At 63.8% G+C, this 111,347-nt stretch carries 108 protein-coding genes, 2 tRNA genes, 1 riboswitch and 1 other annotated feature (2 of these 112 running past the window's edge); of the genes, 69 read left to right on the top strand and 41 right to left on the bottom strand.

The genetic code is table 11. The features are described 5' to 3' along the window. A protein-coding gene (locus B5G43_RS02710; RefSeq protein ID WP_087258852.1) for a glycosyltransferase crosses the window boundary here: on the bottom strand, window positions 1-1,082 show its 5' portion. The gene continues 22 nt to the left of window position 1, outside the view; only the first 1,082 of its 1,104 coding nucleotides appear in the window; the start codon lies at window positions 1,080-1,082; its stop codon lies off the left edge, out of view. Between the two features lie 170 nt (window positions 1,083-1,252). Here B5G43_RS02710 and pyrE point away from each other — a divergent pair, with 170 nt between their 5' ends. From pyrE to mreB, 15 genes are all read left to right on the top strand, one after another. After that, window positions 1,253-1,927 (top strand): orotate phosphoribosyltransferase, encoded by a 675-nt coding sequence (pyrE, locus tag B5G43_RS02705; protein ID WP_087258850.1) that lies wholly within the window; start codon window positions 1,253-1,255, stop codon window positions 1,925-1,927. A gap of 12 nt (window positions 1,928-1,939) precedes the next feature. Beyond that, a complete protein-coding gene (gene radC, locus B5G43_RS02700) occupies window positions 1,940-2,617 on the top strand; it encodes a DNA repair protein RadC (RefSeq protein WP_087258848.1) in 678 nt (225 codons plus the stop codon). 117 nt (window positions 2,618-2,734) lie between these two features. After that, the gene (uvrB, locus tag B5G43_RS02695) at window positions 2,735-4,702 is read left to right on the top strand and encodes an excinuclease ABC subunit UvrB (protein ID WP_087258846.1); all 1,968 of its coding nucleotides are present in this window, start codon (window positions 2,735-2,737) and stop codon (window positions 4,700-4,702) included. A gap of 35 nt (window positions 4,703-4,737) precedes the next feature. Beyond that, complete coding sequence (locus B5G43_RS02690; RefSeq protein WP_087258844.1) at window positions 4,738-4,995, top strand: hypothetical protein; 258 nt, start codon at window positions 4,738-4,740, stop codon at window positions 4,993-4,995. A 34-nt stretch (window positions 4,996-5,029) separates the two neighbouring features. Next, a complete protein-coding gene (locus B5G43_RS02685) occupies window positions 5,030-5,809 on the top strand; it encodes a hypothetical protein (RefSeq protein WP_087258842.1) in 780 nt (259 codons plus the stop codon). A gap of 24 nt (window positions 5,810-5,833) precedes the next feature. Further along, window positions 5,834-8,665, top strand: coding sequence for an excinuclease ABC subunit UvrA (uvrA, locus tag B5G43_RS02680; protein ID WP_087258839.1), 2,832 nt, complete (start codon window positions 5,834-5,836; stop codon window positions 8,663-8,665). Between the two features lie 29 nt (window positions 8,666-8,694). Continuing rightward, window positions 8,695-8,910 (top strand): hypothetical protein, encoded by a 216-nt coding sequence (locus B5G43_RS02675; protein ID WP_087258837.1) that lies wholly within the window; start codon window positions 8,695-8,697, stop codon window positions 8,908-8,910. A gap of 12 nt (window positions 8,911-8,922) precedes the next feature. Continuing rightward, window positions 8,923-9,900, top strand: a complete 978-nt coding sequence (locus B5G43_RS02670; RefSeq protein ID WP_343214378.1) for a Gfo/Idh/MocA family oxidoreductase — start codon at window positions 8,923-8,925, stop codon at window positions 9,898-9,900. A 107-nt stretch (window positions 9,901-10,007) separates the two neighbouring features. Then, the gene (locus B5G43_RS02665; RefSeq protein ID WP_087258835.1) at window positions 10,008-11,414 is read left to right on the top strand and encodes a copper amine oxidase N-terminal domain-containing protein; all 1,407 of its coding nucleotides are present in this window, start codon (window positions 10,008-10,010) and stop codon (window positions 11,412-11,414) included. A 167-nt stretch (window positions 11,415-11,581) separates the two neighbouring features. Next, window positions 11,582-12,061 (top strand): small multi-drug export protein, encoded by a 480-nt coding sequence (locus tag B5G43_RS02660; protein ID WP_087259013.1) that lies wholly within the window; start codon window positions 11,582-11,584, stop codon window positions 12,059-12,061. 43 nt (window positions 12,062-12,104) lie between these two features. After that, window positions 12,105-12,479 carry a hypothetical protein gene (locus B5G43_RS02655; protein ID WP_087258833.1) on the top strand — a complete coding sequence of 125 codons (375 nt, stop codon included), beginning with the start codon at window positions 12,105-12,107 and terminating at the stop codon, window positions 12,477-12,479. Window positions 12,480-12,543: 64 nt separating this feature from the next. Next, window positions 12,544-14,748 (top strand): ATP-dependent RecD-like DNA helicase, encoded by a 2,205-nt coding sequence (locus B5G43_RS02650; RefSeq protein WP_242960435.1) that lies wholly within the window; start codon window positions 12,544-12,546, stop codon window positions 14,746-14,748. Between the two features lie 413 nt (window positions 14,749-15,161). Then, window positions 15,162-15,338, top strand: coding sequence for a hypothetical protein (locus B5G43_RS17490; protein WP_164488727.1), 177 nt, complete (start codon window positions 15,162-15,164; stop codon window positions 15,336-15,338). Next, window positions 15,335-15,991 carry a ComF family protein gene (locus B5G43_RS02645; protein ID WP_087258829.1) on the top strand — a complete coding sequence of 219 codons (657 nt, stop codon included), beginning with the start codon at window positions 15,335-15,337 and terminating at the stop codon, window positions 15,989-15,991. Before B5G43_RS17490 ends, B5G43_RS02645 begins: the two co-directional genes overlap by 4 nt. Window positions 15,992-16,134: 143 nt before the next feature. Then, window positions 16,135-17,157 carry a rod shape-determining protein MreB gene (mreB, locus tag B5G43_RS02640; RefSeq protein ID WP_087258827.1) on the top strand — a complete coding sequence of 341 codons (1,023 nt, stop codon included), beginning with the start codon at window positions 16,135-16,137 and terminating at the stop codon, window positions 17,155-17,157. 45 nt (window positions 17,158-17,202) lie between these two features. Here mreB and B5G43_RS17645 read toward each other — a convergent pair whose 3' ends face one another. Beyond that, window positions 17,203-17,730 (bottom strand): hypothetical protein, encoded by a 528-nt coding sequence (locus tag B5G43_RS17645; RefSeq protein WP_242960428.1) that lies wholly within the window; start codon window positions 17,728-17,730, stop codon window positions 17,203-17,205. A 1,006-nt stretch (window positions 17,731-18,736) separates the two neighbouring features. Here B5G43_RS17645 and B5G43_RS02630 point away from each other — a divergent pair. Next, window positions 18,737-19,144, top strand: a complete 408-nt coding sequence (locus B5G43_RS02630) for a serine proteinase (RefSeq protein WP_206404997.1) — start codon at window positions 18,737-18,739, stop codon at window positions 19,142-19,144. A gap of 185 nt (window positions 19,145-19,329) precedes the next feature. After that, a riboswitch (purine riboswitch) is annotated at window positions 19,330-19,427 on the top strand. A 262-nt stretch (window positions 19,428-19,689) separates the two neighbouring features. Further along, on the top strand, window positions 19,690-21,117 hold the full coding sequence (locus tag B5G43_RS02625) for an NCS2 family permease (protein ID WP_087258823.1): 1,428 nt from the start codon (window positions 19,690-19,692) through the stop codon (window positions 21,115-21,117). A gap of 54 nt (window positions 21,118-21,171) precedes the next feature. Here B5G43_RS02625 and B5G43_RS02620 read toward each other — a convergent pair whose 3' ends face one another. The 4 genes from B5G43_RS02620 to B5G43_RS02605 form a co-directional block, all read right to left on the bottom strand. Then, entirely contained in the window at window positions 21,172-21,885 is a 714-nt protein-coding gene (locus tag B5G43_RS02620) for a sigma-70 family RNA polymerase sigma factor (protein ID WP_087258820.1), read from the bottom strand. Continuing rightward, on the bottom strand, window positions 21,882-22,331 hold the full coding sequence (gene spoIIAB / locus B5G43_RS02615) for an anti-sigma F factor (RefSeq protein WP_087258818.1): 450 nt from the start codon (window positions 22,329-22,331) through the stop codon (window positions 21,882-21,884). The genes B5G43_RS02620 and spoIIAB overlap by 4 nt, the downstream gene beginning before the upstream one ends. Window positions 22,332-22,373: 42 nt before the next feature. After that, entirely contained in the window at window positions 22,374-22,679 is a 306-nt protein-coding gene (locus B5G43_RS02610) for an STAS domain-containing protein (protein WP_087258816.1), read from the bottom strand. 123 nt (window positions 22,680-22,802) lie between these two features. Next, a complete protein-coding gene (locus B5G43_RS02605) occupies window positions 22,803-23,762 on the bottom strand; it encodes a sigma-54 dependent transcriptional regulator (RefSeq protein ID WP_242960427.1) in 960 nt (319 codons plus the stop codon). A gap of 310 nt (window positions 23,763-24,072) precedes the next feature. Here B5G43_RS02605 and B5G43_RS02600 point away from each other — a divergent pair, with 310 nt between their 5' ends. From B5G43_RS02600 to ftsH, 10 genes are all read left to right on the top strand, one after another. Further along, window positions 24,073-24,480, top strand: a complete 408-nt coding sequence (locus B5G43_RS02600) for a GrdX family protein (RefSeq protein ID WP_087258812.1) — start codon at window positions 24,073-24,075, stop codon at window positions 24,478-24,480. Between the two features lie 15 nt (window positions 24,481-24,495). Then, window positions 24,496-25,782 carry a sarcosine reductase complex component B subunit alpha gene (grdG, locus tag B5G43_RS02595; protein ID WP_087258810.1) on the top strand — a complete coding sequence of 429 codons (1,287 nt, stop codon included), beginning with the start codon at window positions 24,496-24,498 and terminating at the stop codon, window positions 25,780-25,782. Window positions 25,783-25,803: 21 nt separating this feature from the next. Next, complete coding sequence (grdF, locus tag B5G43_RS02590) at window positions 25,804-27,111, top strand: sarcosine reductase complex component B subunit beta (RefSeq protein ID WP_087258808.1); 1,308 nt, start codon at window positions 25,804-25,806, stop codon at window positions 27,109-27,111. 111 nt (window positions 27,112-27,222) lie between these two features. Further along, window positions 27,223-28,320, top strand: a complete 1,098-nt coding sequence (locus B5G43_RS02585) for a hypothetical protein (protein WP_087258806.1) — start codon at window positions 27,223-27,225, stop codon at window positions 28,318-28,320. Window positions 28,321-28,495: 175 nt separating this feature from the next. Next, complete coding sequence (locus tag B5G43_RS02580) at window positions 28,496-31,009, top strand: hybrid sensor histidine kinase/response regulator (protein WP_158097337.1); 2,514 nt, start codon at window positions 28,496-28,498, stop codon at window positions 31,007-31,009. Window positions 31,010-31,245: 236 nt separating this feature from the next. After that, window positions 31,246-32,010 carry a sporulation transcription factor Spo0A gene (gene spo0A / locus B5G43_RS02575; protein ID WP_087258802.1) on the top strand — a complete coding sequence of 255 codons (765 nt, stop codon included), beginning with the start codon at window positions 31,246-31,248 and terminating at the stop codon, window positions 32,008-32,010. Window positions 32,011-32,171: 161 nt separating this feature from the next. Continuing rightward, window positions 32,172-32,849 (top strand): response regulator transcription factor, encoded by a 678-nt coding sequence (locus B5G43_RS02570; RefSeq protein ID WP_087258800.1) that lies wholly within the window; start codon window positions 32,172-32,174, stop codon window positions 32,847-32,849. Window positions 32,850-32,859: 10 nt separating this feature from the next. Continuing rightward, entirely contained in the window at window positions 32,860-34,203 is a 1,344-nt protein-coding gene (locus B5G43_RS02565; RefSeq protein ID WP_087258798.1) for a HAMP domain-containing sensor histidine kinase, read from the top strand. A gap of 91 nt (window positions 34,204-34,294) precedes the next feature. Further along, window positions 34,295-34,843, top strand: coding sequence for a TetR/AcrR family transcriptional regulator C-terminal domain-containing protein (locus B5G43_RS02560; protein WP_087258796.1), 549 nt, complete (start codon window positions 34,295-34,297; stop codon window positions 34,841-34,843). A 164-nt stretch (window positions 34,844-35,007) separates the two neighbouring features. Next, entirely contained in the window at window positions 35,008-36,825 is a 1,818-nt protein-coding gene (gene ftsH, locus B5G43_RS02555; protein WP_087258794.1) for an ATP-dependent zinc metalloprotease FtsH, read from the top strand. A gap of 56 nt (window positions 36,826-36,881) precedes the next feature. On the opposite strand, the gene glyA is transcribed toward ftsH, so the two are convergent. Then, window positions 36,882-38,129 (bottom strand): serine hydroxymethyltransferase, encoded by a 1,248-nt coding sequence (gene glyA / locus B5G43_RS02550; protein ID WP_087258792.1) that lies wholly within the window; start codon window positions 38,127-38,129, stop codon window positions 36,882-36,884. Between the two features lie 169 nt (window positions 38,130-38,298). On the opposite strand from glyA, the gene nth reads away from it, so the two are divergent. Continuing rightward, entirely contained in the window at window positions 38,299-38,940 is a 642-nt protein-coding gene (gene nth, locus B5G43_RS02545; protein WP_087258790.1) for an endonuclease III, read from the top strand. Window position 38,941: 1 nt separating this feature from the next. Here nth and B5G43_RS02540 read toward each other — a convergent pair whose 3' ends face one another. Continuing rightward, the gene (locus B5G43_RS02540; RefSeq protein ID WP_242960426.1) at window positions 38,942-39,922 is read right to left on the bottom strand and encodes a tRNA-dihydrouridine synthase family protein; all 981 of its coding nucleotides are present in this window, start codon (window positions 39,920-39,922) and stop codon (window positions 38,942-38,944) included. 87 nt (window positions 39,923-40,009) lie between these two features. On the opposite strand from B5G43_RS02540, the gene B5G43_RS02535 reads away from it, so the two are divergent. The 5 genes from B5G43_RS02535 to B5G43_RS02515 all read left to right on the top strand — a co-directional run bounded on the left by B5G43_RS02535 (window position 40,010) and on the right by B5G43_RS02515 (window position 43,526). Continuing rightward, entirely contained in the window at window positions 40,010-40,741 is a 732-nt protein-coding gene (locus B5G43_RS02535) for an NAD-dependent protein deacylase (RefSeq protein WP_087258788.1), read from the top strand. Between the two features lie 36 nt (window positions 40,742-40,777). Further along, window positions 40,778-41,044, top strand: coding sequence for a hypothetical protein (locus B5G43_RS02530; RefSeq protein WP_087258786.1), 267 nt, complete (start codon window positions 40,778-40,780; stop codon window positions 41,042-41,044). 132 nt (window positions 41,045-41,176) lie between these two features. Beyond that, window positions 41,177-41,773, top strand: a complete 597-nt coding sequence (locus B5G43_RS02525) for a DUF2975 domain-containing protein (RefSeq protein WP_087258784.1) — start codon at window positions 41,177-41,179, stop codon at window positions 41,771-41,773. Window positions 41,774-41,786: 13 nt separating this feature from the next. Further along, entirely contained in the window at window positions 41,787-42,014 is a 228-nt protein-coding gene (locus B5G43_RS02520) for a helix-turn-helix transcriptional regulator (protein WP_087258782.1), read from the top strand. Between the two features lie 12 nt (window positions 42,015-42,026). Then, window positions 42,027-43,526 carry a DUF4173 domain-containing protein gene (locus B5G43_RS02515; RefSeq protein ID WP_087258780.1) on the top strand — a complete coding sequence of 500 codons (1,500 nt, stop codon included), beginning with the start codon at window positions 42,027-42,029 and terminating at the stop codon, window positions 43,524-43,526. Between the two features lie 35 nt (window positions 43,527-43,561). Here B5G43_RS02515 and B5G43_RS02510 read toward each other — a convergent pair whose 3' ends face one another. From B5G43_RS02510 to B5G43_RS02490, 6 genes are all read right to left on the bottom strand, one after another. Beyond that, on the bottom strand, window positions 43,562-44,431 hold the full coding sequence (locus B5G43_RS02510; RefSeq protein ID WP_206404996.1) for a DMT family transporter: 870 nt from the start codon (window positions 44,429-44,431) through the stop codon (window positions 43,562-43,564). Between the two features lie 60 nt (window positions 44,432-44,491). Further along, window positions 44,492-44,938 carry a hypothetical protein gene (locus B5G43_RS02505; protein ID WP_087258776.1) on the bottom strand — a complete coding sequence of 149 codons (447 nt, stop codon included), beginning with the start codon at window positions 44,936-44,938 and terminating at the stop codon, window positions 44,492-44,494. A gap of 101 nt (window positions 44,939-45,039) precedes the next feature. Then, window positions 45,040-46,527 (bottom strand): glycerol kinase GlpK, encoded by a 1,488-nt coding sequence (glpK, locus tag B5G43_RS02500; RefSeq protein ID WP_087258774.1) that lies wholly within the window; start codon window positions 46,525-46,527, stop codon window positions 45,040-45,042. Between the two features lie 74 nt (window positions 46,528-46,601). Beyond that, window positions 46,602-47,471 carry a 4Fe-4S binding protein gene (locus B5G43_RS02495; protein ID WP_242960425.1) on the bottom strand — a complete coding sequence of 290 codons (870 nt, stop codon included), beginning with the start codon at window positions 47,469-47,471 and terminating at the stop codon, window positions 46,602-46,604. Further along, entirely contained in the window at window positions 47,464-47,610 is a 147-nt protein-coding gene (locus B5G43_RS17640) for a CD1871A family CXXC motif-containing protein (RefSeq protein WP_242960424.1), read from the bottom strand. Before B5G43_RS17640 ends, B5G43_RS02495 begins: the two co-directional genes overlap by 8 nt. Next, window positions 47,607-48,227 (bottom strand): redoxin domain-containing protein, encoded by a 621-nt coding sequence (locus B5G43_RS02490; protein ID WP_087258770.1) that lies wholly within the window; start codon window positions 48,225-48,227, stop codon window positions 47,607-47,609. The genes B5G43_RS17640 and B5G43_RS02490 overlap by 4 nt, the downstream gene beginning before the upstream one ends. Window positions 48,228-48,371: 144 nt before the next feature. Between B5G43_RS02490 and B5G43_RS02485 the strand changes: the two genes are divergently transcribed. The 3 genes from B5G43_RS02485 to B5G43_RS02475 are packed head-to-tail and all read left to right on the top strand — an operon-like array spanning window position 48,372 to window position 52,340. Next, entirely contained in the window at window positions 48,372-48,806 is a 435-nt protein-coding gene (locus B5G43_RS02485) for a MarR family transcriptional regulator (RefSeq protein WP_087258768.1), read from the top strand. Next, window positions 48,803-50,554: an ABC transporter ATP-binding protein gene (locus B5G43_RS02480; RefSeq protein WP_087258766.1), complete on the top strand. Its 1,752-nt coding sequence runs from the start codon at window positions 48,803-48,805 to the stop codon at window positions 50,552-50,554. The genes B5G43_RS02485 and B5G43_RS02480 overlap by 4 nt, the downstream gene beginning before the upstream one ends. Next, a complete protein-coding gene (locus tag B5G43_RS02475) occupies window positions 50,532-52,340 on the top strand; it encodes an ABC transporter ATP-binding protein (protein ID WP_087258764.1) in 1,809 nt (602 codons plus the stop codon). The genes B5G43_RS02480 and B5G43_RS02475 overlap by 23 nt, the downstream gene beginning before the upstream one ends. A 51-nt stretch (window positions 52,341-52,391) precedes the next feature. Here the strand turns inward: B5G43_RS02475 and galU are convergent, their stop codons facing one another. Together galU and B5G43_RS02465 are read right to left on the bottom strand one after the other, a co-directional pair. Then, entirely contained in the window at window positions 52,392-53,261 is an 870-nt protein-coding gene (gene galU, locus B5G43_RS02470) for a UTP--glucose-1-phosphate uridylyltransferase GalU (RefSeq protein ID WP_087258762.1), read from the bottom strand. A 123-nt stretch (window positions 53,262-53,384) separates the two neighbouring features. Continuing rightward, a complete protein-coding gene (locus B5G43_RS02465) occupies window positions 53,385-53,918 on the bottom strand; it encodes a QueT transporter family protein (RefSeq protein WP_087258760.1) in 534 nt (177 codons plus the stop codon). Between the two features lie 282 nt (window positions 53,919-54,200). Here B5G43_RS02465 and B5G43_RS02460 point away from each other — a divergent pair, with 282 nt between their 5' ends. The 5 genes from B5G43_RS02460 (at window position 54,201) to B5G43_RS02440 (ending at window position 60,540) form a co-directional block, all read left to right on the top strand. Beyond that, complete coding sequence (locus B5G43_RS02460; RefSeq protein WP_087258758.1) at window positions 54,201-54,569, top strand: RidA family protein; 369 nt, start codon at window positions 54,201-54,203, stop codon at window positions 54,567-54,569. A gap of 177 nt (window positions 54,570-54,746) precedes the next feature. Then, window positions 54,747-56,558 carry a biotin/lipoyl-binding protein gene (locus B5G43_RS02455; RefSeq protein WP_087258756.1) on the top strand — a complete coding sequence of 604 codons (1,812 nt, stop codon included), beginning with the start codon at window positions 54,747-54,749 and terminating at the stop codon, window positions 56,556-56,558. A gap of 3 nt (window positions 56,559-56,561) precedes the next feature. Next, window positions 56,562-57,278 (top strand): ABC transporter ATP-binding protein, encoded by a 717-nt coding sequence (locus tag B5G43_RS02450; protein ID WP_087258754.1) that lies wholly within the window; start codon window positions 56,562-56,564, stop codon window positions 57,276-57,278. Next, entirely contained in the window at window positions 57,275-58,456 is a 1,182-nt protein-coding gene (locus B5G43_RS02445) for an ABC transporter permease (RefSeq protein WP_087258752.1), read from the top strand. The genes B5G43_RS02450 and B5G43_RS02445 overlap by 4 nt, the downstream gene beginning before the upstream one ends. 17 nt (window positions 58,457-58,473) lie before the next feature. Continuing rightward, window positions 58,474-60,540 carry an S-layer homology domain-containing protein gene (locus B5G43_RS02440; protein ID WP_087258750.1) on the top strand — a complete coding sequence of 689 codons (2,067 nt, stop codon included), beginning with the start codon at window positions 58,474-58,476 and terminating at the stop codon, window positions 60,538-60,540. Between the two features lie 62 nt (window positions 60,541-60,602). On the opposite strand, the gene B5G43_RS02435 is transcribed toward B5G43_RS02440, so the two are convergent. Both B5G43_RS02435 and B5G43_RS02430 read right to left on the bottom strand, forming a co-directional pair. After that, complete coding sequence (locus tag B5G43_RS02435; RefSeq protein WP_087258748.1) at window positions 60,603-62,573, bottom strand: oleate hydratase; 1,971 nt, start codon at window positions 62,571-62,573, stop codon at window positions 60,603-60,605. A gap of 149 nt (window positions 62,574-62,722) precedes the next feature. Further along, complete coding sequence (locus B5G43_RS02430) at window positions 62,723-63,283, bottom strand: TetR/AcrR family transcriptional regulator (protein ID WP_087258746.1); 561 nt, start codon at window positions 63,281-63,283, stop codon at window positions 62,723-62,725. Between the two features lie 129 nt (window positions 63,284-63,412). On the opposite strand from B5G43_RS02430, the gene B5G43_RS02425 reads away from it, so the two are divergent. After that, window positions 63,413-64,762: an HD domain-containing protein gene (locus B5G43_RS02425; protein WP_087258744.1), complete on the top strand. Its 1,350-nt coding sequence runs from the start codon at window positions 63,413-63,415 to the stop codon at window positions 64,760-64,762. Between the two features lie 364 nt (window positions 64,763-65,126). On the opposite strand, the gene B5G43_RS02420 is transcribed toward B5G43_RS02425, so the two are convergent. The 3 genes from B5G43_RS02420 to B5G43_RS02410 all read right to left on the bottom strand — a co-directional run bounded on the left by B5G43_RS02420 (window position 65,127) and on the right by B5G43_RS02410 (window position 66,846). Further along, entirely contained in the window at window positions 65,127-65,552 is a 426-nt protein-coding gene (locus B5G43_RS02420; protein WP_087258742.1) for a hypothetical protein, read from the bottom strand. Next, window positions 65,549-65,752 (bottom strand): helix-turn-helix transcriptional regulator, encoded by a 204-nt coding sequence (locus tag B5G43_RS02415; RefSeq protein WP_087258740.1) that lies wholly within the window; start codon window positions 65,750-65,752, stop codon window positions 65,549-65,551. The genes B5G43_RS02420 and B5G43_RS02415 overlap by 4 nt, the downstream gene beginning before the upstream one ends. 131 nt (window positions 65,753-65,883) lie before the next feature. After that, a complete protein-coding gene (locus B5G43_RS02410) occupies window positions 65,884-66,846 on the bottom strand; it encodes an RluA family pseudouridine synthase (RefSeq protein ID WP_087258738.1) in 963 nt (320 codons plus the stop codon). A 170-nt stretch (window positions 66,847-67,016) separates the two neighbouring features. Between B5G43_RS02410 and B5G43_RS02405 the strand changes: the two genes are divergently transcribed. The 7 genes from B5G43_RS02405 (at window position 67,017) to B5G43_RS02375 (ending at window position 73,012) form a co-directional block, all read left to right on the top strand. After that, complete coding sequence (locus tag B5G43_RS02405) at window positions 67,017-67,526, top strand: DUF177 domain-containing protein (RefSeq protein WP_087258736.1); 510 nt, start codon at window positions 67,017-67,019, stop codon at window positions 67,524-67,526. Window positions 67,527-67,571: 45 nt separating this feature from the next. Beyond that, on the top strand, window positions 67,572-67,763 hold the full coding sequence (gene rpmF, locus B5G43_RS02400; RefSeq protein WP_087258734.1) for a 50S ribosomal protein L32: 192 nt from the start codon (window positions 67,572-67,574) through the stop codon (window positions 67,761-67,763). Window positions 67,764-67,859: 96 nt separating this feature from the next. Further along, window positions 67,860-69,242 (top strand): DUF512 domain-containing protein, encoded by a 1,383-nt coding sequence (locus B5G43_RS02395; RefSeq protein ID WP_087258732.1) that lies wholly within the window; start codon window positions 67,860-67,862, stop codon window positions 69,240-69,242. Between the two features lie 33 nt (window positions 69,243-69,275). Further along, a complete protein-coding gene (gene der / locus B5G43_RS02390; RefSeq protein WP_087258730.1) occupies window positions 69,276-70,598 on the top strand; it encodes a ribosome biogenesis GTPase Der in 1,323 nt (440 codons plus the stop codon). Between the two features lie 5 nt (window positions 70,599-70,603). Beyond that, on the top strand, window positions 70,604-71,281 hold the full coding sequence (locus tag B5G43_RS02385; protein ID WP_087258728.1) for a glycerol-3-phosphate acyltransferase: 678 nt from the start codon (window positions 70,604-70,606) through the stop codon (window positions 71,279-71,281). Then, the gene (locus tag B5G43_RS02380; RefSeq protein WP_087258726.1) at window positions 71,278-72,279 is read left to right on the top strand and encodes an NAD(P)H-dependent glycerol-3-phosphate dehydrogenase; all 1,002 of its coding nucleotides are present in this window, start codon (window positions 71,278-71,280) and stop codon (window positions 72,277-72,279) included. Before B5G43_RS02385 ends, B5G43_RS02380 begins: the two co-directional genes overlap by 4 nt. Window positions 72,280-72,361: 82 nt before the next feature. After that, the gene (locus B5G43_RS02375; protein WP_087259011.1) at window positions 72,362-73,012 is read left to right on the top strand and encodes a DUF6198 family protein; all 651 of its coding nucleotides are present in this window, start codon (window positions 72,362-72,364) and stop codon (window positions 73,010-73,012) included. Between the two features lie 41 nt (window positions 73,013-73,053). Here B5G43_RS02375 and B5G43_RS02370 read toward each other — a convergent pair whose 3' ends face one another. Further along, window positions 73,054-74,340: an adenylosuccinate synthase gene (locus B5G43_RS02370; protein WP_087258724.1), complete on the bottom strand. Its 1,287-nt coding sequence runs from the start codon at window positions 74,338-74,340 to the stop codon at window positions 73,054-73,056. A 299-nt stretch (window positions 74,341-74,639) separates the two neighbouring features. Here B5G43_RS02370 and B5G43_RS02365 point away from each other — a divergent pair, with 299 nt between their 5' ends. Further along, window positions 74,640-77,570, top strand: a complete 2,931-nt coding sequence (locus B5G43_RS02365) for an S-layer homology domain-containing protein (protein WP_087258722.1) — start codon at window positions 74,640-74,642, stop codon at window positions 77,568-77,570. A gap of 52 nt (window positions 77,571-77,622) precedes the next feature. Here the strand turns inward: B5G43_RS02365 and B5G43_RS02360 are convergent, their stop codons facing one another. Genes B5G43_RS02360 through B5G43_RS02350 form a run of 3 tightly spaced genes read right to left on the bottom strand, consistent with a single transcriptional unit; the run spans window position 77,623 to window position 81,657 of the window. Further along, a complete protein-coding gene (locus tag B5G43_RS02360; RefSeq protein ID WP_087258720.1) occupies window positions 77,623-78,447 on the bottom strand; it encodes a ferredoxin in 825 nt (274 codons plus the stop codon). A 53-nt stretch (window positions 78,448-78,500) separates the two neighbouring features. Continuing rightward, a complete protein-coding gene (locus B5G43_RS02355) occupies window positions 78,501-81,296 on the bottom strand; it encodes a M56 family metallopeptidase (RefSeq protein WP_087258718.1) in 2,796 nt (931 codons plus the stop codon). Next, window positions 81,289-81,657 carry a BlaI/MecI/CopY family transcriptional regulator gene (locus tag B5G43_RS02350; RefSeq protein WP_087258716.1) on the bottom strand — a complete coding sequence of 123 codons (369 nt, stop codon included), beginning with the start codon at window positions 81,655-81,657 and terminating at the stop codon, window positions 81,289-81,291. The genes B5G43_RS02355 and B5G43_RS02350 overlap by 8 nt, the downstream gene beginning before the upstream one ends. 438 nt (window positions 81,658-82,095) lie before the next feature. On the opposite strand from B5G43_RS02350, the gene B5G43_RS02345 reads away from it, so the two are divergent. The 8 genes from B5G43_RS02345 (at window position 82,096) to iadA (ending at window position 91,994) form a co-directional block, all read left to right on the top strand. Beyond that, window positions 82,096-82,803, top strand: coding sequence for an FHA domain-containing protein (locus B5G43_RS02345; RefSeq protein ID WP_087258714.1), 708 nt, complete (start codon window positions 82,096-82,098; stop codon window positions 82,801-82,803). Continuing rightward, window positions 82,790-83,593 (top strand): PP2C family serine/threonine-protein phosphatase, encoded by an 804-nt coding sequence (locus B5G43_RS02340; protein ID WP_158097336.1) that lies wholly within the window; start codon window positions 82,790-82,792, stop codon window positions 83,591-83,593. The genes B5G43_RS02345 and B5G43_RS02340 overlap by 14 nt, the downstream gene beginning before the upstream one ends. 29 nt (window positions 83,594-83,622) lie before the next feature. After that, window positions 83,623-84,915 carry a trypsin-like peptidase domain-containing protein gene (locus B5G43_RS02335; protein ID WP_087258710.1) on the top strand — a complete coding sequence of 431 codons (1,293 nt, stop codon included), beginning with the start codon at window positions 83,623-83,625 and terminating at the stop codon, window positions 84,913-84,915. 4 nt (window positions 84,916-84,919) lie between these two features. After that, a complete protein-coding gene (locus B5G43_RS02330; RefSeq protein WP_158097335.1) occupies window positions 84,920-85,708 on the top strand; it encodes a PP2C family serine/threonine-protein phosphatase in 789 nt (262 codons plus the stop codon). Continuing rightward, a complete protein-coding gene (locus tag B5G43_RS02325; RefSeq protein WP_087258706.1) occupies window positions 85,678-87,159 on the top strand; it encodes a VWA domain-containing protein in 1,482 nt (493 codons plus the stop codon). Before B5G43_RS02330 ends, B5G43_RS02325 begins: the two co-directional genes overlap by 31 nt. Window positions 87,160-87,210: 51 nt before the next feature. Continuing rightward, complete coding sequence (locus B5G43_RS02320) at window positions 87,211-89,547, top strand: serine/threonine-protein kinase (RefSeq protein WP_087258704.1); 2,337 nt, start codon at window positions 87,211-87,213, stop codon at window positions 89,545-89,547. A 47-nt stretch (window positions 89,548-89,594) separates the two neighbouring features. Further along, entirely contained in the window at window positions 89,595-90,743 is a 1,149-nt protein-coding gene (locus tag B5G43_RS02315) for a copper amine oxidase N-terminal domain-containing protein (protein ID WP_087258702.1), read from the top strand. A 108-nt stretch (window positions 90,744-90,851) separates the two neighbouring features. After that, entirely contained in the window at window positions 90,852-91,994 is a 1,143-nt protein-coding gene (iadA, locus tag B5G43_RS02310) for a beta-aspartyl-peptidase (RefSeq protein ID WP_087258700.1), read from the top strand. A 55-nt stretch (window positions 91,995-92,049) separates the two neighbouring features. Here the strand turns inward: iadA and B5G43_RS02305 are convergent, their stop codons facing one another. The 3 genes from B5G43_RS02305 to B5G43_RS02295 all read right to left on the bottom strand — a co-directional run bounded on the left by B5G43_RS02305 (window position 92,050) and on the right by B5G43_RS02295 (window position 95,110). Continuing rightward, a complete protein-coding gene (locus tag B5G43_RS02305) occupies window positions 92,050-92,910 on the bottom strand; it encodes a MetQ/NlpA family ABC transporter substrate-binding protein (protein WP_087258698.1) in 861 nt (286 codons plus the stop codon). 69 nt (window positions 92,911-92,979) lie between these two features. After that, window positions 92,980-93,222 (bottom strand) — a binding site (T-box leader). 135 nt (window positions 93,223-93,357) lie between these two features. Then, window positions 93,358-94,068: a methionine ABC transporter permease gene (locus tag B5G43_RS02300; protein ID WP_242960434.1), complete on the bottom strand. Its 711-nt coding sequence runs from the start codon at window positions 94,066-94,068 to the stop codon at window positions 93,358-93,360. A gap of 37 nt (window positions 94,069-94,105) precedes the next feature. Continuing rightward, the gene (locus B5G43_RS02295) at window positions 94,106-95,110 is read right to left on the bottom strand and encodes an ATP-binding cassette domain-containing protein (protein WP_087258694.1); all 1,005 of its coding nucleotides are present in this window, start codon (window positions 95,108-95,110) and stop codon (window positions 94,106-94,108) included. A gap of 227 nt (window positions 95,111-95,337) precedes the next feature. On the opposite strand from B5G43_RS02295, the gene B5G43_RS02290 reads away from it, so the two are divergent. Beyond that, complete coding sequence (locus B5G43_RS02290; protein WP_087258692.1) at window positions 95,338-96,501, top strand: AI-2E family transporter; 1,164 nt, start codon at window positions 95,338-95,340, stop codon at window positions 96,499-96,501. Between the two features lie 52 nt (window positions 96,502-96,553). Here the strand turns inward: B5G43_RS02290 and B5G43_RS02285 are convergent, their stop codons facing one another. Genes B5G43_RS02285 through B5G43_RS02275 form a run of 3 tightly spaced genes read right to left on the bottom strand, consistent with a single transcriptional unit; the run spans window position 96,554 to window position 98,340 of the window. Further along, window positions 96,554-97,477, bottom strand: coding sequence for a phosphatidylglycerol lysyltransferase domain-containing protein (locus B5G43_RS02285; RefSeq protein WP_087258690.1), 924 nt, complete (start codon window positions 97,475-97,477; stop codon window positions 96,554-96,556). Between the two features lie 39 nt (window positions 97,478-97,516). Beyond that, on the bottom strand, window positions 97,517-98,095 hold the full coding sequence (yfbR, locus tag B5G43_RS02280; protein WP_087258688.1) for a 5'-deoxynucleotidase: 579 nt from the start codon (window positions 98,093-98,095) through the stop codon (window positions 97,517-97,519). Window positions 98,096-98,097: 2 nt separating this feature from the next. Continuing rightward, window positions 98,098-98,340 carry an HPr family phosphocarrier protein gene (locus tag B5G43_RS02275; protein WP_087258686.1) on the bottom strand — a complete coding sequence of 81 codons (243 nt, stop codon included), beginning with the start codon at window positions 98,338-98,340 and terminating at the stop codon, window positions 98,098-98,100. Window positions 98,341-98,766: 426 nt separating this feature from the next. On the opposite strand from B5G43_RS02275, the gene mtaB reads away from it, so the two are divergent. Beyond that, entirely contained in the window at window positions 98,767-100,062 is a 1,296-nt protein-coding gene (mtaB, locus tag B5G43_RS02270; RefSeq protein ID WP_087258684.1) for a tRNA (N(6)-L-threonylcarbamoyladenosine(37)-C(2))-methylthiotransferase MtaB, read from the top strand. Window positions 100,063-100,101: 39 nt separating this feature from the next. Here the strand turns inward: mtaB and B5G43_RS02265 are convergent, their stop codons facing one another. After that, window positions 100,102-101,091 (bottom strand): biotin--[acetyl-CoA-carboxylase] ligase, encoded by a 990-nt coding sequence (locus B5G43_RS02265; RefSeq protein WP_087258682.1) that lies wholly within the window; start codon window positions 101,089-101,091, stop codon window positions 100,102-100,104. Window positions 101,092-101,223: 132 nt separating this feature from the next. On the opposite strand from B5G43_RS02265, the gene B5G43_RS02260 reads away from it, so the two are divergent. Continuing rightward, the gene (locus B5G43_RS02260) at window positions 101,224-101,763 is read left to right on the top strand and encodes a biotin transporter BioY (RefSeq protein ID WP_087258680.1); all 540 of its coding nucleotides are present in this window, start codon (window positions 101,224-101,226) and stop codon (window positions 101,761-101,763) included. A 64-nt stretch (window positions 101,764-101,827) separates the two neighbouring features. After that, window positions 101,828-102,109: a sporulation protein YabP gene (gene yabP, locus B5G43_RS02255; RefSeq protein WP_087258679.1), complete on the top strand. Its 282-nt coding sequence runs from the start codon at window positions 101,828-101,830 to the stop codon at window positions 102,107-102,109. Between the two features lie 40 nt (window positions 102,110-102,149). On the opposite strand, the gene B5G43_RS17635 is transcribed toward yabP, so the two are convergent. Beyond that, window positions 102,150-102,509, bottom strand: a complete 360-nt coding sequence (locus B5G43_RS17635; protein ID WP_242960423.1) for a hypothetical protein — start codon at window positions 102,507-102,509, stop codon at window positions 102,150-102,152. Window positions 102,510-102,603: 94 nt separating this feature from the next. Between B5G43_RS17635 and B5G43_RS17230 the strand changes: the two genes are divergently transcribed. Genes B5G43_RS17230 through B5G43_RS02235 form a run of 3 tightly spaced genes read left to right on the top strand, consistent with a single transcriptional unit; the run spans window position 102,604 to window position 103,971 of the window. Then, window positions 102,604-102,879: a septum formation initiator family protein gene (locus B5G43_RS17230; RefSeq protein ID WP_087258677.1), complete on the top strand. Its 276-nt coding sequence runs from the start codon at window positions 102,604-102,606 to the stop codon at window positions 102,877-102,879. Between the two features lie 43 nt (window positions 102,880-102,922). Further along, on the top strand, window positions 102,923-103,372 hold the full coding sequence (locus B5G43_RS02240; RefSeq protein ID WP_087258675.1) for a S1 RNA-binding domain-containing protein: 450 nt from the start codon (window positions 102,923-102,925) through the stop codon (window positions 103,370-103,372). A gap of 56 nt (window positions 103,373-103,428) precedes the next feature. Beyond that, window positions 103,429-103,971, top strand: a complete 543-nt coding sequence (locus B5G43_RS02235; protein WP_087258673.1) for a GNAT family N-acetyltransferase — start codon at window positions 103,429-103,431, stop codon at window positions 103,969-103,971. A 16-nt stretch (window positions 103,972-103,987) separates the two neighbouring features. Here the strand turns inward: B5G43_RS02235 and B5G43_RS02230 are convergent, their stop codons facing one another. The 3 genes from B5G43_RS02230 to B5G43_RS02220 all read right to left on the bottom strand — a co-directional run bounded on the left by B5G43_RS02230 (window position 103,988) and on the right by B5G43_RS02220 (window position 104,658). Next, on the bottom strand, window positions 103,988-104,353 hold the full coding sequence (locus B5G43_RS02230) for a DUF6483 family protein (RefSeq protein WP_087258671.1): 366 nt from the start codon (window positions 104,351-104,353) through the stop codon (window positions 103,988-103,990). A gap of 119 nt (window positions 104,354-104,472) precedes the next feature. Then, window positions 104,473-104,556, bottom strand: a tRNA-Tyr gene (locus B5G43_RS02225). A 26-nt stretch (window positions 104,557-104,582) separates the two neighbouring features. Beyond that, window positions 104,583-104,658: transfer RNA gene (locus B5G43_RS02220), tRNA-Thr, on the bottom strand. A 74-nt stretch (window positions 104,659-104,732) separates the two neighbouring features. Between B5G43_RS02220 and B5G43_RS17225 the strand changes: the two genes are divergently transcribed. The 4 genes from B5G43_RS17225 (at window position 104,733) to B5G43_RS02205 (ending at window position 107,342) form a co-directional block, all read left to right on the top strand. Continuing rightward, window positions 104,733-104,882 carry a hypothetical protein gene (locus tag B5G43_RS17225; protein ID WP_158097334.1) on the top strand — a complete coding sequence of 50 codons (150 nt, stop codon included), beginning with the start codon at window positions 104,733-104,735 and terminating at the stop codon, window positions 104,880-104,882. After that, entirely contained in the window at window positions 104,867-105,166 is a 300-nt protein-coding gene (locus B5G43_RS02215) for a sigma-70 family RNA polymerase sigma factor (protein WP_140397510.1), read from the top strand. Before B5G43_RS17225 ends, B5G43_RS02215 begins: the two co-directional genes overlap by 16 nt. Window positions 105,167-105,236: 70 nt before the next feature. Further along, the gene (locus B5G43_RS02210; protein WP_087258669.1) at window positions 105,237-105,887 is read left to right on the top strand and encodes an HAD-IA family hydrolase; all 651 of its coding nucleotides are present in this window, start codon (window positions 105,237-105,239) and stop codon (window positions 105,885-105,887) included. A gap of 243 nt (window positions 105,888-106,130) precedes the next feature. Continuing rightward, complete coding sequence (locus B5G43_RS02205; RefSeq protein ID WP_087258668.1) at window positions 106,131-107,342, top strand: iron-containing alcohol dehydrogenase; 1,212 nt, start codon at window positions 106,131-106,133, stop codon at window positions 107,340-107,342. 69 nt (window positions 107,343-107,411) lie between these two features. On the opposite strand, the gene pgsA is transcribed toward B5G43_RS02205, so the two are convergent. The 5 genes from pgsA to prmC all read right to left on the bottom strand — a co-directional run. Then, window positions 107,412-107,939: a CDP-diacylglycerol--glycerol-3-phosphate 3-phosphatidyltransferase gene (gene pgsA / locus B5G43_RS02200; RefSeq protein ID WP_087258666.1), complete on the bottom strand. Its 528-nt coding sequence runs from the start codon at window positions 107,937-107,939 to the stop codon at window positions 107,412-107,414. 2 nt (window positions 107,940-107,941) lie between these two features. Next, complete coding sequence (gene rimO, locus B5G43_RS02195; protein ID WP_087258664.1) at window positions 107,942-109,264, bottom strand: 30S ribosomal protein S12 methylthiotransferase RimO; 1,323 nt, start codon at window positions 109,262-109,264, stop codon at window positions 107,942-107,944. Between the two features lie 20 nt (window positions 109,265-109,284). Then, window positions 109,285-109,938 (bottom strand): regulatory protein RecX, encoded by a 654-nt coding sequence (locus B5G43_RS02190; protein WP_087258662.1) that lies wholly within the window; start codon window positions 109,936-109,938, stop codon window positions 109,285-109,287. After that, window positions 109,935-111,071 (bottom strand): recombinase RecA, encoded by a 1,137-nt coding sequence (recA, locus tag B5G43_RS02185; protein ID WP_087258660.1) that lies wholly within the window; start codon window positions 111,069-111,071, stop codon window positions 109,935-109,937. Before recA ends, B5G43_RS02190 begins: the two co-directional genes overlap by 4 nt. 113 nt (window positions 111,072-111,184) lie before the next feature. Beyond that, a protein-coding gene (gene prmC / locus B5G43_RS02180) for a peptide chain release factor N(5)-glutamine methyltransferase (RefSeq protein WP_087258658.1) crosses the window boundary here: on the bottom strand, window positions 111,185-111,347 show its 3' portion. It continues 701 nt past the right edge of the window; 163 of the gene's 864 nt are visible here — the last part of the coding sequence; its start codon lies off the right edge, out of view; its stop codon occupies window positions 111,185-111,187.

The raw sequence follows: 111,347 nt of genomic DNA, 5'->3' as shown, positions 1-111,347 counted from the left end.
TAGACCCCGTAGGTCTGCTCCACCCACTTGTGGATCTCGAATTTCTCCTCGATGGTGCGCAGGGCGCCGTGGCGGCACTGCACCAGGAAGTCCGGATTCTCCATCAGGCGCTTCATGGCGTCGGACATGGACACCGGGTCGTCGTACTTCACCAGCAGGCCGCAGCCGGCCTCGTCGTTGACGATGTCGGAGTTGCCGCCCATATCGGTGGCGATGACGGGCAGTCCGGCGGCCATGGCCTCAATGATGAGGAAGGACAGGGCCTCGTGCTCGGAGGAGTTCACATAGAGGTCGGAGCCCTTGTAGAGGTTCTTGATGTCCTTGCGGAAGCCGATGAAGGTGACGCAGTCCTCCAGCCCCAGCTCCTTCACCTGCTCCTTGGAGGGCTCCAGCAGCGGGCCGTCTCCGGCCAGCACCAGGGTAAAGGGCACATCGGTGATGTCCTTCAGGCGGCGCACCGAGTCGATGAGGTACTTGTGGCCCTTGTCGTGGGCGAAGCGGGAGGCGCAGAGCATGACAAAGCGGTCATCCGGCAATCCCAGCTCCTGCCGCAGGGTGGAGCTGCTCCGGTCGCCGGCCCATGCGGCCAGGTCGACCGCATTGAACACCACCTGGATGCGGTCCCCGCTCCAGCCGTTGGCGATGAGCTGTTCCTTGCCCTTGTTGCACACGGCGATCATCCAGTCCTGCCGCTTGTCCATCCAGCGGTTGGAGATCCGGGTGATGGCGTCGTTCTCCAGGACGAAGTGGTTCGTATAGACCACTTTCAGGTCGGGCAGGTACTTCTTGGCCAGCAGGGCCGTGTAGTGCTCCCGCAGGTAGTGGCAGTGGACCAGGTCGATCTTCCACTCCCGGCACAGATTGGCCAGCTCTTTGGCGGCGTGGAAGTCGAAGCGGCGGCGCATCTCGATGCGGCGGCAGGGCACGCCCAGCTCCTCCAGCCGCTCCACCAGCAGCCCTGCCTCATTGTAGGCGAAGTAGGCCTCCACTCGGGTGTGGTTCAGGTAGCGCACCAGGGTCTCCACATAGCGCTCGGTCCCCGCCTTGCCGGCGTGGTTGAGCAGATAGAGCACCTTCATCATGGAAAGCGCCCTCCTTTTCCTTCTATTTTAGGACAACAGGGTCCGTCCTCTTATTGTACCGTCCCCGCCGCCGTTTGTCCACTCTTTCTTCCCCATTCCTTCCCCCTCTTGTAAGGGAGGTGTTTCGGTGGTATAATATACTGAATATTTGGATAGAGAGGGCGAGTTCCATGACTTACAAAGAAGAATTCATCACCTTTATGGTGCGCTCCGGCGTGCTGACCTTCGGCGACTTCACCACCAAGTCCGGCCGCAAGACCCCCTACTTCATCAACACCGGCAACTACAAGACCGGCGCTCAGGCCGCCAAGCTGGGCGACTACTACGCCGCCTGCATCCAGGAGAACCTGCCCGACGGCGTGACCTGCCTCTTCGGGCCCGCCTACAAGGGCATCCCTCTGGCCGTCACCGCCGCCGCCTCCCTGTACCGCAACTACGAGCGGGACCTGCCCTACTGCTTCAACCGCAAGGAGGTCAAGGACCACGGTGAGGGCGGCTCCATGGTGGGCTACAAGCCCCAGGCCGGGGACGACGTGGTCATCGTGGAGGACGTGGTCACCGCCGGCACCGCCGTGCGCGAGACCATCGAGCTCTTCAAGCACGTGGCTGACGTGCACATGAAGGCCCTCATCGTCTCCGTGGACCGCATGGAGCGGGGCACCAAGGACTGCTCCACCCTGGACGAGCTGCGGGAGGACTACGGCATCGCCGTCTACCCTATCGTCACCGTGAAGGAGATCATTTCCTTCCTCCACAACCGTGAGATCGACGGCAAGGTGTATATTGACGACGAGATGAAGGGCAAGATGGAGGCGTATCTGAAGGAGTACGGCGCCCGGAAGTAAGGAGGGCCTGCCATGGGCATCCACGACGGACACCGCCAGCGGCTGAAAACGGAGTTTCTGGCCCGGCCGGACTCCTTTCCCGACCACAAGGTGCTGGAGCTGCTCCTCTTCTACGCCAACCCCCGCAGCGACACCAACCCCCTGGCCCACGATTTGATGGAGCGCTTCGGCTCTCTGGCCGGGGTGCTGGACGCCACGCCGGAGGAGCTGTGTAAAGTGAAGGGCGTGGGGGACCACGCCGCGGTGCTCCTCAAGTGCGTCAAGGAGCTGGGCAGGCGGTATCTGGCCGCCCGCTCCAGCCTGGAGGACATCGTGGACCGGACGGCGGTGGCCTGTGACCTGCTGCGGCCCTGCTTTTTCGGGGCGCGGAACGAGCGGGTGGCGGTGCTGTGCATGGACGGCAAGCGGAAGGTGCTGGGGGTGCGCCAGGTGGCCGAGGGCAACGTGAACGCCGTGGAGGTCACCACCCGCCTCATCGTGGAGGCCGCCCTCTCCCTCAACGCCACCAATCTGATTTTGGCCCACAACCACGTCTCCGGTCTGGCCTTTCCCTCGCCGGAGGACAAGGTCACCACCCGGCACCTCTATGAGGTGCTGCGGCAGCTGGGGATCGAGCTGCTGGACCACCTCATTTTCAGCGACGACGACGCGGTCTCCCTCCGGGAGAGCGGCTTCTTCGCGTCCATGTAAATACTTGCAATAGAACGCGCGTTCTGATACAATGGACGTGCCTCAGCCGCGGGGGGATGTGGGTGCACGTCGCCCCGCGCTGCTTTTCCCCACAAATTTTGTCCAAGGAGGGAGATCATGCCCGAATTTCAGGTGGTTTCCGACTATCAGCCCGCTGGTGATCAGCCCCAGGCCATCGAGGCCCTGGCCCGCGGCGTGGAGATGGGGCTTCAGGAGCAGACCCTGCTGGGCGTCACCGGCTCGGGCAAGACCTTCACCATGGCCAAGACCATCGAGCGCATCCAGCGCCCCACCCTGGTGCTGGCCCATAACAAGACCCTGGCCGCCCAGCTGTGCTCGGAGTTCAAGGAGTTTTTCCCCCACAACGCGGTGGAGTATTTCGTCTCCTACTACGACTACTACCAGCCCGAGGCCTATATCCCCCACACGGACACCTATATTGAAAAGGACGCCGCCACCAATGAGGAGATCGACCGCCTGCGCCTCTCCGCCACCTGCGCCCTCCTGGAGCGGCGGGACGTGATCGTGGTGTCCTCGGTGTCCTGCATCTACGGCCTGGGCGAGCCGGAGGATTTCGCCAAGATGATGGTCTCTCTCCGGGTGGGGGCCACCATGGAGCGGGACGAGCTCCTGAAGCGCCTGGTGGAGATCCGCTACGAGCGCAACGACATCGCCTTTGAGCGCAACATGTTCCGGGTCCGGGGCGACACGGTGGAGATCTTCCCCGCCTACTGGAAGGACGCGGCCATCCGGGTGGAGTTCTTCGGGGACGAGATCGACCGCATCACCGAGGTCAACGCTGTCACCGGCGCACCCGTCCGCCACCTGACCCATGTGCCCATCTGGCCCGCCACCCACTATGTCACCCCCAAGGAGAAGATGGACGCCGCCATCGGGGAGATCTACAAGGAGCTGGAGGAGCGGGTGGCCTTCTTCGAGCAGGAGGGCAAGCTGGTGGAGGCCCAGCGCCTCAAGCAGCGGGTGCTGTACGACGTGGAGATGATGCAGGAGCTGGGCTACTGCTCCGGCATCGAGAACTACTCCCGGGTCATCGAGGGCCGGGCCCCCGGCACGCCCCCCCACACCCTGCTGGACTACTTCCCGAAAGACTTCGTTCTCTTCATCGACGAGAGCCACGTCACTCTCCCCCAGGTGCGGGCCATGTACAACGGCGACCGGGCCCGCAAGACCACGCTGGTGGACTACGGCTTCCGGCTCCCCTGCGCATTTGATAACCGTCCGTTGAAATTCGAGGAATTTGAACAGAGAGTTAACCAGGTGATCTACGTCTCGGCCACCCCCGGCGAGTACGAGCGCACCCGGTCCGGCCAGATCGTGGAGCAGGTCATCCGGCCCACGGGCCTGCTGGACCCCCGCATCGAGGTCCGCCCGGTGGAGGGCCAGATCGACGACCTCATCGGAGAGATCCACGAGCGCACCGCCCGGAAGGAGCGGGTGCTGGTCACCACCCTCACCAAGAAGATGGCGGAGGACCTGACCACCTACCTCCAAGGCGCGGGCATCCGGGTGCGGTATATGCACCACGACATCGACACCATGGAGCGCATGGAGATCATCCGCGACCTGCGCATGGGCGCCTTCGACGTGCTGGTGGGCATCAACCTGCTGCGGGAAGGTCTGGACCTTCCCGAAGTGTCTCTTGTGGCCATTCTGGACGCCGACAAGGAGGGCTTTCTCCGCTCGGAGACCTCCCTCATCCAGACCATCGGCCGGGCGGCCCGCAACGCCGAGGGTCTCGTCATTATGTACGCCGACACCATCACCCCGTCCATGCGCCGGGCCATCGACGAGACCGAGCGCCGCCGGGCCAAGCAGGACGCTTTCAACCAGGAGCACGGCATCGTGCCCAAGACGGTCATCAAGTCGGTGCGGGAGCTCATCCGTCTCTCCGAGGAGGAGAAGCAGGACCGGGAGAACAAGCGCCAGGGCAAGATGACCAAGGCCGAGCGGGAGGCCGCCATCCGCAAGCTGGAAAAGGAGATGAAGGAGGCCAGTTCCCGCCTCGAATTCGAGTACGCCGCCGTCCTCCGCGACCGCATCATCGAGCTCCGGGGGCAGTCCTGAGCCCCCACACACCGAAAGAGAAAGGGCGTGTTTGTATGAAAAAGCGACTGGAGATCGTCTGTGCCACCGCCATCACTTCGGGTATCCTTCTCTTGCTGCTGGGCATCCTGTTTGCAGCAGTGCTCTCCTCCGACCCCGGCGACACCGCCTCGGTGGAGCAGCAGGCCGCCGCGCTGGGCTGGCTCCGGGCCGGCCAGGTGGACGCGGTGGTGGGCGCGGTGCTCTTTGCCGTGGGTCTGGGCCTGCGGCTGTGGCTGAACCGCCAGCCCCGGCCGCGCCGCCGCCGTCGCTGAGCGGTCCCCTCTGACCGGAAAGGAGGCGTTCTTCATGGCGCGCTGGAAGAACCTCAGCCGTTTTCAGCAGTTCCTGCTGATTTTACAGGCCATATTCCTGGTGGTCTGCTCGGTCCTCTACCCCATCTTCGCCCGGATGGAGGGCATCTCCTACCGGGACAGCTTCCTCCGGTACCGCGCGGAGGGGGAGAACGCCGTCTACTCCGGCAAGGTGGACGGCGTACCGGTCACCTTCACCGCCTCCCCGGACAAAACTCTGGTGTTCCAGTCCGGCGACAGCATTCCCGTCACCTATACCGTCACGGAAGACCCCTCCGCCGTGCCGAAGGACCACGACATGAGTGACGTCCTCACCGGCGTGGAGGTCCGGCGGGACGGGGAAATCCTGTTCCGGGGCGGCTGGTATACGGGCAGCGGCTTTGACATTCTGGTGGACGAGGACGGCAACCAGATCGCCCCCACCATCACCATCTCCTACGGCGGAGACGAGCGGCAATACAGCGCCGACGGCCAGCCCATCACCCCCTCTTCCGAGCCGGACGCCGCCGATGTGCTGAACCTCACGTCCTCCCCCGTCCTGGTGCACCGGGGCGACGGGATGGCCTACCTGGGCGGCACCTTCCTGGTGGCGCTCAATGCCGTCGCCATCCTCTTTGCCGACGAGCTCTTCCACTTCGACCTGCGCTTCCAGATCCGCCACCCCGAGCGGGCCGAGCCCAGCGACTGGGAGCTCTTCACCCGCCATGCGGGCTGGGTGGTGCTGACCGTAGCTGCCATCCTCGTTTACATTGTGGGCCTCACCGTACTGACCTGATTTTTCCATGAAGGAGTCCATGCTATGCTCGACCATATTTTTGTCAAAGGCGCAAGGGAAAACAATCTGAAAAACATCGATGTGGACATCCCCCGGGACAAGCTGGTGGTGCTCACCGGTCTCTCGGGCAGCGGCAAGTCCTCCCTGGCCTTTGACACCATCTACGCCGAGGGACAGCGGCGGTATGTGGAGTCCCTCTCCTCCTACGCCCGCATGTTCCTGGGCCAGATGGAGAAGCCCGATGTGGACTACATCGACGGTCTCTCCCCCGCCATCTCCATCGACCAAAAGACCACCAGCAAGAACCCCCGCTCCACCGTGGGCACGGTCACCGAGATCTATGACTATCTGCGCCTTCTGTGGGCCCGGGTGGGCACCCCCCACTGCCCCAAGTGCGGCAAGGAGATCCAGCAGCAGACCATCGACCAGATCATCGACCAGGTGCTGGAGCTGCCCGAGGCCACCCGCATCCAGGTCATGGCCCCGGTGGTGCGGGGCAAGAAGGGCACCCACCAGAAGCTGCTGGAGGACGCCCGGAAGTCGGGCTATGTGCGCTGCCGGGTAGACGGGTCCCTCTACGACCTGACCGAGAGCATCGAGCTGGACAAGAACAAGAAGCACTCCATCGAGATCGTGGTGGACCGCCTGGTCATCAAGCCGGATATCGCCCGCCGCCTCACCGACAGCGTGGAGGTGGCCTCCAACCTGGCGGGCGGCCTGGTGGTCATCAACATCGTGGGCGAGGACCGGGACATCCTCTTCTCCCAGAACTACGCCTGCGAGGACTGCGGCATCTCCATCGAAGAGTTATCGCCCCGCATGTTCTCCTTCAACAACCCCTACGGCGCCTGCTCCACCTGCACCGGCCTGGGCTTCCAGCAGAAGGTGGACCCCGACCTCATCATCCCCAACAAGGACCTCTCCATCCTGGAGGGGGCCATCACCGCCACCGGCTGGAACAACATCAAGAGCGACGGCATTTCCCGGATGTACTTCGACGCCCTGGCCAAACAGTACAAATTCAAGCTCACCACCCCGGTAAAGGACCTGCCCCCCGAGGTGCTGGACGTCATCCTCTACGGCACCAAGGGTGAAAAGCTGAAGCTCACCTATGAGCGGGAAAACGGCAAGGGCACCCTTATGCAGCCCTTTGAGGGCATCTGCAACAACCTGGAGCGGCGGTACAAAGAGACCCAGTCTGACGCGGCCCGCCGGGATCTGGAGGAGTGCATGAGCGACTGCCCCTGTCCCGACTGCGGCGGCCGCCGTCTGCGGAAAGAGGCCCTGGCCGTCACGGTGGGCGGCATCGACATCGACACCTTCTGTCACAAGTCGGTCACCGACGCTCTGGACTTTGTGGAGCATCTGGAGCTCTCCGAGCAGAAAATGCGCATCGCCGACCGCATTTTGCGGGAAATCAAATCCCGCCTGGGCTTTTTGCAGAGCGTGGGGCTCCAGTATCTGACCCTCTCCCGCTCGGCGGCCACCCTCTCCGGCGGCGAGAGCCAGCGCATCCGCCTGGCCACCCAGATCGGCTCCTCCCTGATGGGGGTGCTCTATATCCTGGACGAGCCCTCCATCGGCCTGCACCAGCGGGACAACGACATGCTCCTGGACACCATGAAGCACCTGCGGGACCTGGGCAACACCCTTCTGGTGGTGGAGCACGACGAGGACACCATGCGCGCGGCCGACTATATCGTGGACATCGGCCCCGGGGCGGGCGTCCACGGCGGCCAGGTGGTGGCGGCGGGCACCGCCGAGGAGGTCATGAACACCCCCGGCTCCATCACCGGCGACTACCTCTCCGGCCGAAAGAAGATCCCCGTCCCCACCGAGCGCCGGAGCGGCAACGGCAATTTCCTCACCATCCGGGGCGCGGCAGAGAACAACCTCCGGAACGTGGACGTGTCCATCCCCCTGGGCACCTTCACCTGCGTCACCGGCGTCTCGGGCAGCGGAAAGTCCTCCCTGGTCAACGAGATTCTGTATAAGCGCCTGGCCGCAGACCTGAATCGGGCCAAAACCCGGGCGGGCAAGCACGCCGGCATCGAGGGCGAGGAATTTCTGGACAAGGTGATCGCCATCGACCAGTCCCCCATTGGCCGCACCCCCCGCTCCAACCCCGCCACCTACACCGGGCTCTTCAACGACATCCGGGAGCTCTTTGCCTCCACCCAGGACGCCAAGGCCCGTGGCTACGGGCCGGGCCGGTTCTCCTTCAATGTGCGGGGCGGCCGGTGTGAGGCCTGCTCCGGCGACGGCCTTTTGAAGATCGAAATGCACTTCCTGCCCGACATCTATGTGCCCTGCGAGGTCTGTAAGGGCAAGCGGTACAACCGGGAGACCCTGGAGGTACGCTACAAGGGCAAGAACATCCACGAGGTGCTGGAGATGACAGTGGAGGAGGCCCTGGGCTTCTTTGAGAACCTGCCCAAGCTCTACAACAAGGTCCAGACCCTCTACGAGGTGGGCCTGGGCTATGTGAAGCTGGGCCAGCCCTCCACCACCCTCTCGGGCGGCGAGGCCCAGCGGGTGAAGCTGGCCACCGAGCTCTCCAAGCGCTCCACCGGCAAGACCATCTATATCCTGGACGAGCCCACCACGGGCCTGCACACCGCCGACGTGCACAAGCTGCTGGAGGTGCTGCAAAAGCTGGTAGACGTGGGCAACACGGTGGTGGTCATCGAGCACAATCTGGATGTGATCAAGACCGCCGACCACATCATCGACCTGGGCCCCGAGGGTGGCGACGGCGGCGGTTCCATTGTCATCACCGGAACTCCGGAAGAAGTGGCCGCCTGTCCGGAGAGCTACACCGGCCAGTACCTGAAAAAGATGCTGGAGCGCCCCTAATTGCATTTTAGACACCTGGAGGCGGTGCTGTGGCGACCTCGCAGAACGCGGTGAACAAATACCGCCAGAAAAATTATTATACCTTTTCGGTCTCCGTGCCCGCACAGCACAAAGAGGCCATCAAGGCCGCGGCGGCGGCCCGTGGGATGTCGGTGTCCCGGCTGGTGTGCGAGCTGCTGGGCCGGGAATTGGATCTGGACCTGACCCTGGACGGCACCTTCCCCGGCCGTACCAAAGAAGAATAGGAGGCGTTTCCCATGCTGCACGTTGGAATTCTGGGTGCCGGCCACATCGCCGGCACCATGGCAAAGACCCTGGGCGCGATGGACGAGGCCTGCGCCTGGGCGGTGGCCTCCCGGGACAAGGCCCGGGCCGAGGCCTTCGCCCGGGACTACGGGGTGGAGCGGGCCTACGGCTCCTATGAGGAGATGCTCACCGACCCCAAGGTGGACTTGGTGTACATCGCCACTCCCCACTCCCACCACCTGGAACACGGCCTGCTCTGTCTGGACCACGGCAAGCCGGTGCTGTGCGAGAAGGCCTTTACCGCCAACGCTGCCCAGGCCCGGGAACTGATCGCCCGGGCCGAGGAGCGCAAGATCTTCCTTACCGAGGCCATCTGGACCCGGTACATGCCCTCCCGGAAGATCATCGACGCCATCCTCGCCAGCGGCGAGCTGGGGGAGATCACCGGCCTGACCGCCAACCTGGGCTACGCCATGACCCACAAGGAGCGCCTGGTGAAGCCGGAGCTGGCGGGCGGCGCGCTGCTGGACGTGGGCATTTACCCCCTGAACTTCGCCAGCATGGTGCTGGGGGATGATGTAGAGGAAATGACCTCCGTGTGCGTCAAGCACCCCACCGGTGTGGACGGCCAGGAAACCATCGTCCTGCGCTACCCCGGCGGCGTGCTGGCCACCCTCCACGCGGGGATGTACGCCCCCACCGAGCAGTACGGCATCATCTACGGCACCAAGGGCTATCTCATCGCCTACAACATCAACAACATCGACCGTCTGGCCGTCTTTGACGAAAAGCGGCAGTTGGTGCGGGAGATGAAGGTCCCCCAGCAGATCACCGGCTACGAGTACGAGGTCCTGGCCTGCCAGCACGCGCTGGAGATCGGGGCCCTGGAGTGCGCCGAAATGCCCCACAGCGAGACCATCCGCATGATGGAGCGCATGGATGCCCTGCGGGCGCAATGGGGCGTGCGCTACCCCTTCGAGGCCGAATAATTTGTCACTTTCCTTAATTTTTTCTTAAATGATCCCCAAAATCATTGACATTTCACCCGGTAGATGGTTTATCATGAAGGCACATAGAACGCAAAGGAGGAATCTGTATGAATTCCATCGGTAAACGTCTGGGTGCTCTGGGCACCGCCGCGGTCCTGACCGCCGCCCTCACCGCTCCTGCTCTGGCCGCCGAAAATACCAGCGGTATTGCGGTGCAGCTGGACGGCCAGAATGTCGCCTTCACCGACGCCGCTCCCGTGGCCAAGGACAACCGCACCTTCCTGCCCTTCCGGGCGGTCTTTGAGGCCATGGGCGTCCAGGTCTCCAACGAGGGCAACAACATCACCGCTACCCGTGGAGACCAGACCCTCCGCATGACCATCGGCTCCACCACCGCCACCCTGACCGAGGGTGAGAACACCAAGACCATCACCATGGACGTGGCCCCCTATGTGGACAGCGCCAGCTGGCGGACCTATGTGCCCGTCCGCTTCGCCGCCGAGGCCTTCGGCTGCAACGTGGGCTGGGACCAGGACGACCAGACCGTCATCATCGTGGACGTGGACAAGCTGATGGGCGACACCACCTTCACCAAGATGGACAACTACATCTCCTATCTGTACGAGGTGCAGGCCGAGAAGAACCAGGCCACCGACGGCACCCTGTCCCTGGACATGACCGTGAACAAGGACCTGATCGGCGCCGCTGAGGACCTGAAGGTCAACGTGGACGGCACCGTCACCGGCGTCAGCAGCCAGACCGCCGCCCAGATGGCCATGGAGCTGGACCTCTCCGACCTGGCCTCCCTGGCCGCCGGCGACCCCGCCGCCATGACCGCCGAGCAGATGAAGGCCCTGAAGGACGCCCTGGCCAAGACTGAGCTGGAGGTCCGCATGGATCTGAACACCGGCATGTATTACATCTACGCCCCCGTTCTGGCCCAGGCCAACGGCGGCAGCGGCTGGTACTCCATGGATATGAACGCCCTGCTGAAGCAGAGCGGCATGGATCTGGCCTCCCTGGTGTCCATGTCCAAGGACCTGAAGCTGGAGGACACCCTGTACTCCACCCTGGCCTCCATTCCCCTCAATGACAAGGACCTGGGCTATCAGACCCTGAAGACCAGCGCCGACCTCTATGCGAGCATGTTCGGCGACGCCTCCTTCACCCAGAAGGGCGACACCTACACCGCCACCTACACCCTGAACGAGGGCGACGCGGGGAGCGTCACCTACACCACCGTCCTCACCCAGAAGGGCGACGACATCGTCTCCATGCAGATGGACATGAACATGTCCGCCTCCGCTGAGGGCTTCGCCATGGCCACCACCGCCAAGGTCTACGCCGACAGCACCAAGAGCACCATCGACATGTCCATGGACATCACCGGCATGATGAGCCTGACCATGAAGATGGACCTGGGCTACAAGGCCACCGACAAGGCTCCCGAGACCGGCCTGCCCTCCGGCGTCACCGCCACTCCCCTGGACAGCATGCTGACCGTGACCCCGTAAGCACCGCGCGACTGAACTTTGGCCCCCCGCTGCGGCGGGGGGCCTTTTTCGCAGGAACTTGAAAACGCCCTGTTTTCTTCCCGCCAAATATGATACAATGAAGCTCGACGACACCGGCTCTGGTCGGGAGTCGTGCCAAGGAACTGGAGGAATTCACGTTGGATCTCATGTCTTGGCTCACCGAGAATCAGGCCGGTGAACTGGTGTTCACCATGCTGGTGTCCATGCTGCCCATCATCGAGCTGCGGGGCGGCATTCCCTTCGGCGTGGCGCTGGGTCTGAATCCCTGGGCGGCCTTTTTTGCCAGTGTGGTGGGAAATCTCCTGCCCCTCCCCTTTATTGTGGTGTATATCCGCCGGATCTTCCTCTGGATGCGCCGGCACATGCCCCGGCTCAACGATCTGGTGGACAAGCTGGAGCGCAAGGCCCACCTGAAGGGCCGCAAAGTCACCCGCTACAAGTATCTGGGCCTGATGATCTTCGTGGCCATCCCCCTGCCGGGCACCGGCGGGTGGACCGGCGCGCTGGCCGCCGCGTTTCTGAACATGCCCCTGCGCAAGGCCATGCCCGCCATGAGCGCCGGCGTCCTCATCGCCGGTTTTCTGGTCACCTTCCTGACCTACGTGGTGAAAATGGCCATTATCTGAACCCTTTCTCCCTCCCCGCATAGGATGGAGCGGAGGTGAGGGTATGGAAACTCTCTTACAGGGTGCGCTGGCCTTTTTCGCCGCGCTGGGGCTGGTGACCCTGGCCTGGCTGGCCTTCGGCCACCTGCTGCTCCCCCGGGAGCTGGAGCCCGGCGGTCTGTACGCCGTCCTCCCCGCCCGCGGGGACGGGGAACACCTGGAACAGGACCTGCGGCGCCTTCTCTGGCTGCGGGACAGCGGCGCGCCCCGGGTGCCCATCGTCATCGCCGACGCGGGGCTCTCCCCCCAGGGCCGCCGGGTGGCGCAGGCTCTGCTGGGCCGGTACTGCGGCACGGTGCTGTGTCCCATGGACCAGCTCAGCGCCTACCTCGCCAGCGGCTGGACCCGGGCGGAGCCCCATTCCGAGGCAAATTTCTGATTCCATATCGCAATTTTTATTGACTACATTACAGACTGTATGAAGGATGGTCCCATTGGACACTGTGGAGGAACTGAATCTGGTGGAGGGCTGCGTGGATGCGGTCATCTATCAGAACGAGGAAAACGGATATACCGTGCTGCGCATCGACGCCGGAGACCAGGGCGGCATCACGGTGGTGGGCTGCATGCCGGGCATCGCGCCGGGGGAGAGCATCTCGGTGCGGGGCAAGTGGATGCGCCACGCCTCCTACGGGGAGCAGTTCAAGGCCGAGATCGTGGAGCGGCGGATGCCCGCCGGGGAGAAGGCCATTTTTGAATACCTGGCCTCGGGCGCGGTGCGGGGCATCGGCACCGCCACCGCCCGCCGGATGGTGGAGGAGTTCGGCGCCGACGCCCTGAACGTCCTGGAGGAGCACCCGGAGCGCCTGACCTGCATCAAGGGCATCACCCGCAAAAAGGCCCTGACCATGGGGGAGCACTTCCGGCTCCAGATGGGCATGCGCCGCCTGCTGGAGTTCCTGGGCAGCCACGACATCGCCCTCCAGCTGGCCATGCCCCTCTACCGCCGGTACGGGGACCGGGCGCTGGAGGTCATCCAGTCCAACCCCTACCTGCTGGTGGATGAGGAGCTGGGGGTGGACTTCGGCACCGCCGACGCTCTGGCTCTGGACGTGGGGCTGGAGGGGGACGACCCCCAGCGCATCGAGGCCGGGCTCCTCTTCGAGCTCTCCCACAACCTCAACAACGGCCACACCTTCCTCCCCCGCCGCAAGCTCCTGGCCGCCACCGCCCAGCTCATCGGGCTGGAGAGCGAGCATCTGGAGGACGGCCTGGAGGCCCTCATCGAGCAGGGCGAGGTGACCCAGGAGGAGGTGGCCGGTGAGACCGCCTGCTACCTCTCCGACCTCCAGGAGGCGGAGGCCTACGTGGCCGCCCGCCTCACCGAGATGGCCGCCTGGGAGCTCAATCCCCCCGACGGGCTGGAGCGTATCTTGGATTCCATCGAGGAGAGCCAGGGCATCACCTACGCCCCCCAGCAGCGGGAGGCGGTGGAGCTGGCCGCCAAGCGGCAGGTCATGCTCCTCACCGGCGGCCCCGGCACCGGCAAGACCACCTCCCTCCGGGGCGTGCTGGCTCTCTTCGACTCCCTGGGGCTGGAGACCGCCCTGGCCGCCCCCACCGGCCGGGCCGCCAAGCGCCTGGGGGAGCTGTGCGGCATGGAGGCCGCCACCATCCACCGCCTGCTGGAGACCCAGTTTGACCCGGGCACCGGGCGGCTGGTGTTCGCCCACGACGAGAGCGACCCCCTGCGGGTGGACGCCGTCATCGTGGACGAGACCTCTATGGTGGACGTGCCCCTTATGCGGGCCCTTCTCTCGGCGCTGCGCAGCGACTGCCGCCTGGTGCTGGTGGGCGACCCGGACCAGCTCCCCAGCGTGGGGCCGGGCAATCTCTTCTCCGACCTTATACGCAGCGGCGCCATCCCCATGGTCCGCCTGACGGAGATTTTCCGCCAGGCCGCCCAGAGCGCCATCGTCATGAACGCCCACGGGGTCAACCAAGGGAAGCTGCCGGACCTGCACAACAAAAATTCCGACTTCTTCTTCCTCCGCCGGAAGGACCCGGCCAAGGCCGCTGAGACCATCGTGGAGCTGGTGTCCCAGCGTCTGCCCCGCAACATGGGCATCCCGCCGGAGCAGATCCAGGTCCTCTCCCCCACCCGCAAGACGGTGGCGGGCACTGCCGCCCTCAACCGTGCCCTTCAGGAGGCCGTGAATCCCGAGGCCCAGGGCAAGGGAGAGCGCCGCTTCGGGGAGTTCATCTTCCGGGAGGGCGACCGGGTCATGCAGGTACGCAACAACTACGACCTCACCTGGAAGGACCGGGACTCCCTCACCTCCGGCATGGGCGTCTTTAACGGCGACATTGGCCAGATCGTGGAGGTGGACAACCGCAACCAGCTCATCACCGTGGATTTTGATGGCCGTCTGGTGGAATATGAGCCGGACATGCTGGGCGAGCTGGAGCCCGCCTACGCCATCACCGTCCACAAGGCCCAGGGCAGTGAGTACCGGGCCGTCATCCTCTCGGTCAGCAAGGGCGCGCCCATGCTGCTCACCCGTGGGGTCCTCTATACCGCCATCACCCGGGCCCGGGAGCTTCTCATCCTGGTGGGTGATGAGGAGGTCGTGGCCCAGATGACCGCCAACAACCGCCAGCAGCGGCGGTATTCCGGCCTGCGTTGGAGATTGGCGGAGGGAATGTAAGAGCTCTCTCCGGGGAGCCCGGAGGATATGTCCTCGCCGGACGGGCGTCCTACGCGGACAGCGCCCCATTTCTTTTCGAGAAAAGAAATGGGGGAAAGAAAAGAAGGAGAGGGGAACTTCTCGTTCCCCTCTCCACTCCCCTCCAAGTGGGCGGCCTTCGGCCGCCTGTCCCCCTCTTTCTGCCAGGGTGCGCCTTGGGGGAGTCCAGAGGGGGGTATCCCCCCTCTGGGCTTTCTTTCCCACCGCTTTCTTTGCAAAGAAAGCGGTGCTCCCGCCGAGTAGGCGGCCTGAGCCAGGCTGGCGGCCTGCGCGGCGAGCGCGCGAATATTCTGCACTAACTTTGCACTAAGAATACACCTAAAATGAATCGCACAAGCTATGCTTTACTCACTAGAAATGGAGAGTAAAGCATCATGGAACGCAAAAAACATCTCAGTATCCGTATGGATCAGGAGCAGCACGACAAGCTGCAATACATCGCCGCCTATGAGGGGCGCTCGATGAGCCGTCAGATTCTTCACTTGATCAATCAGTGTATCCGCTCCTTTGAAGAGGAACACGGCCCCATCAAGCCAGAGGATTTGAATTGAACCGGCTGTGGTCCGCCTTTCTGGACCTTCTCTTCCCGCCCAAGTGCGTATTCTGCCGGTCCCTCCTCCCCGATGGGGAGCGCGACCTCTGCCCGCGCTGCCGCCGGGAGCTCCCCTGGCTCTCCGGTTCCGCCGCGGAGCAGAAACCGGAGTTCATCGCCCTGGCCTGCTCCCCGCTGCGGTATGAGGAGACGGTACGAACCTCTTTCCACCGCTATAAATTCTACGGCCAGACCTCCTACGCCAAGGCCTACGGCCGCCTGATGGCGGTCTGTGTCCGGGTCCACCTGGACGAGCCCTGCGACCTCGTCACCTGGGCTCCCCTCTCCCGCCGCCGCAAGCGGGAGCGCGGCTACGACCAGGCCCAGCTCCTGGCGCAGGTGGTGGCGGAGGAATTGGGCCTGCCGCTGTGCTCCACGCTGGAAAAGGTCCGGGACACCGCGCCTCAATCCGGTCTGGAGGAGAACAGCGCCCGCCGGGCCAACGCCCTGGGGGCCTATCGCTGCACGGACCCCGCCGCCGTGCAGGACAAGCGGGTCCTTCTCATTGACGACGTGCTGACCTCCGGGGCCACCGCCTCGGAATGCGCCCGTATGCTCCGCACCGCAGGGGCAAAAGTCGTGTTTTGCGCCACTCTGGCCAGAGCACACTGAGAAACAAACGTGATTCTTGTGAAAAATACGGTTGAAATGCGACAGAAATATCTTTATAATGAGAAGAAGATTATTATGGGTGATAAACCATGAAAATTTGGGAGAAAATAAAGGCATTCTTCAAAGGACTTCGAGGTGTGGGTATGTTCAGTAAAGATATTGGCATTGATTTGGGTACCGCGTCCATCCTGGTGTATGTGGCCGGCAAAGGCGTCGTTCTCCGGGAGCCTTCCGTGGTGGCCCTGCACAAGGACACCGGCAAGCTGCTGAAGGTGGGCACCGAGGCCCAGCAGATGCTGGGTAAGACCCCCGGCAACATCGTGGCCATCCGTCCCCTGCGCGAGGGCGTCATCTCCGACTACGACATGACCGAGCGTATGCTCAAGGAGTTCATCCGCAAGGTGACCTCCTTCCGGCTCTTCAAGCCCCGTATCGTCATCTGCGTGCCCTCCGGCATCACCGAGGTCGAGGAGCGCGCCGTCATCGACGCGGGCATCCAGGCCGGCGCCCGCCGGGTGTACCTCATCGAGGAGCCCGTGGCTGCCGCCATCGGCGCGGGCATTGACATCACCAAGCCCGACGGCCACATGATCGTGGACATCGGCGGCGGCACCACCGACATCGCCGTCATTTCTCTGAGCGGCATCGTGGAGTCCACCTCCATCAAGATCGCCGGCGACCAGTTCGACGAGGCCATCGTGAAGTACATACGGCGCAAGCACAATGTACTGATCGGTGACCGCACCGCCGAGGAGCTGAAGATGAAGATCGGCTGCGTGTTCCCCCGCCCCGAGGAGGAGACCATGGAGATCCGCGGCCGCTGCCTGATGACCGGTCTGCCCCGTGTGTTCTCCGTCAACTCCAGCGAGATGATCGAGGCCTTCGAGGAGCCCGCTACCCGCATTCTGGAGGCCATCCACGGCGTCCTGGAACGCACTCCCCCCGAGCTGGTGGCCGACATCGCCACCAACGGCATTGTCATGACCGGCGGCGGCTCCCTGCTGTGGGGCTTTGATAAGCTCATCGAGTCCCACACCGGCATCGAGACCCACGTGGCTGATGACGCCATCTCCTGCGTGGCCTACGGCACCGGCAAGAGCCTGGAGTCCGTCAGCGACATGCAGGACGGCACCATCAACCTGTCCCGCCGCAAGCAGATGAACTAACCGTGAAAAAGTCCCCCGGCCATACGGCCGGGGGACTTTTTATGCTCAGCCCTCGCCCAGCTTACAGATGGACATGCCGAGGTCGGAATAGAGGAAATCGCCGCCGCTGCCCATCAGATTCACGGTAGACGGTCCGGTCACCTGGAGCACCTGGGAGGCCGCCACGTTGCTGGCCTCCGACGCGGACTGGAAGGTGTGCTGCGTTCCCGCGCCGGGCACCGGCGTACCGTTCACCTGCAGCATCACGGCGATGGCCACCGGGAACTCGTCGGTGCCCACCGGTGCGACCACGCCGTTGTAGGACACCAGGTAGAAGCCCGGGTCCGCCAGCGAAAAGTCGCTCTCCCCCTCGGTATGGCTGATGCTGGTACCGTAGGTGGTGCTGTTCTTGTCAAACAGCAGCGTGGAGCCCGATTTTCCGGGCTGGGGCGGCGTAGAATAGGCGTTGAGCAGCGCCTGAGGAGTACTGCTGCTGCCGGTGCACCCCTTGGGGATCACGAAGTCCAGGATGGCGTTCTGTTCGGTTCCGCTGTTGGTCACCGAAGCAGGAGTATCCGGGTCGCCAGTGGTCACGTTGCCAACCGACAGTGTGGCGGCCTCCCCGTTGTCCCCGCTGGGGCCAGTCGGGCCGGTGGGGCCAGTCGCGCCTCTTGCGCCAGTGGGTCCGGTGGGACCAGTCGGGCCGCTCGGACCGGTGGGTCCAGTGGCACCGGTCGCACCAGTCGGGCCGCTCGGACCAGTGGGACCAGTCGGGCCGGTGGGTCCGGTGGGTCCAGTCGGGCCGGTGGCACCAGTGGCACCCGTCGCACCGCTCGGGCCAGTGGGACCAGTCGCACCCGTCGGACCAGTCGGGCCAGTGGGACCGGTCGGGCCAGTGGGACCGCTCGGACCAGTGGGCCCAGTCTGGCCGGTCGGGCCAGTCGCACCAGTCGCACCAGTCGCACCGCTCGGACCGGTGGGGCCGGTAGGTCCAGTGGCACCGGTGGCACCCGTCGCACCAGCGGGGATCACAAAGTCAAAGACCGCATTCTGAGGGGTCCCGGCGTTGCTGACCTCTGCGTCGGTCCCAGGCTCGCCGGTGGTCACGGTCCCCACCTCGATGGTAGCCGCGCTTCCGGTGGCGCCGGTCGCGCCTGTGGGACCCGTCGGGCCCTGAGGGCCAGTCGCACCGGTGGGGCCAGCAGGCCCCTGAGGACCGGTCGGCCCGGCAGGGCCGGTCGCTCCGGTCGCACCCGTGGGCCCCATGGGGCCCTCAGGACCCGTGGGGCCGGGAATCGATACTACCGTGACCGTACAGCAATCCACCGGCCTCGGCGGTGGGCAGCAGCCCGGAGGCGGACACGAAGGGGGACAGGGCCGGGCGGGACATTCCTTGGGGAAATCCCGGTTCTGAAAAATGTTCATAGGCATAACCTCCACCCCAGTCTATGCCGCCGTCTGATTTCCGGTACCACAGGGGAAAAGCCGTCCCGCCACTTGCGCCGGAATGGAAAAGGCGCTAAAATAGGAGCAACTGAACCTGCGGTTCCGTTCCTTCCCAAGTGGAGGGTTCCAAGATTCCATTGAGGAGGTATCTGGTATGGCGTTGATTGATGATCTGAAGGTAAAAGCGGTGGAGCTGACCCAGGCCGGCGTGGCCAAGTCCAAGCAGCTGACGGAGATCGCCCGGCTGCAGCTGGCCAATGCCGGGGAAAACGACAGCATCCGCAAGGCCTATCTGGAGCTGGGCAAGCTCTATTATGCCGAGCGCGGCATGGCGCCTGAGGCGGGCTACACCGCCCTGTGTGAGAAGATCACCACGGCCAAGATCAACATTGAGGAGAACAAGGCCCGCATCGCGCAGCTCAAGGAAGAGGGCGCGCTGAAGGACTCTGACCTGGCGGCCGTGGAGACGGAGATCCCCCCGGAGGAGCCGGTGATCGTCTCCGCTCCGGTGTCTGCCGATCCCATCGACTTTGCCGATGACGACCCGGCCCGTCCGGAATAAAGCATTCCAGTCCCGAAAAACGCGGGGAGCGGCAAGGCCGCTCTCCGCGTTTTGTTTCTGACCCCTTATGTCAAACCGCCCAATAACTCCTGCTTGATTTGGAACTCTCATGCGCGTTTTTCCCAAAGACACACTTGACAAATATACTTCGAGATGGTAATATGATGAAAACTTACAAGAAGGGAGGCCTTAAGCTCCACTTGTCTTATATAAACTTACAATAAGGGTAAGTGTCTCTACCGACTGCCGTAAACAGCCGACTATAAGATCCAGCAATCGCATAGTCCTCTGAGCTTATATAGATCCGTGATATGGACGGACGTCTCTACCGGCTGCCGCAAACAGCTGACTATAAGTTCCACCCTGCGCCCCGGACGCAGCAGGCCTGGAAATTATCGTCAGAACTGTCTGCGGCCATTTTTTTGCACTCCATCGGGAGTCCGTATTTTGAAGAAGCGTATATCCGTTGCATTTGCCCACAGGAGGTGACATCCCGGCCAATCTCTGCGATGATACACTCAAAATCGACATGGAGGTAGAAAAAAATGTCTAAGCCAACTGAGAGACCCGGTTTCATTGAGCGCTATTTTGAATTGCAGAAGTACGGTACCAACGTCCGCACGGAGATCCTGGCGGGCGTGACGACCTTCATTTCCATCGCCTATATTCTGATTCTCAATCCCCAGATCCTGGCTGATCCTTTTATGATCATGGGCGACACGGCGCTGGCCGGTCAGATTTCCAACGGTGTCTTTATCGGCACCTGCATCGGCGCGTTCATTGGCACTATCCTGGTGGCGCTGTACGCCAGGCTGCCCTTTGCCCAGGCTCCCGGCATGGGGCTCAACGCCTTCTTCGCCTACACCGTGGTCCTGGCCATGGGGTACAGCTACAGCCAGGCGCTGGTGGTGGTGTTCATCTCCGGCATCCTCTTCATCGTCATCACGGCGGTGGGCCTGCGGGAAGCCATCATCCGCTCCATCCCCCAGGCGGTCAAGACCGCCATCACCCCGGGCATCGGCCTGTTCATCACCATCATCGGCCTGAAGAACAGCGGCCTTGTGGTGGGGAACAGCGCCACTCTGGTCAGCATGGTGGACTTTGCCCAGTGGCAGAACCCGGACGCCGACCTCACCGCCGTGAAGGGCGCACTGGTTGCGATCATCGGCCTGCTGGTCATGGGCGTGCTCCACGCCCGAAAGGTGAAGGGCTCCATCCTCATCGGCATCGTGGTGGCCACTCTGGCCGGCATCCCCCTGGGCGTGACCCAGGTGGGCAACCTCAGCTTTGACATCGGCTCCAAGTTCTCCGATTTTATGGAGGTCTCCTTCTTCCACCTGGACTTCGCGGGACTCTTTGCCGGTGAAAACCTGCTCCACAGCCTCTTTACGGTCACCATGCTGGTGATCAGCTTCTCCCTGGTGAACATGTTCGACTCCATCGGAACCCTGTTGGGCGCCGCCAAGCAGTCCGGCATGATGGACGAGAACGGCGAGGTCATCCACATGAAGCAGGCTCTCATGTCTGACGCCATCTCCACCGCCGCGGGCGCTCTGGTGGGTACTTCTACCGTCACCACTGTGGTGGAGTCCAGCGCCGGCATCGCCGAGGGCGGCCGCACCGGACTGACCAGCGTCGTCACCGCCGGGCTCTTCCTCCTCTCCATCATCTTTGCTCCGGTGGTAGGCATCGTCCCCGGCGCTGCTACCGCTCCCGCCCTTATCTTTGTGGGTATCCTGATGCTGAGCAACATCCGGGACGTGGACTTCAGTGACATGACCGAGGCCCTGCCCGCCTTCTGCACCATCGTCTTTATGCCCTTTACCTACTCCATCGCCAACGGCGTGGCCGTGGGTCTGATTATGTTCTGCCTCATCAAGCTCTTCACCGGCAAGGCCCGGGAGATCCAGCCCCTGGCCGCCGTGGTGTCCCTTATTTTCATCCTCCGCTATGCCTTTATGACGCTGGGCTAACTTTATCTTAATATAGAAAAAGAGCGGTCTGCCGGTTCGGCAGGCCGCTCGTTCTTACTCCGGGGCCAGCGCCCGGCGAAGGTGCTCCATGGCCCGGCGCTCGATGCGGGAGATCTGCACCTGGGACACCCCCAGCACCTTGGCGGTGCGGTCCTGGGTGAAGCCCCGGTAGTACCGCAGGGCCACCACCTGCCGCTCCCGCTCCGGGAGGGCGGCCACCGCGCTGCGGAGGGTCTCCCGCTCCAGGACACCCTCCTCAAAGCTCTCCTCCCCCAGCAGGCTCTCCAGGGTGAGCCCCTCCCCCGTCTCCATCTGGAGGGAGGCCACCGGCTGCCCGGCCTCCTCGGCGGCGGCGATCTCCTCGGCGGTGAGGCCGGTCTCCTCCGCCAGCTCGGAGAGGGTGGGCTCCCTTCCCAGGGCGGTGGAAAGCTTTTCCCGGGCGGCCCGGACCGAGACGCCTCGCTCCTTCAGCCCACGGCTCACCTTGACCGCCCCGTCGTCCCGGAGGAATCGGCGGATCTCCCCGGCGATCTTGGGCACCGCATAGGTGGAGAACTGGCACCCGAAAGCGGGATCGAAGCCCCGCACCGCCTTCAGAAACCCCAGGCAGCCCAGCTGATAGAGGTCGTCCGGCTCCACGCCCCGGCCGTAGTAACGCCGCACGATGCCCCAGATGAGGCCGGCGTTCTCCTCTAAAATCCGGGTACAGGCCTCGTTGTCCCCCTTCCGGGCCTCTTCCAGCAGTTCGGGGGTGTCGGCAATGCTCATCCCGGCACGCCCATGCGCCGGGAAATTCTCCGGCGCATCACCACCGTGGTCCCCCGTCCGGGCCGGGAGCGCACCTTGACGGTATCCATAAAGCTCTCCATAATGGTGAACCCCATGCCGGAGCGCTCCTCCCCTCCGGTGGTGAAGAGGGGGGTCCGGGCCTGGTCCACGTCGGCGATGCCCACGCCGGTGTCCTTGATGACGATCTCCACGGTGCGGTCCTCAAAGAGCCGCAGGCGCATCTGGATCAGCCCCAGGCAGTCCGGATAGGCGTGGACGATGCAGTTGGTCACCGCCTCGCTGACGGCGGTCTTGATATCGTTGACCTCCTCCAGCGTCGGGTCCAGCTGGGCCACAAAGCAGGCCGCCGTCGCCCGCGCAAAGCCCTCGTTGGCCGAACAGCTGGGGAAGCGGATCAGCGCCTCGTTGCTGCTAGCTTGTTTCATATGTAGCTCCCTCCCCGGGCGGGCCATGTGCCCGCCCGTCGTTTATTCCACCGTCACCAGGCGCTCCACGCCCGCGGCCCGCAGGACCTTGCCCGCCTGTTCCGGCACTCCGGCCAGACGCAGCTCGCCCCCCAGGGCCTTGACCTGCCGCCAGGTGCGCAGTACCACCGCGATGCCGGAGCTGTCCATGAAGGTCACCCCCGACAGGTCCAGGATCAGTTCCCGGGGCGCGGTGGTGTCCACCAGCGTCTCCAGCTCCCGCATGAGCCCCCGGGCCCGGTGGTGGTCCACCTCTCCCCGCAGCTCCGCGGTGCGCACCCGCCCTTCTCCCGTGCAGGTGATTGCCATGGCTTGTCCCTCCTTGCTCTTGTCCATCCCCGCGCGCGGGGACAAAAAAAATCGCCTCATACCATTTTCTGGTATGAGGCGATTATACCCGATGCCTTCTGCACAATCGGTCGAAGGACCGATTCAGCGCAATTCATATTCCGAGATCTTGTTAAAGAGCTGCCGGGCGCTGATGCCCAGCCGCCGGGCGGCCTCGGTGACATTGTGGCCGGTCTGCTCCAACACCCAGCGGAGGTATTCGGACTCGCTCTGGCGCTTGAACTCCTTCCAGCTCAGAATGGTCTCAAACCGGGGCTTGGGTTTGGGCTCTTCCTCCAGGGTCAGGTCGTAGAGCACCGGCAGGCCCCGCTCGGTGATGACGCCGTCCTCCGAGAGGACCACCATGCGGTCCACGATATTCTTCATCTCACGGAGGTTGCCCGGGTAGTTGTAGTGCATGAGAAACTCCCAGGCCTTGGGCACAATGGTGGTGATCTCCTTGCGGAACTCCCCCTGGGCCCGCTGGAGGAAGAAACGCACCAGGTCCTCCACATCCTCCGGGCGCTCCCGCACCGACGGGATGCGGATGACGATGGTACTGATGCGGTAGAGGAAGTCCTCCCGCATCCGTCCGGCCCGGATCTCGGTGTAGGGGTCCTTGTTGGTGGCCGAGAGGAGGCGGAACTCCACCTGCTGGGACTGGTTGGCGCCGATGCGCTCGATCTGCTTGGTCTCGATGGCCCGCAGGAGCTTGACCTGGGTGCTCAGGCTCACATCGCCGATCTCGTCGATGAAGAGGGTACCGGTGTTGGCCTGCTCAAAGCGGCCCTCCCGGGCGCGGGTGGCGCCGGTGAAGGCTCCCTGTTCATGGCCGAAGAGCTCCGACTCCAGCAGGGTATCGGGGTAGGCGCTGCAGTTGACCACTACGAAGGGGCGGTCACTGCGGTCGCTGCACGCGTGGATGTACCGGGCCGCCACATCCTTACCGGTACCCGACTCTCCCAGGATCATCACATTGACGTTGGAATCGGCTACATTTTCACAATTGCGCAGGGCATCCAGGTAGGCCTTGGATTTGGATTCCAGGTAGAAGGATTGCCGCATTTCTTCCTTTGTAGGCATTTTAGACATACTATCCCCGATTTCTTCCTAGTCTTTTACGTATCTTGCCTATATAATAGCAGAACTTTCCTTCATATGCAAGAAAAATTTTTCCCACCGCTTCAGAATGCCCTTTTATTTCTCCATATTTTTACAAATACTTAAATCGTGGTTACAAAAGTGGTTTAAATAGATAATCACGATGACCATCCAAATCCTTTATTTAAAATTTTTTTATTTCCCGTCTGCCATTTTGGCACGCCGCTTGCAATATATATAGGCAGAACGCCTGAGAGAAGGAGTGAGATCCAACATGGGTTATACTGTGGTGACCAACAACGTACTCTGCCGGGACCGGTTCCAGGGGGAGTACGATGTGGTGTACAATGAGGACTGGTCCTACCTGGACGTCCTCTACCAGGTACGGGATCTGGTGCAGAAGGGCGCCATCCTCATCACCCACCCCATGGCTGGCAGCCTGAAGCCCAATCAGACTCCCTTCCGCTCGGTGGTGATCGGGACCTTCACCATGGAGGATAAGGAGCCCTGGGAGGATATCATGCTGATGGAAAACAGCATTGAATCCTGTCAGAAATTCCTCCGTGGCCGTCCCCTTCCCGACTACGCGGAAAACATCAAGAAGGACTTCCGGACGCTGGACCTCTCCTTTATTGAAGGCGCGATGGCAAGGGCATTCCGGTGCCCAGGGATTACTGAATGAAAGTGAGGAATGACAATGAGACTAGAACTTGGCAAGATCCACATCAAAGATGTGCAGTTCGGCGCTGAGACCAAGGTCGAGGCCGGCGTTCTCTATGTGAATGCGGACGAGATCTGCAAGCTGGTGCTGGAGGACGAGCGTATCATCAATTGCCGCGTGGAGCTGGCCCATCCCGGCGAGTCCTGCCGCATTACCCCCGTTAAGGACGTGCTGGAGCCTCGTGTCAAGGTGTCTGGCGGCGGCCAGATTTTCCCCGGCGCTCTGAACAAGGTTGGTCAGGTCGGCAGCGGCCGCACCCACTGCCTGGACGGCGCCTGCGTGGTGACTGTCGGTAAGATCGTTGGCTTCCAGGAGGGCGTCATCGATATGTCCGGCCCCGCCGCCGAGTACTGCCCCTTCTCCAAGACCCAGAACGTCTGCGTGGTCATCGAGCCCAAGGATGGCCTGGAGACTCACGACTACGAGCAGGCTGGCCGTATGGTCGGTCTGAAGGTCGCCGATTACCTGGGCCAGTTCGCCCGTGATCTGGAGCCCGACGAGATCGAGGTCTATGAGACCAAGCCTCTGCTGGAGCAGATCGCCGAGTATCCCGACCTGCCCAAGGTTGGCTACCTGCACATGCTGCAGTCCCAGGGCCTGCTCCACGACACCTTCTACTATGGCGTGGACGCCAAGACCTTTATCCCCACTCTGATGTACCCCACCGAGATCATGGACGGCGCCATCGTCTCCGGTAACTGCGTGGCCCCCTGCGACAAGGTGACCACCTATCACCACTTCCACAACCCCGTGATCGAGGACCTGTACAAGCATCACGGCAAGGACCTCAACTTCGTGGGCGTCATCCTGACCAACGAGAACGTGTTCCTGGCCGACAAGGAGCGCTGCTCTGACATGGTCGCCAAGCTGGCCAGCTACATCGGCCTGGACGGCATCCTGATCACCGAGGAAGGCTACGGCAACCCCGACACCGACCTGATGATGAACTGCCGCAAGGTGCAGAACGCCGGCGTGGACGTGGTCCTCATCACCGACGAGTTCCCCGGCCGCGATGGTAAGTCCCTGTCCCTGGCGGACGCCTGTAAGGAAGCCGACGCTCTGGCCTCCTGCGGCAACGGCAACGTGGTCATTCACTTCCCGCCCATGGATCGCCTGATCGGCATGACCGACTTCATCGAGATGCAGATCGGTGGCTGGGCCGGCTGTAAGAATGACGACGGCAGCTTCGACGCCGAGATCCAGATCATCATCGCTTCCACCATCGCCAACGGCTTCAACAAGCTGGCGGCCAGAGGCTACTAATCATAGAGGAGGTGTGCCTTAATGGATAAAATCAGAGTCGTTCACTACATCAACCAGTTCTTCGCCCAGATCGGCGGCGAGGAGAAGGCCGATATTCCCCCCGAGATCCGTCCCGGCATCGTTGGCCCCGGTGCTGCTCTGCAGCAGGGCCTGGGCGATGAGTTCGAGGTCGTTGCCACCGCGATCTGCGGCGACAGCCACTTCGGCGCCAACCTGGAAGAGGACACCGCCAAGCTGCTGGACATGATCGCCGAGTACAAGCCTCAGCTGTTCGTGGCCGGTCCCGCCTTCAACGCCGGCCGTTACGGCGTGGCCTGCGGCACCATCGCCAAGGCTGTGGAGGAGAAGCTGGGCATCCCCGTGGTGACCGGTATGTACGTGGAGAACCCCGGCGTCGACATGTTCCGCAAGGATCTGTTCATCATCGCCACCGGCAACTCCGCCGCTGACATGCGCAAGTCCATGCCTGTGATGGCTGCTCTGGCCAAGAAGCTGGCCAAGGGCGAAGAGGTCCTGGGTCCCTCCATCGAAGGCTACCACGAGCGGGGCATCCGCGTCAACTACTTCGCTGACATCCGCGGCTCCGAGCGCGGCATCCAGATGCTGCTGAAGAAGATGGCCAAGCAGCCCTTCGAGACCGAGTATCCCATGCCCGCCTTTGACCGCGTCGATCCCGCTGCTCCTGTCACCGACATGAAGCACGCCAAGATCGCGGTGGTCACCTCCGGCGGTATCGTGCCTCAGGGCAACCCCGATCACATCGAGTCCTCCTCCGCCACCAAGTGGGGCCTGTACTCCATCGAGGGCATGGACCACATGGACAAGAAGGACTTCATGACCATCCACGGCGGTTACGACCGCGCCTTCGTCACCGAGGATCCCGACCTGGTCGTGCCTCTGGACGTCCTGCGTGAGCTGGAGAAGGAAGGCGAGTTCGGCGAGCTGGCCAACTACTTCATCACCACCACCGGTACCGGTACCTCCACCGGCAACGCCAAGCGTTTCGGCGAAGAGTTCGTTCCCAAGCTCCTCGAGGATAACATCACTGCCGTTATCCTCACCTCCACGTGAGGCACCTGCACTCGTTGCGGTGCAACGATGGTTAAGGAAATCGAGCGTGCTGGCATCCCCGTGGTCCACATGTGTACTGTGGTGCCCATCTCCAAGACGATCGGCGCCAACCGAATCATCCCTGCCATTGGTATCCCCTATCCTCTGGGCGATCCCCATCTGGGCGAGGAGGGCAGCTACAAGCTGCGCATGAAGCTGGTCAAGCGGGCTCTGAAGGCTCTTCAGACTCCCGTGGACGGCCAGACCGTGTTCGAGTAATCCCAGCGGTTGGCCCGTAAGGGCTTGATCGTGTATGCTGTGTACGGGGGCACGCGAAGGCACTTAGTACCTCCGCGCGCCCCCGTTCCCGATTTTGAAAGGGGTCTTATTATGGAAAAGCCAATCGTCAAACCCGGTCGTGTCGCAACCTACGCGGGCGCCTTCATGGCGTTCCTCATCGGCTCCGGCTTCGCTACCGGCCAGGAGGTACTGCAGTACTTCGCGGCCTACGGCCTGGGCGGCGGACTGATGGTATCGCTGCTGTGTGTGATCGGCTTCATCTTCGTGGGCGGCTGCTTCATCGCCGCCGGCAAGCGTGAGAACTTCGAAAAGGGCAGCGATATCTACCGCTACTACTGCGGCAAGTACATCGGCACCTTCTACGACTACTTCTCCATTATCTTCATCTTCTGCTCCTTTATCGTCATGATGGGCGGCGCCGGTTCCACCATCCATCAGTACTTCAATCTGCCCAACTGGACGGGCAGCGTCGGCATGATGGTTCTGGTTTGCGTCGTCACCCTGCTGGGCCTGAACGGCCTCATCGAGGTCATCGGCAAGATGGGTCCCGCTATCGCCATCATCGCCATCTTCCTGGGCGTGTACTCCTTCCTCTCCAACCCCGGCGGCGTGATCACCGGCTCTGAGGCGGTTGTCTCCGGCCAGCTGGAGGTTGTAAAGGTCGGCGTGAACCCCGTCACCTCCGCCGGCTCCTACCTGGGCTTCTGCATGCTGTGGCTGGCCGCGTTCCTGGCCGCCATGGGCCCCGGCACCAACAGCACCCGCGAGGGTATCGCCGGCACCACCGCCGGCGCCATCGGCTTCGTGCTGGGCTGCACCTCCATGATGCTGGGCGAGCTGGCCTATATGCCCGAGCTCTATAACTCCGACATTCCCGCCCTCATCCTGGCCGGCAAGATTGGCGGCTGGCTGAGCTTCGTGTTCACGATTATCATCTTCTGCGGCATCTTCACCACCGCTGTGCCCCTGCTGTGGCAGGTGTCCTCCCGCTTCACCAAGGAGGGCAGCATGCAGTTCAAGATGACCACTGTGGTCTGCGCTGTGGTGGGTACCGTCATCGCGCTGTTTGTGCCCTTCCAGACCCTGGTCAACGTGATTTACGGCATCAACGGCTATGTGGGTATCATCCTGCTGGCCTTTATAATCGTGAAGGAAGTTCTCCGGATCTCCAAGGCCAAGAAGGCCTAATGATATTCGGTGTCATTCTCTCACCTCCCTCTTTATGCGGAAAGCGCGGGACCTCAGACCGGGTCCCGCGCTTTCTCCATTGTGGCGGCCATTGCCTCGGGCCACAAAACATGGTATGATACAGATAATGTAAAGTCTGCCGCTCCGGCAACGCAAAAGGATGGGTCACACCGGTATGAAGGAACACAAACGCAGCAACAAACAGCTCCGCATCCTCTTCCTTTCGGTCATCCTCTCCATCTTTCTGGTCTTTTCCCTCATCAGCATCCAGTTGGTGCAGCGAACCATCTCCACCAACAGTCAGGTCATGGGACAGGAGATCGCCCGCAGCTTCTCCACCAGTGAGGACGCCAACCTCTACGCCTACGAGCTTCTGCTGCGCAACGCCACCCAGTGGCTCAGCGGCCAGCTGGAGGAGGGGAAGAGCCGGGAGGAAGTCCAGCACTGGATGGAGGACTACCTGTCCTACGTCAGCGACACCCTGGGCTCCAAGGGCATCGACATGTGCGCCTCCATTGGCGGACAGATCCTGGCCGCCACCTATTGGGAGGGGGACGATACCTTCGACCCCACCGCCCAGAACTGGTATCAGATGGCTATGGCAGCCGATGGCGACATCATCTATACCGACGCCTATAACGATGTGGTCACGGGCCTGGCAGTCATCACCATCGCCCAGCGCATCGGCAACACCAACGACGTGCTGGCCATCGACCTGTTCCCCCAGCACTTCCAGCAGTGGAGCAGCATGGAAGCCCTCCCTGCGGACAGCTCCTACTTCCTGTGTGACTCCACCGGCACCGTGCTGTGCTATGACACCAACGGCAGCGAACGCATCGAGGACGTCCAGAGCTATGTGGACCAGCTCAATGAGGAGATCGACGCCGGTATCCACGCCGACACGGAATTCTCCTTCCTCAAGGGCAACGACCAGTACGGCGTCTACTACCGCCAGACCTCCAACGGCTGGACCTCCATCATCACCCTCCCCTACCGCTACCTCTTCAGCGGCCTTAACGAGCTGGCCCTCTGGTACGCCTGGATCTTCGGCCTCTTCCTGCTCCTCAGCGCCATCATGTACCTGCGGGAGCGCCGCCTGAACCAGCAGGTGGAGCTGACCAGCGAGACGGTGCGGGTCCTGGGGGACTCCTACTACGCCATCTACCGCATCAACTTCGAATCTGAGACCTACACCATGCTGAAAAGCGAGGAGCCGCTGTTCTCCGCCCTGCCCCACCAGGGGGATTACACTGCCTTCCTGGCCCAGCTCAAGGAGGTCATCGAGCCCCAGGCCTATGCGGAGTTTGAGGACAGCTTCTCCATCGCCAGCATCCGCCGCCTGGTGGAGCGCAAGGTGCGGGACTACGGCGGCGACTTCCAGCGCCTGTTCCCCGAGGGCTACCGCTGGGTCAATGTGCGCCTGCTCTTCGACGACTCTCTGGACGTGGGCGAGGCCATTCTCTGCTTCCGGGAGGTGGACGAGGAGAAGCGCCGCCAGCTCCAGCACACCGAGCTTCTGAAGGAATCCCTCCTCACCATGCAGAAGAGCGCCGAGGCCCGCAACCTCTTCTTCGCCAACATGTCCCACGACATGCGCACCCCCCTTAACGCCATCATCGGCATGTCGGACCTGGCCGGGCACACCCTGTCCGACCCGGAGCGGACGGGGGACTACCTGCGCAAGATCAACCACTCCAGCAAGCACCTGCTGGGGCTCATCAACGACGTGCTGGAGATGTCCAAATGCGAGCAGGGGAAGCTGGCGCTGGAGCGCCGCCCCTTCGACCTGCGGGAGCAGCTGGACGAGGTGCTGGACATCTTCCGCATCCAGGCCCAGAACGAGGGGAAGGAATTCCACATCACCTACGACGTGCGCAACACCCGGGTGGAGGGGGACTTCTTCCGCATCCAGCAGATCCTCAACAACCTGCTCTCCAACGCCCTGAAATTCACCTCCCCTGGCCAGGAGATCTCCCTCACCGTCCGCCAGCTGGACGAGGGCGCCCACACCCAGTATCAGTTCATCGTACAGGACACCGGCGTGGGCATGTCGGAGGAGTTTTTGTCCCGGATCTTCATCCCCTTTGAGCGGGAGACCCGCTTCGGGGCCAAGAACGTCAGCGGCACCGGCCTGGGCATGCCCATCGTCCGCAACATCGTCCTCCAGATGGAGGGTCAGATCGACGTGCAGAGCGCCCTGGGAAAGGGCAGCACCTTCACCGTCACCATCCCCCTGGCCCTCCAGGCCGGTGCGGAGGAGGAAACTACGCCGGCCCCTGCGCCGGTGGAGGCCGCCAATCTGCAGGGCCGCCGGCTGCTGCTGGCCGAGGACAACGAGCTCAACATGGAGCTGGCCACCGAGGTCCTGCGGATGAAGGGCGTGGAGGTCGTCCAGGCCTGGAACGGCCGGGAGGCCGTGGAGCGCTTCCAGGAGTCCGCCCCCGGCTTCTTTGACGCTATTCTGATGGACATGCAGATGCCCGAGATGAACGGCTGCGAGGCCGCCCGCGCCATCCGCGCTCTGCCCCGGACCGACGCCTCCTCGGTGCCCATCATCGCGGTCACCGCCAACGCCTTCGCCGAGGACATCGCCGCCACCGTGGCCGCTGGCATGAATGCCCACATCGCCAAGCCCATCGACTTCGACCTGCTGGAGCAGACCCTGGGCCGCCTGCTGGTCAAAGCGTAACCACAAGCCCGCGCCCTTCCCGGAGGGGCGCGGGTTTTTCGTCGTATTTACCCGCTTTTGGGGGAAGCGCAAATAAAAGTCGGTTTTTTGGTCGAAGAAAGTCCAAAACTTCTTATCCAATTTTTGGTAGAAACAGCTTGCGCGGGCTGTCTGATTATGGTAAATTGTTAGAGGATCGATCAGACGCTCTGGCCAGGCGGACGAAATGGATTTCAAGATTGGAAGAAGGAATCGACATGGACACTGTAAAACGAGTCTTGATCGCGGACGCCAGCGAGGAATTCCGCCGGCTGCTCTGCGACGCCGTTTCCGCTGAACCCGACCTGGAGCTGGTGGGGGAAACCGGCGACGGGAACGAGGCGCTGCGCCTGATCCGGGAGGAGCTGCCGGATCTGGTGGTCATGGACCTCATTTTATCCGGCATGGACGGACTGGAGGTCCTGCGGGCGCTCCACGGGCTGGAATTCCGGCCCCAGGTGCTGGTTCTCTCCAGCTTTGTGCGCTCCAGCGTGGCCGATCTGGCCGCCTCGGAGGGGGCTGACTACTATCTCATGAAGCCCTGCCGCATCCCCACCGTGCTGGAGCGGCTGCGGCAGATGGCCCACCTGCGGACCATGGATGACGGCGAAGCCGCCACCGTGTCCAGCCAGAGCCTGGAGAGCGTGGTCACCTCCATCATCCACGAGATCGGCGTGCCCGCCCACATCAAGGGGTATCAGTACCTGCGGGAAGCCATCATCATCGCGGTCAACGACATGGACGTCATCAACGCTGTCACCAAGATCCTCTACCCCGAAGTGGCCAAGCACTTCGGCACCACCGCCAGCCGGGTGGAGCGGGCCATCCGCCACGCCATCGAAGTGGCCTGGGACCGGGGCGATCTGGAGACGTTACAGAAGTATTTTGGCTACACTGTGAGCAACGCCAAGGGCAAGCCCACCAATTCGGAGTTCATCGCCATGATCGCCGACCGCCTTCAGCTCCAGCGCAAGGAACAATGAGTGGAAAAAACCGAGGCCGCCGAATTGATTCGGCGGCTTCTTTTTATTATAATAATAGACAGAATCATCCCGGGATAGTCCGATCTTTCAGAGCGTTTTCAGGTTTCCGCGGTATACTGGCTCTACTTCCATCGAACAACCTCACATAGGAGTGATTTACCATGCGTATTTTGATTGTTGAAGATGAGATCCGGCTGTCTGAGACCCTGGGTCAGATCATGGAAGAGCAGCACTACCAGGCCGATGTGGTCAACGACGGAGCCGACGGTCTGGACTACGCCCTGTCGGGTCAGTACGACCTGGTCCTGCTGGACGTGATGCTGCCCAAGCTGGACGGCTACGAGGTGGCCCGGCGGCTGCGCGCCGCCCACATCTCCACCCCCATCCTGATGCTCACCGCCCGGGACGACACCGGCGACAAGATCACCGGCCTGGACTGCGGAGCCGACGACTACATGACCAAGCCCTTCGACTCGGGCGAGCTGCTGGCCCGGGTGCGGGCCCTCACCCGCCGCCAGGGGGAGGTGCTGTCCCAGAGCCTGGTGGTCTCCGACCTGACGCTGAGCCTCTCCACCCGCTGCCTGAGCTGTGCGGGCAAGTCGGTGCGCCTGGGCTTCAAGGAGTTCGACGTGCTGCGCCTTCTGATGTCCGCCCCCAAGGCGGTCATCCCCAAGGAGGACATCATCTCCAAGGTCTGGGGCATCGAGTCCGATGCGGAGGACAACAATGTGGAGGTGTACATCTCCTTCCTGCGGAAAAAGCTCCACTTCCTGGGCACCCGGGTGTCCATCGGCACCGTGCGCAAGGTGGGCTATCACCTGGAATTCCCTCTGAGCTGAGGAGGGCGCCATGATCCGAAAGCTGCGGCGTAAATTCATCCTCATCAACATGCTGCTGGTCAGCGTGGTGCTGGTGGTGGTACTGGCCTTTCTGATGGGCTCCTCCTTCCAGCGCCTGCGGGACCAGAGCGTGGACGCCATGCGCCTGGCGCTCAAGTGGGAGGACGGAGACCTGCCGGTGCGCATCGAGATCGACCTGCCCCCGCGGGAGCCGGAGGACGACCCCGGCGGCGGCCCGGGCGGCGGCCAGCACGTGCAGGACTCCGGAAGCCGACAGCTGGTCATGGTACCGGTCTTTACCGTCACGCTGGACGAGGACGGCGAGATCCTCTCCACCAAAATGGGCAGCAACATCACCATCAGCGACAGCGCCCTGGAGGAGGCTGTCTCCCAGGTGCTGGAGTCCGGCGCCAACTCCGGACTGCTCACCAGCCCGCGGCTGCGCTATCTGGTGGATGAGAGCCCCTCGGGCGAGCGGCGCATCGCCTTTGCCGACTGGGGCTGGGAGCTGGAAAATCTGATGTCGCTGGCCGTCACCTCCCTGCTGATGGGGGTGGGGGCGCTGTTCTGCTTCTTCCTGGTGAGCCTCTTCCTCTCCAACATGGCTCTGCACCCGGTGGAGAAGGCCTGGGAGCAGCAGCGCCAATTCGTGGCCGACGCCTCCCACGAGCTCAAGACCCCCCTTACGGTCATTCTGGCCAACGCGGGCATCGTCCTGGCCCATCCGGAGGACACGGTGGCCCGACAACAGAAGTGGATCACCTTCATCCAGGACGAGGCCACCCGGATGCGCAGTCTGGTGGAGGACCTTCTCTTCCTGGCCCGCAACGACGCCGCCCGGCAGCCCCTGGTGTTCGAGACAATTTCCATGAGCGAGATCACCACCGGCTGCGCCCTGCTCTTTGAGTCCGTGGCCTTTGAGGCTGGGGTGGAGCTGGAGAGCGACATCGCCCCCGACCTGACCATTGAGGGCGACGAGGGCCAGCTGCGCCGTCTGGTGATGATCCTGCTGGACAACGCGGTCAAATACGCCGGCGACCACGGGAATATCTCCCTCTCCCTGTCCCGCGTCCAGGACCGGCTGCGCCTGGCGGTAGTCAACAGCGGCCCGCCCATTCCCCCGGAGCACCTGTCCCATCTCTTTGAGCGCTTCTATCGGGCCGACAGCTCCCGCTCCCGGGAACAGGGGGGCTACGGCTTGGGGCTGGCCATCGCCAAGACTATCGCGGTCACCCACGGCGGGCGCATCAGCGTCACCAGCTCGGCCCAGCAGGGCACCTGCTTCACCGTACTCCTGCCGGTGACCCAGCGCCGCACCCGGCGGCTTCCCGCCCTTCCGGGCAAGCACCGCTGAGCAGGCGGGAAAAGTCCGGCGAAGCGCTTGCATCCCGCCGCCTCTTTCTGTTACAATCGAGGACAGAATCCGCACTGCGGGAGGACTGCCCATGCCAGTTGACATGAAAGCCATGATCGCCGGCACCCTGAACGACCTGCTGGCCCATAGGAGTCTGGACAAGATCACCGTCAAGGAGCTGGTGGAGACCTGTCACATCAGCCGCCAGACCTTTTACTACCACTTCCGGGACCTGATGGAGGTGGTGGAGTGGTATCTGCACCGGGTGCTGGAGGAGTCGATCCAGACCATGCTCACCGCCCCCGACTGCCGGGAGGCGATCCGGAATCTGGTGCAGGTGACCTTTCAGCACCGCACACTGATCCAGCAGCTCCTGGCCTCCCAGCGCCGGGCGGAGATCGAGCGGCTGTTTCTCCAGGGGGTGCGTACCTACCTGGAGGCGATGCTGCGGCAAAAGGCCCCGGCCCCGGCCCTCTCCGCCGTGGACGCGGAGACGCTGCTCTGTTTTTACGCCAGCGGCATGGTGGGCCTGGTGCTCAGCGCCCTGGAGCGGCGGTCCCTGGACCTGGATGTCCTGGCGGAAGAGATGTACCGCCTTCTGACCGGCGCCATCTCCTTTCCCTGTGCCGACCCCCGCTGAATCTGCGAACCAAAACCCCTGAAGTGTCCGATTTTTTGACACTTCGGGGGTTTTGTCTATACAGGGCGCCGGAATCGCCCATGTACCTTTCCGTTCCGATTTGCTATAACTGATAGAGAGATACAGAGTGCAGAGAGACGAGGCTCCAAGGAAGGAGAACGGATATGAACGAAGTAAAACGGCCCAAAAAACCACTGATCTACTACTATGGTATCATTCTCTTGATCCTCTTTCTCTTCAACCTTCTGGCCCTCCCGCGGCTGTCACAGCTGCAGATGGTGGACGTGGACTACGGCACCTTCATGACCATGACCGAGCAGGGCCAGGTGGGCCGGGTGGAGATCCAGGAGCAGGAGAACCGCATCCTCTTCACCGACCAGAACGAGACGACCATCTATAAGACGGCCATGGTGGACGATCCCGACCTCACCAACCGCCTCCATGAGGCCGGGATCTCCTTCTACGGCCAGGAGATCCAGCAGGAATCCCCCATTCTCTCCTTCCTGCTGACCTGGGTCCTCCCGCTGGTGGTCTTTATCGCCATCGGACAGTACATGTCCAAAAAGCTGATGGACCGGGCCGGAGGCGCCAACGCCATGTCCTTTGGCTTCGGCAAATCCAATGCGAAGATCTATGTAAAATCCTCTGAGGGCATCAAATTCGCCGACGTGGCCGGTGAGGACGAGGCCAAGGACAGCCTCCAGGAGATCGTGGACTACCTCCACGACCCCAGCCGCTACCAGGCCATCGGCGCCTCCATGCCCAAGGGCATCCTGCTGGTGGGCCCTCCCGGCACGGGCAAGACCATGCTGGCAAAGGCCGTAGCCGGTGAGGCCAACGTCCCCTTCTTCTCCATCTCCGGCTCGGAGTTCGTGGAGATGTTCGTGGGCATGGGCGCGTCCAAGGTCCGGGACCTGTTCAAGCAGGCCAAGGAGAAGGCCCCCTGCATCGTGTTCATCGACGAGATCGACGCCATCGGCAAGAAGCGCGACGGCCAGCTGGGGGGCAACGACGAGCGGGAGCAGACCCTGAACCAGCTGCTCACCGAGATGGACGGCTTCGAGGGGAACACCGGCGTCATCATTCTGGCGGCCACCAACCGCCCGGAGTCTCTGGACCCGGCCCTCACCCGCCCCGGCCGCTTTGACCGCCGGGTGCCGGTGGAACTGCCCGACCTGCAGGGCCGGGAGGCCATCCTCCGGGTCCACGCCAGGAAGATCAAAGTGGCGGAGGACGTGGACTTTCAACAGATCGCCCGTATGGCCTCCGGCGCCTCCGGCGCGGAGCTGGCCAACATCGTCAACGAGGCCGCCCTGCGGGCGGTGCGGGACGGGCGGCGCTACGCCACCCAGGCCGATCTGGAGGAGAGCATCGAGGTGGTCATCGCCGGCTACCAGAAGAAGAACGCCATCCTCACCGACCAGGAGAAGTGGACGGTGTCCTACCACGAGATCGGCCACGCCCTGGTAGCCGCCCGGCAGAACAACTCCGCCCCGGTGCAGAAGATCACCATCATCCCCCGCACCTCCGGCGCGCTGGGCTACACCATGCAGGTGGAGGAGGGCAACCACTACCTGCTGACCAAGGAGGAGCTGGAGAACAAGATCGCCACCTTCACCGGCGGCCGCGCGGCGGAGGAAGTGGTGTTCGGCACCATCTCCACCGGTGCCTCCAACGACATCGAGCAGGCCACCAAGCTGGCCCGGGCCATGATCTCCCGCTACGGCATGAGCCGGGACTTCGACATGGTGGCCATGGAGACGGTGAGCAACCAGTATCTGGGCGGCGACAGCTCCCTCACCTGCTCCATGGAGACCCAGACTGAGATCGACCGCCAGGTGGTGGACCTGGTCCGGAAGCAGCACGAAAAGGCCGCCTCCATCCTGATGGAAAACCGGGAAAAGCTGGACGAGCTGGCCCGCTACCTCTACGAAAAGGAGACCATCACCGGCGAGGAGTTCATGGAGATTCTCAACCGCTGAACCGAAAAAAGTGCCGTGCCCCCGCAGCATCCTGCGGGGGCACGGCTTTTTTCTGCTCAGTTCTCGGGATAGAGGGGATACTTGTCGGTGATGGAGGCCACGGCCGCCCGGATGTCGTCGGCCTTCCGCTCGAAGTCGGTGGCGGTCTCCCAGATCAACTGGCCCAGGATCACCATGTCTTCCTCCTTCAGGCCCCGGGTGGTGGCGGCGGGGGTGCCGATGCGCACACCACTGGTGACGAAAGGCTTCTCGGGGTCGTTGGGGATGGCGTTCTTGTTGACGGTGATGTGCACCTCGTCCAGACGGTGCTCCATCTCCTTGCCGGTGACGCCGGCCTTGCGCAGGTCCACCAGCATCATGTGGTTATCGGTGCCGCCGGAGACCAGGTCGAAGCCTGCCTGAGTGAGAGAGGCGGCCAGGGCCTTGGCGTTGTCCAGCACCTGCTGCTGATAGACCTTGAACTCGGGCCGGAAGGCCTCGCCCAGTGCCACCGCCTTGGCGGCGATGATGTGCTCCAGCGGGCCGCCCTGGCTGCCGGGGAAGATGGCCGAATCGATCTTCTTGGCCAGCTCCTCTTTGCACAGGATCATGCCGCCCCGGGGACCCCGGAGGGTCTTGTGGGTGGTGGTGGTCACCACGTCGGCGTAGGGCACCGGCGAGGGGTGGAGCCCGGCGGCGATGAGGCCGGCCACGTGGGCCATATCCACCATCAGGTAGGCCCCCACCTCGTGGGCAATGTCGGCAAAGACGGCGTAGTCGATGAAGCGGGGATAGGCCGACGCGCCGGCGATGATCATGCGGGGGTGGTACTTGCGGGCCATGTCCCGGACGTTGTCGTAGTCGATGTAGCCCTGCTCATTGAGGCCATAGGAGATGATGTTGTAATTCTTGCCGGAGAAGTTGACGGGGCTCCCGTGGGTCAGGTGTCCGCCGTTGGCCAGATCCATGCCCAGCACCGTGTCCCCCACATTGCACAGGGCCTGGTAGACCGCGTAGTTGGCATTGGCGCCGCTGTGGGGCTGGACGTTGGCGTGATCAGCGCCGAAGAGCTTGCAGGCCCGGTCCCGGGCCAGGTCCTCCACCACATCCACGCACTGGCAGCCGCCATAATAGCGCTTGCCGGGATAGCCCTCAGCGTATTTATTGGTCAGAACAGAACCCATCGCGGCCAGGACCGCCTCGCTGACGAAGTTCTCCGAGGCAATGAGCTCGATGTTCCGGCGCTGCCGGTCAAACTCGGCCCGGATAGCCTGTCCCACCTCCGGGTCCTGCGCGGCAATGTAGTCCATCAGATCCTTCACCATGGTCGTTTCCTCCTCATGCCCATGTGGTCGGCATACTGCCGAGTTTGTTTCTGTGTCTGATTATAGCCGAGCCCCCGGTAAAATACAACCCGCATTTTTCCACACCCTATCGTTTTTCGGTGGAAGCTGTGCTAAAATGGAGACACCAATCCAATGAGGTGATCCATTTATGAAACCAGAAGCCCATGTCCTGGCCATCGTGGAAGAGCTCAAGAAGCTCTACCCCGAGGGACTGTGTTCGCTTCAGTATCCCAAGCCCTATGAGCTCCTGTTCTCGGTCCGTCTGGCCGCCCAGTGCACCGACGAGCGGGTCAACCAGGTCACCCCCGCCCTCTTCGCCCGCTTCCCCACCCTGGAGTCTTTGGCGGAGGCCGACGTGGCGGAGGTGGAATCCTACATCCACTCCACCGGCTTTTTCCGGGCCAAGGCCCGGGACATCGTGGCCGCCTCCCGGATGCTGCTGGAGGTGTACGGCGGCAAGGTCCCCGACACCATGGAGGACCTTCTGAAGCTGCCCGGCGTGGGACGAAAGACCGCCAATCTGATCCTGGGCGATGTGTACCATGTGCCCGGCGTGGTGGTGGCCGACACCCACTGCATCCGCATCACCGGGCGGCTGGGCCTCACCGACGGCACCAAGGACCCGGTGAAGGTGGAGCAGCAGCTCCGGGCGGTCCTCCCGCCGGAGGAGTCCAACGACTTCTGCCACCGGATGGTCCTCCACGGCCGGGCGGTGTGCATAGCCCGCAAGCCGGACTGCCAGAGCTGCACCCTGCGGCCCTGGTGCGACTTCTACCAGCCCGCGGAGTAACTCAGTTCCAGGGCGTACCGTCGTCCAACCCCCGGGGGAGCTCGGGCAACAGCTCCAGCTCCCGGTAGGCCGAGGCGGTCCACGCCTCAAAATCCCCGGTCTCCCGGGCCTTGCGGATGTGCTTGGCGTGCTTTTCGTGATCCCGGAAGAGGTGGATGTGGTAGTACCAGATCTCCTTCATCCGCAGCATGGCATTTCTCCGGCTGCCGAAGGCCTCGGTGTAGGCATCATAGAGGGCGTTGTGGAAGGTCTCCAGCTCTCCCGCCGTGGCGGGTGGGCCGCCCTGGATCTTGCGCACCAGGGCGGGGTCGGCCACCAGGGCCCGGCCCAGCATAATGGCCTCCACCCCGGGATACTGCCCCTCGATGTTTCGGCAGTCAGCCACGGTACACAGGTCCCCGTTGTAGCACAGCGGGAGTTTACACCCCTCCGCCGCCTGGGCAAAGGCCGCCGGGCGCACCGGCAGGCGGTACAGATCCTTCTGCACCCGGGGGTGGATGGTCAGCTCCTTCACCGGATAGCGGTTGTAGAGCTCCAGCAGGGCGGGGAACTCCCCCTCATCCCGCACCCCCAGCCGGGTCTTGATGGAGATGTCGATGGGCAGATTCACCCCGTAGATCTCGTCCAGAAAGCGCTCCAGCTCCTCCGGAAAGGCCAGAAAGCCGGAGCCCTTCCCCTTGGCGGTGACGGTGCCGGAGGGGCAGCCCAGGTTCAGGTTCACCTCCCGGTAGCCCATGTGGGCCAGCTCCCCCGCCGCCCAGATAAAGTCCTCCGCCCGGCGGGTGAGGAGCTGGGGCACGGCGGGCACCCCGGCGTTGCGCTCGGGGCTCAGGTCGGCCTTCTCCCGCTTGGTGAAGGCGTGGCCCTGGCTGGGGGAGACGAAGGGCATGTAATACCGGTCCACACCGGGGAAAAAGCGCCGGTGGATGGCGCGATGGAGATAGCTGGTGATCCCCTCCATGGGGGCAAAGTAGTAACGCATGGTCATCCGTCCTGTTCCATCGATAGTCGGGACGATTATACCACAGGAAAAACACGCCGGAAAGAGGCCGGAGAATTGGAGGGAAGTATGGAAGAAGCAAAATTGGAGCAGTTCCAGCAGTGGGTGGACGAGAGCCGCCGCATCGTCTTTTTCGGCGGCGCGGGAGTGAGTACCGAATCCGGCATCCCGGACTTCCGCAGTGTGGATGGGCTTTACAATCAGCAGTACGCCTATCCCCCGGAGACCATCCTGAGCCACACCTTTTTTGAGCGCGACCCGGAGGAGTTTTATCGCTTCTATCACAACAAGATGCTCTTCCCGGCTGCAAAACCCAACGCCGCCCACCGGAAGCTGGCCGAGCTGGAACAGGCGGGCAAGCTGACGGCGGTGGTCACCCAGAACATCGACGGCCTCCACCAGGCCGCCGGCAGCGTGAACGTGTACGAGCTCCACGGCTCGGTCCACCGCAACCACTGCATGAAGTGCCACCAGTTCTACGACCTGGACTTCGTCATGGGGCAGGAGGGTGTCCCCCGCTGCCCGGTGTGCGGCGGCATCGTCAAGCCGGACGTGGTGCTCTACGAGGAGGCCCTGGACCAGAACACCATGATGGGAGCCCTGCGGGCCATCCAGCAGGCCGACCTGCTCATCATCGGCGGCACCTCCCTGGCGGTGTACCCGGCGGCGGGCCTCATCCAGTACTATGAGGGCAGGCGCCTGGTCCTCATCAACAAGAGCCCCACCCCCTACGACAGCCAGGCCGATCTGCTCATTGCCGCCCCCATCGGGGAATTTTTCAGCCGGGTCCAGGTGCGCTGACGCACTTCTATTTTTTCCAAAAGGAGGCATAAGATTATGAAATGGTTCAACGTTTGGTTTCTCCTCTCCGGCGTCTGGATTGTGATTGCCATTCTCAATCTGGTCCAAGGGCGTGAGGGGACCCTGATCGCCTTCAATATCTTTGCCGTCATCCTCTTTGCCGCTCTGGGCGGGGTACAGAACTATGCCGCCAAACAGGACCAGGAGGGAAAAAAGCTGCTGCGGCGGGTCTACGCCATTGTGATCCTCGCGCTGATCCTCTTCCTGGGCGTGCTCATCGTCCGCTCCCTTCTCCAAGGTTAAACCGCCTGTGCCGCCCCTCCTTCGGGAGGGGCGGTTTTTCTTACGCTTTTCTTAATTTATCGTTTTTCAATAAATTTCGATTGACTTTCGATATGCCCGGTGCTATGCTATCCCCGAAAGGAGGTCGTCCCCATGGAACGAACCGGAGTACAAAAGCTGGCCTGGGTGCTGAAGATCCTGGTGACCGTCACATTTCTCTGTAATTTGCTGGTGCTGCCCCTGGTGCCGGTGCTGGTGTCCTTCCTCAGCAGCGGGATTCCCGTCCCCGAGCTGCTCTCCAATCTGACCGCGCCGCCCCCCGCGCCGGGCGACGACTTTTTCTACCTCTCTCCCCCGCTCCAGCTTGTTCTGCTGCTGCTGGGCGCGTGGCGGGACAACTTCTCTTATACTCTGGTCCTCACCTGCTTCCTCCTCTTCTGCGGGGTGTGTACGGCGGTGATGCTCTGGCAGGCCCGCCGGGTGTTAAATACCATCCTGCGGGGCACCCCCTTCTGCCAGGAAAATGGCCAAAATCTCCGCCGGGCGGCGGTGTGCTGCTTCCTGATCTCCCTCTTCGCCCTCATCCGCCTGCTGTGGGGGTTCTTCTACTACGGGAGTTTAGCGCCGCTTCTCACCTACAACGCCCTCTTTGTACCGGTCTTTTTCATGGGAGGCCTGCTGTGCCTCGTCATGTCGGCCCTCTTCCGTCAGGCGGCAGAGCTGAAGGAAGAGAACGACCTGACCATTTAGGGGGTGTGTGAAAATGCCCATCGTCGTCAATCTGGACGTGATGATGGCCAAGCGGAAAATGAGTTTAAACGAGCTGGCCCAGAAAGTGGACCTGACGCTGGCCAATCTGTCCATCCTGAAAAACAACCACGCCAAGGCGGTGCGTTTCACCACCCTGGAGGCCATCTGCCGGGCGCTGGACTGTCAGCCGGGGGACATTCTGGAATACGTCCCCGACGAGACCGACCCGCCCCAGTCCTGAAAGGAGTTTCCCATGTCTGAAGTTTCCAACCCAGTCCCCGCCCCCGATGCTCAGCCCAAAGTGGAGCGCCCCGCCGTGGTGGTCCGGCCCAAGCCGGTATGGCACGTGGACACCCGGGACAAAGTGGCTCTCCCCCTGACCCTGCTCATCGCCCTGCTGACGGTGCAGGTCCTGTTGTACAGCCGTCCCATGCCAGGCTTTGGCATGGTGGTGCTGGTGGTGGCCTTCTACGCCCTGCGGTGGTGGCACAGCGGAAAGGCGGCCTTCGCTACCCGGGCGAGCCGCCTGCTGTTGCTGGCCACCGCCCTGCTGACCCTCACCTTCGCTTTTTTCTCCAACTTCTCCCTGCGGCTTTTGAACCATTTCCTCCTCTTCTGCCTCATCGCGGTGCAGCTCTTTGAGGGGGCCCCCGGCGCCGGGGCGTGGTGGGAGCCCTCCATGCTCCTCCGGCGCGCCGGGCTCTTCCTGGAGGGGCTCTTTGGCCGGGTGGCCTCGGTGGGGGCGGTGCTCGCCTCCCTGGGCAAGGGGGCCAAGCAGAAGCGCCTGCTGGCCGCCCTGGGCGGCGGAGCGGTGGGCATCGCCCTGCTGTGCATCGTGCTCCCCCTCCTCCGCTCGGCCGACGCGGTGTTCGCCTCGGTCACCAGTCAAGCGGTCCAGTGGCTTCAGGAAAACCTGGGCAGCGCCTTTTTCCGGGTGGTGCTGGCGCTGATTCTGACCCCCTTCCTCTTCTCCCTCCTCTACCAGCTCCGCTATCCCAAGGAGACTGCCCCCTCTAACGCGAAAGCCACGGAGCACGCCGGGCTGGACCCCGCCATGCCCCTGGTGCTCCTCCTGCTGTTGGACGTGACCTATGTGTTTTTCCTGGGCACCCAGCTGGCCGCCCTCTTCGGCGGCGAGGCCTATGTGGCCGAGGTGGGCGTGAGCTATGCCGAATATGCCCGCAGCGGCTTCTTCCAGCTGGTGTGGGTGGCCCTGCTGAACCTGACCGCCGTCCTCTCCTGCGTGCAGTTCAGCCGCCGGGAGGGGGCCCTCTGGAAGGGCGTACGCGCCCTGTCCGTGGTGCTGATCGCCCTCACAGCGGTGCTCCTGGTCTCCGCCTGCGCCCGGATGACCCTCTATGTGACGGTGTACGGCCTCTCGCTGAAGCGGCTCTTCACCTACTGGGCCATGGCCTTCCTGGCCGTCTGCCTGGTCTGCGCCCTGCGGAAGGTGTTCGTCCCCTCCTTCGGCTTTTTCCGCATTTGCTTCGCTTCGGGCATCGCCGTGTGGCTCCTCTTCAACTATGTGGGGCCCGATGCCATCGTAGCCCGGCACAATGTGAACGCCTACCAGTCCGGACAGATCCGTTGGATCGACACCAGCTATCTGGGCACCCTCTCTTATGACACCCTGGACCTCCTGGAGAACATCCCAGAATGTAACTACCTGGTGACCCAGCAGCGGCAGCAGGCCGTCGACGAGGCCTCCAGCTGGCAGACCTGGTCCCTCTCCGCCTGGCGGGCAGCGAAGTAAAAAAATGGTCACGCTCTCAAGAGCGTGACCATTTTTTAAGCTTGTCTGGCGTCCTGCCGCTTGGTGTAGAGGAACATCAGCACTCCCGCACCGCAGATGACGGCGTAGCCCAGCCAGCTGATGAGGTCCGGCGTCTGCCGGAAGAAGAGGAACCCCAACAGAGCGGAGAAGAGCACCTGGGTGTAGTCGTACACCGACAGCTCCCGGGCCGGGGCGAAGGAGTAGGCTGCGGTGATGGAGAACTGGCCCCCCGCGGCGGCCACACCGGCCAGCAGGAGGAAGCCCAGCTGCTCCCCGGTCATGGGGTGGAAGTCCAGCAACAGCACCGGCAGGGTCACCACACAGGAGAAGGCGGAGAAGGCGAACACGATGAAGGGCCCCTTCACCCCCTGCTGGCTGAGGCAGCGCACCATGGTATACGCAAGCCCCGCGCAGGCGCCCCCCGCCAGCCCGATGAGGGCGGGGAACAGGTCCAGGTTTTCCCCGCTGGGCCGCAGGATGAGGACGGCCCCGCCGAAGGCCATCAGCACCAGGGCGCCCTGGACCGGCGTGATCTTCTCCCGCAGCAGGAAGAAGCTGAACAGAATGGCAAAAAAGGGGGACATTTTATTCAGCATGGAGGCGTCGGCCAGGAGCAGGTGGTCCACGGCGTAGAAATTGCCCAGCACCCCCAGGGTACCGAAGAGGGCCCGCAGGAAGAGGTACCACCAGCTCTTCCCGGTCATGGTCACCTTCTGCGGATTTCGGACCAGCAGGACCACGGCGGCGAACATGGCCACCAGATTGCGGAAAAAGCTCTTCTGGATGGAGGGCAGGTCCCCCGCCTCCCGCACGAACAGGGCCATGAGGGCGAAGAAAAAGGCGGCGGACAGAATACACAGGATACCTTTATAATGTTGCTTCAACAAAATTCCTCCCGATACGCACAGAAACAGGGACCGCCAGGCGGTCCCTGTTTGGCTCGTTTAAGTCGTGGAAATGCTCTCTTTGTCGGTGTTGTCGGCGATGAGCCGGCGGATGGCCTCCTCCGGATAGGAGAGGAGCCGTCCCAGGTCCCAGGCCACCCGGCTGCGGTTGCCGCCAAAGTAGACCCGGTTGGCCACCATGGACTCCTTGCGCTCCTTGAGGCGGATGTAGTCCTCGATCACATGGTCATCCCGGTAGAGCAGGATGTTATACGTTCCCTTGCTCTCCGAGAGGGGGAGCAGGTCGGTGACGAGGGGATCGTCCTCCGGGTAGAGCTTGGTCCCGTACCGGCGGCAATTCTCGTGGGCGTATTCGATCAGGGCCTCCCGCGCCTCCCGGCTGGGCTGGGGGCGAAGCATGGCCAGGGACTTGACGCCCAGCGCCACCAGACGGTTGAAGCCGTCGATCTGGCCGCAGTCAAAGGAATAAGAGTCAATCTGCATCATTCGGGCCTCCTGTCTAACATCAGTTCTATTTTACAACTTTCTCCCAGAGGCCGCAAGGGAAAAAGGACTGAAAAGGAGAGGCCCTGTGAAACAATTTTCCATCAGCGTGCCCAGCCCCGGCTGCGCTCCACCGCCTTGTGCCAGCCGTCCAGAAGGGCGGCACGGCGGTTTTCCTCCATGGAGGGGGCGAAGGTGGTATCCCGGCACCAGAGGGCGCGCAGCTCCTCCCGGTCCTTCCACACTCCCACGGTGAGCCCCGCCAGGAAGGCCGCGCCCAGGGCGGTGGTCTCCCGCACCACCGGGCGCACCACGTCCCGGCCCAGCACATCAGCCTGGAATTGCATGAGGAAGCCGTCCCGGCTGGCGCCGCCGTCGGCCCGCAGGCAGGACAGGGGGAGCCCGGTGTCCTTCTCCATGGCCCCCACCAGGTCAGCCACCTGGTAGGCGATGGACTCCTGAGCCGCCCGGATGATGTGCTCCCGCTTGGTGCCCCGGGTGAGGCCCACCATGGTCCCCCGGGCGTACATGTCCCAGTAGGGGGCCCCCAGGCCGGTGAAGGCGGGCACCAGGTACACGCCGCCCGTGTCCTCCACCTTCTGGGCATAGTACTCCGCGTCCCGGCTGTCGGTGAAGAAGTGGAGCTCGTCCCGCAGCCACTGGATCACCGCCCCGCCCACAAAGACGGAGCCCTCCAGGGCGTACTCCACCGCCCCGCCGGCGGCGGTGGCGGCCAGGGTGGTGATAAGCCCGTTCTGGCTGACGCAGGGGGATTTGCCCGTGTTCATCAACAGGAAGCAACCGGTGCCGTAGGTGTTCTTGGCGTCACCGGGGGCGAAGCAGGTCTGGCCGAAGAGGGCGGCCTGCTGGTCGCCCGCCATACCGGCGATGGGGACCTTGACGCCCTGGATGTCGGTGCGGCCATAGACCGTGCCCGAGGGGGCAACGGCGGGGAGGATGTTTTCGGGGATGTTCAGCGCCTCCAGCAGCGTCTCATCCCAGCACAGGCGGTGGATGTCAAAGAGCATGGTGCGGGAGGCGTTGGTGTAGTCGGTGGCGTGGACTGCCCCGCCGGTGAGCTTCCACAGAAGCCAGGTGTCCACCGTACCGAAGAGGAGCCTCCCCCGCTTCGCCAGGTCCCGGGCCCCCTCCACGTGGTCCAGGAGCCAGGCGATCTTGGTGGCGGAGAAATAGGCGTCGGGCACCAAACCGGTGACGGCGCGGATGTGGTCCCCCAGCCCCCGCTCCAGCAGCTCGTCCACCATGGGCGCGGTGCGGCGGCACTGCCAGACGATGGCGTTGTGGATGGGCTTGCCGGTCTCCTTGTCCCACAGGACCGTGGTCTCACGCTGGTTGGTGATGCCGATGGCGGCGATCTCCTTGGGAGAGACGCCGGTCTTGGCGATCACCTCCATCATCACGCCGTACTGGGAGGACCAGATCTCCATGGCGTCGTGCTCCACCCAGCCCTCCCGGGGGTAGAACTGGTTGAACTCCTTTTGGGCCACGCCCACGATGTTCTGGTGCGAGTCAAAGAGGATGGCCCGGGAGCTGGTGGTACCCTGGTCCAGAGCCAGAAGATAGGTGGCCATAGGGAAACCTCCTCGTCTGTTTTTAGTACCATGATACGGCATACGCCGCCCCTTGTCCAGGGGCGGCGTATGATTTAGGAAATCTCCTTTTTCCCCGGCGACACCGAGAGGGCCGCGTGGGGGCAGGCGGCAAAGCACTTGCCGCAGCGGATGCACTCGGGGCTGTTGGGGGTTTTCCACACCGGGATGTCCAGCCCGCAGGCCTTCTGGCAGGCCCCGCAGGAGATGCACTTGGCCTCCGACACCCGGATGCGCACCAGGGACACCGGGTTAAAGAGGCCGTACAGCGCCCCCAGGGGGCACAGATACCGGCAGAAGGGCCGGTAGACCACCACCGACAGCAGGATCAGCACGATCAGGATGGCGCTCTTCCAGGTAAAGAGCCACCCCAGCGCCCCTCTTAAGCCCTCATTGGCGGCGGCCAGGGGCCACCCGGCCAGGAGGGTGCCGGAGGGACAGACGTACTTGCAGAACCAGGTGGTTCCCTGTCCGAAGGCGTCCAACGCGAAGAGAGGGAGAATCACCACGAACCCGGCCAGCAGCAGGTATTTCAGCCACTTCAGCACCCGATCTCCGGGGAGCTTGCGCAGCTTTTGGGGGAAGGGGATTTTATGCAAAAGGTCCTGCACCAGTCCGAAGGGGCACAGCCAGCCGCACACGCCCCGGCCGATAAGGGCCCCCACCAGAATGAGGAAGCCCAGCACATAGGCGGTGCCCCGGCCGCTGTGGGTGGCAAGGGAGACCTGGAGGGAGCCCAGGGGGCAGGCTCCCAGCGCGCCGGGGCAGGAGTAGCAGTTGAGGCCGGGCACACAGAAGGCTTTCGTCCCGCCCCGCCAGATCTTGCCGCCCAGGAACCCCTGGACATAGCCGTTGGAGAGGGCGGCCCAGCCCAGCTGCACCAGGAGCCGGGCCCGGCGCTTTAGCGCGCGCGGTATCTTACCCAATGCCGATGCACTCCAGACAGATGTTGACCGCCTTGCTGAACACCACGTCGGCGCCCCCCGCGCCATAGCCCGCCAGCATCAGCACCAGCCCCACAGCCGCCAGGACGGCCCCCGGGACCCAGCGCTTGGCGGCGCTCATCCCACTTCCTCCAGCATCTCGTCGATGACGGCGGCCCAGCCGTCCTTGTCCTTGGCGCCCATGTAGAGGGTGCCCACCTGGACCCCGTGCTCGTCCACGAAGAAGGTAGAGGGCAGGGCGTAGATCTGGCTCAAAATGCCGTAGAGATCCTGGGAGGGCAGGAGATTGGTGTAGGTGACGCCGCTCTCGGAGGCGATGGTGCGGGCATCCTCCACCAGGCTCTCGTCCAGGGAGCCGTCCTGGGTGAGCACGTCGCTGACCAGGCCCACGATCTGCACACCCTGGTCGGCGTACTCCTCATGGAGCTGGGCGAGGTCCGGCATCTCCTGCTTGCAGGGCCCGCAGAAGGTGCCCCACACATTGACCATGGTCAGCTTGTGGCCCTCCAGGATGGACTGGTCCACCTCGTTGCCGTCCAGGTCGGTGGCGGTGAAGGTGCTGAGCACGCCGGTGGTCTGCCCGGCGCTCTCCTGGGCGGCCGGTGTGGCGGTAGGCTCCGCAGTAGGCGCCGCAGAAGGCACCGCGGTGGGCTCAGAGCCCGTGCCGCCGGAACAGGCAGAGAGAGTCACTGCCAGCGCCAGAGCGGCGGCGGGAATGGCTTTACGAAACAGGGTCATGAAAATCCCCTCCTTATTTCAAGAATGGTTAGAGAATAGCAAAGGCGGGAACGGAAGTCAACCTTCATTTGATTGACTTTTCTTTTGGATGTCTTTATAATTGATATATCAATAATTGACATGTCAATCAAAGGAGGTTGGAAGATGGAGCGGACCTTTCAGATGCTGCTCTACCGGGCGTTTCACGCCCACCGGAACCGGCTCCAGCCCTGCCTGCGGGAGCTGGGCTTAGGCCCCGGTCAGCCCAAGCTGCTCTCCTACCTCAGCGCCCACGGGCCCTGCCGGCAGCGGGAGCTGGCCGACTATTTCGAGATCGACCCGGCGGCGGTGTGCCGGATGCTGGACGTGCTGGAGAAGGGCGGCTTCGTCGCCCGCGAACCCGACGAGGGCAGCCGCCGCTGCGACCGCTTTTCCCTCACGGAGGCCGGGCAGGCGGCTACCGCCGCCTGGAAGAAGGAGGGCAAGGCGTTGGAGGAGGAGGCCCTCCGGGGCTTCACGCCGGAGGAACGGGCCCAGTTCTCCGAGTTTCTCCGGCGTGCCTATCAGAACCTCCAGATTGGAGAGGAGGCGCCGTCATGAGCGATCTGCGCCGACTGCTGCGCTACCTGGGGCCCTACCGGCGGGACATGGTCATCGGGGGCGCGCTGGTGCTGGTGGAGACCTTTTTTGAGCTCCTCATCCCGGTGCTCATGGCCGACCTCATCGATGTGGGCGTCATGAACGGGGACCTGCACTACCTGGTGGTGAAGGGGGTCCAGATGGGCATTTGCGCCGTCCTCTCCCTCATCACCGGGCTTCTCTATGCCCGCTACGCCGCCCAGGCGGCCTACGGCTGGGGCGCCCAGGTGCGCGCGGCCCAGTTTGAACAGGTCCAGCGCTACGCCTTCTCCAATCTGGACCGGTTCGACACCTCCTCCCTGGTCACCCGCATGACCACAGACGTCACCGTGCTCCAGAACGCCATCAACGGCGGCTTCCGGCCCCTGCTGCGCAGCCCCGTGATGCTGCTGATGGGAGTGGGCCTCTCCTTCTGGATGAACGCGGAGCTGGCCCTGGTCTTTCTGGTGTGCGCTCCCCTGCTGGGGATCACCCTCTTTCTCATCGTGCGCCGGGTGGCCCCCATGTACAGCCGCCTCCAGCGGGCGGTGGACCAGCTCAACCACGTGGTCCAGGAGGGGCTCACCGCCATCCGGGCGGTAAAAGCCTTCGTCCGCGGCGAGTATGAGGAGGAAAAATTCCAGGCCGTCAACGCCGAGCTCATGGACACCAGCCAAAAGACCTTCCACTACGCGGTGCTGAACCTGCCCGCCTTCCAGCTGGTGATGTACAGCTCCATCGTGCTCATCCTGTGGTTCGGCGGAACCATGATCCTGGAGGGAAAGCTCCAGGTGGGCGAGCTCACCGGCTTTCTCAGCTATGTGCTCCAGGTGATGAACTCCCTCATGATGATCTCCAACGTCTTTCTTCTCCTCACCCGCTCCCTGGCCAGCGCCCGGCGCATCAGCGAGGTGCTCCAGGAGGAGGTGGACCTCACCTCCCCGCCCCATGCGGCCACCGAGGTGCCTGACGGCAGCGTGGACTTTGAGGGAGTCTCCTTCAAATACCACGCCGACGCGGCGGAATACGCCCTGTCCGGAGTGGACCTCCACATCACCTCCGGCCAGACGGTGGGCATCCTGGGCGGCACCGGCTCGGCCAAGACCACCCTGGTGCAGCTCATTCCCCGGCTCTACGACACCACCGAAGGCGTGGTGAAGGTGAGCGGCCGGGACGTGCGGGAGTACGACCTCACCGCCCTGCGGGACGCGGTGGGCATCGTGCTCCAGAAAAACGTCCTCTTCTCCGGCACCGTGCGGGAAAATCTCCAGTGGGGCGACCCGGACGCCGATGACGAAACCCTCTGGGCCGCCTGCCGCACCGCCTGCGCCGACGAGTTTCTGGAGCGGATGCCCGGCGGACTGGACGCCGACCTGGGCCAGGGGGGCGTGAACGTCTCCGGCGGCCAGAAGCAGCGGCTGTGCATCGCCCGCACGCTGCTCAAGCGCCCGAAAATCCTCATCTTCGACGACTCTACCAGCGCGGTGGACACCGCCACCGAGGGGAAGATCCGCGCGGCCCTCTCCGCCCTCCCCCAGGTGACCAAGATCATCATCGCCCAGCGCCTCACCTCGGTGATGCACGCCGACCAGATCGTCATTCTGGACGACGGCGCCATCCACGCCGTGGGCACCCACCGGGAGCTGCTGGCGCACGACCCCATCTATCAGGAGATCTATGCGGCCCAGATGAAAGGAGGCGAGGCGCATGGCGCGGCAGATCAGCGGTAAGAAGCCGAAAAACCTCCGCTATACCCTGCGCACCCTGCTGTCCTACATGGGGCGGCACAAGTTCCTGCTGCTCATCGTGGCGGTGCTGGTGACGGTGAGCGCCCTTTGCAACCTCCTGGGTACCTACATGATCCGTCCCCTGGTGAACGGCCTCGCCGAGGGCGGACTCTCCCACCTCATCCGGGCCACCGCCCTCACGGCGGGCATCTACCTCACCGGCGCGCTGTGCTCCCTGGGTTACACCCAGACCATGGTGAAGGCCGCCCAGCAGATCCTCTTCGACATCTGGCGGGACCTCTTTTCCCACCTCCAGAAGCTGCCCCTGCGTTTTTTTGACCAGAGCCGCCACGGCGATGTGATGAGCTACTTCACCAACGACGTGGACACCATCGCCGACGCCCTCAACAACAGCTTCGCCATGGTCATCCAGAGCTTCATCCAGGTGGTGGGCACCCTGACCCTCCTCTTCATCCTCAACGCCCCCCTCACCGGGGTAGTGGCGGTGTGCTATGTGGTCATGTTCCTGTATATCCGCTTCAGTGCCCGGCGGAGCAAGGCCTACTACCACCGCCAGCAGCGCAGTCTGGGCGATCTGGACGGCTTTATTGAGGAGATGACCGCCGGACAGAAGGTGGTGAAGGTCTTTAACCACGAGGGGGCCAGCCGGACGACCTTTGCGGAGAAGAACGAGGCCCTCCGCCGCTCGGGCACCGGGGCCCAGGCCTACGCCGCCACCATGATCCCGGCGGTGGTGAGTATCTCCTATATCAACTACGCCATTGTGGCGGTGCTGGGCGGCTTCATGGCCATGAAGGGTCTCACTGACGTGGGAAGCCTGGCCAGCTACCTGGTCTTTGTGCGGCAGTCCGCCATGCCCATCAACCAGTTCACCCAGCAGAGCAATTTCCTTCTGGCCGCTCTGGCCGGCGCCGAGCGGGTCTTTGAGGTGATGGACCTGCCCCCCGAGGTGGACGAGGGAACGGTGGAGCTGGTCCCCGCGCAGAAGAAAGGCAGCTGGAAATGGCGCAAACCCGACGGGAACAGCACGCCCCTCCGGGGCGCGGTGCGCTTTGAGGACGTGGTCTTTGGATACGAGGCGGACCACCCCATCCTGAAGGGCATCAGCCTCTACGCCGAGCCGGGGCAGAAGATCGCCTTCGTGGGCTCCACCGGCGCGGGCAAGACCACCATCACCAACCTCATCAACCGCTTTTACGACGTACAGGGCGGTCGGGTGACCTACGACGGCATCGACGTGCGGGACATCAAAAAAGACGATCTCCGCCGCTCGCTGGGCATCGTGCTCCAGGACACCCACCTCTTCACCGGCACCATCGCGGACAACATCCGCTTCGGCAAGCTGGACGCCACCCAGGAGGAGGTGGAGAAGGCGGCGAAGATCGCCAACGCCGACTCCTTCATCCGCCGTCTCCCCCAGGGGTACGACACCCTGGTCACCGCCGACGGCGCCAACCTCTCCCAGGGCCAGCGGCAGCTCATCGCCATCGCCCGGGCGGCGGTGGCCGACCCGCCGGTGCTGATTCTGGACGAGGCCACCTCCTCCATCGACACCCGCACCGAGGCGCTGGTGGAGCAGGGCATGGACCAGCTCATGGAGGGGCGCACCGTGTTCGTCATCGCCCACCGCCTCTCCACCGTGCGCAACGCCGATGCCATTCTGGTGCTGGAGCACGGCCAGGTGGTGGAGCGGGGAAATCACGCCTCCCTCCTGGAACAGAAGGGAGAGTACTATCAGCTCTACCACGGCATGTTCGAATTGAGTTAAACAGAAAACCCCGCCCCGGAGCGTTGCTCCGGGGCGGGGTTTTTTATCCTCTTACAGCTGCTTGGCCTTGTCCTTGATGAACTGGCGCAGCCACTTGGCGGTGGCCTTGTTCTCCAGGGCGAAGTCCAGGGTGGCCTCCAGGAAGCCGGTGAGGTTGCCGGTGTCGTAGCGGCGGCCCTCAAAGTCCACGGCCACCATCCGCTCCCGCTGGCACAGCTCCCGCAGGCCGTCGGTGAGCTGGATCTCGCCGCCGTAGCCGGGCTTCACGTTCTCCAGCACCTCAAAGATGCCGGGGGTCAGCACGTAGCGGCCCAGGATGGCGTAGTTGGAGAGCATCTGCTGGGGGGTGGGCTTCTCATTCATGTCGGACACGCTGAAGATGCGCTCCTCCAGGGGCTCCACCTTCACGGAGGAGTAGCGGGAGATGGCCTCGGTGGACACCTTCTGCACACCCACGGCGCAGGCCTGATACTTCTCCGCCGCGTCGATGAGCTGCCGGGTCACTGGCTTCTTGGCCCGCATGATGTCGTCGCCCAGCAGCACCGCGAAGGGCTCGTCCCCCACGAAGCGCTTGGCCCGGTAGATGGCGTGGCCCAGGCCCTTGGTCTCCTTCTGGCGGACGTAGAAGATGTTGGCCAGATCCGCCGCCCGGCGGACCTCCACCAGCTCCCGCTCCTTTCCTGCCTGGAGCAGGCGGGTCTCCAGCTCGGGGTAGTAGTCGAAGTAGTCGTCCATAGCCGACTTGGCCCGGTTGGTGACGATGAGGATGTCCTCGATCCCGGCGGCCACTGCCTCCTCGATGATATACTGGATCACCGGCTTATCCACCATGGGGAGCATCTCTTTGGGCACCGTCTTGGTGGCGGGCAGCATCCGGGTCCCCAGCCCCGCGGCAGGGATGACGGCCTTGCGCACTTTCATAGATAAACCTCCTTGGCGTTGAAATCTGTGGTTTGATTTTCTCTAGTGTACCACGACTGCTGACAAAATACCAGCAAAAAACCGCCGTCTCCTCTCCACGCGGAAACGGCGGTATATTTCTCCTCAGGTCCGGGCGGCGGGCATCCGTCCGGCGGGGATCATCTGATTCAGATAAGGCACCCGGGGCAGCACCGAAAGCAGGATGGAGCCCAGCACATAGCAGGCCAGCAGCTCCCCCACGGCCACGCTCACGCTGTTGAAGGCGTAGGCGGCCCAGAAGCCGGGGCCGAAGCCCACCTCATACCAGGCGATCATGCCGCCCACGATGACGCCGTTGCACAGGACCGGCGGCAGGGGGGCCAGCCAGCGGTTGGGCATTTTCGCCGTCCACAGGGCGGCCAGCAGGGTGGCCAGAGAGCCCAGCACGATGTCCACCAGGGGGCCCACGGTGCTCATCAGATTGGTGATGAGGCAGCCCACAAAAAGGCCCGGCGCGGTGGCCGGGAACAGGAAGGGCAGCACGCACAGGGCCTCGGCGAAGCGGCACTGCACGGCCCCGTAGGTGAGGCCGAAGATGCTGCCGAAGTAGCTCAGCACGGCGTAGAGGGCGGCCACCATGGCGGCCAGGGTGATCTGTCGGGTGTCAAAGCGTTTCATTGTTGGATTTCCTCCCATTTTTTGTTTAGAGAACGGTCGGAGCGCCGCTCCGCCGAACGAACACGGCTGGGCCGTGCTTGGACTGGATGTGGAGAACCAGTCGGAGGTATTCTACCGGAGCTGTGAAAACTTGTCAACCCCTCCTAAATTTCTGACAGCTTACCAGTAAATTTTTCATTTTCCCTTGCTCATACCAGACAGTTCGTTTATAATAGAGGCAAAGATGCCTGCGGTGTTGCCGCCCGCATCCTTCTCCACTAAATATTTAAGGAGGAAACCACCATGAAGATCGTTGCTACCGATAATGCTCCCGCCGCCATCGGCCCCTACTCTCAGGGCTACGAGGTGGGCGGCCTGGTCATCACTTCCGGCCAGCTGCCTGTGAACCCCGCCACCGGCGAGATGCCCGCCACCATCGCCGAGCAGGCTGAGTGGAGCTGCAAGAACGTGGCCGCCATCCTGGAGGCCGCCGGCACCAGCATGGACAAGGTCGTCAAGACCACCTGCTTCCTGGCTGACATTGCCGACTTCGCCGCTTTCAACGAGGTCTATGCCAAGTACTTCACCTCCAAGCCCGCCCGCAGCTGCGTCGCTGTCAAGCAGATCCCCAAGGGCGCTCTGTGCGAGATCGAGGCCATTGCCGAGAAGTAAGGTTTCCCCAGCATCCCATACGGGCGCGCCGCGCATGCGGCGCGCCTGTTTTTTTGCCCAAAAGCGGGGACCGTTCGGGCGGAAAACTTCTCCTTCCCCGCCGCTCCCTTTTCAGGGAAATTTCAGCTTCCTCCCGTATACTTGCTCCTGAACTCATCAACAGGAGGCTGATCCCACATGGACGAAACCCTCACCACCCCGGCATCTGTCCCCCTTCCGGAAACCAGGAAGCGCCGCCGTTTTCCCGTCAAGCGGCTGGTCGTGCTCCTGCTCCTCGCCGCCGTGCTGGCCGCCGGCGGCTTTGCCCTCTACCGGCTCTTCTTCCAGTCGGAGGAACAGACCCCGCTCACCGAGGAGCTGACCCGGGGGAGCCTGGCCACCACCATCACCGGCACCGGCGTCACCCTGCCCGCCGACAGTCAGACCGTCACCACCGCCTCCACGGCCAAGATCACCAAGGTCTATGTGGCCGCCGGTGACACGGTGGAGGCGGGGGATCTCCTGTATGAACAGGACGACTCCGAGCTGGACGACCAGATCAGCGAGTACAAGGACCAGATCACCGATCTCCAGAATGAGCTGGAGACCTATCAGGAGCAGCTCTCCGACACCCAGGAGACCCTCTCCAACCTCACCGTCACCGCCCCCTTCTCCGGCACCATCACTGAGATCGAGGTGGAGGCGGGCGACAACGTCCAGGCCGGGAGCAAGCTGGCCGTGCTGGTGGACGACAGCAAGATGAAGCTCACCGAGTATTACAGCTACGCCTATGAGGACCAGATCCAGGTGGGCTCCAAGGCCAAGGTGTCCATCGCCAGCCTCATGCTCAACCTGGACGGCACCGTCACCGACGTGCAGAAGGTGAGCCGCTACACCACCGAGGGCACCCAGTGCTTCGCCGTCACCATCACCGTGGACAATCCCGGCGCCCTCACCGAGGGGATGAGCTGCGTGTCCTATGTGGTGTCCTCCTCCGGCGAGCCTCTCTACTCGGCCATCTCCGGTACCCTGGAGTACAACGACAGTGAGACCCTCACCGCCCAGGTCTCCGGGGAGCTGACCACCGTTTCCCCGGTGGCTTACAGCACCGTCACCAAGGGGCAGACCCTCTTTGTGGTGGACGGCAGCGACTATGAGAGCCAGATCACCTCCACCCAAAACAAGATCACCCAGACCCAGGAGCGCATCGCCGATTACGAGGAGCAGATCGCCGAGACCGAGGAAAAGCGCGCCGACTACGCGGTCACCGCTGAGATTTCGGGGAAGGTGATCCAGGTCAACGTCACCGAGGGGGAGACCCCCCGCATGGCCGGTGAGACCGCCGTGCTTCTCTACAACCTGGACAACATGGAGATCTCGGTGAACATCGACGAGCTGGACATTGAGAATGTCACCGTGGGCACGGAAGTCGCCATCACCCGCTCGGGCAGCAGCAGCGACGCCGACCAGGCCTTCACCGGCACCGTCACCGCCGTGAGCTACGAGGCCACCAACTCCAACGGCGTGGCCTACTTCCCCGTCACCATCTCCATCCCCAGCGCCGGGGCGCTCTCCGCCGGCGTCAACGTGTCCTACTCCATTCAGGTGGGCGAGGACGCCGAGGGGGTGCTGGCCCCCATCTCCGCCCTGAAGCAGTCCACCGACGGGCAGACCTGCCTGTACATCCAGTCCGACACCGCCCCGGAAAACGCCGTGGAGGCCGAGGGTGTGCCGGAGGGCTTCTATGCCGTGCCGGTGGAGATCGGCGCCTCCAACAGCCAGTATGTGGTGATTCTCTCCGGCGCGGAGGAGGGGGACACCGTCTTTACCCGCTATGAGTCCACCGCCCCCGCCAATGGCGACTCCACCAGCCAGGGCGAGGAGGGCGAGATGGAGCAGGGCTTCCCCGCCGGCGACATGCAGATGATGCCCGGCGGCATGGGCGGCGACTTCTCCGGCGGCGGTATGAGCGGCGGCGGCATGCCGGGCGGCGGCCGGATGGGGGGATAACCTGTGAAACTCATCGAGCTGCACAATGTCTATAAAATCTACGGAGAGGGCCGGGAAAACCAGGTCAACGCCCTGGACGGGGTCTCTCTGGAGATCGACCGGGGGGAGTTCGTGGCCATCATCGGCGCCTCCGGCTCGGGCAAGTCCACCATGATGAACATTCTGGGCTGTCTGGACGTGCCCACCTACGGCGACTACTACCTGGACGGGGTCCCCGTGCGGGAGAAATCCCGGCGGGAGCTGGAGCTCATCCGCTCCCGGCAGATCAGCTTCATCTTCCAGGGCTACAACCTGATCCCCTCCCTCAACGTGTGGCAGAACGTGGCGCTGCCCATGCTCTACCAGAAGGTGCCCCTGGCCCAACGGAAAAAGCGGGCCATGGAGGCCCTGGAACGGGTAGAGATCGGCTCCAAGGCGGAGAGCCGCCCCACCCAGCTCTCCGGCGGCCAGCAGCAGCGGGTGGCCATCGCCCGGGCCATCGCCACCGGCTCCCCCGTCCTCATGGCCGACGAGCCCACCGGCGCCCTGGACTCCAAGACCGGCGCCCAGGTCCTCGCCCTCATGAAGGAGCTCAACGCCGGGGGCACCACCGTCATTCTCATCACCCACGACAACTCCATTGCCGCCCAGGCCCGGCGCACCGTCCGGGTGAAGGACGGCCACATCCTCCACGACAGCGCCTGGGACGGGGTGCTCCTGCCGGAGGAGGTGGCCCAATGAACGCCATCCTCATGGCGCTGGACTCCATCCGGGAGAAAAAGGGCCGCTCCTTCCTCACCATGCTGGGCATCATCATCGGCGTCACCGCCGTGCTGGTGCTGGTGGCCCTGGTGTCGGGCTACAACGCCGACATCACCGCCTACTACGAAAAGCTGGGCGTGAACAAGGTGAACCTCACCCTCACCTGGTACGACCGCACCCGGGCCCCCGACGTGTACAGCGAGGTCTACGAGTACGGCAACACCACCCTCAGCGACATGGTGGAGGGGGTCTCCCCCTCCACCAGCACCGACCTGCCGGTGAAATACCGCACCACCACCCTGGAGGAGAGCACCATCTACCTGGGCAGCGACCAGTTCTCCGTGTGCAACAACTACACCCTGGAGAGCGGCCGGGATCTGAGCCAGTTCGACATCGACCAGCGCAGCAAGGTCTGTGTCCTGGGCTCCTATGTGGCCGATGCCCTCTTCCCCTACTCCGACCCCGTGGGGGAGACCATCTACCTCAGCGGCATCCCCTTCACGGTGGTGGGTACCTACTACCAGAAAGACGGCGGCACCGAGGACTCCATGGACGACATGCTCTCCATCCCGTACAGCCTGAACCGGGAGCTCCTTCAGACCGCCGACATCACCTCTATTACGGTAAAAGTGGACACCTCCGACCATGTGGAGACCGTCCTGAACAGCCTGAATCTCTATCTGGCCGACCTGGTGTCCGACAGCGTGGGGGAGTACAGCCTGGAAAACGGCAACTCCGCCATGACCGAGAGCACCGAGGAGATGACCTCCATGAGCGTGGTGCTGGGAGGCATCGCCTCCATCGCGCTGCTGGTGGGCGGCATCGGCATCATGAACATCATGCTGGTCACCGTCACCGAGCGCACCCGGGAGATCGGCATCAAGAAGTCCATCGGCGCGCCCCGCAGTGAGATCATCGGCCAGTTCCTGGTGGAGGCCGGCATCCTCAGCGGCATGGGCGGGCTCATCGGCATCGCCCTGGGCTTCGCCCTCTCCCTCATCCTGGGCAAGGCCATGTATGACCTCATCCTGTTGCCCGACCGGCTCATCACCCTGGGGGCCTTCACCTTCTCGGTGGTGATCGGCATCGTGTTCGGCATCTATCCGGCCGTCAAGGCCTCCAACCTCCAGCCCGTGGACGCCCTGCGGGCCGATTAAAGAAAGAGGTGTCTCCCATGAAACAGCGTACCCTCTCCGCCCTGCTGGCCGCCGCCCTGTGTCTGGGCATCATCGGCGTGGCGGGTTTCTCCTTCCAGGCTGACGCCGCGTCCTTCTCCGACGTGACCGACGCCGACACCGCCGAGGCGGTGTCGGTCCTGTCCAGCCTGGGCATCGTCTCCGGCTACTCCGACGGCACCTATCACCCCTCCGCCACCCTGACCCGGGCCCAGTTCTGCACCCTGGCTGTGCTGGCCGAGGGCCACGGCGACCAGGTCCAGGGCAGCGCCTACCGCACCCTCTTCTCCGACCTGCCCGCCACCCACTGGGCCGCGCCCTATGTGAACCTGGCCCAGAGCGAGGGGCTGATCAGCGGCTACGGCAACGGCCGCTTCGGCCCCGACGACGCCGTCACCGTGGGCCAGGCGGTCACCATCGTCCTGCGCCTGATGGGCTACACTGAGGAGGACGTGGGCGCCCTCTGGCCCCAAGACTATATGCAGAAGGCCACTGACCTGGGCCTTCTGGACGGCATCTCCACCAACTCCTCTGCCGCCATGACCCGGGGCGAGGCGGCTCTCCTCCTCTACGCCATGCTGAAGAGCGACACCAAGGATGGAAGCGACTATGTGGCCAAACTTGCCTCCTCCACGATTTCCTCCGCCGTGCTCCTCTCCAACGACGACGAGGCCGCGGACGGCACCCTCCACACCGCCCAGGTCTACGCCGCCCAGGGGGGCCTCACCTGGTATGAGCAGTCCACCGACCTCCCCGACACCCTGGTGGGCCGCCGGGGCACCCTCCTGCTGGACAAGAGCGGCAAGGTCTGCGGCTTCCTCCCGGACGACACCACCGTGCGCACTCTCCAGCTGGACAGCGCCGATGCCGGAAAGCTGGTGGCCCAGGACGGCGCCAGTTACACCATCTCCAACTCCACTGCCCTGCTGATGGACGACGAGCTGACCACCTACGGCAGCGCCTGGTATGAGCTGGAAGGGCGGAGCACCGTCACCCTCTACTACACCGCGTCCGGCTCCATCGACCTGGTGGTGGCCTCCGAGGCGGTGAAATACGACGGCGTGGCCCTCACCGGCTACTACGAGGCGGTCTCCCCCAACACCACCAATCCCGATACCATCACCCTCCTGGGCCTCACCCTGGAGGTGTCCGACGAGGCCATCTCCTCCCTCTCCGCTTTTAAGGTTGGGGATAAGCTGACGGTGGTCCTCAACGGCGCGGGCGAGGTGGCCTACGCCTGCTCCACCAGCGAGCGGACCGCCCAGATGGTAGGCCTGGTCACCGCCGCCGGGGACACCTGCTCGGTGGAGCTCTTCAACGGCCTGACCGTGTCGGGCGAGCGCTCCGGCTCCTCCGTGTCGGTGGGCGACCTGGTGAGGGTCACCTCCTCCGGCATCGGCAACCTCTCCCTCTCCACCGCCACCGGCGGGGTGAGCGGCTCCCTCAACGTGGCCAAGGGCACCCTGGGCAGCGTCCCGCTGGCCGACAACGTGGTGCTCTATGACCGGGTTGGGAAAAGCTCCGCCGTCCGGGTAGAGCTGGACGACATCCTCACCGATACCGTCTCCGCCTCCAAGATCACCTACGCCGGCACCAACGCCGACGGCGAGGTGGACGTGGTGGTGCTGAACAACGTCACCGGCGACGCCTACACCTACGGCATCCTCCACACCGGCACCAAGACCGAGGGCAGCGGCGACATGCAGGTCACCAACGACACCGTGGCGGTGGAAAACAGCGCCGGCACCACCCAGGACTACCTCACCGGCTCCTCGGTGCGCTCCCAGAGCGTGGGCGGCGTGGCCGCCACCAGCGACGGCAAGACCGCCGGAGTGGTCACCCTGGACAAGGTCACCGGCGTGGCCCGCTCCGCCTTTGACGGGGAGGATGCGGTGGTACTGGACGGGGTGCGGGTCCCCGTCAGCGACGACGTGCAGGTCTACAACGCCGACAGCGGCCAGTGGATCACCCTCGGCGAGGCCAAGGCCTACACCGACACCTTCACCGTCTATTACAGCGGCACCATCGGCTCCGACGCCAAGGTGCGGGTCATCTTCACCGAATAAGTTCCCCATGACGCGCAAAAGCGTGCCGGCAGAGCCGGCACGCTTTTCGTTTTCTTTCGGGGTTACAGGTGCATCCCGTCCGGGAGGATGTGGTGGTCCCGCAGGACCTTTTCCACCACGGTGCCCCGGATGGCCTTCACCAGGGGCTTTTTCAAAAGATTCAGGGGCCCGGGCAGTTCCATGTCCAGGGGGGACTTGCCATCCATGAGGCACACGGAGCTATCCAGCAGGGCGCGGATGTCGTAGACGCTGCCCCACACCTCGGGCACGCCCCGGTCCACGCCCAGCAGGCCGTAGACCGCCTCCATGGCGGTGCGCACCGAGTACTCGGTGGTGAACACAGTGTCCCGGGGGGTATCGGCGAACTGGCCCAGGAAGGCGAAGTTGACGCAGCCGTCGGGGATCACGTCGGGGCGGTCCCCCTTGGCCCGGGGCATGAAGAAGGCGGTGATATAGGGCATCATGGTGGGCACGCACACCGCGCTCTCCTCGGCCAGCTGGGGGATGAGCTCCACCGGCACGCCGATGTGGTAGAGCCACTCCTGGGTGATCTCCTTGCCGGTGCACTCCTTCATGGGCTTGCGGATGAAGTCGCCGGGCACGTCGGTGAAGAGGCCGTACACCCACACGCACACCTGCTCGGGGTCCTGCTCCTTGAACTGGCCCTGGCGATTGATGGTCCAGCTCAGGAGCCAGCTGGAGTCCTTGCAGCTGACGATGCCGCCGGTGACCACCTTGCCGGTGCGGGGGTCCCGCTGGCAGATGTTTTTGATATAGGGCAGGATCTTGTCGTCCAGAGTGGTGACGGTGGCCGACTCCCAGTTGGTCTTGGACACGTCGGAGCAGAATTTCTCCGGCCGACCGAAGGCGGGGTCCTGCTTGGCGATGTTCTTCCACAGGTTCCAGCAGCCGCTGGTGCGCACCTCGGCGTCGCCGTTGGGGGCGTGGTCCTGGTCGCCGTAGATGGTACCCTCGGTGCAGGAGCCGTTGGTGACGAACACCAGGTCGTTCTCGGTGAGGAGGATGCCCTGCTCCACACCTTTCACCTTGCACTCGATGGCGGTGGCCACCTTTTTATCGCCCCGGATGTCGAAGAGGACGTTGGTCACCTCAGTGCCGAAGCAGAAATCCACCCCGGCGTCCTCCAGGTACTTCTGCATGGGCAGGATGAGGGACTCGTACTGGTTGTAGCGGGTGAACTTCAGGGCGCTGAAGTCAGGGAGGCCCGCAATGTGGTGAATGAAGCGCTGGAAATAGAGCTTCATCTCCAACGCGGAATGCCAGTTCTCAAAGGCGAACATGGTCCGCCAGTAGAGCCAGAAGGTGGAGTCGAACACCTCCTCGTCAAAGACGTCCTCGATGGTCTTGTCGTAGAGGTCCTCGTCGGGAGTGAGGAAGAGCTTGACGATCTCCATGCACCCCTTCTGGCTCAGGTCAAATTTCCCGTCGGTGTGGGCGTCCTGGCCCCGGTCCACGGTGGCCCGGCAGAGGGAGTAGTTGGGGTCGTGCTTGTTGAGCCGGTAGAACTCATCCAGCACCGACAGTCCGGGCTGCTCCAAAGAGGGGATGGACCGGAACAGGTCCCACAGGCACTCGAAATGGTCCTCCATCTCCCGACCGCCCCGCATGATATAGCCCCGGCTGGGGTCAAAGATGCCGTCGCAGGCGCCGCCGGCCACGTCCATGGCCTCCAGGATGTGGATGTGGGAGCCGGGCATCTGGCCGTCCCGCACCAGGAAGCAGGCCGCTGCCAGGGAGGCCAGGCCGCTGCCCACCAGGTAGGCGTGCTTTTCGTCCACGCCTTCCGGCTTCTCCGGTCGGGCAAAGGCCTCATAGTTGCCGCTGGTGTAGTAGATGCCCTTGCTGTTCTTGGCGTGCCGCCCCAGCTCCGTGTTGCGGTAGCTGGTCTCCTCACAAGCCACCGGGGCCTCGGGGGCCTTTTTCTCCGCCGCGCGCTTGGCCAGCACTACCGCCGCGCCCGCGCCGGCCAGACCGGCTGCCGCCGCCGTCCATTTTCCCAGGTTCTTTGCCATAACTGAAAACCGCCTTTCCAAGCAGAGCCGCAGCTGCGGCTGTTGTCTCTTTGTTGTGACCCTATCCTACCCCAGTTTTCCCCGCCGCGCCATTTACAAACAGGGCCCGGTGATTAGAAACTAATCACCGGGCCGGTTTTGTAAAGCACTCAGGACAGAGCGGCAAAGTTTCGGATGGAATTGGATACCGTCCCCTGCATGGTGGCGCAGATCTTGCGCACGATGACGGTGTGGTCGGCGGTCATGCCCTGGCGGATCCAGTCCAGCAGGACGCCCACGAAGCTGTACTTGTAAAATTCCGCGATGAAGGCCTTGTCCTCCTCAGAAATGGCCACCCCCTCGCTCTTCTCGTCCACCACGCCCCGGATGAGGCCGTAGGTCAGCTGGAACAGGAAGCGCTCCATCTGGTCCCGGTGGATGCAGCGGTAGGCGTTGAGGACAAAGGGCTTGTTCTCCAGAACGGCCTCGAAAATCTGCAAAAGTCCCTCCTGCCAGGTGTCGCAGGTCTTTTTGCCCTGGAGGGCCGCCGTGGCGTCCTCAATGCAGGCCCACTCGATCAGGTCGTAAATATCCTTGAAGTGGTAGTAAAAGGCCATGCGGCTGATGCCGCAGTCCTCGGTAATGTCTCGAATGGTGATCTTGTCCAGGGGCTTTTTCAGCATCATCCGTTTCAGGGACGCCTCCAGCGCCTGTTTGGTGGTGTTGGGCACAACGCTCCCTCCTTTTCGGGTCCTCCCCTCATGATACCACATCTGCTCCCGGTTGCAAGCCAAAGCCCCCGGGCTTGACAAGCCCCCGCCCCGGGCCGTATCCTGAGAGGAACGAGAGGAGGGAGCGCCATGGAAGTCACAGACCGGGGTGCGCGGTTCATTCTGGAGCAGCTGGAACAACAGGGCTACGAGGCCAGCGCGGTGGGGGGCTGCGTGCGGGACCTGCTGCGGGGAGAGGACCCCCACGACTGGGACATCACCACCTCCGCCCGTCCGGAAGAGGTTTTAAAGGTCTTTGCCGGGGAACAGGTCCTCACCACCGGACTGCGCCACGGCACGGCGGCGGTGCTCCTGGATGGCAATCCCTACGAGGTGACCACCTACCGGGCCGACGGGACCTACACCGATGGGCGGCGGCCCGACGCGGTGGTCTTTGTCTCCGCCCTGGAGGAGGACCTGGCCCGGCGGGACTTCACCGTCAACGCCATGGCCCTGGACCGGCACGGAGTGCTCCACGACCCCTTCGGCGGGCAGGCGGACCTGCAACATAAAGTCCTCCGCTGCGTGGGGGAGCCAGAGCGCCGCTTCCGAGAGGACGGGCTGCGGCTCATGCGGGCCCTGCGCTTTGCCGCCACGCTGAAATTTTCCATCCACCCCGATACCGCCCGGGCCCTCCACACCTGCCGGGACATGCTCACCCATGTGGCGGGGGAGCGCATCCAGGCTGAGCTCTTCCGACTCCTCCCCGGCCCCGGCGCGGGGGCGGTACTGCGGGCCTTTCCCGACGTGCTGGCGGTGTTCTGGCCGGAACTCGCTCCCCTCCCCGGCTTTGACCAGCGCAGCCCCTGGCACTGCTACGACCTGTGGGAGCACACCGTCCGGGCGGTGGAGAACGTACCTCCCACGATCCCTCTGCGCCTGGCCGCCCTTCTGCACGACGTGGGCAAGCCCGCCTGTTTTTCGGTGGACGAGTCCGGCACCGGCCATTTCTACGGCCACCCAGCGGTGAGCGCCCGCCTGGCGGACGAGATGCTACGCCGTCTCCACACCTCCAACGCCCTGCGGGAAGAGGTGGTGTCCCTGGTGGAGCGTCACCACTGGGATCTGCCCCCCACCGAGGCGGTGGTGCGCCGCCGCCTGCGTCAACTGGGGCCCGAGGGCTTTTCGGCGCTCTTGGCCCTTCAGCGCGCCGACCTCCACGGCCAAGCCGGGGACATCGCCGCCCCCCGGCTCGCGGAACTGGACCGAACGGAGGCCCTGGCCCGGGATATCCTGGCCCAGCGCCCCTGCCTCTCCTTAAAAGAGCTGGCCCTTTCGGGCAAAGATGTGCTGGCTCTGGGGGTGTCCCCCGGACCGGCGGTGGGAGAGATCCTCAAAGCCCTGCTGGACCGCGTGGCGGAGGGGGAACTCCCCAACACCCGGGAGGCGTTGCTCCCTGCCGCGCGGGAACTGGCGAAAGAGTTCGGGTATCCCCTTTAACGGGTGTGCTCGCCGCACGGGCCGCCTACTCGGCGGGAGCACCGCTTTCTTTGCAAAGAAAGCGGTGGGAAAGAAAGCCCAGAGGGGGGATACCCCCCTCTGGACTCCCCCAAAACGCATCCCGGCTTTCATTCCGCTGCGGCGGTATTTCCTCAGCTCGGCGTGGCCAATTCCAGGCTTTCCGCCTATCCAGAAAGCGTTGTACCCTGCCAATATGGGGCGGCCCCATAAAAGGCCGCCCTTTTGGAGGGGAGTGGAGAGGGGAACGAGAAGTTCCCCTCTCCGCTTTTTCTTTCCCCCATTTCTTTTTGCAAAAAGAAATGGGGCTCCCGCCGAGTAGGCGCGCTCTCCGGAACGAAAACGTTCACATCTCCTTCTGAAAGAGATTGAGCCAGTAAATGCTGTCGAACACAACAAAGAGATAGGCCGCCACCAGGAGCAGGAGCGGCAGCAGATCCACCTCCATGAGCGCGAAAATCAGCAGTAAAGGCGAAAAAGTAGTGAGCATCACGTCAAAGGCCCGGGCCTTGGCTGCATTGCCAATGGCCACATTCCGCTCGTCCTTCTGCTCGATCTCCAGGGCCCGGGCGGCCTCCGGGTCGCTCTGCACCGCCCGCCGGGCCAGAAAGTCCCCCATAAAGTGGCCGAACAGACCGCAGCCCACGCCGATGAGGATATAGCCCCATTTGAAGTCGGGCCCCATGGAGCGGATCAGCCACAGTCCACCGGCCCCCAGGATGATCCCCAGCGTCGTGAGCAGCACCGGGAGAACGTCGTGCTTTCGTTTCATTTCGATTCCTCCTCATAGATAAAGATGTCCTCGATGGTCAGCCCGAAGTAGCGGGCGATCTTGAACGCCAGCAGGATGGAGGGATTGTAGCGCCCGTTCTCCAGGGAGCCGATGGTCTGCCGGGAGACCTCCAGCGCCGCGGCCAGTTCCTCCTGCTTGATGCCCCGGGCCTTGCGCAGTTCTTCCAGACGGTTCTTCACCGCATCACCTCCTCTTTGATGGAAAGTATCCTTTCCATCTACACCATACCAGATTGGCCCGCTGATGTCAAGCTTACTTTCCATAGAGCATAAAAAATCCGCCAGGTCAAAACCCAGCGGATTTTTTTAAATCAGTTTTCCCCAAAGTATTCGTCCACAAAGTCCACATGCTCCACCTGGAAGCTCTTCCCGTTCAGGTATTCCAGAATCCCCCCGTCGGTGGTGAACTCAAAAACCAGCTTATAGGAGTAAAGGGCCTGGAAGGAGCGGCCGTACTGCTTGTTGTCCCTCTCCCGGCCGTACTTGCCGTCCCCCAGCAGAGGGTGCCCGGCGGCGGCGAACTGGGCCCGGATCTGGTGGGTCCGGCCGGTGAGCAGGTCGCACTCCACCAGGGAGAGCCCGCCCTTGGTTTTCAAGGTGCGGTAATCGGTGGCTGCCGTCTTGCCCCCCGGCACCGGGTGGTCAAAGACCTTGACCTGCTTTTTCGCTTCATCCTTCAGGATGAACCCCTCCAGACGGCCCTGGGGCGGATTCATCTTTCCGTGGATGATGGCGAGGTAGTACTTGGACAGCTCCCGGTCCTTGATTTTCTGGTTGAGGATGCGCAGGGTCTCGGCGTTCTTGGCGGCGATGACGATGCCGCCGGTGTTGCGGTCGATGCGGTTGCACAGGGCCGGCGCGAAGGAGTTCTCCCAATAGGGGCTCCACTCCTTCTTCTGATAGAGGTAGGCCTGGATGTGGGTGATGAGGGTGTTCACCCGCTCGTTTTCGTCGGGGTGGACCACCAGCCCCGGGCGCTTGTTCACCAGAAGCAGGTTCTCATCCTCGTACACCAGGTCCAGCTGGGGCTTGAACACCGAGAGGAAGGCATTTTCCGGTGTGGGGGTATCAAAAAACTCGTCGTTGATGTATAATTGTAAGAGGTCCCCCTCTTTGAGGCGCACATCCCGCTTGGAGCCCTTGCCGTTGACCTTCACCCGCTTGAGTCGGATGTACTTCTGAGCCAGGGGCGCGGGGAGCAGGGGCAGGGTCTTCCCCAGCCAGCGGTCCAGCCGCTGCCCGGCGTCGTTGCGGCCGATGGTGAATTCCTTCATGATTTTTCCTCCCGGTCTGTTGGGTAAAGGCAGTATAGCACAAAAGCCCCCGTCAGAAAAGGCCAGGAAGCCCACGAATGGGAAAAATCCCGCCGCTGTAAAGAAAAAACCATTGACATCTTCAATCGTTTTCGCTATAATGTCTGCTGTGACATTGTGAGAGGTGTGCCATGCGACTGAATCTCCGTGACCTGATCCGCCAGGACGGCGGCAGTGTTCCCTTTTCGTTTTCGCTGGATCTGTCCGACCTGGACTTTTTCGGCGCCCGCCCCATCGCCCATCCGGTGGAAGTCACCGGCACGGTGAGCAACCGGGCCGGCGCGCTGGTCCTCCAGGGCGAGGCGGTAACCACGCTGGAGCTGAACTGTGACCGCTGTCTCCGGGCTTTTTCCCGCGAAATGCGGGTGCCGGTGGACACCCTTCTGGCCGAAGAGCTGGAGGACGAGGAAAACGACGAGATCGTCCTGCTGGAGGACGGCGAGGTGGACCTGGATGAGGTCTTTACCACCGCCGTGGTGCTGGCCATGGATGTCAAACACGTCTGTTCGGAGGACTGCAAGGGGCTGTGTCCCACCTGCGGCGCCAACCTGAACGACGGACCCTGCAAGTGCAGACCTGAAATCGATCCACGTTTCGCTGCTCTCGCGCAGCTGTTGGATAAAAAAGAGTCGGATGACTGAAGAAACCTTGCCCAGCCAGGGCATTGACCTAAGGAGGTGTCATAAATGGCAGTCCCTAAGAGTAAAGTGTCCAAGCAGCGCCGCAACAAGCGCCGCAGCTCCGTCTGGAAGCTGGAGACTCCCGGCGTTACCACCTGCCCCAAGTGCGGCGCGTTCCGCCTCCCGCACCGGATGTGCAAGTCCTGCATGAGCTACAACGGCCATGACTTCGGTAAGGTCGAGGCTGAGGCGAAGTAAATAGCCTGGAAAAGAGGAGAGGGGAGCAAGTCCCCTCTTTCTTTTTGCGCGTAAGTGGGTTATCATAAAAGCAGCAGCCAAAAAGGAGGCACGGCCATGAGTCGGACCAAAATCGCATCGGTGGACCCCCACAGCCCCGCCCAGCGGGCCGGTGTGCGGGCAGGCGAAGTGCTCACCCACGTGGGCGACCACCCCATCGTGGATGTGCTGGACTACAAGTTCCACACCTACGATTCCCGTCTGGTGCTCAAGCTCCAGGACGGCGAGGGCCGCACCCGTACCGTGCGCATCCGCAAGGAGGAGGGCGAGGACCTGGGCCTCAACTTCGAGACCTACCTCATGGACTCGGCCCGCTCCTGCGCCAACAAGTGCATCTTCTGCTTTGTGGACCAGATGCCCCCCGGTATGCGCAAGACCCTCTATTTCAAGGATGACGACGCCCGTCTCTCCTTCCTGTTGGGGAACTATATCACCCTGACGAATCTCTCCCAGCGGGAGATCCAGCGCATCATCGACCTGCGTATCAGCCCCATCAACATCTCGGTCCACGCCACCGACCCGGTGCTGCGGGAGGAGATGCTGAAAAACCGCCGGGCCGGGGAGTGCCTCTCCATCATGGAGCGGCTGGCCGCGGCCCATATCACCATGAACTGCCAGGTGGTGGCCTGCCCCGGCATCAACGACGGGCCCGCCCTGGCGCGGACGTTACAGGATCTCTCCGCCCTCCACCCGGCGGTGGAGAGTGTGGCCATCGTACCCGTGGGAGTCACCCGCTTCCGGGAGGGGCTGCACCACATCGCCCCCTACACCCGGGAGCAGGCCGCCGCCCTCATCGACCAGGTGGAGGCCTTTGCCGCCGATTTCTCCGCGAAACACGGCACCAGCCTGGCCTGGTGCTCCGATGAGTTCTACCTCCTGGCCGGCCGGCCCCTGCCGGAAAAGGCCTATTATGAGGACATGAACCAGCTGGAAAACGGCGTCGGCATGCTCCGGCTCCTCCTGAGCCAGGCGGAGCTGGCCCTGGACGGCGAGGAGGCCGCCCCTCCTCCCCCCTTCTCCATCGCCACCGGCGTGTCCGCCGCCCCCTTTATCGGGGAAATCGTTGACATGGTCCGGCGCTGTTGTGGTAAACTAGAGGGAGCGGTCTATCCCATCCTCAACCGCTTCTTCGGCGAGACCATCACCGTCTCCGGCCTCATCACCGGCCGGGACCTCATCGATCAGCTGCGGGACAAGCCCCTGGGGGAGCGGCTCATCATCCCCTCCAACATGCTCCGCTCCGGCGAACAGGTCTTTCTGGACGACGTGACCGTGCAGCAGGTGGAGGAGGCCTTGGGCGTGCCCGTGGTGGCGGTGGAGGCCGAGAGCGGTTTCGACCTGGTGGACGCCATCCTGGGCCGGGACGTGGCGCCCTGTCCCGCCGCCGCGCCCATGCAGGAGGATGAATTCTACCGTTACAATCCCGGCGCGCGGGGTTGAGTACCAATCTGCTATGGAATGAGTGTGATACCAATGAAGCCATTAGTCGCCATCGTGGGCCGGCCCAATGTGGGCAAGTCCATGCTGTTCAACAAGCTGGTGGGTCAGCGGCTGTCCATCGTGGAGGATACCCCCGGCGTCACCCGGGACCGGCTGTACGCCGAGGCCGAGTGGCGCAACCGGACCTTTGACCTGGTGGACACCGGCGGCATCGAGCCGGGCACCGACAGCGAAATTCTGACCTTCATGCGCCAGCAGGCCGAGATCGCCATTCAGAACGCCACGGTGATCATCTTCCTGTGTGACATCAAGACCGGCCTCACCGCCTCCGACCACGAGGTGGCCAAGATGCTCCTGAAGTCGGGCAAGCCCGTGGTGCTGGCGGTCAACAAGATGGACCAGGTGGGCCACACCAACCCGGACATCTACGAGTTCTACAATCTGGGTCTGGGCGATCCCATCGCCGTCTCCGCCGTCCACGGCCACGGCACCGGCGACCTGCTGGACGCCTGCTTCGAGTACTTCCCCCCCGAAGAGGAGGAGGAGCCCGAGGACGACGTCATCAAGGTGGCCATCATCGGCAAGCCCAACGTGGGCAAGTCCTCCCTGGTCAACCGCATCCTGGGCCAGCAGCGGGTGATCGTCTCCAACGTGGCCGGCACCACCCGGGACGCGGTGGACAGCTACTTTGAGAACAAGAAGGGCAAGTACCTCTTTATCGACACCGCCGGCATGCGGAAGAAGTCCAAGGTGGACGACCCCATCGAGAAGTTCTCCGTCCTGCGGGCCACCATGGCCATCGAGCGCAGCGATGTGTGTCTCATCCTCATCGACGCCAACGAGGGCGTCACCGAGCAGGACACCAAGGTGGCCGGTCTGGCCCACGAGGCGGGCAAGGCCTGCATCATCGTGGTCAACAAGTGGGACGCCATCGAGAAGGACGACAAGACCATGGACCGCATGCGGGAGGAGGTCCGCCGGGATCTGTCCTACATGCCCTACGCCCCCATCATCTTCATCTCCGCCCTCACCGGACAGCGGGTGGACCGGCTCTTCGAGCTCATCAACTACGTCAACGACCAGGCGGCCATGCGCATCACCACCGGCATGCTCAACACCCTCCTGGCCGACGCCACCCAGCGGGTCCAGCCCCCCAGCGACAAGGGCCGCCGCCTGAAGGTCTTTTACATGACCCAGGTGGGTGTCCGTCCCCCCCACTTCGTCTGCTTCTGCAACGACGCCAAGCTCTTCCACTTCTCCTATCAGCGCTACCTGGAAAACCAGATCCGCGAGACCTTCGGTCTGGAGGGTACCCCTGTCAAGCTGACCATCCGGCAAAAGAGTGACAAGGAGTGATTGAAATGGATTTGACGTGGCTTACCGCGCTGGGTTCTGTTCTCGTCCTCCCCGCCTTACTGACGGCGGTCATCGCCTACTTCTGCGGCTGCTTCAACGGCGCGGTCATCGTGTCCAAGTATATCCTGCGGGATGACGTGCGCAAGCACGGCAGCGGCAACGCGGGCCTGACCAATTTCTACCGCACCTTCGGCGGCCCCCTCACCCTGGTGGTCATCCTCACCGACGTGTTCAAGGCCATCGTGGCCATTCTGGTGGGCATGGCGCTCTTCCGGAACATGGTGGTGGACGACGCCATCATCGTCACCCTGGGCAAGTACTGGGCGGGCCTCTTCTGCCTGCTGGGCCACATGTTCCCCTGCATGTTCGGCTTCAAGGGCGGCAAGGGCATCCTCTCCGGCGGCGCCATCGCCATCATGATGGACTGGCGCATCGCGCTGGTGGTGTGGGGCGGCTTCCTCATCCTGGCCATCCTGACCAAGTATGTCTCCCTGGGCTCCTGCTGGGCGGGGGCCTCCTTCCCCTTCGCCACCTGGTTTGTCTATCAGGATGGGTTCATCACCATCCTGGCCGTCCTCATCGGCGGACTCATCCTCTGGAAGCACCGGGGCAACATCCAGCGCCTCATCCAGGGCAACGAGTCCAAGTTCAGCCTGCATAAAAAGAAGGAGGGTTCCCAATGAAAACGGCAGTTCTGGGCAGCGGCGGCTGGGGCACGGCTCTGGCCCTGGTGCTGCTGGAAAACGGAAACGACGTCACCCTTTGGTCCTACTTTGAGGAGGAGTCCAAGGTCCTTCAGGAGACCGGCGAAAACCCCATGCTCAAGGGCGTGCCCCTCCCCAAGGAACTCCACCTGACCAGCGACCTCTCCTGTGTGAAGGGCTGCTCGCTGGTGGTGCTGGCCACCCCCTCCTTCGCCGTGCGCTCCACCGCCCGCAATCTGGCCGGTGTGCTGGACAAGGGCACCGTGGTGGTGTCGGTGTCCAAGGGCATCGAGAAGGACACCTCCATGACTCTCACCGACGTCATTGAGCAGGAACTGGGCCCCGACTTCCCGGTGGTGGCCCTGTGCGGCCCCTCCCACGCCGAGGAGGTGGGCCGGAAGGTCCCCACCGCGGTGGTCTCGGCCTCCAAGGACCAGAAAGCCGCCGAGCTGGTCCAGGACCGCTTCATGAACAGCCGTTTCCGGGTGTACACCTCCCCCGACATCGTGGGCGTGGAGCTGGGCGCGGCCCTCAAGAACATCATCGCCCTGTGTGCCGGCGTATGTGACGGCATGGGCTTTGGCGACAACACCAAGGCCGCGCTGATGACCCGGGGCCTCACCGAGATCGCCCGTCTGGGCATGGCCATGGGCGGTAAGAAGGAGACCTTCGCCGGCCTCACCGGCGTGGGCGACCTGATCGTCACCTGTACCTCCATGCACTCCCGCAACCGCCGCTGCGGCATCCTCATCGGCCAGGGCGTGCCGGTGGACGAGGCCCTGAAGCAGATCGGCGCGGTGGTGGAGGGCTACTACGCCACCGCCACCGGCAAGGAGCTGGCCGAGAAGCTGGGCGTGGAAATGCCCATCACCGAGGCCGCCTACTCCGTCCTCTATGAGGGCAAGGATCCCCGGGACGTGCTCACCGAGCTGATGACCCGGGCCAAAAAACATGAGATTGAGGACAGCTGGGTTTAATTTTAATACCCGACTGAGCCGCCGGCAGCCCGTCATGGGCTGCCGGCTTTTCATAAAAATCCAGAAAAAGAGTGTGATTTTCTTGCAACAGCATCTTGTCCGTCGCTATTCCTTCTTCCTGCTGGGGGTCATCATCAACTCCTTCGGCATCGCTCTCATCACCAAGGCCGCGCTGGGCACCTCCCCCATCTCCAGCGTCCCCTATGTGTTCAGCCTGCGCTTTACGCCCACCCTGGGACAGTTCACCTTCTTTGTGAATTTTCTGTTCATCGTGGGGCAGATCGTACTGCTCCGGCGGGAGTTCCAAAAGATCCAGCTGCTCCAGATCGGCGTCAACGTGCTCTTCAGCTCCATCATTGACGTGAGCATGAACCTTCTCTCCCCCTTCGCCCCCCAGGGCTTCGGACAGGAACTGCTGTGGCTGCTGGCCGGATGCGCGGTGCTGGCCTTCGGCATCTATGTGGAGGTCTCCCCCAAGGTGCTGATGGTCCCCGGCGAGGGCCTGGTCAGCGCCCTGGCCCGGGTGTCCGGCATCGAGTTCGGCTCGGTGAAGGTGGCCTTTGACGTCACCCTCATGAGCCTGGCCGCCGTCTGTTCCCTCCTCTTCTTCCACGGTCTCCAGGGCGTGGGCCTGGGCACCCTTATCTCCGCGGTGCTGGTGGGCCTCATCGTCCAGCTGTACCGCCGCCTCTTCCCCGGTATCGCCCGGCATCTGGAGCCCCAGGCCGTATAAAAAAATCCCCATCCGCACAAGCGGATGGGGATTTTTCATGCTCAGATCTTGGGGGTGCGGTTGGCGATCTCGTGGCGCTTGGGGCCGGTGGAGACGATGGTGATGGGGTAGCCGATCTCCTTCTCCAGGAAGTCCACATAGTCCTTGGCGGCCTGGGGGAACTGCTCATAGTCGGTAACGCCCCGCATGTCGCACTTCCAGCCGGGGAGGGTCACATACATCGGCTTGGCCTTGTCCAGCTCGGCGGGGACGGGGAAGTCCTTGGTGACCTTGCCGTCGATCTCGTAACCGGTGCAGACCTTGATCTCGTCCAGGTAGCCCAGGCAGTCGATGGCGGTGAGCACCACCTGCGTGGCGCCCTGGACCATGCAGCCGTAACGGGTGGCCACAGCGTCGAACCAGCCCACGCGGCGGGGCCGTCCGGTGGTGGCGCCGTACTCGCCGGCGTCGCCGCCCCGGCGGCGCATCTCCTCAGCCTCGTCACCGAAGAGCTCGCTGACGAAAGCGCCCGCGCCCACGGAGGAGGAGTAGGCCTTGGTGACCACCACCACGTCCCGGATGGAGGTGGGGGGCACCGCGCCGCCCACGGTGCCGAAGCCGGCCAGGGTGTGGGAAGAAGTGGTCATGGGGCAGATGCCCAGGTTGGGGTCCTTCATGGAGCCCAGCTGGCCCTCCAGCAGGACCTGCTTGCCCTCGGCCAGCGCCTTGTGGACAAAGGTCACGGCGTCGCCCACGTAGGGCTTGAGGGCATCCCGGTAGCCCATCAACTCCTCAAAAAGGGCGTTGGGGTCCAGGAGGGGCTTGTGATAGAGGTGCTCCAGGAGCACATTTTTCAGGGTGCAGATGTGGTCCAGCTGCTCCTTCAGGCGCTCCTCGTTGTACAGGTCGGCCACCTGGATGCCGATCTTGGCGTACTTGTCGGAGTAGAAGGGCGCAATGCCCGAACGGGTGGAGCCGAAGGCCTTACCGGCCAGACGCTCCTCCTCGTAGGTATCCAGCAGCACATGGTAGGACATGAGCAGCTGGGTGCGCTGGTCCACGATGATCTTGGGGGCGGGCACGCCGCCGTCCTCCAGAGTCTTGAGCTCCTTGAGGAAGGAGGGGACGTTGAGCGCCACACCGTTTCCGATGATGTTGGTGGTATGGGAATAGAATACGCCGGAGGGGAGCTGGTGCAGGGCAAATTTGCCGTAGTCACAGATGATGGTGTGGCCGGCGTTGGCACCGCCCTGGAAGCGGATGACGACGTCGGACTGCTCGGCCATCAGGTCGGTGATCTTGCCCTTTCCCTCGTCGCCCCAATTGGCTCCTACGATTGCTTTGACCATACTGGTTCCTCCTGCCGCGGGGATTCGCACGCTGGCCTTTTCCCGCGCATGACTGCCGTGGAACTTTGTCCCACAACGGAGTTATTATATCGCTTTTTTTCCCGGATGACAAGCATTCTTCGGCGCTTTCCCGTGAAAGAATCCACCTCTGTCTGTCCGCTCATTTGGTTACATATATCAATTTAAGTTCCATTTCTTACATTTAAATATAGCCTTTGTCCATTGTAACCACTTGGATACCCTACTATAATACAGGCAACTACAAATTTCCTACTTTTCAGATCGTGATTGGAGCTATTATGAAACGAATTTATCTCCGCGGCGCTGCCGCGCTGCTGTCTGTGCTGCTGGCCGGACAGCTGGTCCCCTTATCCGCCCTGGCGGCGGACGCCCGGGAGGGCGGCGTGACCATCAACGTCGAAAACTTCCCCGACTCGACTTTCCGGAGCTGGCTGACCAACTCCGCCAATCTGAGCGGTGCGGGAGCCGACTCCTTCCTGAGCGCCGAAGAGCTGGCCTCCATCCGGCAGATCAATGTGTCCGACCTGGGCATCTCCTCTCTGGAAGGCATCGAGCTCTTCCCCGCCCTGGAGAAGCTCTCCTGCATGAACAACCGCCTCTCCGCGCTGGATGTGAGCCAGAACAAAAACCTGACCTATCTCCAGTGCAGCTTCAACCAGATCTCCTCTCTGGACGTGTCCGGTCTGGACAAGCTGGTGGCCCTCTACTGTGAGAACAACCACATGACCTCCCTGACCCTCACCGGGGCTACCGCGCTGGAGATCATCTACTGCCGGAGCAACGACCTGCCCAGCGTGGATTTCTCCACCAACACCAGCCTGAAGTTCATCGAGACCTTTGACAACAGGCTCACCAGTGTGGATCTCTCCAAGCTGAAGAATCTGGAGTTCGTCCACCTGGACCACAACAAGCTGACCGACCTGGACCTGAGCTATAACACCAACCTGAGCCCCATCGGAAGCGGCTTTGTGGCCCGGAACAATTTCCTGGATACCCTGAAGCTGCCCAGCAAGGCCGATCTGATGGTGGACCCCGACGTGTACTTCGAGCAGGACCCCAAGAAGGGCTATAATCGGGTGGAGTGGTACTCCGACCCCGACCACAGCGACAAGATCACAGGCGCAGTCCAGGCCCAGGGCCAGACCCTCTATGCCAAGTGGCTCCCCAATGACTACACCATCTACTTCTCCGCCAACGGCGGCAGCGGCTCCATGACCGCGCAGAACGGCGTGTGGGGGCAGGAAGTGCCCCTGAACACCAACCAGTTCAAGCGGGTGGGCTACACCTTCCAGAATTGGATAAACACCTACGGTGACGGTCAGACCTACACCGACGGCCAGACCGTCACCAACCTGGGCGGCGTCTACCAGGGCCAGCGGGTGACCCTGTACGCCCAGTGGACTCCCAACACCTACACCGTGAAGTTCGACCCCAATGGCGGCGAAGGTTCGGTGGAGAACCTCTCCTGCACCTATAACCAGGACGCTGTCCTCCCGTCTGTCCAGGGCCATCTCACCGCCCCCGGGGGCAAAGAATTTTCCGGCTGGGCCACCGAGGCGGGTGGCGCGGTCCGCTACCGGGACGGCGCCACCGTCCGCAACCTGGCCGCCAGCGGCGACGTGACCCTCTACGCGGTGTGGCGTGAGCCGGTGTCCCAGAAGTATGTCCAAGATCTGGAGGAGGCTTTTGCCCTTTACCAGTCCGCAGACTACACCACCCAGGACTGGAACGCGCTTGTCCGGATCTACACCACCGCTGCTGAGGCTATCCCCGTCGCAGGCGATGAGAACGCCATGAAGGGCCTGTATGACCAGGCTGTCTCCGATATGTCCGACGTGGCCACCCTGGCGGAGCGGGCCGATCAGGCCGTGGGCGCCTGGAAGAGCGCCCATTCCACGGTGAATCAGGCCGACCGCGGCGTGGTCACCGAGGAGAACGCCGCCGCGACCCGGCAGGATGTCCAGGCGGCTCTGGTGGGCCTCACCACGAAGCTGGTACAGAGTGCCACCGGGCTCAACGAGCCCGCCGACCAGGAGCAGGTCCTGGCCCTGGAGCAGGCCGCCTCGGACTTCCAGCGTCTGACCGCGCTGGGACAGGCCGCCGCCTGGGCCGACGGTCTGGGCGGGCTGTCCACCCGGAACACCAGCGAGGTGACCTCCGCGCTCTCCAGCGCTCAGAATCAGCTGAAGGCCGTCCCCACCAAGGATGAGCCCCAGCAGCCCGGCGGCGGTAGTATCGGTGGTGGTGGAAGCACCGGCGGCGGCACCGGCGGTGGCGGAAGCATCGGTGGCGGCGGAAGCTCCGGCGGCGGTGGTGGTGCCGGTGGAGGCGGCGACATTGCGCCGGAGCCCTCCACGCCTCCCACCGAGACCGTTCCCCCCACTCAGACTCCCACGGAGACTACCGTCACCGATCCCGTCACCGGCGCCAGCGCAGTGGTGACCACGGACAGCAACAAAGTCTCCACTCAGATCACCCATCCCACTCCTGGCAAGCCCGCCGTGCTCACCATCCCCGGCAAGGCCACTCCGTCCACGGTGGCGGTGCTGGTGGCCGAGGACGGCACCCGGACGGTCCTGCCCTGGGCGGTCCCCACGGTAGATGGCCTTGAGCTGATGGTATCCCAGTCCTGCCGGGTGGAGCTGGAGGAGCGCGAAGCCTCCTACTCCGACGTGGCCGTGCAGAGCTGGTACGAGGACGCCGTGGCCTTCACCTCGGCCCGCGGCCTCTTCTCCGGCGTGGGCGGCGGCCGCTTTGCCCCCGAGCAGACCATGACCCGCTCCATGCTGGCCTCGGTGCTCTACCGGATGGACGGCGCGCCCGCGGTGAGCGCGGACGGCGCGTTCTCCGACGTGCCCGCCGGACGCTGGGACAGCGCGGCGGTGCAGTGGGCCGCCCAGTCCGGCATCGTCAGCGGCACCGGAGAGGGCAAGTTCTCCCCCGAGGCCCCCATGACCCGCGAGGCCCTGGTGACCATGCTCTACCGCTATGCCAACCAGGCCGGTCTGACCACGGACCACCGCAGCGCCCTGAACTTCACCGACGCGGACAGCGTCTCCTCCTGGGCGGAGGAGGCGGTGAACTGGGCCTGTGAGGCCGGCATCCTCCAGGGCAGCGACAACCAGCTCCGCCCCGGCGCCACCGCGACCCGGGCCGAGGTGGCCTCCATCCTGATGCGCTTCGCTGACCTGGTGGTCTCCCAGCGCTGACCCCAATTGTATAAAAAACAGGACCGGCTCCGATTCGGAGCCGGTCCTGTTTTTATAAGCTGCGCCAGATGGGAGCCCGGCCGGGATAGCCCAGCTCCAGCTCCTCCTTATGATAGAGGTAGCCCGGGTCGTCGTAGTACCGGGCGTGTTTGGGACAGCCCTTGATACAGGCCCCGCACTTGATGCAGATGCCGGTGTACCGGCTCACATCCGCCGGGTCGATGGAGCCCATGGGGCACAGGGCGGCGCACAGCCCGCAGCGGTCGCAGTCGGCGTTGACCTTGGACTTCACCTTGCGGATGTCGATGGGGTTACCCGCCCGGTCCCGGGGCTGGTAGTAAGGCCCTACGGGACAATTGCCTGGCACGTCTACCGGGGACGCCGCTCCCCTCAAAAGGGCCAGACCCGCCTGTCTGCCAAAGTCCGCCGCTTCCTGCAAATCGGTCTCATCGGGCCGCCCGGCGGCCAGAGTGGTGGAGAAGGCGTGCTCCCCCACGAAGGCGGCGGCGGCAAAGGTGTGGAAGTGGTGGCTCTCCAACAGCTCCCGCAGCTCCATGAGGGCGTCGTCGAAATTCCGGTTGCCGTATACCACCACCGGAAGGACCGCCGCGCCGCCCCCCTCCCAGGTGTTCAGATAGGGCAGCAGCACATTGGGCAGCCGTCCGGCGTACACCGGCAGGCCCACCACGGCCACATCCCCCGGCCTCAGCTCCGGCGGCGCGGTGCGGGCCTGGGGCAAGGTAAAGTCGAAGTGTTCCAGCGGCGCGCCCAGTACTTCCGCCAGCGCCGCCGCGCTCTGCTGCACCACCGCTTTTGTGGTGCCGGTGGCGCTGAACCAACAGGCCAGGACCCGGCCGCCTCCGTATGTCAGGTTCATCGTCCTCCCCTCCTTTGCTCCAGTGTACCACCGGACGGGACGAGGAACAAGGGTCACTCCTGGGATTCCTGAAGATCGTCGTAGGAGGGATAGGGCTCATAACGCGGGTCGGTCAGGGTGATGGAGTGCCCGTCGTAGACCAGAGTACAGGTGAGGTCACCGCAGTAGTCCAGCAGGTAGGGGGAACCGCTGTCACACAGCTCCAGGGACACCGTGAAGGGGTCGGGGAAGCTGCATATGTCGCCGCAATATACCCCCTCCAGGCCCAGCTCCGCCAGCAGGCCGTCCACCACCGCCGCGCTCCCGTCGTCGTAGAGAGAAAAAGAGGCGGTCTCGGCGTAATGTCCGTCCCCCGTCGGTTCCAGGATGTGGAGATTGGAGAGGCTGACCCCGGTGCCGTGGGCGGCGTAGTGGGTGATGACGAGTTCATCCGTGCCGTCCCCGTCCAGATCGGCCCACTGGGGCTGGGCCCAGGCGTGCTGCCCGGACAGGCCGTACTCCCCCAGGCCGTGGTCGAACCAGGAGAACACCCCGTCCACCAGCACCCCCAGCTCATTCCGCCCGCTCACACCGTAATTGCACACGCAGACCGTCACGCCGGTGGTATCCTCCCCATATGTCATCGTGTCGGGGTACAGCCGCACCACCGGGTCCAGACCCCAGGTGTCCATCCACTCAGTGGCGCTGTATGCCGGGACATCCTCCGGCGTGACCGCCCCCAGGTCCGCAATGGGCTTTTGGGCCACCCAGTTGAGGGCATAGGTCCGGTCGGCGTAGAGCTGCTGGATTTCTCCGGTCTCCCGGTTGCGCCGCTCCATCACCAGCTGCTCCCCTTGTTCGGTAATGGAGAGGGCGTCCCAGGTGGTATCATGATAGGGCGGCTGGGGAAGGCCGTAGAGGGTAGTCCAGTCCAACCCGCCGTTGTCCGTGCGGCATACATAGGCCTCCGCCGGACGGGCCACCGCCGCCAGCGCCAGGGCCCCGTCCTGCCACAGGAGGGTGGCCTCTCCGTTCTGGCGGAAGAACTCCGGCAGGGTGTCCACCACGCCGATCCCCTCCGGCAGCGCCCGGAAAATCGAGCGGAAGGTGGAAGTGCTGCCGTCGGCCCAGGTGTACACCACCTCCAGGCCCACCATGAGGGGCTCCGAGGCGGGCCAGCCCCGCTCGGCGGCATTGACCGGGAATCCGAAGGAGGAGCGGTTATGCTCCCCTCCCCCTCCGCTGCTGCCGCCCACCACCTCATGGCCCAGGCTGAGCCCGCCGTTATCCAGGCGGTAGAGCCGGGCCTCGGTGCGCTCAAAGGGCTCGGTGGGGTCATTGATGGTGATGATGCCGTCCATAGGGACGCCCAGCACCTCGGTTTGCATCTGGAGGTCCAGGAAATCCGCGGCGTCATCCTCATCGAACACCTCCAGCCGCTTCCCACCGGCGTAGACCAGCGGCTCGGTCCATTCCTGGTCGGGCTGCACCGAGGGCACCGCCAGGCGGAAGGCGTAAGTGGCCGAGCGGCTGGTAAAGCCCTCCTTCCAGGTGTAGGTAAAGACCACGCCCCGCTCCTCGGGCTCACCGCTGCCGTCCGAGTCGGCCCGGGGCTGCAAGACGAGGCTGAAAGTCATGGAGGCGCTGTGTCCGGCCACCCAGTCCTCCCCCTGGAGAAGATAATCGATAAAGACTCCCTCGTCGGGGTATGGCTCCCCGCCAAAGGTCACACTGGCCCCGTGGCTCCAGGCGTTGTCCTCCACCAAGCGGGGAGCGTTTTCCAGGAGCTTGGCCGGGTCGGGGGGCGTCTCCCCGTCCCACTCCGCCGCACTGAGCTCCAGCGAATTCCGGTCGGTGGAGAGGGTAATGGTGGGAGGCTGTTCCGGGAGCCCTCCCTGGGCCGGGTCGGCGCACAGCCAGAGCCCCACGCCCACCGCCAGAACGGCCAGGACCACCGCAGCCGCCAGGGCGGGCTTCCGGTAGGCGAGGGCCCCCTTCACCCGCCGGGACACGTCGTGCTCCCCGAAGGCGGCGGGGATACGGGCGGTCTCCGGGGCCGCCAGATGGAGGAGTGCCCGGGCGTAGCCGCTTTTCTCCCCCTCCGGCAGGGTGCGGAGCACCCCCTCGTCGCAGGAGACCTCCAGATCCCGGCAGAAGAGTTTCCAGGAGATCCACAGAACTGGGTTAAACCAGTGGAGAGAGACCGCCAGGAAGAAGAGGGGTTTCCATAAAAAGTCCCCACGGCGCAGATGGAGGCGCTCATGGGCCAGCACATAGCTCCGGTCGGGCTCGGCCAGCCCCGCGGGCAGATAGATACGGGGGGACATCAGCCCCAGCACGAAGGGCGGGCCGGGCTGATCGCTCTCCCACACGCCGGGGTCCACCCGCACGGCGGTGGCCATAGCTTTCTGGAGCTTCCGCTGCTGCACCATAAACCAGCCCCACAGCCCCAGCAGGCCCGCCAGCCACAGCACTTCAAGAATGCGGGCGCTCTTCTGGACGGCCACGGTGGGCTCCACGGTGGAAAACTCCACCGTCGCGTCCTCCGGCAGGAGCTCCCCCGTGGGGAGGGCCGGGACCGGCTGGTTTTCCACCGGCTGGGCGGTCTCGGTTACGGGTCGGCTCTCGGTGGCCTGCTCGGTCTGCTCCACCGGCTCCGGAGCCGCCGCCTCCAGGAGGGACGCGGGGCTCCACACGCTGGAAAAGCTCACCGGGCACACCATCCGGAAAAATACCACCGCCCACAGCAACAACCGGAGGACCGCCGGGGCCTTCCCCTTCACCAAGACCGCCCGCAACACCAGCACCACCAGAGCGGTGAGGGCGGCAGTGAGGCTCATCTGGCACAGTTTTAAGAATAGGTCATACATCGTGCCCCTCGCTTTCGTCGATGAGGCGGCGCAGGTCCTCCGCCTCCTGGTGGGAGAGCCGCTTGCCGCTCAGAAAGGCGGCCACGAAGCTGGGCAGGGACCCGCCGAAGGAACGCTCCACCACCTCCTCGCTCTCCCGGCGCAGGACCTGCTCCCGCTCCACCAGGGCGGTAACGGTAGCATTCTCGTTTTTCAGAATGCCCCGCTCCCCCAGCTTGCGGATGAGGTTGAAGGTAGTGGGCTTCTTCCACCCCAGCTCCGCCTGGCAGAGCTTCCACAGGGCGGTGGAGTTGATGGGCTGGTGTTTCCACACCAGGTCCATCAGGCGGTATTCGGCGTCAAAGAGCTTGCAGTCCTCCATAGGGGCGTTCTCCTTTCCAAGCGCAAAGAGGTTTGTTCTGATAAACCTTCCGTTCAAGTGGAGTTTATCACGACAAACCTCTTCTGTCAATGGCATGGGCACACATTCTGCCCCGCCCCTGTCCTTCGACCGTACCGTGTGGTCTTCGCGCAAAACTCCCATTCTTTTTAGGAACATGGCCGCAATTCCCTATGTTACAATGAAGCATCATACAGCATCTGCGGACATACTCAGCGGTCCGCGGGGAGGTTTCCAGCAGGGAGGAACGCAGCAACCGCTCTCTCCGGATGGGCTTGGGAGCGGATCGCCGGACAGGACAGGACCCCGTCCAAGGCGGTCCGCTTTTTTCACCGGCATCCGTGGAGCCCTGCCCCCCGACCGGATACCAGCCGCGCGGAAGGCCCCGGAGACACGGGATACACGATAGGAGGAATCGAAATGGCTGCCACAGAATGCGGACACGGCCACATCTACGACTCGGATCTCTACGCCGCCTGTCCCTACTGCAACAGTACCCAGCCCATCATTCGCTTTGACGCGGGCCCCGTTCCCGGTCAGAGCTCGTCCGTCAGAGGTTCCGGCGGTCCCACCGTGCTGGACGGAGGCCGGACCGCCCCCCTCCGCGGCGGAGGCTTTTCCCCGGCGGAAGGTGAGGTGCCGGTGACCCAGGGCGGTCCCACCCAGCCGCCCCGGGGCTATGCCCCCCGCAAAGAACAGCGGGCCGACGCGGACACGCGGACTCAGGGGATGCTAAACCGTAAGCTGGGCATCGACCCGGTGGTGGGCTGGCTGGTCTGCATCGAGGGGGCCGAGCGTGGCAAGGATTACCGCCTGCTGGGCCGGATCAACACCATTGGCCGGGGGGAGCAAATGGATGTGCGCATCCAGGGCGACCCTTCCATCTCCCATGCCAACCACGCCCGGCTGGGCTATGGCGAGAAGAACAACCGTTTTACCCTCATCCCGGCAGACGGCGCCAATGTCATTTACCTCAACGGCGAGGAGGTCTATACCCCGGTCGTCCTGGAGCCCTACGACGTGATTGACTTCGGCGCCACCAAACTGCTTTTCCTCCCGCTGTGCTCACCGCAGTTCCGTTGGACCGATGGAGGCCCGGGGCCGGAGGGCGGCCATGGGACTGTTTGACCGCTGGCGGAAGCCCTCGCCGCCGCCCAGACGTCTGCTCTCCTATCAGGTGGCCAACCTCCAGGGCCGGGGGACCCGGGACTACCAGGAGGATTCCTTTGCCTTTGCCAACGCCCTGGACGTCACGGAGATCCGGCGGCATGGCCTGCTGGCCATCGTGGCCGACGGCATGGGCGGCCTGCGGGACGGGCGGCTTGTGAGCCAGACCTGTGTGGCCGGGCTCCTGTCCGCCTTCTCCACGCTGGAACCGAAGGCAGACCTGCCGGACCAGCTCCGGCGCTGGGTAGAAGAGACCAATCAAACCCTGTTCCGGCAGTTTCAGGGGGAGGGCGGTACCACATTGGCGGCCTGTCTCTGTTTCCAGGAGGCCCTTTGGTGGATCAGCGTGGGGGACAGCGGGCTCTACCTGCTGCGGAACGGCGGGCTCTTCCGCCTCAATGTGGAGCAGAATTACCTCACCCAGCTGCGCCTGGAGGCCATCCGGGCGGGACGGCTGGACCCGACGGTGGGCCTGGACGACCCGGACGGCCCGCGGCTGTCGGCTTTTCTGGGGATGGAGCAGGTGGACGCACCGGACCGCTCGCTGCACCCCCTCCCGCTGCAGGATGGAGACACCCTTCTCCTCTGCTCCGACGGCATCAGCGGCGTGCTGGATGAGGCGGAACTGCGGGACTGTCTGGAACAGGACTCGGCGGAAGGGGCCTGCGGACGGCTGGAGGCGGCCATCCGCGGGCAGGCCCGGGTCTATCAGGATAATTACACCGCACTGGTCATCAAGTGCGGCTACTGAACTGGAACCTAGGGAAAAGAGGGATTTGAATGAAAACACGCGTATCTGCTCTGTTGCTCTGTGTCTTTCTCCTGCTTGCCTCTGCCGCTCCGGCCTGTGCGGCGGGCTTTGACCGGGAGGTATTGGACGGCGTGGTCTACCTCCGGGAATATGTGGTGCTGGACGGCGAATTCCAGGGCTCCTGGCGGGGCACCGCCTTTTTCATCGGCGAGGAGGGAAAAGACCCCCAGTATCTGGTGACCAACCTCCATGTCATCGAACATTTCCTGGCCACCGGCGGCGGCCAGGGGGAGAGCCGTCTGTATGTGGTTTATGACGAAAATGACTCGGAAGAGGCCTTTTTGGTGGATTACAGCAAGGATATGGACCTGGCCGTCCTCAAGCTGGACCAGCCCACCGACAAGCGGGTCCCCCTGTGTCTGGAGCTGCCCACCCAGGAGCTGGTGGGTTCCACTGTCTACGCCGTGGGCTACCCCAGCGTGGCCGATGTGGCGGTGGACGCGCTGGCCTCCTACCGGACTGAGGACGCCACGGTGACCACTGGCAGCATCAGCCGCCTGCTCACCGAGTCGGGCACCGGCCGTCGGGTCCTCCAGTTGGATGTATCCATCCAGGGCGGCAACTCCGGCGGTCCCCTGGTCACCGAGGACGGCACCGTGGTGGGGATCAATACCTTTGGCGTAACGGTGACCAACTATGACACCTCCGGCGCAGTCACCTCGGAGGCCAGCGTGGACTACGCCCTCAACGTGGAGGAGCTCATCCCACTGCTGGACAAGAACAATGTCCCCTATCAGATCGGTCGGGACGGTTTCCCCTATCTGCTGGTGGTGGCCGGCGCGGCTACGGTGGTCCTTCTGGCCTTGGCGGCGGTGCTGGTGCTCCGGCGCCGTCGGGCAAAGCCGGCGGCTGTCCGCGTGAAGAAATCGCCGCACAAGCCCGAGCCCAGTCCGGCGCCCACGCCCCAGCCCACGTCCACGCCCAATGTGTCCCGCTCCACCCCGCTCCTGCGCTCCCTCTCCCCCCAGCACGGCGGCGCCGCGGCTCCGGTGCCGGGACAGCCGGGAATTCTGGTGGGCCGGGACAGCGCCGCCTGTCAGGTGCTCTTCCCGGAGGGCACCCCCGGCGTCAGCGCCCGTCACTGCTCGGTGAGCTGGTCTGAGCCAACGGGTGAGTTCCTTCTCACGGACCTGAAATCCACCTACGGCACCTTCCTCTCCGGCGGCCAGAAGCTGACGCCCGGCGTGCCCTGCCGCCTGCGGCCCGGCGACGTGTTCTATCTGGGTGACCCGGAGAATGCCCTGCGGGTGGAGCTGGGGTGATGGAATGAAGCTGGAGGCATACCGCTATACCAACCCCGGCGGGTGCTCGGAAAACCAGGACAGCTCTGATTTCCGTATGGAGGCGGACCGTGGTCTCTTTCTCCTGGCCGACGGGCTGGGCGGGCATCGGGATGGAGCCCGGGCATCCGCTCTGGTGGTGCAGGCCCTCCTCACCGCCTGGGAGGAGGACTGGTCCGGAGACTCCGGGCCGGAGGGCCCTCTGGCCGCTCTCCTGTTGGAGCGGACTCTGGAGGCAAACGACCTGCTGCTGGAGGCAAGGGAGCGCGGCAGCTCCGGGCGGAGCACAGCTCTCGCCCTGGCGGTCGCGGGGAACCGGGCCGCGTGGGTCCATGTGGGAGACTCACGCCTCTACCGCATCTCTCAGGGGCAGATCTGCCACGCCACCCGGGACCACTCTGTGACTTACAAAAAGTACCTGGCCGGCGAGATTGGCCGGAATGAGCTGAATGTGGACGAGGACCGCTCCAGTCTGCTGCGGGTAGTGGGGGACAAGACCCGCTGCATCCCCCAGACCGGCGGCGGAGAGGTCCGCCCCGGGGACGCCTTTCTCCTGTGCTCCGACGGACTGTGGAGCGTGCTCTACGATGAGGAGATCCTCATCGACTGTCTCAAGGCGGACAGCCCCCGGGCCTGGGCCGAGCTGCTGCTGCTGCGCGCCCTGCCCCGGCTGGGAGCGGACGCCGATAATCTGACGCTGCTGACGGTCTTTCTCACTGAGACCGGGCACAAGGAGGGACCGCTATGGCCATACTGCGGCGCGCCCTCTGCCTGATCGCCGCGCTGGCGGCCCTTCTCTGCTCCGCCGCCGCATCGGACGCGGATACTGTCCCCGCCGGATTCTGGCAGGACGGGCGGCTCCACATCTTTGTCCACCTGTCCGACTCCCCCGGCAGCGGCGTCGAGCCCCGGCTCCAACTGGGGCCCACCGCCCTTACCCTGGCGGCGGAAGGCCCGCTGACCCGGATGTCCGACGCCGATACCCCGGTGTCCTATCTCCTGCTGGTGGACCGCTCCAATTCCATGGGCGGGCTGGATTGGAATGTGACCGCCTTCGCCCGGCGGCTGGCCCGGCAGGAGGCCCGCTTTTCCCTGGCCTCCTTCGGTGTGGATTTCCGGCTGGAGGCGGAGGACTGTGACGGGGACGGACTTTTGCAGGCGCTGAAGGCTCTCTCCTATGAGGAGGAGGGCACCGACCTGCCCAGCGCCGTGGTAGCCGCCATGGATTACCTGGTGTCCCGCCCCCGTGAGCCGGGGGAGCTGGTGAATCTGGTGGTCATCACCGACGGTGTCACCGAGGCCGTGGAGGACGGGGAGGCGCTGGAGATGGCCCGGTATCAGGTGGAGGAGGATCCCTCGGTCCTGGTGCATACGGTGGGCCTGGCCACCGGACGGCAGGTCTCCCCAGAGGCGCTGGAGGCCCTTTCCGCCCTCGGCTCCGGCGCCCATCTGACGGTGGGCTCCGGCGGAGTCAGCGCCGATTCCGCCGCCCGCACCGTGGCTCAGACGGTGGACCTTCTCTGGACGACGTCCTTTTCCGTTTCCCTTCCGGAGGATCTCCGCTTGGATGACGCCGCCCTCTGCCTCTTTCGCGCGGGGGAGAATGAGCCCTATCTCCGCCTATCCATCCCCGCGGTCCCCCTTCTGGCCGCCGGTGAAGCGCCCGCGGTCCCCACTGCTGTTCCCTCAGTGCAGCCTCAACCCACTCCCGTCCCCACCGTTTCTCCGCCCGCTCCGACTATGACCGCCGCCCTTGTCCCGGATGCGGCGGGAGACTTCAGCACGGCGGAGCCCGGCAGCGGTACGCTCTGTCTGGACCCGGTATGGCTTCTGGGCGGACTGGGGCTGGTGTCCGCTCTGGCGGCTGCGGTTCTCTATCTAGTCCTGCGCCGGCAGCAGCGTGCCTCTTCCGACACGGTTCCTTCCGGGGCCATCCGCCTCCATCTGGAGGTGGCGGAAGGGCACTGTGTCCAGGAGGGTGAGGAGCTCTACCTGTTCCAGGAGCTGACCATTGGCCGGGACCGGCGCTGTGATCTGGTGTGGAGAGCCCGCAGTCTCCCTCCGCTGGCCGGGCGGGTCTTTCGAAAAGACGGTCTGGTCTTTCTGGAAGGGCTGGACCCCCGCTGCCAGGTCCGGTTGGAGGGGATGCGCCTATACGGCCCCAGCCGCCTGCGCAGCGGCGACGAGATCACCATGGGGCCCGTCCGATTCCGCCTCCGGTTTTAGGGGGCAGCGCCCGGCGCGCAGGTCTGCCGGGCGGCATGAGAGGAGATTGACATGACATACTGCTGTAACTGCTTCCGGGAGCGGGAGGAGGGGGCTGGCTGCTGTCCGTACTGCGGCTATGACCCGGCCATGGACCGGGAAAAATACCCCTTTGCCCTGCCCCATGGCAGCATTCTGGCCGGCCAATACATCATCGGCCGGGTCCTGGGTCAGGGCGGCTTCGGCATCACCTACCTGGCTCTGGACAAGATGCTGGACATCAAAGTGGCGGTAAAGGAATTTTTGCCGGAGACCATGGCCGTCCGGGCCGCCGGTTCTCCCCTGGTGACGGTCTATACCGGGGAGCGGCAGGAGAATTTCCGCTACGGCCTGGAGCGTTTTCTGGATGAGGCGCGGGTGCTGGCCAAATTCCTGGGCAATCCCAACATCGTCGGGGTGCGCAGCTATTTTGAAGAGAACGGCACCGCCTACTTCGTCATGGACTACGTGGAAGGCATCAGTTTCAAGACTTACATTAAAAACCAGGGCGGCCGTATCCACTGGCGGGAGGCCGTGCGCGTTCTCACCCCCGTCATGGAGGCTCTGGAGGCCGTCCACAAGGAGGGCATCATCCACCGGGATGTGACCCCCGACAACATCTATATCACCGGCGACGGGCAGGTCAGGCTCCTGGACTTCGGCTCCGCCCGGTACAGCCTGGGCGACAAGAGCCGCAGCCTGGATGTGGTCCTCAAGGCGGGCTATGCCCCCAAGGAGCAGTACACCCGCAAGGGCCGTCAGGGCCCTTATACCGATGTCTATTCTGTGGCTGCCTGTTTTTACGCCGCTATCACCGGCTATCTGCCCCCTGAGTCTCTGGAGCGCATGGAGGAGGATGACCTCATCGCCCCCTCCACCCGCGGGATCGACCTGCCGCCCGCTCTGGAGGATGCCATCCTCAAGGGTCTGGAGGTCCAGCCCGCCGACCGCTATCCGACCATGGGGCAATTCCTGAGCGCCGTGCAGCAGGCCATCCCCACCGAGCCCGAACCAGAACCGGAACCCCAGCCGGAGCCGGAGCCCCAGCCAGAACCGGAGCCCCAGCCAGAACCGGAGCCCCAGCCAGAACCGGAGCCCCGGCCAGAACCGGAGCCCCAAAAGCATTCTCTGCTCCATGCCGGCTTCTGGCCCTGGAACCGGGACAAGAAAAGCGACCGTTCCCCAACCGGGCGCTCTCCCTATCTGGTGCCGGCGCTGCTGGGTGTCCTCGGCGTCTTGCTCCTGGTCGTCGTAAGTTACGGCCTACTGAACCGCGAAAATTCCGAGGACCGCACCGCCGACAGCGGCAGCCAGATGGCTCTGCCCTCCGACAGCTTTGCCCCGGCCACCCCTTCGCCTGTGCCCGAGGGGATCCCGCAGTTCGGATTCCGCCAGCTGCCCGACGGCTGGGAGGTGAATACGGATACAGCAGACGGCTCGGTGGACGGCGCTCAGCGGAGCTCCGAGGACGAACTGCTTCTGGTCCAGCTGGCCGATCTCTCCGAGACCCCCTCGGAAGATCTGGAGGCCTATGCCACGCAGGTCCTGTCCTCCATCCCCTACGACATGGTCCCCGGCACCCAGACCGCACTCCAGCCCGGTACCGTGGGCGTGGGCGACTATGAGGCCATCTACACCAGTGCCTTTTTCCAGGCAGATGACCTCCAGCTCCGTCTCTCCATGGTGTTCTTTACCGACGACGGGATGTGGGCCACTGTCATGTACAGCTCCACCGACGACGGATATGATCCGGCGGAGTTCCAGCCCTGTCTGGACCAGATCCAGCTGAGCCGTGTGTTGGAGCCGGACCTGACCGAGCCCAGCCCTTCACCCACACCGACTGCGAGCCCCTCGCCCTCTCCCTCTGCCGTACCCTCCGCAGCTCAGCCCGTCGTTTCCGCCGTGCCCACCGCTACCCCCAAGCCGGCAGCCGCTGCCACACCGAAGCCGACCCCAAAACCGACTCCCAAGCCCACGCCCAAACCTACACCAAAACCCACGCCGAAGCCCACTCCCACACCGACGCCCACGCCGTCGGTCACCCAGGTCAGCGGCCAGTCCTACACGATGGTCACCAGTAAGTTCTCGGTCTCCGGAACCTATACCGGTGAGTGGAAGAACGGCAAGCCCCACGGCACCGGCACCCTCACCATCACCCAGACCGACAGCCGCTGGGACTACGGCGACACCCTCTGGTCGGCCAGCTGGTCCAACGGCCTCATCGAAGGCTACGGCCAGTGGCGCAGCGCGGTGGACGGCGCCTATAACGGCAACTTCTCCGCCGGGCTCAAGAGCGGCTACGGCAAGATGTGGTTCAGCGACGGCACCGTCTACGACGGTCAATGGAGCGGCGGTGACTTTGTGGGATGACCCGCCGCCTCTGCCCGAACTCATAAACGGAAAAAGGAGTGTTCTGTATGAAACGGTCCCTTGCCCTGCGGCGTCTCGCCGCCCTGGCTGTCACAGCCTGCCTGCTGCTGACGGCTCTCCCCGCCGCTCTGGCCTCCACCTCTGGTCTGGCCGGCTCCGGCACCGCCAGCGATCCCTGGATCATCGACAGCGAATTTGCCCTGACCATGGCCTATCAGATGATGCTGGAGGAGCACAGCGCCGACCATTTCCTGGTCACCAAGGACATCACCCTCACCAAGCCTCTGGACAACAGCTTCCTGCCCTCCTCCGGCGTACAGATCTTCGGCGCCTCCCAGGCCATGGTGGCCCCCGGCGGCGTCTTTGACGGCGGCGGTCACACCATCTCCAATCTGGTCATCAACAGCACCTCCAACGAGGGAGGCGGCTTCTCCTTCTTTGAGTACAATTCCGGCACCATCCGGAATTTGAATCTGGTCTATGCCGGAAACTATGTCTATAATGGCATCGACCCCATGTGGGGCGGTCTGGTGGACTATAACTCCGGCTCGGTAAGCAATTGCTCGGTGACCGCCCACGTGACCATCGGCTCTGAGACTCTGGCGAATATGGAGGATCTCTCCACCGTCGGCTTCGCCCTCATCGCCGGCTCGTGCTATGAAGGCGGCACCATCACCAACTGCACCGCCAAGGGCTCCATCAACGGCCCGGTGGGCTATACCGCCGGCGTGGTGGCCAATGACTTCAGCAGCGGCGGCGTTACCGGCTGCACGGATCTGGTCTCGGTCAACGGTCAGACCACCGGCAGCACCTCCACCCCCGACGTCATCACCGTGACCCTGGACGGCCAGCTCCTCACCTTCGATCAGCCGCCCATGGCCATCAATGGCCGCACTCTGGTCCCCTTCCGCACCATCTTCGAGGCCCTGGGTGCCGAGGTGGAATGGGACCCCTCCGACCAGTCGGTGTTCGCCTACCGCGCCAGCGACGGTGCAGCCGTCCTGATGTATCTGAATGTGCCCGTCATTGGCTATAAGACCGACGCAAACAGCGAAGTGGCCAGCATGGAGCTGGATGTCTCTCCCACCGCGGTCAACAACCGCACGCTGGTGCCGGTCCGTGTGGTGGCTGAGGTGCTCAACTGCACCGTGGACTGGGACCAGGCCAACATGCGGGTCATCATCACCACCAACTGATCCGCCCATCCAAAAACGTCCGGCTCTACATGAGTCGGACGTTTTTCTTGCTGAAACCGCCGCAGAGGTCTATGATGAAAGCGGACAAATTGAAAGGAGCCATTCCCCATGATTTTACTGAAACACGCGGACGTCTACGCCCCGGAGCACCTGGGTCTGCGGGACCTGTTCCTCTGCTCGGGTCAGATCCAGGCCATGGCCCCCCAGCTGGAGGTCTCTCTGGAGGGTGTGGAGGTGATCGACTGCGGGGGGCTGCGCCTGGTCCCCGGTTTCCTGGACCAGCACGTCCACATCACCGGCGGCGGCGGCGAGGGTGGCTTCCACACCCGCGCCCCCGAGGCCACCCTCACGGCCCTCACCACCCAGGGCATCACCACCGTGGTGGGCCTGCTGGGCACCGACGGCTGCACCCGCTCGGTGGAAAATCTGGTGGCCAAGACCAAGGCCCTGCGGCGGGAGGGCATCACCGCCTACTGCTGCACCGGCTCCTATGCCATCCCGTCCACCACCCTGACCGGAAGTGTCGAAAAAGACATCATCTTTGTGGAGGAGATCCTGGGCAGCAAATCGGCCATCTCCGACCACCGGGACTCGGCCCCCTCGGATGAGGCCTTCTTCCACCTCATGGCCCAGACCCGCACCGCGGGCATGATCGGCGGAAAGCCCGGTATCGCCGTCATTCACGTGGGCGACGGCCGGGACGGTCTGGGGAAGCTCTTCCGGGCTCTGGAGCAGACCGACATTCCCATCAAGACCATGCGCCCCACCCATCTGAACCGGAATCCCCGGCTGTTGGAGGAGGGGCTGCGCTGGACCTCTTTAGGGGGTTATACCGACTGGACCTGCGGCATGAGCCGGGAAAACCGCCCCGCCGCCGTTCTCCGCCGGGCCAAGGACCAGGGAATCCCCACCGAGCACATGACCATCAGCTCCGATGGCTATGGCAGCTGGTCCCGCTATGATGCGCAGGGACATCTGGTGGAGATGGGCGTCTCCACCGTGGCGGCTCTCCACCGGGAGCTGAGGGCCCTGGTCAAGGAGTATTCCTTCCCCCTGGAGGAGGCCCTTCCCTTCCTCACCTCCCAGGTGGCCGACGGCCTGGAGCTGCCCCAAAAGGGGCGGGTCCGTGTAGGCGGCGACGCTGATCTCCTGCTGCTGGATGAACAACTGGACCTGGAGCTGGTCATGGCCATGGGTCAGGTCATGGTGCGCAGCGGCGTGCCTCTGGTAAAAGGCCCCTACGAGCGCTGAACGCAAAAAAGCCCCCGGTGCGGCTTTTACACCGTACCGGGGGCTTTTTGGATGATTAGAACACGGGGACCACAGCGCCCTCGTAGGTCTCCTCCATGAAGGCCTTGACCTCGTCGCTGCACAGGGCCTCGGCCAGAGCCTGGATGGCGGGATCGTTCTCCCGGCCCTCCTTGACAGCCAGCACGTTCACATAGGCGGTGGCGGCCTCGCCGTCGGCGGACTCCACGGCCAGGGCGTCGGCCACCTTCAGGCCGGCATCAATGGCGTAGTTGCCGTTGATGACCGCCAGGTCCACATCGGCCAGGCGGGAGGTGATCTGAGCGGCCTCCAGCTCCACGATGTCCAGGTTCTTGGGGTTCTCGGCGATGTCAGCCTTGGTGGCGGTGATACCGGCGCCCTCCTTCAGCTTGATGAGCCCCTCCTGCTCCAGCAGCAGCAGGGCGCGGGCCTCGTTGGTGGTGTCGTTGGGCACGGCGATCTGGGCGCCGTCGGCCAGAGCGTCGATGGAGTCGGTCTTGCCGGCGTAGAGGCCGAAGGGCTCGTAGTGGACCTCAGCGGCGCTGACCAGGTGGGTGCCGTCGCTCTCGTTGAACTCGTTCATGTAGGTGATGTGCTGGAAGTAGTTGGCGTCCAGCTCACCGCTCTCCACGGCGGTGTTGGGGATGATGTAGTCGTTGAACTCCACGATCTCCAGGGTGATGCCCTGCTCGGCCAGGAGGTCCTTCACCACCTCCAGGATCTCAGCGTGGGGGGCGGGGGTGGCGCCCACCTTCAGGGTGACGTTCTCGGTGGAGCTGGAGGGAGCGGCGGAGTCCTGGGGGGCGGTGGAAGGCTGGCTGGCGGTGCCGCCGCCGCAGCCGGTGAGCAGGCCCACGGACAGGGCGCCGGCCAGGAGCAGAGAGGTAAGCTTCTTCATGATTCATTTCTCCTTTTTCCGATGTTCTGGTACCCAATTCAGGTACAAAAAAACGCCCTTGAAACGATTTTCAAGGACGAGAGCATTCGCTTCGTGGTACCACCTTGCTTCACCTCCGCCTCACGGCGAAGGCCTTATGGAGTACAAACATACTCCTGCGCGCTGACGGGCGCTCCCGTCGCAGCCTATACCTTTCGGTAGTCGGTGCGCCGCTCCGAGACCATGTTCGCCAAAGCCTTCCGTACCCGTTCCCACCAATCCGGGCTCTCTGTGCCGTATCTCAATGGCTACTCTTCTCTTCCTTGCGTTTGAGGGGCGTTATTCAGTTCCGCTTGGGTTGCATTTAGTATATGCCACATCCCCCCTTCCGTCAAGTGGACACTTTTCACAAAAGGCCGGGGCGCGCATCCCATTTGGTTTGCGCACCCCGGCCAAATCGCCGCTGGTTTACTGGATTCCGGCCTTGTCCTTCTTCTTGGCTTTGGCCTGCTTTTTGCGGTCGGTGCTGCGCACCCGCTTGTCCAGGCGCACCGCCGCCCGGGTGCCGATGGACTGGAAGATCTGCACCAGGATGACCAGCACCACCACAGAGACCCACAGGATGATGGTCATCCGGCGCTGATAGCCCAGGTTCAGGGCCATAGCGCCCAGTCCGCCGCCGCCGATGGCGCCGGCCATGGCGCCATAGCTGAGGATGGTGATGAAGGCGGTGGTGAAGCCGGAGATGAGGGAGGGGCGGCTCTCGGGCAGGATCACCTTGGTGATGATCTGGAAGGGGGAGCAGCCCATGGACTGGGCGGCCTCCACCACGCCGCTGTCCACCTCACGCAGGGAGGCCTCCACCAGACGGGCCACAAAGGGGAAGGCGGCCACGATCAGGGGCACGATGGTGGCCACGGTGCCGATGGAGGTGCCCAGGATCAGCCGGGACAGGGGAATGACCACCACCATCAGGATGAGGAAGGGCACCGAGCGCAGGATGTTGATGATGAAGTTGAGCACGGTCATCACGGGCTTGGGCAGGGGCAGCACGCCGTCCCGCTCGCCCACCACGGTGATGACGCCCAGTGGCAGACCGATCACATAGGCGAAGAAGGTGGAGATCACCGTTACATACAGCGTCTCCCAGATGGCGAAGAGCAGTCCGTCTTTACCCATGTCCAGCAGACGGATCACCTCGGCGTTTTGCAGCAGATCAGCCATGGTAATCGTGCACCTCCTCCATGGTCACATTGGGCTGGCCCTTGATGTAGGCGATGGCCTTGGCGGCCTCCGCGTTGTCCTCCGGCAGGCCGATGAGCATGGTGCCGAAGGCTTTGCCGTTGATGTTCTTGGTGTCGGCGCCCAGGATGTTCACCTTCACGCCGCAGTCGATGGCCAGAGAGGCGATGAGGGGCTCATAGGAGGAGCCGCCGTTGAAGGCGATGCGCACCACCCGGCTGGTCTTGACCGGGTCCAGGATGACCCCGTCGGGGTAGACCAGCTTGCGGCCCGCCTCGGTCTTGGGGTTGGAGAAGATCTCCTCCACCGTGCCGGTCTCCATCACCTTGCCGTGGTCCAGGATGGCCACGTGGGTGCAGATCTCCTCCACCACCGCCATCTCGTGGGTGATGACGATCACGGTGATGCCCAGGCGCTTGTTGATGTCCTGAATGAGCTTCAGGATGCTCCGGGTGGTGGTGGGGTCCAGGGCCGAGGTGGCCTCGTCACACAGCAGCACCTGGGGATCGCTGGCCAGGGCCCGGGCGATGGCGATGCGCTGCTTCTGGCCGCCGGAGAGTTGGGAGGGGTAGGAGTCGGCCTTGTCGGGCAGACCCACGATCTCCAGCAGCTCCATGGCCCGCTTTTTGGCCTGGGCGGCGGGGCCCCCCGCGATCTCCATGGGGAAGCAGATATTTTTCAGACAGGTGCGCTGCATGAGCAGGTTGAACTGCTGGAAGATCATGCTGATGCTCCGCCGCTTCTCCCGCAGCGCCTTGGGGGAGAGGGTGGTCATATCCTCCCCGTCGATGAGCACCGCGCCCTCAGTGGGGCGCTCCAGCAGGTTGATGCACCGCACCAGGGTGGATTTGCCCGCGCCGCTCATGCCGATGACGCCGTAGATCTCCCCGTCGTGGACGGTGATGTTCACATGGTCCAGCGCCGTAAAGGGCCCCTGGTCACCGGGGAACACCTTGCACAGCTCTTTTAATTCGATCACGCCGGTCCCTCCTCTTTGCCTGACGGAATGGAACGCTCTGGTTCCGGACAAGCTGTTTGTAAGACAACATATGGAGTTTATTTTAGGTCAAAAAGCGCCCTTTGTCAAGGTTGCGCCCCCTGTTTCGGCAAAAGGAACGGGTCGGTCCGTTTGTCCATTGACGGCACCCGGCAGGGGTGATATAGTGGACCATACAGAAGCTGAAATCGAACACTCAGGAGTATTTTATGGATCGAAAACTGTTTCGGAGCATCCTGCTCATCATCACCTACACCGTCTTGCTGGTGCTGGCGCTGGTGAAGATCGACGCGCTGCTGGGCCTGGCGGGCAGCCTGCTGGGTCTGCTCAAGCCGCTGTACGTGGGCTTCGCCGTGGCCTTCATCCTCAACCGCCCCTGCCAGGCCTTTTACCACGCCTATGACCGGGCGCTGGGCCGCACCCGGGCCGCGGGGCTGAGCCGTCCTCTGGCGGTGTTCTCCTCGTACCTGTCCCTCATCGTGGTGCTGGCCATCCTGTTCTCCTTCGTGGTGCCCAAACTGGTGGAGAGCATCCAGATCTTCGCCGGCAGTCTGAGTGGGTATCTGCTCAACCTGCAGACCTCCCTCACGGAGCTGTTCAACTACCTGCACATCGACGCCGACTTCCTCAGCAATCTGAACCTCTCCAAGCTCACCGCCTACCTCCAGACCTTCCTGGAGGGGCTGGTCCAGGGTCTGAGCACCACCGTGGCCAATGTGATGAACTTCACCGGAGCCATCATCTCCATGTTCGTCACCGGGCTGCTGTCGGTCATCTTCTCTATCTACATGCTGGGCGGTCGGGAGACTCTGCTGCCCCAGTGCCGCCGTCTCCTCTTCGCCTATGTGCCCGCCAAGCCCGCGGGGATCATTCTGGATGTGGTCCACCTGACCGCCGACACCTTTACCCGCTTTGTGAGCGGCCAGCTCATCGAGGCCTGCATCCTGGGCGGGCTGTGCGCCGCCGGTATGCTCTTCATCCAGGCCGACTACGCCCCCCTGGTGGGCGTCATTATCGGCGTATCCGCCCTCATCCCGGTGGCCGGCGCCTACATCGGTGCCATTCTGGCCGCCTTCCTGCTGCTGATGGTGAGCCCGGTGAAGGCCCTCATCTTCCTCATCTTCCTGGCCATCCTCCAGCAGATCGAGGGCAACGTCATCTATCCCCGGGTGGTGGGCACCTCCATCGGCCTGCCCGGCATCTGGGTCCTCACCGCTGTGACGGTGGGCGGCGGGCTCTTCGATCTGCCCGGCGTGCTCCTTAGCGTGCCGGTGTGCTCGGTGCTCTACGCCCTGCTGAAGCAGGATGTGCGCCGCCGCCTGCGGGACCGGGAGCTTCCCGCCGATCTCCAGCCCCCCACCGACCCCGAGTAAACAACAGCGGCCGGACCCCACGGGTCCGGCCGCTTTCTCTGCCCGGCGAGAACTACGCCTCCCGGGGCAGGACCGTATATTTTTCCACCATCAAATCGGGATCGTAGGACTCCTTGGCCTTCCGCAGCCCGGGCAGGCCCATGTCGTCCTCCCGGTTGAGGTAACGCACCCCCGGCTCGTGCTCCCGCACCCAGCGGGCGAACTCCCGGTTGATGAGGGGGTAGGCCCCCCGCATTTTCCCAAAGGCCTTTTCGAAGTGGACGTCAAAGGTATCCTTACAGATGGGGCTGCCCATGGTGAAGGCCACCACCTGGCCCTCCGCCCGCAGCAGCAGGCCCCGCAGGTGGAGGGGGCCGTAGTTGGCAAAGGCCCGGGCCAGGGCCTGGCTCTCATCCTTCAGGGTGTCCTCGGCGGGCTGCTCCACTTCTTCCCGGGCGCGGTAGCGGCGGTTCCACTCCACGTCCATGGTCATGCACTCCACCAGGTTGTCCGGCGTGATGGGCTCCACCGTCCAGTCCGGGTGGTCCTGGACGAAACGGTTGATGTGGTTGCGCTTGGCGTGGAGCTTTTTGCCCTCCAGATCGGCCAACTTGTCCACCTCGTAGAGGTAGTCGAAGCCGTCCCGGTCCAGCTCATACCGGAAGCGCCCGGGGCAGGCCGCCTCCAGCTGGCGGGTCTGCTCCTCGGTGACGCAGAAGAAGCGGAAGGGGTGCCCCCGCTCGGCCGCGTCCTGTTCCAGGGCGTCCACCACTCCGGCCAGGTCCGTGCCGCCCACCGGAAAGAGGTAGCCCACGCCCTGGCCGCCGCACAGCCGCTCCAGGACGAAGTCCTCCCAGCGGGCCACATGCTGACAGTAGCGCCGCGCCCACAGGAACATGGTGGCAAAGCTGTACTCACACCCCCGGTTGCCCGTGGCGCAGAACCGCTCCTCCACCCAGGTCCGGTCCTCCAGGACCGGAGCACGAAATGGGATCATACAAATACGCTCGCTTTCCCTGCGGAGCTTCCGCTCCGTCTATTCCAGCTCGTCCAGCGTCAGCCGGAAGGCGGGAAGAAAATGCTCCAGAAAATAGTCCACCTCGGGCAGGTCCATGTCCTCCAGGGTCTTGCGGGTCTGCTCCTCGGCCTTGCGGAACTCGGGGTTTCCGGCCTTCTGCTCCTCCAGGCACTGGATGAGGGCGGAGAGCTTGTCCGCCGCCTTCACGAGGGCCAGGGTCTCCCTGTCATAGTCCTCCCGCAGCCAGTCCTCATAGGCCGGGCGCATGGCCTCCGGCAGGGTGGAGAGGAGCTTGTCCGCCGCCAGGTCCTCCACTTCCCGGTAGGATGCCCGGATCTCCGGGTTGAAATACTTGACGGGGGTGGGCAGATCGCCGGTGAGGATCTCGGTGGCGTCGTGGAAAAGGGCGGCAGTGGCCGCACGCTCCGGGTCCGCCTCTCCCCCCAGCACGTCCCGGCGGATCACCGCCAGGGCGTGGGCCAGCACCGCCGTCATGTGGGAGTGCTCCTGTACGTTCTCCGGCACCGTGCTGCGCATCAGGCCCCAGCGGGTGATGTAGCGCATCCGGGCCAGATAGGCGAAGAAATGGGCCCCCATGGTCAGGACGGCTGCACCACCAGCGCGCCCAGGCCCTGCCGGAAGGCGTCGCACTGGCTGTCGCTGCCGTGGAACTCCACCTTGATGGGTCCCTCCCGGTCGATGGAGAAGAGCCCCATGATGGACTTGGCGTTGACCACATAGCGGCCGGTGCACACATCGATCTCACAGTCATGCTGGTTGGCCAGGCGGGAGAAGGACTTCACATCTTCCAGCGTGGGAAGCGTTACATAAAAGCTGCTCATGATAGTTGACCTCCTGGATCACATTCAGACCCGGCCGCCGCGCTTTTCTCTTCCAAAAACCGCTCGGACCCGGTATAATAAGGCTGTTGTGTTCTGTTTTCCCTTCGCTCCGCCTTGCGGAGCGGTTAACGGACCTATTATAATGCGTATAGAACAAGGCTGATCGGCCTTGTTCTGATGCAAGGTTTCAGGCAATACTGCCTGAAATCCTTGCACATTCCGCTGTAACGCCACAGCGTTCCAGCGGAAATACACATTGTAACAATGTCTGAATTTCAAAAAACAACTGAATTCAGTTGTTTTTATGAAATTGCGCGGCCTTTGCCGCGCGAATAAACCGCTTGTCGGTTTATTCAGCAGACATTATTATAAGAAATTCTTCCCCAAATTACAAGTCATTTTGCACCGCAGAGACAAGGAGCCAATATGAAGATTTCCATTTATACCCTGGGCTGTAAGGTCAATCAATACGAGACCGCCGCGCTGGAGGGCGAGCTCCGCCGCCGCGGCCACGAGCTGGTCCCCTTTGAGGGAGAGGCCGACGCCTACATCGTCAACACCTGCACCGTCACGGCGGTGAGCGACAAGAAATCCCGCCAGATCATCCGCCAGGCCCGCAAGCGCAGCCCCGGCGCGGTGGTGGCGGTGTGCGGCTGCTACGCCCAGACCGCGCCGGAGGCGGTGGCCGCCCTGGGGGTGGACCTGGTGGCAGGCACTGCCGGACGTATGGCCTTCCTGGACGACCTGGAGCACCTGCTGGCCCAGCGGCAGGAGGCGGCCATGGTGACGGTGGACGACATCATGACCCACCGCACCTTTGAGCCTCTGTCCGGCGGCGGCCTGGAGGGCCGCACCCGGGCCATGCTGAAGGTGGAGGACGGGTGCGTCAACTTCTGCACCTACTGCATCATCCCCTACGCCCGCGGGCCGGTGCGCTCCCTGTCCATCGCCGACGCCCGGCGGGAGCTGGAGCGGCTGCTGGCCGAGGGGTATCAGGAGATCGTGCTCACCGGCATCGAGATCTCCTCCTGGGGCCACGACCTCAAGACCGGCGAGAGCCTCATCGACCTGCTGGATGGGCTGTGTCAGGATCTGCCCGCCCACATCCGGCTGCGCCTGGGCAGCCTGGAGCCCCGCACCATCACCCACGACTTCTGCCGCCGGGCCACCGCCCTTCCCAACCTCTGTCCCCATTTCCACCTGTCCATGCAGAGCGGCTGCGACACGGTCCTGCGGCGCATGAACCGGAAATATGATACCGCTCGGTATTATGAGAGCGTCACATTACTCCGGGAATACTTCCACGACCCTGCCATCACCACCGACCTCATTGTGGGCTTCCCCGGTGAGACGGAGGATGAGTTCACCGCCACCCTGGCCTTTGTGGAAAAATGCGCCTTCGCCGCCATGCATATCTTTCCCTACTCCCGCCGCACCGGCACCCCCGCCGCCAAGATGCCCGACCAGATCCCCAACGCCGTAAAGGAGGACCGGGCCCACCGGGCCGCCGCTCTGGCCCGGCGGCTGGAGGAGGCCTACCTGGACCGCTGGGTGGGGACCACCCTCCCCGTCCTCTTCGAGGAGGAAAAGAGCGGCCTCTGGAAGGGCCACGCCCCCAACTATGTGGAGGTTCTGGCCGACGGCAAGCAATTGCATAACGTAGAAAAAGAGGTCTATATTACTGCCCGTCAAGAAAATTCCCTCCTGGGAACCATTCGCTGAACAAAAATGCTCCGGAGCTTGTTCGCTCCGGAGCATTTTTTACACATAGCCCAGCAGGCCCCGCACCGACACCTCGCCGGCATTCACCGTCTCCCGCCGACCGTCGGGGAAGCGGACCACCAGCTGGAAATCCTCGTCGATGGCCTCGGCCACCGCCTCCTCGGTGCGGCCGTCCCCCCGCAGGATGCGCACCTCCCGGCCCACCGTGAGGCAGTCCTTGCGGTACTGCTCCAGGTAGCGCTCCTTTTCGTGGGGGAAGGCGGCGCGCATGTCGTCCAGGGCGGTGAGGATGGAGGCGGCCAGCTCGGCCCGGCGGGGAGCCGTCCCCAGGGCCTGGGCCAGGGAGATGGCCACCGGCGCCACCTCGGGCCCGAAGTCCGCCTCAGTCTGGCTGACGTTGATCCCGGCCCCTACCACCACATACTGTGACCGGGCGCTCTCCCCCTCCATGCCCAGCTCGGTGAGGATGCCGCACACCTTCCGGCCATTCAGGATGATGTCGTTGGTCCACTTGATGCCGGGGCGCACCCCACAGCACCGCTCGATGCCGTCGCACAGGGCCACGCCGCTCCAGGCGGTGAGCCACATCAGCTCCCGCAGTCCGGCGTCGGGCCGCAGCAGCACCGACACATAGAGCCCGCCCGGCGGGGAGACGAACACCCGTCCCCTCCGGCCCCGGCCGCCGGTCTGCTGGTCGGCGATGACGGTGAGCCCCTCCGGCGCGCCCTGGACCACCCGGCGCTTGACCTCATTGTTGGTGGAGTCCACCGTGTCCAGGCACAGGAGCTCCTTCCCCAGCACCCGACCGGTCAGCGCTCCCTTCAGCTCCCCCTCCGACACCCGGTCGGGGGATTTTTGGAGCTGATACCCCCGGTTGGGGGCGGAGGAAATGTCGTACCCCGCCTGACGCAGGGCCGCGATGGCCTTCCACACCGCCGCCCGGCTGACCCCCAGCCGTCGGCTCATCTCCTCGCCGGAACAATAGCCCTCCTGCTCCTTGAGCAGGGCCAGCACCTCATCGGACAGCATGGTCCCACCTCCCTGTTTTTCCCCATTGTAGCCCATGTCCCCCGGAATTGTCAACGAGAGGCGAGGTAGTAGTTGACAATTCCCCAATTGTAAACTATACTCTTTCCAAAGTTTACGATTGGAGGCCCTGACATGAAAACACGCGATCTCACCTACATCGCCATCCTGGTCGCCCTGATGGCGGTCTGCTCCTGGATCACCATCCCCACCGTGGTCCCCTTCACCCTCCAGACCTTCGGCGTCTTTCTGGCCTCTGCCCTGCTGGGCGGCAAGCGGGGCACGCTGGCGGTGCTGGTCTACATCCTGCTGGGCGCGGTGGGCGCGCCGGTGTTCGCCGGATTCGTGGGCGGCCCCGGGGCCCTCTTCGGCACCACCGGCGGCTATATCCTGGGCTTCCTGGCCCAGGCGGCGGTGCTGTGGGCCGGAGAGCGCCTGCTGGGCCGGAGCCCCGCGGCGTTCCTCCTCTCGGGCGTACTGGGGCTGGCGGTGTGCTACCTCATCGGCTCGGTGTGGTTCCTCTTCCTCTACTCCCGCACCACCGGCCCCATCGGCATGGCCACGGTGCTGGGCTGGTGCGTGTTCCCCTTCGTCATCCCCGATCTCGTCAAGCTGGCCCTGGCCATGGCGGTGGGCAAGCGCCTGTCCCGGGCCCTGCACCTGGCTCCCGCCTGAGCCTGGCATAACAGCCGCCTTTGTCCCATATAGATAGGCAAACCATGGGAAAGGCGGGATCACAATGGACGAACGGCGGTCAAGCCCCGCGGTAGGGCACCGCATTCTGCTGGAAGGCCGGGAGCGGCTGACCATCTCCGGCGTGGAGGAGGTGGAGCGCTTTGACGAGACCTCCATCGTCATGGACACGGTGGGGGGTGCGCTGGTGGTGCGGGGGGAGGACCTGCACATCGAGACGCTGAGCCTGGACGGCGGCGACCTGAAGGTGGAGGGGAACATCGACTCCCTCACCTATGAGGACGACCGCCGGGAGGGTGGGGGCCTGCTGGCCCGGCTGTTCCGCTGAGATGGCGGTCTCCATCACACAGCAGCTCCTGGCGCTGGGCTCAGCGGCGCTGCTGGGGCTGGCGGTGGGGGTGCTCTACGACTGCTTCCGCATCCTGCGCTGCCGCCTGCCCCTCCCGCTGCTGGCGGGGCTGCTGGACCTGCTGTTCTGGGTGCTGGTCACCGCCGCACTCTTCCTCCACGCCCTGTTCCTGGAGGGCGGCGTGGTGCGGCTCTATATGGTGGGCGCGGTATTCGCCGGCGCGGTCCTCTATTTCCAGATCTTCAGCCCCCTCTTTCTGGCCCTGGGCTACCGGCTGGCCACGGTGGTGGAAACTCTGCTGCGTCTGCTGGCCCTTCCGGCCGCCGTTTTGTATGCAGGGTGTAAAAAATTGCGGGCAGCTGCAAAAAAAAACTTCCATTACGGCTTGAAATGGTATAGAATAAAGCTACTGATCCGGGAAACGGATGATAGACCGCCCCACAGAGGCAGACGGCGAAAGGAGGGCGCTTCCCATGAAACTGAAACGCGCCGGGCTTCTGACCAAGCTCGTGGTGCTGGCGATGCTGGTGTTCGTCGCCAGCGCGCTGCTCAATCTGCGCACGCAGATCCAGGGAGCGCAGGCCGATCTGGCCCAGCTCCAGGCCGAAAAGGCCGCACAGGAGCAGACCAACGCCGATCTGCGGGACGCCGTGGACAACAGCGACGATCCGGAGCGGCAAAAAGAGATCGCCCGGTCTAAGCTGGGCCTGGTGGCCCCGGGCGATCAGATCATCGAATTCACGGATTGATCGTGTGTGCCCAAGAAGAAATAAGGAGGATATTTCAGTCGGTATGGAGTTTGGTGTTGGTTCGATTCTCGAGGGAAAAGTCACAGGTATCACAAAGTTCGGCGCGTTCGTGTCCCTGCCGGAGAACAAGTCCGGCCTGGTCCACATTTCGGAGATCGCTTACTCCTACGTCAATGACGTAAAGGACCACCTCAAGGAGGGGCAGTCGGTCAAGGTCAAGGTCATCGGTATCGACGAGAATGGCCGGATCAATCTCTCCATCAAGAAGGCTATGGATCCTCCCCCCCGGCCCGCCGGTCAGGGACGTCCCATGAATGGCTCCCGCTCCGGCGCGCCCCGTTCGCAGGGCGGCGGTTTCCGCCGCTCCGCCCCCGCTGAGCCCGCCACCTTTGAGGACCGGCTCAAGCAGTTCATGCAGGCCTCGGACAGCAAGCTCTCCGAGCTGCGCTATATGGACAAGCGGGGCGGTTCCCGCCGCGGCGGCCGCAAGTAAGTCAAAATCCCATGGCCAGAGGCCATGGGATTTTTTTATCAGGAGGTGTATTTACGATGGAACCCATCGCGCTCATCCCGCCCACTTCGGACTACGCCGACCAGATCGCCGCCTACCGGGCCGCCTTCCTGCGGCGGGGAGACACCCTGGCCGGGTGCAGCCCCCTCCCCGACGTGGAGGACCCCCTGGAGTGGCTGGCCTTCGTCCGGCGGCTCTCCGACCCGTCCACCGTCCCGGAGGGCTTCGTACAGTCCTCCCAGTTCCTCTGCGTGCGGGAGACGGACGGGCTCCTGATGGGCATGCTCCAGGTGCGCCACACCCTGGGCAATCCCTTTCTGGAACGCTTCGGCGGGCACATCGGCTACTCCATCCACCCGGAGCACCGCCGGAAGGGCTACGCCAAAGGCATGCTGGCTCTGGCGCTGCCCTACTGCCGCAGTCTGGGGCTGAAGCGGGTGCTCATCACCTGCGCCCAGGAGAACGAGGGCAGCCGCCGCACCATCCTGGCCGACGGCGGGCGCTATGAATCCACCGTGACCGAGCCCCGGAAGGGCCAGCGCATGGAGCGCTACTGGATCGAATTGGACCCGGAGGACTGATCCTCCGGGTCCTTTTTTACAGCTTCAGATCCACGCCGAACTCCTCGGCCAGGTCCCGCAGGCCCTCGCCCACCTCTTCCCGGCTGAAGCCGCCCTCGGCCAGCTCCTTGTCGCTCAGGTGGTTCAGGTGGGCGTAGAAAGCCACGCCCATCTCCAGGTACCGCAGGTCATCCCAGTCGGCGCTCTCATAGAGCAGGTCCTCGGCGGCATTGAAGTCCCCCGCCTTCATGTACTGGTCCAGGGCGAACCACAGCCCGTCGGCCTGGGCGTCCGCCTCCAGCCCGGAGGGGGTGTAATCCAGGCTCTCTTTTTTCAGCACCAGCCGGGCGATGGTGTTGGCCAGCGTATCCACATCCCGCATGGCGAAATCATCTTTCAACACGGTACAGCACTCCTTTTTTGCGCTTGACATGCGCGGCATTGTGTGGTATCTTTTAAAGACGCGAACAGATGTTTGATTTCAGGTTCAAAAAAACGCCCCGCCGATTGGCAGGACGCTTTTGGTGGAGGAGGGTGGATTCGAACCACCGAAGCTCACGCAACAGATTTACAGTCTGCCCCCTTTGGCCACTCGGGAACTCCTCCATATGAACTTGTCGCTCCGAACAAGATGGAGCTGGTGGACGGACTCGAACCCCCGACCGGTTGATTACAAATCAACTGCTCTACCAACTGAGCTACACCAGCAAATCAGCTCGTCCACAACGTTGCTTAGTTTACCAGACAGGAGGCTATTTGTCAAGGACTTTTTTCAAAAAATTTTGCAGCCTTTGCGGGACCCCCAACAGGCCCCGCCAAAGGGCTGGTGCAGCCGCTGCGAAGCGGAGCTGTACGGCGGCGAGGGACCCCTGTGTCCCGCCTGCCGCGCCGAGGAGGAAGAAGAGGAGGAAGAGACATGGCACACCGCCTGAACGCCAGCGATGAGCTGGCCCTGTACGTACAGGCCATGAGCGGCGACAACCGGGCTCAGCGCCAGGAGCTGCGCCGCCACCTGCTCCGGGCCCTGGAGGAGGACGTGACTCCCCGACAGCGCGAGATGCTCACCCTCTACTATGCGGCGGGGCTGAACATCCCCGCCATCAGCCGCCGCCTGGGGGTGAACAAGTCCACCGTGTCCCGCACCCTGCACCGGGGCGAGGCCCGCCTGCGGCGCTGCCTGCGCTACGGAGCGGGGAAGCTGCTGCGGGGGGACTGATTGCGCGCCGCGCCCCTTTCATGGTACAATGGAGCCATTCTGATCGAGAGATCCACAGGAGGATACATACATGCAATACCGAGCGGTACTCTTTGACTTTGATTTTACCCTGGGCGACGCGTCGGAGGCCATCATCGCCGGCTTCCGCCACGGCTTTGCCGCCCTGGGCTACCCCGTCCCCGACGACAACGCGGTGCGCCGCACCATCGGCACCCCGCTGGAGGACGCCTTTGCCCAGCTCACCGGCTGTCCTGACCGGGCCCAGGGGGTGCGCTTCCACGAGCTGTTCACCGAGGTGGCGGTGCCCATGCAGATCCAGTGCACCAAGCTCTTCCCCGGCGCGGTGGAGCTGCTGACGGCCCTGAAGGAGGCCGGGGTCCCTGCCGCCATCGTCAGCACCAAGCGGGCCCAGACCCTGCGGAGCGTGCTGGAGCCCCGGGGCGTGCTGCCCCTGCTGGCCTCCGTCACCGGCGGCGAGATGGTGAAGCACCACAAGCCCGATCCCGAGGGGCTCCTGGCCGCCGTGGCCGGACTGGGCCTGACGCCCCGGGAGGTGCTCTACTGCGGCGATACGGTCATCGACGCCGAGACCGCCCAGCGGGCCGGTGCGGACTTCTGCGCCGTCCTCAACGGCACCACCCCGGCCGACGATTTCGCCGCCTTCCCCGCAGTCCACATTTCCCCCGATCTCCCGGATCTGCGCGCCTGGCTGGGTCTTTGAAGCGTAATACCTGAAAACTATCCAAAAATTATTTAGAACTCTTTAGTGTAATTTCAAGTTCCAGAAGTACTTCGTTCCCTTCTAAGCGCTATATTCCTTTTTTCTATAAATTGTACTCCCAATTCTACTATTCTACCCTATTGACTTTTTGCACAAAAGCCGGTATAGTTTGGATAGCGAGGGGCGGAGTTTCTTCCGCCGTTTCGTGTAAAAATCCATGATACATATAGGGAGGAATCAATTATGGGACGTTTTACTCTGCCTCGTGATCTCTACCATGGCAAAGGCTCCCTGGAAGAGCTGAAGAATCTGACCGGCTCCAAGGCCGTCCTGGTGGTGGGCGGCGGCAGCATGAAGCGCTTCGGCTTCCTGGACCGGGCCGTGGAGTACCTGCAGCAGGCTGGGATGGAAGTGCGCGTCATTGACGGCGTCGAGCCCGATCCCTCCGTTGAGACCGTGATGAAGGGCGCCGCTGTGATGCGGGAGTTTGGCCCCGACTGGATCGTCGCCATGGGCGGCGGCTCCCCCATCGACGCGGCCAAGGCCATGTGGGCCTTCTATGAGTACCCCGACTGCACCTTCGAGCAGCTCATCACCCCCTTCAGCTTCCCCAAGCTGCGCACCAAGGCCCACTTCTGCGCCATCCCCTCCACCTCCGGCACCGCCACTGAGGTCACCGCCTTCTCGGTCATCACCGACTACCAGAAGGGCATCAAGTACCCCCTGGCCGACTTCAACATCACCCCCGACGTGGCCATCGTGGACGCCGACCTGGCCGAGAAGATGCCCCCCAAGCTGACCGCTCACACCGGTATGGACGCCATGACCCACGCCATCGAGGCCTATGTGTCCACCCTGAACTGTGACTACACCGATGCGCTGGCCCTCCACGCCATCAAGATGATCCACAACGATCTGAAGAAGTCCTACGACGGCGATATGGAGGCCCGGGACCGCATGCACAATGCCCAGTGCCTGGCCGGTATGGCCTTCTCCAACGCCCTGCTGGGCATCGTCCACTCCATGGCCCACAAGACCGGCGCTGCCTTCACCGGCGGCCACATCATCCACGGCGCGGCCAACGCCATGTACCTGCCCAAGGTCATCCAGTACAACGCCAAGGTGGCCACCGCTGCCGAGCGTTACGCCGACATCGCCCGCTTCATCGGCCTGAAGGGTGAGACCACCGAGGAGCTGGTGGCCGCTCTGGTGGCCGAGCTGCGCGAGATGAACCGCCAGCTGGACATCCCCCTGTCCATCCAGAACTACGGCCCCGGCGGCGTCATCGCCGAGCAGAGCATCATCGACGAGAAGGAGTTCAACGACAAGCTCGCCGACGTGGCTGCCAACGCCATCGGCGACGCCTGCACCGGCTCCAACCCCCGCCAGCCCAGCCAGGAGGACATGGAGAAGCTGCTGCTGGCCGTGTACTACGACAAGGACGTGGATTTCTAATCCCCCCAAACCGCAAAGCGCCCCGTCTGCCGGAACCGGCAGACGGGGCGCTTTTTTGCTCGCCGGAGCTTACATATGGCTCCAGTCGATGACGTCCTTATTTTTGACAAAATACTCCACACCGGAATAGACGGTGGTGACCACGATGACGGCGGTAACCAGGGTGTCCAGCCAGGCGATGGGGAACACCAGCATGAAGCAGATGCCCACCATGGTGGAGGCGGTCTTTACCTTGCCCGACCAGGCGGCGGCGATCACGCGGCCGTTGTCCACGGCGATGAGGCGCAGGCCGCTGACGGCGAACTCCCGCACCACCACGATGAGGAGGGCCCAGGCGGGCATCCGGCCCACCTCCACGAACCACAGCATGGCGGCCATGACCAGCATCTTGTCGGCCAGGGGGTCCATGAACTTACCGAAATCGGTGATGAGTCCCCGGCTGCGGGCGATATGTCCGTCTACGAAATCGGTGAGGCTGGCCAGGATAAAGATACCCAGGGCCACATAGCGGCTGGCGGCAAAGTCCATGTAGAGGACCACCAGGAACACAGGGATCAGCAAAATGCGGAGCATGGTGAGCTTGTTGGCGGTATTCATGCTTAGTCCTCCTCGATCTCGCCGGTCAGGTCTCCGTCGGAAATGCCGGTCATCCGTACCTGTACGAAGGTGCCAGCGGGGATACGGCCCGCGGCGGTAAAGAGCACCCGGCCGTCGATCTCCGGGGAGTCCGCCCAGGTGCGGCCCACGTAGCAGCCCTCCTCCGGGTCGAAGCCCTCGCAGAGCACTTCCTCCACGCCGCCCAGGCGCTCCTCGTTCCAGCGGTCCATGATGTCGGCCTGGAGGGCCCGCACCCGGTCCACCCGCTGCTCGGCCACCTCGGCGGGCACCTGGTTTTCCATCTTGTCGGCCAGGGTGCCCTCCTCCCGGGAGAACTGGAACACACCGGCCCGCTGGAGGCGCTCCTCCTCCAGGAAGGCGCACAGCTCCTCAAACTGCTCCTCGGTCTCGCCGGGGAAGCCGCAGATGAGGGAGGTGCGCAGCACCACGTCGGGCATGGCGGAGCGGAGCTTGGCGAACAGCGCCTGGATCTCCGCCTTGGTGGAGCGGCGGCGCATGGCGGCCAGCACCTCGTCGTTGCAGTGCTGGATGGGGATGTCCAGGTAGTGGAGGATCTTGGGCTCATGGGCGATGGTGTCGATGAGCTCGTCGGTGATGACCTCCGGGTAGAGGTAGTGGAGCCGGATCCAGTGGAAGGGCAGCTTGCACAGCTCCTTCAGAAGGCCCGCCAGGGAGGTGCCGTCCTTCAGATCCATGCCGTACCGGGTGATGTCCTGGGCGATGACGATGAGCTCCTGCACGCCGCTCTCAGCCAGGGCCTTCGCCTCCTCCAGCACATGCTCCATGGTGCGGCTGCGGTAACGGCCCCGGAGCTTGGGGATGATGCAGAAGGCGCAGCCGTTGCTGCACCCCTCGGCGATCTTCAGAAAGGCGGTGTAGGGGGGCGTGGTCACGATGCGCAGCCCGTCATCGTCGGTGTGGTGGATATCGCCAAAGACCTCGGGGCGCTCTCCCCGGGTGAGGTCCTCAATGGCCGCGACCACGTCGGTGTAGCTGCCGGTGCCCAGCATGCCGTCCACCTCGGGCAGCTCCTGCCGGATGTCGTCCCGGTAGCGCTGGGTGAGGCAGCCGGTCACCAAGAGCTTGCCCAGGCGGCCCTCCGCCTTGAACTGGCCCAGGGCCAGGATGTTGTCGATGGCCTCGCTCTTGGCCGCGTCGATAAAGCCGCAGGTGTTGAGCACCGCCACGTCGGCCCCGTCGGGCTCGCCGGTGACGGTGTAGCCGGCATCCCGGCACAGGGCCATCATCTGCTCGGTATTGACCAGATTCTTGGAACAGCCCAGGGAAATAAATGCAACCTTCAAAACACGATTCTCCTTCTCGCCTAGTCGTCCTGATCCGCGCCGTAGCGGAGCAGCCCCTCCCGGATCTCCTCCCAGCCGTAGCCCCGCCGGGCCAGGGCGTCGGAGGTCCGTTTCAGGGCCTTCGGGTCCCGGGGGTCCTCCCCCCGCATTTTCTTCGCAATGAAGCGGTCGATCTCCTCTGCGGGGTCCTCCACCTCGTCCAGGGCCTGATCCCACAGGTCCCTTGAGACCCCCCGGCGGAAGAGCTCATCCCGCAGCTTGCGGGCCCCGTAGCCCTTGGCGGCGTAGTGCCGGGCCACGGAGCGGGCGTACTCCTCGTCGTTGAGGTAGCCCAGCTCCTCCAGCCAGTCGGCCACCTCCTCCGCCTTCTGGGGGTCCACCGGCTCGGGGGGCTCCTCCCCGGGCTTCACCCGGGGCCGGGCGGTGAGCTTGCGCAGCAGCTCTTTCCGGGAAAGCGGCCGAAGGGAGAGGGCCTTCAAGGCCTTCTCCCTCAGCGCCGCCCGTCCGGCGGCCTCCCGCAGCTCCTCCAGCGTCTCGGGGGAGAGCTCCATCCCAGCGTAGAGGGCAAAGGCGACCACCTCATTCTCCCCCACCCGCAGGATGGAGCCGTCCTCCAGATGGAGGAGCCAGCGCCCCTCCACCCGCTGGGAGGGGGCTAATTTACAAAGTCTCATGCCTCGGTGTCGGCGTCAGCGGCCACGGTCTCGCCGTCGTCGAAGTCCTCGGCACTCACATCCACCGCCCGTCCGGCGGCCTTGGCGGCGGCCTTGGACTGGCTGGACATGAGCTTGTAGGCGTTCTTGCGGATCTCAGCCTCGATCTTCTCGGCCTCCTCCGGGTTGTCCTTCAGGTACTGCTTCACCGAGTCGCGGCCCTGGCCCAGGCGCATCTCGCCCATGGAGAACCAGGAGCCGGACTTCTGGATGATGTCCAGCTTGACGCCCAGGTCCACCAGCTCGCCCACCTTGGAGATACCCTCGCCGTACATGATGTCGAACTCGGCCTCCCGGAAGGGGGGCGCCACCTTGTTCTTGACCACCTTCACCTTGGTGCGGTTGCCGATGAGCTCGGAGCCATTTTTCAGGGACTCCACCCGGCGCACCTCCATGCGCACCGAGGCGTAGAACCGCAGGGCCCGACCGCCGGTGGTGACCTCGGGGTTGCCGTAGACCACGCCCACCTTCTCACGCAGCTGGTTGATGAAGATGACGATACAGTTGGTCTTGGAGATGGAGCCGGCCAGCTTCCGCAGGGCCTGGCTCATCAGGCGGGCCAGCAGGCCCACATGGGAGTCACCCATGTCGCCCTCGATCTCGGCCCGGGGGGTGAGAGCGGCCACCGAGTCCACCACCACCACGTCGATGGCGCCGGAGCGGACCAGGGCCTCACAGATCTCCAGACCCTGCTCACCGGTGTCCGGCTGAGAGATGAGCATGGAGTCGATATCCACGCCCAGGGCCCGGGCGTAGGTGGGGTCCAGGGCGTGCTCGGCGTCGATAAAGGCCACCTCGCCGCCCCGCTTCTGGGCCTCGGCCACGATGTGGAGGGCCAGGGTGGTCTTACCGGAGGACTCGGGGCCGTAGATCTCCACGATTCGTCCCTTGGGGACGCCGCCGATGCCCAGGGCCAGGTCCAGGGACAGGGAGCCGGTGGGGATGGACTCCACCACCACGTGGGCGTTCTCGCCCAGACGCATGACGGTGCCCTTGCCGTAGGTCTTTTCAATGTTGGCCAGACAGGTCTCCAGCGCCTTCTTCTTATCTGCGGCGGGGGCTGCGGCCTCCAGCGGTTTCTTCTTATCAGCCATCGTACGATCATCCTTTCCAGCCGGGTGCGCCGGCGGTATCTGAACTTCGGAGGGGGTCCCTTCCGATTTGGTACCTTAAGTATCCCACAAACGCAGTCCCATAAATGGGACTTTTATTCTCCGGCGACGCCGCACACCACCCGCTGGATGCCCTGGGTATCGGGGACGCTGCGCACGTCCCGGTAGCCGTTGCGGCTGAGCAGGCCCATCACGTCCCGGTCCTGGCCCATGCCCACCTCAAAGAGGAGGGTGCCGCCCAGGCACAGGGCGTTTTTC

The organism is Flavonifractor sp. An92 (genome assembly GCF_002159175.1).
Taxonomy (GTDB): Bacteria; Bacillota; Clostridia; order Oscillospirales; family Oscillospiraceae; genus Pseudoflavonifractor_A.
The sequence above is the reverse complement of the archived record's forward strand: the minus strand, read 5'-3'. Positions and strand labels throughout refer to the sequence as shown.

What these genes read in the sequence shown, in the direction of transcription:
- pyrE (WP_087258850.1), top strand. Translation starts at nt 1,253, where the DNA reads ATGACTTACAAAGAAGAATTCATCACCTTTATGGTGCGCTCCGGCGTG.
- radC (WP_087258848.1), top strand. Translation starts at nt 1,940, where the DNA reads ATGGGCATCCACGACGGACACCGCCAGCGGCTGAAAACGGAGTTTCTG.
- uvrB (WP_087258846.1), top strand. Translation starts at nt 2,735, where the DNA reads ATGCCCGAATTTCAGGTGGTTTCCGACTATCAGCCCGCTGGTGATCAG.
- B5G43_RS02690 (WP_087258844.1), top strand. Translation starts at nt 4,738, where the DNA reads ATGAAAAAGCGACTGGAGATCGTCTGTGCCACCGCCATCACTTCGGGT.
- B5G43_RS02685 (WP_087258842.1), top strand. Translation starts at nt 5,030, where the DNA reads ATGGCGCGCTGGAAGAACCTCAGCCGTTTTCAGCAGTTCCTGCTGATT.
- uvrA (WP_087258839.1), top strand. Translation starts at nt 5,834, where the DNA reads ATGCTCGACCATATTTTTGTCAAAGGCGCAAGGGAAAACAATCTGAAA.
- B5G43_RS02670 (WP_343214378.1), top strand. Translation starts at nt 8,923, where the DNA reads ATGCTGCACGTTGGAATTCTGGGTGCCGGCCACATCGCCGGCACCATG.
- B5G43_RS02665 (WP_087258835.1), top strand. Translation starts at nt 10,008, where the DNA reads ATGAATTCCATCGGTAAACGTCTGGGTGCTCTGGGCACCGCCGCGGTC.
- B5G43_RS02660 (WP_087259013.1), top strand. Translation starts at nt 11,582, where the DNA reads ATGTCTTGGCTCACCGAGAATCAGGCCGGTGAACTGGTGTTCACCATG.
- B5G43_RS02655 (WP_087258833.1), top strand. Translation starts at nt 12,105, where the DNA reads ATGGAAACTCTCTTACAGGGTGCGCTGGCCTTTTTCGCCGCGCTGGGG.
- B5G43_RS17490 (WP_164488727.1), top strand. Translation starts at nt 15,162, where the DNA reads ATGGAACGCAAAAAACATCTCAGTATCCGTATGGATCAGGAGCAGCAC.
- mreB (WP_087258827.1), top strand. Translation starts at nt 16,135, where the DNA reads ATGTTCAGTAAAGATATTGGCATTGATTTGGGTACCGCGTCCATCCTG.
- B5G43_RS02630 (WP_206404997.1), top strand. Translation starts at nt 18,737, where the DNA reads ATGGCGTTGATTGATGATCTGAAGGTAAAAGCGGTGGAGCTGACCCAG.
- B5G43_RS02625 (WP_087258823.1), top strand. Translation starts at nt 19,690, where the DNA reads ATGTCTAAGCCAACTGAGAGACCCGGTTTCATTGAGCGCTATTTTGAA.
- B5G43_RS02620 (WP_087258820.1), bottom strand. Translation starts at nt 21,885, where the DNA reads ATGAGCATTGCCGACACCCCCGAACTGCTGGAAGAGGCCCGGAAGGGG.
- spoIIAB (WP_087258818.1), bottom strand. Translation starts at nt 22,331, where the DNA reads ATGAAACAAGCTAGCAGCAACGAGGCGCTGATCCGCTTCCCCAGCTGT.
- B5G43_RS02610 (WP_087258816.1), bottom strand. Translation starts at nt 22,679, where the DNA reads ATGGCAATCACCTGCACGGGAGAAGGGCGGGTGCGCACCGCGGAGCTG.
- B5G43_RS02605 (WP_242960427.1), bottom strand. Translation starts at nt 23,762, where the DNA reads ATGCGGCAATCCTTCTACCTGGAATCCAAATCCAAGGCCTACCTGGAT.
- B5G43_RS02600 (WP_087258812.1), top strand. Translation starts at nt 24,073, where the DNA reads ATGGGTTATACTGTGGTGACCAACAACGTACTCTGCCGGGACCGGTTC.
- grdG (WP_087258810.1), top strand. Translation starts at nt 24,496, where the DNA reads ATGAGACTAGAACTTGGCAAGATCCACATCAAAGATGTGCAGTTCGGC.
- B5G43_RS02585 (WP_087258806.1), top strand. Translation starts at nt 27,223, where the DNA reads ATGGAAAAGCCAATCGTCAAACCCGGTCGTGTCGCAACCTACGCGGGC.
- B5G43_RS02580 (WP_158097337.1), top strand. Translation starts at nt 28,496, where the DNA reads ATGAAGGAACACAAACGCAGCAACAAACAGCTCCGCATCCTCTTCCTT.
- spo0A (WP_087258802.1), top strand. Translation starts at nt 31,246, where the DNA reads ATGGACACTGTAAAACGAGTCTTGATCGCGGACGCCAGCGAGGAATTC.
- B5G43_RS02570 (WP_087258800.1), top strand. Translation starts at nt 32,172, where the DNA reads ATGCGTATTTTGATTGTTGAAGATGAGATCCGGCTGTCTGAGACCCTG.
- B5G43_RS02565 (WP_087258798.1), top strand. Translation starts at nt 32,860, where the DNA reads ATGATCCGAAAGCTGCGGCGTAAATTCATCCTCATCAACATGCTGCTG.
- B5G43_RS02560 (WP_087258796.1), top strand. Translation starts at nt 34,295, where the DNA reads ATGCCAGTTGACATGAAAGCCATGATCGCCGGCACCCTGAACGACCTG.
- ftsH (WP_087258794.1), top strand. Translation starts at nt 35,008, where the DNA reads ATGAACGAAGTAAAACGGCCCAAAAAACCACTGATCTACTACTATGGT.
- glyA (WP_087258792.1), bottom strand. Translation starts at nt 38,129, where the DNA reads ATGGTGAAGGATCTGATGGACTACATTGCCGCGCAGGACCCGGAGGTG.
- nth (WP_087258790.1), top strand. Translation starts at nt 38,299, where the DNA reads ATGAAACCAGAAGCCCATGTCCTGGCCATCGTGGAAGAGCTCAAGAAG.
- B5G43_RS02540 (WP_242960426.1), bottom strand. Translation starts at nt 39,922, where the DNA reads ATGCGTTACTACTTTGCCCCCATGGAGGGGATCACCAGCTATCTCCAT.
- B5G43_RS02535 (WP_087258788.1), top strand. Translation starts at nt 40,010, where the DNA reads ATGGAAGAAGCAAAATTGGAGCAGTTCCAGCAGTGGGTGGACGAGAGC.
- B5G43_RS02530 (WP_087258786.1), top strand. Translation starts at nt 40,778, where the DNA reads ATGAAATGGTTCAACGTTTGGTTTCTCCTCTCCGGCGTCTGGATTGTG.
- B5G43_RS02525 (WP_087258784.1), top strand. Translation starts at nt 41,177, where the DNA reads ATGGAACGAACCGGAGTACAAAAGCTGGCCTGGGTGCTGAAGATCCTG.
- B5G43_RS02520 (WP_087258782.1), top strand. Translation starts at nt 41,787, where the DNA reads ATGCCCATCGTCGTCAATCTGGACGTGATGATGGCCAAGCGGAAAATG.
- B5G43_RS02515 (WP_087258780.1), top strand. Translation starts at nt 42,027, where the DNA reads ATGTCTGAAGTTTCCAACCCAGTCCCCGCCCCCGATGCTCAGCCCAAA.
- B5G43_RS02505 (WP_087258776.1), bottom strand. Translation starts at nt 44,938, where the DNA reads ATGATGCAGATTGACTCTTATTCCTTTGACTGCGGCCAGATCGACGGC.
- glpK (WP_087258774.1), bottom strand. Translation starts at nt 46,527, where the DNA reads ATGGCCACCTATCTTCTGGCTCTGGACCAGGGTACCACCAGCTCCCGG.
- B5G43_RS17640 (WP_242960424.1), bottom strand. Translation starts at nt 47,610, where the DNA reads ATGAGCGCCGCCAAGCGCTGGGTCCCGGGGGCCGTCCTGGCGGCTGTG.
- B5G43_RS02490 (WP_087258770.1), bottom strand. Translation starts at nt 48,227, where the DNA reads ATGACCCTGTTTCGTAAAGCCATTCCCGCCGCCGCTCTGGCGCTGGCA.
- B5G43_RS02485 (WP_087258768.1), top strand. Translation starts at nt 48,372, where the DNA reads ATGGAGCGGACCTTTCAGATGCTGCTCTACCGGGCGTTTCACGCCCAC.
- B5G43_RS02480 (WP_087258766.1), top strand. Translation starts at nt 48,803, where the DNA reads ATGAGCGATCTGCGCCGACTGCTGCGCTACCTGGGGCCCTACCGGCGG.
- B5G43_RS02475 (WP_087258764.1), top strand. Translation starts at nt 50,532, where the DNA reads ATGGCGCGGCAGATCAGCGGTAAGAAGCCGAAAAACCTCCGCTATACC.
- galU (WP_087258762.1), bottom strand. Translation starts at nt 53,261, where the DNA reads ATGAAAGTGCGCAAGGCCGTCATCCCTGCCGCGGGGCTGGGGACCCGG.
- B5G43_RS02465 (WP_087258760.1), bottom strand. Translation starts at nt 53,918, where the DNA reads ATGAAACGCTTTGACACCCGACAGATCACCCTGGCCGCCATGGTGGCC.
- B5G43_RS02460 (WP_087258758.1), top strand. Translation starts at nt 54,201, where the DNA reads ATGAAGATCGTTGCTACCGATAATGCTCCCGCCGCCATCGGCCCCTAC.
- B5G43_RS02455 (WP_087258756.1), top strand. Translation starts at nt 54,747, where the DNA reads ATGGACGAAACCCTCACCACCCCGGCATCTGTCCCCCTTCCGGAAACC.
- B5G43_RS02445 (WP_087258752.1), top strand. Translation starts at nt 57,275, where the DNA reads ATGAACGCCATCCTCATGGCGCTGGACTCCATCCGGGAGAAAAAGGGC.
- B5G43_RS02440 (WP_087258750.1), top strand. Translation starts at nt 58,474, where the DNA reads ATGAAACAGCGTACCCTCTCCGCCCTGCTGGCCGCCGCCCTGTGTCTG.
- B5G43_RS02435 (WP_087258748.1), bottom strand. Translation starts at nt 62,573, where the DNA reads ATGGCAAAGAACCTGGGAAAATGGACGGCGGCGGCAGCCGGTCTGGCC.
- B5G43_RS02425 (WP_087258744.1), top strand. Translation starts at nt 63,413, where the DNA reads ATGGAAGTCACAGACCGGGGTGCGCGGTTCATTCTGGAGCAGCTGGAA.
- B5G43_RS02420 (WP_087258742.1), bottom strand. Translation starts at nt 65,552, where the DNA reads ATGAAACGAAAGCACGACGTTCTCCCGGTGCTGCTCACGACGCTGGGG.
- B5G43_RS02410 (WP_087258738.1), bottom strand. Translation starts at nt 66,846, where the DNA reads ATGAAGGAATTCACCATCGGCCGCAACGACGCCGGGCAGCGGCTGGAC.
- B5G43_RS02405 (WP_087258736.1), top strand. Translation starts at nt 67,017, where the DNA reads ATGCGACTGAATCTCCGTGACCTGATCCGCCAGGACGGCGGCAGTGTT.
- rpmF (WP_087258734.1), top strand. Translation starts at nt 67,572, where the DNA reads ATGGCAGTCCCTAAGAGTAAAGTGTCCAAGCAGCGCCGCAACAAGCGC.
- B5G43_RS02395 (WP_087258732.1), top strand. Translation starts at nt 67,860, where the DNA reads ATGAGTCGGACCAAAATCGCATCGGTGGACCCCCACAGCCCCGCCCAG.
- der (WP_087258730.1), top strand. Translation starts at nt 69,276, where the DNA reads ATGAAGCCATTAGTCGCCATCGTGGGCCGGCCCAATGTGGGCAAGTCC.
- B5G43_RS02385 (WP_087258728.1), top strand. Translation starts at nt 70,604, where the DNA reads ATGGATTTGACGTGGCTTACCGCGCTGGGTTCTGTTCTCGTCCTCCCC.
- B5G43_RS02380 (WP_087258726.1), top strand. Translation starts at nt 71,278, where the DNA reads ATGAAAACGGCAGTTCTGGGCAGCGGCGGCTGGGGCACGGCTCTGGCC.
- B5G43_RS02370 (WP_087258724.1), bottom strand. Translation starts at nt 74,340, where the DNA reads ATGGTCAAAGCAATCGTAGGAGCCAATTGGGGCGACGAGGGAAAGGGC.
- B5G43_RS02365 (WP_087258722.1), top strand. Translation starts at nt 74,640, where the DNA reads ATGAAACGAATTTATCTCCGCGGCGCTGCCGCGCTGCTGTCTGTGCTG.
- B5G43_RS02360 (WP_087258720.1), bottom strand. Translation starts at nt 78,447, where the DNA reads ATGAACCTGACATACGGAGGCGGCCGGGTCCTGGCCTGTTGGTTCAGC.
- B5G43_RS02355 (WP_087258718.1), bottom strand. Translation starts at nt 81,296, where the DNA reads ATGTATGACCTATTCTTAAAACTGTGCCAGATGAGCCTCACTGCCGCC.
- B5G43_RS02350 (WP_087258716.1), bottom strand. Translation starts at nt 81,657, where the DNA reads ATGGAGGACTGCAAGCTCTTTGACGCCGAATACCGCCTGATGGACCTG.
- B5G43_RS02345 (WP_087258714.1), top strand. Translation starts at nt 82,096, where the DNA reads ATGGCTGCCACAGAATGCGGACACGGCCACATCTACGACTCGGATCTC.
- B5G43_RS02340 (WP_158097336.1), top strand. Translation starts at nt 82,790, where the DNA reads ATGGGACTGTTTGACCGCTGGCGGAAGCCCTCGCCGCCGCCCAGACGT.
- B5G43_RS02335 (WP_087258710.1), top strand. Translation starts at nt 83,623, where the DNA reads ATGAAAACACGCGTATCTGCTCTGTTGCTCTGTGTCTTTCTCCTGCTT.
- B5G43_RS02330 (WP_158097335.1), top strand. Translation starts at nt 84,920, where the DNA reads ATGAAGCTGGAGGCATACCGCTATACCAACCCCGGCGGGTGCTCGGAA.
- B5G43_RS02325 (WP_087258706.1), top strand. Translation starts at nt 85,678, where the DNA reads ATGGCCATACTGCGGCGCGCCCTCTGCCTGATCGCCGCGCTGGCGGCC.
- B5G43_RS02320 (WP_087258704.1), top strand. Translation starts at nt 87,211, where the DNA reads ATGACATACTGCTGTAACTGCTTCCGGGAGCGGGAGGAGGGGGCTGGC.
- B5G43_RS02315 (WP_087258702.1), top strand. Translation starts at nt 89,595, where the DNA reads ATGAAACGGTCCCTTGCCCTGCGGCGTCTCGCCGCCCTGGCTGTCACA.
- iadA (WP_087258700.1), top strand. Translation starts at nt 90,852, where the DNA reads ATGATTTTACTGAAACACGCGGACGTCTACGCCCCGGAGCACCTGGGT.
- B5G43_RS02305 (WP_087258698.1), bottom strand. Translation starts at nt 92,910, where the DNA reads ATGAAGAAGCTTACCTCTCTGCTCCTGGCCGGCGCCCTGTCCGTGGGC.
- B5G43_RS02300 (WP_242960434.1), bottom strand. Translation starts at nt 94,068, where the DNA reads ATGGGTAAAGACGGACTGCTCTTCGCCATCTGGGAGACGCTGTATGTA.
- B5G43_RS02290 (WP_087258692.1), top strand. Translation starts at nt 95,338, where the DNA reads ATGGATCGAAAACTGTTTCGGAGCATCCTGCTCATCATCACCTACACC.
- B5G43_RS02285 (WP_087258690.1), bottom strand. Translation starts at nt 97,477, where the DNA reads ATGATCCCATTTCGTGCTCCGGTCCTGGAGGACCGGACCTGGGTGGAG.
- yfbR (WP_087258688.1), bottom strand. Translation starts at nt 98,095, where the DNA reads ATGGGGGCCCATTTCTTCGCCTATCTGGCCCGGATGCGCTACATCACC.
- B5G43_RS02275 (WP_087258686.1), bottom strand. Translation starts at nt 98,340, where the DNA reads ATGAGCAGCTTTTATGTAACGCTTCCCACGCTGGAAGATGTGAAGTCC.
- mtaB (WP_087258684.1), top strand. Translation starts at nt 98,767, where the DNA reads ATGAAGATTTCCATTTATACCCTGGGCTGTAAGGTCAATCAATACGAG.
- B5G43_RS02265 (WP_087258682.1), bottom strand. Translation starts at nt 101,091, where the DNA reads ATGCTGTCCGATGAGGTGCTGGCCCTGCTCAAGGAGCAGGAGGGCTAT.
- B5G43_RS02260 (WP_087258680.1), top strand. Translation starts at nt 101,224, where the DNA reads ATGAAAACACGCGATCTCACCTACATCGCCATCCTGGTCGCCCTGATG.
- yabP (WP_087258679.1), top strand. Translation starts at nt 101,828, where the DNA reads ATGGACGAACGGCGGTCAAGCCCCGCGGTAGGGCACCGCATTCTGCTG.
- B5G43_RS17635 (WP_242960423.1), bottom strand. Translation starts at nt 102,509, where the DNA reads ATGGAAGTTTTTTTTTGCAGCTGCCCGCAATTTTTTACACCCTGCATA.
- B5G43_RS17230 (WP_087258677.1), top strand. Translation starts at nt 102,604, where the DNA reads ATGAAACTGAAACGCGCCGGGCTTCTGACCAAGCTCGTGGTGCTGGCG.
- B5G43_RS02240 (WP_087258675.1), top strand. Translation starts at nt 102,923, where the DNA reads ATGGAGTTTGGTGTTGGTTCGATTCTCGAGGGAAAAGTCACAGGTATC.
- B5G43_RS02235 (WP_087258673.1), top strand. Translation starts at nt 103,429, where the DNA reads ATGGAACCCATCGCGCTCATCCCGCCCACTTCGGACTACGCCGACCAG.
- B5G43_RS02215 (WP_140397510.1), top strand. Translation starts at nt 104,867, where the DNA reads ATGGCACACCGCCTGAACGCCAGCGATGAGCTGGCCCTGTACGTACAG.
- B5G43_RS02210 (WP_087258669.1), top strand. Translation starts at nt 105,237, where the DNA reads ATGCAATACCGAGCGGTACTCTTTGACTTTGATTTTACCCTGGGCGAC.
- B5G43_RS02205 (WP_087258668.1), top strand. Translation starts at nt 106,131, where the DNA reads ATGGGACGTTTTACTCTGCCTCGTGATCTCTACCATGGCAAAGGCTCC.
- pgsA (WP_087258666.1), bottom strand. Translation starts at nt 107,939, where the DNA reads ATGAATACCGCCAACAAGCTCACCATGCTCCGCATTTTGCTGATCCCT.
- B5G43_RS02190 (WP_087258662.1), bottom strand. Translation starts at nt 109,938, where the DNA reads ATGAGACTTTGTAAATTAGCCCCCTCCCAGCGGGTGGAGGGGCGCTGG.
- recA (WP_087258660.1), bottom strand. Translation starts at nt 111,071, where the DNA reads ATGGCTGATAAGAAGAAACCGCTGGAGGCCGCAGCCCCCGCCGCAGAT.